The sequence below is a fragment of the Streptomyces sp. NPDC101118 genome (assembly GCF_044759445.1).
Classification (GTDB): Bacteria; Actinomycetota; Actinomycetes; order Streptomycetales; family Streptomycetaceae; genus Streptomyces.
Window position 1 is genome coordinate 1 of sequence record NZ_JBIVZG010000003.1, and the last position, 109,148, is coordinate 109,148.

Consider the following 109,148-nt stretch of genomic DNA (forward strand, 5'->3'; position numbering starts at 1 on the left):
CCAACGTCCCCCAGCTACCGCTGGGGGTGCCCCCACCGCGTTGACTCCCTCCTCCGCCTTGCGATCGCACGCACCAGGCCCCGCTCCCTGATCCGGCCTGATCCGAAAGACACGACCTAGCCGCAGCCCCCGCCGCCGCAGCAGCCGCCGCCCGACGGGGCCGGGGGAGCGGACTTCGTACCGCCGACGGCGACGGCCGACAGCAGCTTGACGGTGTCGTCGTGCCCGGCGGGGCAGGCGGCGGGGGCGGTGGACTCGGCCATCGGCCGGCTCACCTCAAAGGAGTCCCCACAGGTGCGGCAGCGGAATTCGTAACGAGGCATGCGCACAGGCTACGGGCCGCGGGCGGGCCGCTCCATCCCCCGGCGGCCGCCCGCGCGACCCGGACGTGCGCGGGGGCTCCGCCGAGGAGGGCGGCGAGGTAGGCGGCGGTGCCGGTCGCGGGGGTGGCCGTGGTGGCGGGGGTGGCCGGGTGTCCGGTCCCGGGGGCCCGGGTGCCGGCGGCCGGCATCGGGCCGCCGGTCTCCTGGGCCGTCTCCGCGGGCGGGCCGGTCCGGTGCGCGGAGCCGTCGTCCGTGTACGCCGTCACCGCGCCGTCCTCGTGCCTGACCAGCACCTCGCCGACGCCGAGCGCCAGCAGTTCCCCGGCCCGCGCCGCGGTGTCCCCGGCCGCGTGGTCCGGCAGGCACAGCGCCAGCCCGTCCTCCGTGGCGATCAGGGCGTCCGCGCGCGGGGCCCAGGCGCGCAGGGTCCGGGCGGCCGCACCGGTGGCCGTCCCGGCCGGCGTACCGGCCTTCGTACCGGCGGCCGTTGCGGCCCGGTGGTCCACCTCCAGGCACACCAGCGCCGAGCGCTCGCCGGCCAGGCGGAGCGCGAGGCCTGCCGTGTCGCGGGCGTCGGGGGACGCGGCGGCGGTGGTGCCGGTCAGGTGGAGGACACGGGGGCGAGTCTCCTCGTACGCACGGTGCAGCAGCGCGGCGCGTGACGGCGCCACGGTGGCGTCCGTCCCGGCGGCCCGCAGCGCGCCCGCGAGGGCGGCGTCGAAGGTCAGCACGCTCATGCGCACACCGCCTTGAACCGAGCCGCCCGCTTCCGCAGGTCCCCGAGGTCGCCGCCGTCCGCCGCGTCGCCGATCAGCGGGGCGCCCACGCCGACCGCCATCGCACCCGACCGCAGGTACTCGCCCGCCCGCTCCGTGTCCACCCGCCCGACCGGCACGAACGGCAGGTCGGGGAACGGCGCGCGCAGCGCCCGCAGGTACGCCGGGCCGCCGACCGAGCCCGGCAGCAGCGTGAGTGCCGCCGCCCCCGCCCGGTCCGCCGCGGCCACCTCCCGTGCCGTGGACACCCCGGCCAGCACGGGCACGCCCTGCCGTACGGACTCCGCGACGCCCGGCCCCAGGGCCGGCGCGGCCAGCAGGTTCGCCCCCGCGTCCCGGGCGCGCTGCGCGTCCCCGGCGGTCAGCACGGCGCCGGCGCCCAGCCAGGCCTCGGTGCCCAGCTCGCGGCGGGCGCGCGCGATGACGTCCAGCGCGTCGGCCCCGCTGAGCGCGACCTCCACCAGCGGAACGCCCTCCTCCACCAGCGTCATGACGGTGCGGAACGAGGCCTCCGGGTCCCTGCCCCGCACGATCGCGACCAGCCGCTCCTCCCTCAGGGCAGCGGTGAACTCCATGGTCTTCCTTCCTGGGCCGGGGCCTGGACTCAGTCCCCGAGCGGGGGCGCCGCGGGCTCGTACCGCTGGGCGACGTCGAGCAGTTCGAGTACGGACATGTACGCGCCGTCCGGGTCGCCGGTCCTGATCTCCTGGACCACGGCCGCGTGGATGCCGACCGGGTCCTCGAAGGTCTGGGCGTGTACTTTGCGATCGCGTTCGATGAGCGGTGGCACGATGACCCGCTGCATCTGGACGAAGAAGTGGTTGTGCGAGGCCGCCAGCAGGGCGGTGTGGAAGGCCGCGTCGGCCTCTGCGTGCCGGTCGGGGTCGCGCCCGGCGCCGGCCATCAGGGCCAGCCCGGCGTCCAGGTCGGCGAAGTCCGCCGCGGTGGCGCGGTCGGCGGCCAGCGCGGCGGCGGCCGGCTCGACCGAGCGGCGCAGCTCCAGCAGGTCCGCGAAGAAGCAGTCCGGCGGGCCCGCGTCGAGCTTCCAGCGCAGCACGTCCGCGTCCAGCAGGTTCCAGTCGTGGGCCGGGCGGACGAAGGTGCCGCGCTTCGGGCGGGCGTCCAGCAGCCCCTTGGCCGTCAGTACCTTGACGGCCTCGCGGAGCACCGTCTGGCTCACGCCGAGTTCGGTCATGAGGGCGGGCAGTTCGAGGACCGCTCCCTCGGGGTGACTGCCGTCGAAGATCCTGCGGGCCAGGCCGTCGACCGCGGTGCGGTGGATGCCGCGGCCCGCGTAGGCGGCGTCGCTCACGTCGTCTGTTCCTGTCTCCCCTGACACCCCCAGACAGGCAGAGATTTGCACAAGTAATAGTAAATAAGCAAAACAGGGCGGCCGCCGCGCGAGGGTCGGGCGGCTCGCCCCGGCTCCCTAACGGCGGGAAGCGGCCCGCATCTCGGGGGTCGTCCGCCGCTCCTCGCGGGCGGCCTGCTCCGGGTGCCGGGCACGCCAGTACGGGTTGTCGTGCGGCAGTGCGCTGCCGACCCGCCCGTACATCCCGAACCACATCAGCATCACGCCCACGACGAAGCTGAACAGCACGTTCTGGATCTCGAAGGCCAGGAAGTTCAGCCCGGTGTCCAGCAGGGCGAGGTTCACGAAGCCGCTCGCGATGAAGGCCACGCCGAGGACGATGTTCAGCGTCGAGGCGAAGTTGCCGCCGATGACCATGCCGATGAAGAGCAGCAGGCCCACGCAGATCGACAGCACGCTGAGCGCGCCGTTGGTGTTGAGGCCGAGGACCTGGTCGCCGCCGGTGTCGAAGAAGCCGATGTTGTCGGTCAGTCCGAGCACGCCGAACACCACCAGCAGCAGGCCGGTCAGCCCCGCGCCCACCCGGTAGACCTTGCTGAGCTTGTGGTCGGCCGGCAGGTGCTCGTCGAGCTGCGCGGTGACGGGGTGCGTGAGGCGCTGCACCAGGCCGGGCCCCTCCGGCTCCGGTGGCGGCCCGTACGGCTCGTGGGCGATGTAGGGCGCGTAGTGCTCGTGCGGCTCGGTGCACCCGAACGCGGCGTGGGGCTCGTAGGGCTCCGGCCGGACGGGGACTGCACGGGACGTACGAGGCCGTGGCCGGTGGAAAACGTGGGCAGCCATGACGCCCTCCTCTGCTCCGTTCCCTGCACCTTCCAGCATCCGCCGCGAGCGCCCGGCGGACAACCGGCACGGAACGGACGGCGGGGTGGAGGGGCGGAGGGCGGGGCGGCGGACCCGGCACCCGATCGTGGCCGGTCAGCTCCAAGACGGCCACCGACACAGGCCGGTCCGGTCCGAGGTCACCCGGTTCCTCAGTCGATCCGGTCCGAGGTCACCCGGTGCCGCGCTGGGAACGGATCTCGGTGACGACCCGCCCGACCGCGGCCCGCACGTCCTCCATCTCCCGCAGGAACCCCCACCAGTCGGGGTGTACGCCCTCCAGCCCGGCCACCGCCCGGTCGACCCGCACCACCGCCTGGTCCAGCGGACGCGCGTGCCGCGGATCGGGCACGCTGCGCCCCTCCATCGCCAGCCGCTGGGCGTCCCGGATCGCGAAGCGGGTGCGCTGGACCTCCGGCTGCGGGTCCTTCGCCACGGCGTCCAGGGCCCGCAACCGGTCCCCGGCCGCCGAGACGGCCTCGTCCACCGAGTCCAGCAGGGCCCTGACCGTCCCGAAGAGCGCCGTCGCGTCGGCCCAGCGCTGCTCGCGGCGCGCGGCCGCCGCCTCGCCCAGCTTCTCCTCGGCCCGCCGTACGCTCTCCACGGCCTGGTCCGGCACCTTCTGCAGGTCCTGCCAGCAGGCCGCACTGAACCGGCGCCGCAACTCGCTCAGCACCGGATCCACCTGCCCGGCCCGGGTGCGCAGCGCCTGGGCGCGGGTCCGCAGGCTCACCAGCCGCCGGTCCATCTCGGCCGCCCGCTCCGGCAGCCGCTCGGCCTCCGCCCGTACGGCCTCGGCGTCCCGCAGGATCCGGTCGGCCCGCTGCACCGTCTCCTGTACGCCGTGCTGCGCGGCCCCCTGATTGAGCTTGGTCAGCTCCGGCGCGAGCGCAGCGAGCCGCGCCGCCAGGTCGTCCGCCCGCATCCCGCCGGCCCGCACCGCGTCCAGCGCGTTGCTCGCGGCCAGCAGGGCCGCCCGGGCCCGCTCCCGCGCGGGCGCGACCCGCGCCAGCTGCGTCTCCGCGTTCCGCAGCAGGGGCTCCAGCCCCTGCGCGAACCGGTCCAGCTCACCCTTGACCCGTACCAGCTCGTCGCGGGCCTGCTCCAGCTCCCCGCGCGCCCGCCCGGCGACCGAGGCCTCCAGCTCGGGGCGGTCCAGGTCGTACCGGTCGACGGTCTCGATGTACACGTGACTGACCTGGTCGATGCGGTGCCCGAGCGCGGTGAACCCGTCCGACGCCTGCCGCGCGGCCGGCGACCCGTCGGCCGCGACGATGGTCTCGATGGAGATCCGCAGGTCCCGCTGCGCGGTGTCCAGCTCGTAGAACGCGGCCGCGGCGGCATCCTTGGCAGCCTGCGCCTCGGCCCGTCGGCTCTCGTCCCGCCCACCGAACCACCGCCGGGAAGTCGCCGTCACAATCCCTCTCCCGTACCCCGTACCACGTCCACCGTGCCCCGGTACATTCTCCCCCACACGAACGCGTTTGCGTCAGGGGCATGGCCTCCATGTAGGCTGTCTCCTCGTTCCACGGGTGCGTAGCTCAGGGGTAGAGCGCTGCTCTTACAAAGCAGATGTCGGCGGTTCGAAACCGTCCGCGCCCACCAGCGCAAAGGCCTCCAGTCAAGATCGACTGGGGGCCTTTGACATCTACATTTGACATCAACGGGAGCGGATCGGGAGCGGAGCTCCGCTCCTGAGCAGCCGGTCCATATGCCCGACGGCTTCTCTCTGGGTCTCCTGCACCACGTGGGTGTAGACGTTCATGGTCACCGCGATCTGCGAGTGACCAAGGATCTCCATCACGACCCGAGGCGGCACCCCGGCGGCCGTCAGCAGCGTCGCGGTCCCGTGCCGAGCGTCATGCAGCCGGATCACCCGAAGCCCGGCGTCCTTCGCCACCCGCGTGAAGGACCGATACAGGTTCCGCGGCTCGATCGGCCGCCCGCTCCGAGTCGTGAAGACGTACCCGGTCTCCTCCCACCTCTCCCCGGCCTTCTCACACATGTCGGCCTGCTTCATGCGCTGCCACCGCAGTGGAGCTACGCAGAAGGCCGGCAGCGGCAGGGTCTGCTTCCGCCGACGCCCCTTGGGGTCGTCCTCGTACACCTCGCCACCGACCCGCTGCCGCTGAGTCCGCACGCGGATCTCCCGCTTGTCGAGATCCACGTTCTCCCACCGGAGTCCGACGATCTCACCGCGTCGGAACCCGAGCGCGATCGCAAGCACGAAGGCGGCGTACAGCGGGTCCTTGCGCGCAGCGCTCAGAAAGTCGAGCGTCTCGTCCAAGGACCAGGGCTCAAGGTCCCGCGCGGCAACCGACGGAGGCTCGACGAGGGTCGCCACGTTCCGCGTGATCAGCTCCTCGCGGCACGCGGCAGTGAGTGCGGACCGGAGCACGCGGTGCGACTCCTTGGCGGTAGCCGCGGAGGTCTTCTTCTCCAACTGCGTCAGGAACCGCCGTACTTCGCCCACGTTCAGCGACTCCAGCCGCTTGGTCCCGAGCATGGGCACGAGGTAGAGCCGTACGTGCACCTCGTACTTGGCGACGGTGGTCCGCTTCCGCCGAGGCGTCACGATCTGCTCCAGCCAGTAGGGGAGCCATTCGGCGAGCTTCATGGACTTGGTGGGCACGGGGACGCCGTTGTCGACCTTGTCGAGCAGCGCGCGGCGCTTGGTGTCGCACTCGGTCCAGGTCTTGCCGTAGGCGAACTTCCGGGCGCGGGTGCCGTCAGGCTGGAGGACGTACACGGCGGCCTGGTAGCGACCGTCCTTCCGAAGGGTGATCGTCCCGGCGCCGTTGGGGTTCTTCTTGCGCGCGTCCGCCATCACTCGCCCTCCTCGATCGTGCGAGCGATGAACTCGGACACCGCGTCCGCAGGGATGCGCCGAGCGCGGCCGACCGTCAGGGACACGAGTCGCCGGGACCGGATCAGGTCGTAGACGGTCGAGCGGCCCAGCTTGAGCTTCGCCATGACCTCGGGCACGGTCAGCAGCTCTGCGGTGGCGGTGGTCATGACGGGGCTCCTTCCAGGGCGGCGAGGTCTTGCAAGGCTTCACGGGCGGTCTGGCGGTTGAGTTGAAGGTCGCGGGCGATGGTGGCGGCGAGGACAGATTCGCCGGGGGTGTGCCCGTGGCCGGCGTACTGCCAGGAGGCGAGGACGAGCACGGTCTCGGGCTCGTGGTCGAGGCCGCGCTCCTGGCGCTCCTGGGCGGCGCGGTAGTCGGCCCTGGCCTGGCGGAGTTCGCCGAGGGTGGTCGAGTAGCGACGGGACTTGGTGGAGAAGTGGCCGCGGAAGCCGAGCATGTGGGCCCAGGCGGCGAGGCGGCGTTCGGGGTAGAGCGGATCGAGGTCGAGGCAGGCCTCGATCAGGCGGCTGGTGTGCTCGGGGACGCCGAGGATCGCCAGGGCTTCCCGGTTGCCGATCCGGCGGTCGAGCGTCCCGGTGTTCTCGGCTGCCTTGGTGGCGTACTTGGCGACGTAGGAGGCGACCGCCTGCTCGGTGATGTCCGAGCCGTCACCGAAGGCCTTGATGGGCCTGACGTCCAGTTGGGTTCCCCAACGGAAGGTCCGGGCGGGCTGTCCGCCGGCGGCCGGGGTGCTGACGGAGGTGTACGTGTGGGCGGCCGCGGCTTGGATCGCGTCATCGAGTAAGGCGGTCGTGGCCCAGCCGGGCGGCAGGGCATCGGGCCCGGCAGGTCCGTCGAGGCGGACCACGGCGTGGAAGTGGACGGCCCCGCGCTTCTGGAACTCGGCGACCTTGCCGTAGGACATCCGGCATGAGGCGGCCAGCTCGCGTTGGGTGAGCCCCGCCCGGGCGGCGATCTCGCGGCGGAGCCGGTTGGCGAAGCGCTGCCAGAGCTGCCCGGCGTGGTTGTTGAAGAGCACGGCGCCTGCGTAGTCGTACGTGACGGGGTCGAGGGCGGTCCCGAGGGCCTGGTCGTCAGCGCCATGGGCGGTCCCGCAGCGGCAGGCGCCGTGGCCGGGACGGTTGTGGACCGGGCCGAACGACGGGGCGGTCAGGGTGAGGAAAACGCGGGGGTGTTCGCGGACGGCTACGGGGATGTCCCGCCGGTCGTCTCCGGCGAGGCCGGCACGGATCAGGTGGTACGTGTCCCCTGCGTAGGTGTGCGCGCAGGAGGGGCACCGGGAGGCGCGGCGGTTGCCGCAGGCGATCCGAAGCCGACCACCGGGCTCGTTCTCGGTCGTGTAGCGGTGGAGGGTCTCACCGCTGGTTCTGTCCTTGGCGGCGGTCCAGCCGGTGAGGTGGATCGGGTCGGAGCACCCGCCCGTACGACGGACCTGATCCTCCCAGCGGCGGAAGTCCGGTGTACCGGCCACCCTGAGCGCGTCGGCGAGGGTGGCCGGGTCCAGGCGCGCCGCGGTGGCGGGGTGGGTCACGCGGTCACCGTCCGGCGGTCCGTGAGGGCGTGCCCGGTGCCGTGGCAGACCGGGCAATGGGCCGTGAGAGTGCGCAGGTGCCCGCGGCGGTTGCGGCCGCCGAGCGTGATCGCGACGGCGGGGAAGCCCCCGCAGTGCAGGCAGATCCCGGCCTTCGGAGGGGTGGGCTGGGCCATGATGGTGCTTCCTTCCGGATCGGTTGGTTCGGGGAGGAGCACGGCGCCGGGACGGCGGAGACTTGGCGGTTTCAGGGCCGTCCCGGGCCGGTTCAGCGGCTCTTGAACTCCTGGCGCAGAGCGCGGACGAGGAGGAGTACGACGACGCCGCTCACGGAGAGGGCGACCGCGGTGACCGCGACGGCCAGGAGCAGCGAGACCGCGACGGAGGCCACGGCGAGGACCCCCGCGACGCCGCCGGCGGCGAGGGCGAGCGCGGTACCGGGCGACTGCTGGAGCAGAGCGGCGAAGGTACCGGTGGGGGCCGGGCGCACAGCCGCGGTTTCGTCGGGCTGGCCGGGCCGGGCGGTCTCGGTGGGGACGGGAGTCGGGCGGATCGTGGCCGAGGTGTAGATCGCAGGACTCGGGTACTTGGGCTTGAACATGAGCTGTCTCCCTTCCAGGGCGGGTTACTTGGTGATGACGGTGTCGACGGCCGGGGACAGGAAGCTGTCGGCGAGCAGGTAGCCGCCGACGAGGAGTACGACGACGAGCCAGCCGGGCGGGCGGAGGTACTTCACGCCGACGAGGCCGAGGGCGAGGAGTGCGACCCAGAGCGGGACGTCCATGGCGGTGTTCTCCTTCGGGTGGTCAGCGGACGCGGCAGCGGTGGCTGCGGGCGGCGAGCTGGGCGGCGGTGCTGGAGGTGTACTGGGTGGCGGACCAGCCGCAGTCGTCGGCGATGCAGACGGCGGCGTAGCGGGTGCGGCCGTGGCGGTCGCGGTAGCTGCCGGTCTGGACGGGGCCGATCTTCGCGAGGTCCCGGAATTGGTCGAGGGCGGACACGGGGTCCTCCTTTCAGGGGAGTTGGGCGGCGATTGCTTCGGCCATGGGGGCCGGGACGCCGAGCCGGGCGCGCAGGGCCTCCATATCGATGGCCTGGCCCGTACGGGCGCGGTGGTCGGTGGCGAGGTTCCGGGCGTAGGCCAGCAGAGCTTCGGGCACGGTCGGCGTGGCCGGGGCAGGAGGCGCAGGCAGAGCCGGGGGATCTTCGGGCGCTTGCACGGCCTCGGGCTCGGGCTCGTAGGGCAGCGGCTCGGGTTCCACGACCGGTTCCGGGGCCGGGGTGTCCACAGCTGTGGGTGCCGGGGTGTGAGCCAGGAGCGTGCCCCCGAGGAAGGCGAGGGCGGGCCACCCGGCGACGAGGATCCGCAGCCAGGCCGGTACGGCCGCCTCCAGGTCGAGGAGCCCGGCGGTGGCGACGTTCGCTCCGAGGGAGGCAGCGAGCGCGACCACGAACCAGGTCCATGCCGATCGAGTGCGCTGCCCCGCGCTCTTGAGCGTTCGGAGGCGGTGCCAGGCGGCGACGAGGAGCAGGTCCACGCTGACGGGGTAGGCCCACGCCTTCCAGCCGGTCTGGCCGGCCGCTTCGGCGAGGTCGTGCAGATGGGCGAACGACAGGGCCCCGGCGATCACGGCTTGTACCAGCACGGCGTCCGGGCGGAGGGCTGAGCGGACCACGGTTACCTCCGTTTCGGGCATGGGAGGGGTAGGGACCTGGCGCGGTGAGGGTCGCGCCGACCCGGTAGGGGAGTGGCTCAGACGGTGGCCGTGGTGGTCTTCGGGCGGAGGATCCCGGTGAGCACCGGCTGAGGCAGGACGGGCCGGAAGGGCTCAAGCCTGTCGATCACTGGAGTGCGGAAGGCCTGAGCGTTGCAGAGGTTCACGGCTTGGCGGAGAGTGAGGTGCGGCGTACGGATTCGCGTCCAGCCGCCGGAGGAGTCTCCGACCACAGCGGTGCCGGGCCGGTCGGTCGGGATCTGGATCGCGGCCAGGACGGCGTCCGCGGAGATGTCCCCGAAGGCCATGTTGGCCGAGGCCTCGTCGTTGACGCGGTGGGCGGTGCGGCCGGTGAGCTGGGCCCGGAGCATGGTGATGCTCTTGCCGAGTTCGGAGCCGAAGCGCTGGCCGCAGATTTCGAGGTAGAGGCCGGCGGCGCGGCCGAGTTGGGCGATCCGGGCGAGGTCGGTGACGATCTGGTCCCGCCGCCTCTCCTCCTCCCTGGTGGCGAAGAGAGCCAGCTCTGCGACCTCATCCACGATCAACACCACCGGCGTCGGACGCAGATGAACAGGAAGGTCCCAGATGTCAGCGGTGATCTCTGCATCAGGGGTGTCGGCGCTGATCCGCTGCTCCCGACGAATCAGCTCGTATACGCCAGCCAAGTAGGAGACGAGTGCGGCCAGCAACTCAGCCGCGGCGGCAGGGCTGTCGGCGAGGGCGGTGAACCGACGCGCCAGCGGAGCGAGCTCGACACCGTTCTTGCAGTCGATCCCGACCAGGGCAACGTTCTGACGTGCCAGCCCGGCGATCAGATTCCGCTGGTAGACGGACTTCCCGGACTGGGTGGCACCCACGTTCAGGGCATGCGGCACCTGTCGGTAGTCCCGCACATGAGCCTGTCCGTCCTCCCGGAGAGCGACCGGGATCCGCATGGGCCCGAGATCACGGGTGACGGGCATCCGCACCCGCTTCAGCAGGTCGTAGCCAGTCATCCGCAGCTCGACCACCCCAGAGCGGATCTCCCGCGAGGTGACGTTGTGCAGGACGAACGAGTGCCGCAGCCGGTCCGTCGAGGCCGAGAAGTCGAAGGCATCCTGCCCCGGCCGAAGCCTGAGGCGCAGAGCCAGGCCAGTACGAGTCGGACGGATCCGCAGGATCCTCGGAGACCGAGCCTCAGGTGCCGGCCGGTGCAGCATCCTGGCCAGCGCCAGGCGCCACCCGGGTGGCGGAACGGTAAGCCCGCAGGCATCCATCACCATCCGGTACCGAACCAGCACCCGGACCACGGCGAACACCACACCGAAGGTCACCCAGTACCAGTCCGGACGCCGCCACCGCAGCACCAGCACGCCAGCGGCAACCAAGATTGGGACGAGCCATAAGCCACGCACCTCAGGCGCCGGCGGTCTGGGCGGCAGGCTGGTTCAGCGGCGTCACGGCCACGGCGCGGAAGCTGATCCCGTGCCGCTTCTGGCCGTTGAACTCGTTCTCCCACGGCCGTGCGACGACGCCGGTCAGCGCGACCGGGGTGCCCATCGTCAGCGTGCCGCTGATGCCGGTCTCCGGAACCGTCAGGGTCAGGATCTCGGCGTTGCCGTCCATCACGAACATGACGTCCACGCTCATCAGCGTCGCGCCCGAGTCGCGGTCGGTGGCGACCTCTCCGGTCTGCCGGTTCGCGATCTTCGGAGCCGGGGGCTGGGCCACCATCACCATGGCGGCGGACGTGTCGACGGGAATCTGACGCATGCAGATCACTCCTCTATAGAGGTCCATCTCCTCCACTCATGTACATGAGTGACATGAAGAAGAGTGCCCCACTCCTATATATGAGTCAACCCGCTGCGGACGAAAACTCGCAGCGGGTTGAAGGGAGTTGAGGTGCCGTCAGTCCCGGGCGGGGATCCGGTACTCGAAGATGAACTGGTCAGCGGCCATGAGGGTGTCGCAGACCTCCACCACGCGCCCGTCCTCCGTCACGGCGTTGCGCAGCAGGTGCACCACAGGAGCACCAGGACTCAGGGCCAGCTCGCTGGCCTCCGCCTTGGAGGCAGGCCGGGCCGTCAGCGTCTCCACGAACTCCTCGAAGACGTGCCCGTGTTCCTCCAGGCGCGCATAGATGCCGCCGCCTCCAGGATTCTCGGCGAACAGCTCAGGGATGTCCTTCACGACGTCCCAAGGCAGGTAGGAGGACGCCGTCTCGACCGGAGTCCCGTTCCGGAAGTACAGCCGCCGCCGAGCGAGCACCTGCTCACCAGCCTGCACGCCCAACCGCTCCGCGATCTCCTCAGAAGCGCCCATGGGCCCGATGAACAGAACGCTCACCTTGGCCTCGGCCCCGGACTGTGCTGACTCGGCAAGGTAAGCAGCCCGTCCCTCCTTCCGGTGCGACCGCCGGAAACGATCAGAAGACCGATGCCGCACGGGCGGCCGGGCCTTTACCAGGGACCCCTTCCCATGCCGCGTCTCGACAAGCCCGCTGGCCCGCACCTCGACCATGGCCTTGCGGATCGTCCCGCCGGCCACGCCATAGCGCTCGACCAGCTCGGACTCACTCGGCACAAGATCCCCAGGCTTCAGCACCCCTGCCCTGATCTGCTGAACAATGTCCTCGGCGATCTGGACGTACCGGGGTACGGCCTTGCCACCTCCCGCAGCGGTTCCCATGGTCCTTCTCTTCCTCCTATGCTCCTGTACATGAGTACGGGTTCCTCGCAGCACAAGTCAACGCCACTGCACTCCGTGTCCGTGGCCGGCGCGGTGGTACGCGAGGACGGCCGACTCCTGGCGATCCGCCGAGCGGACAACGGCACTTGGGAGCTCCCGGGCGGCGTACTCGAACTCAGCGAGCCCCCTGAGGAAGGCGTCCGCCGCGAGGTCTTGGAAGAAACCGGCATCCACGTCGAGGTATCCGGCCTGACCGGCGTCTACAAGAACACCACCCGCGGCATCGTCGCCCTGGTCTTCCGCTGCAAGCCCGCCGGCGGCACAGAGCGCACCTCAGCCGAGTCCACCGCGGTCGCCTGGCTCACCCCGGAAGAGATCACCGCCCGCATGTCCGAGGTCTACGCAATCCGCCTCCTGGACGCCCTGGACGAAGCCGGCCCCCACGTCCGCAGCCACGACGGCCGCCAGCTCACGAGCACGTCAGCGTGACCGAGCCGGAGAAGCAGCCGCGGGTGCCGCGACACGTGCGAGACCTGCGCGACGTCTACGACTTCCTGGACGAGATACGACTCCGACCAGGCATGTGGGTACGAGGCAGTTCCCTCCAGCACCTGGACTCCATGCTCTTGGGCTACCGAGTAGCCGCCGAGATCCACGGCACGCAGGACGGAGCAGAGTTCGCCCACACAGGCGCGTTCAGCACATGGCTCTGGCAGCGCTTCAACTTCACCTCAAGCCCCCTCGGCTGGGCAGTCGAGATCGAACGAGCAGCCGAGCGCGAGGGCAGACCTCCCATGGAGCTGTTCTTCGACCTCTTGGACGCGTTCCGCGCCGAGCGCGACCAGACGGAACCCGTGCGGTAAGAGTTTCCCTACTTCATCAAGGGCGCTTCCGCCGCCAAGGCGGCGTCGCGCGCCCGTCGCCCCGGCCCTGCGCTCCTGTCTCCGCCCCGCTCCAGCCCGGACCGCCGGCCGCGCGCCGGCAGGCTGAGGCTTGATGGGGTGAACCCCGCTGTGGCTGGGGCGGTCGGCTCCACGGCTTTACCCACCTCCCCAGGTCGGGGCCCGCGTCGAGCAAGACCAGGGGGCCACTCGATCACATTGCGGTCAGGCTCAAGAGCTGACCGAGTTGCCAACTAGCGTACGGCCCCCTGGTCATGCTCGACCCCAACCCGGGCAGGCCACCGGCCAAAGCCGCTCCGCCGACCTAAGCGTTCAGAACAGGCGTAGATACTCCCAGCGGTCAGGTAGTACAAACACCGAGGCGCCCTCTACGTTACCTGGTTTGCCTGCAGAAAATCCGAGCCCCATCTTCAGTACATCGGAAAGATGTCGAACCGTACCGGGAATGCTTTGCCCGCCCGATTGTAGCGAATCAATATCTAGTGCAGAAATACCTGATTCTCGCACCAGGAGGACGCTGCACGGGGCCTCAATTGACCCGGCATCCATATCTACACCCAATGCGGAGGTCCATGCTTTTGCCACCTTCCCAATCGGCTGGAGGCGCTTTTCGGATAGAACCCGCAGGACCTTCTCGCTGGCCGCAATCTGTAGCTCTTGAATATAGGCCTGCATCACGTCTAGATACGCTTTCAGTGTATCCACATCAAGCATGTCCACTGTGTGATATGAATGCGCCACCTCATTCCGCCTGGTCACCAGATCGAGTATAAGGGAATCCACACTTGCGAAATTTAGCCCCGAGTCGGCTAGTTTTTCTGCAACCCGCCCGCCCTCGACGCGTTTCCTCGCGTCAACGTCTACTCGATGAAGGAGATCGAGAATGTATGAATGTCGATAGTTGGCCGTGGCGTAGGTTAGGATCGACGGGAGCAGGTTGGGTGATACCCCGGACGACGCGGACATCAGCGCATGAAGAGCCGCATTCTCTTGGATCGGCTCGCGGAGTCGAATTTTGTCCTTCTCCAGGAGGAAGCGGAGTAGATATTCGCGATGGGCGTCCCGCATGCGCTCTGGAAGATCGGAGTGCAGTTCAAAAATCCCACCATAGGCGGATGCTACCTCGATCACCAGCTTGTCGATGTTTTCTTCAAGCAGGCCGTAGATGGACACAACTCCATTTACATAGCTCTGGCGCCGAGATCGTGCTGTTAGTGCATTGAGCTTCTGCCGATCTCCCGAGTATGTGCCGTTCAGGGCTCGGTGGAGTTCCGAACCGAGGTCCAGTTGAGAATGGAGGTCTTCGCAGTCAGCTTTGAGCACTGCCCGGATCTGCTTCAAAGCTATCTCCCCGCGTGAGAAGCGACCACATCCGCGAGCATTGCGCTGATTAGTTCGTCCCTCCGCTGTACATCCCGCGGATCTGTTCGGCGGCCGTCAAAATCTGAAGCATGCTCGTCGTAGAGCTCCTCCAGGCGAAGAATTACAGTATCCTTCAGCTCCCTCAGGCGCGCTGCTTCATCTAGATGCTGACTGAAGGCCGACATTACGCAGTCGTACGCCAAGAGGGTGGGACGAGGAACCCAGATGCGACTTCCCTTTCGGTCTCGACGAATATAGAAAGCGCGCTCGCCAAGCACGTCATAGGCAAGGTTTATCGTCTTGACGAACACTTCGCCGAGTTGATCTACAAGATCTTCCGAGAAGTTGGTGTTGGCCTCCCTCCAAAATCGATCTAGAAATACGCGCGTGCTCCTCAAGGCGCCAACGGCGGTCCTCTGTCGGTGCGCCATGAAACGCAACACCATTTCGATGTCCTCCATGCTCTGATAGCGAGCATCGTCGAGAACATCGTCTCTTACATCTCCGGTCGAGAGTTCTGCTTCATCTGGCTCAGGGATCCCCCAGGCCTGGCAGAAACTTGGGGTTCGCGCCAAGTCTGCCAGTCTTGAATTTAGAGGCCCGCGGGACAGGGCGTTGCGTGACTCCTGGTGAGAGAGGGAAACCCCGCCACTGTTGATCCGTTCAAACACTAGCTCCTTTAGGCGTTGCGCTTGCTCATCGTTGCTCGCGGTTTCATAGAGCAGCACGATGCTTGAAAGGTATCGGCGGTCGATCCCCTGCCTCAATTGCGTGGGCAGTGAGGAGTATGTCATCCCCTCCAGCTCTTTCCAGTACTCGAGCTCCGTGAGCTCAAGTTCATCGTTATAAAAGCCGGCCAGGGTGCTAAGCCTCTGAAGCCCGTCCATCACTTCGTACTTTGCATACTCGTACTCGTACAGAAAAACGGGTGGCACGGGGACGTTCATGATGAACGACTCGATCAGGCGAGATTGCTTACCTGCCGACCAGCGGCGGCGACGCTGATACTCTGGCTGAAGTCGATACCTTCCAGATTCAATTATTGAAGGCAATTCTGGAAGCTGGGTGCGAGCCTGTTCGGTGACGATACGGATCTCACCGCTCGCGTACTTGGCTGCTATTTCTTCATGGCTCACTGAAATCGCCTCTGATTCCGTTGGAGCCGCAAGGTTCAAAACTTCGCCCTGCAAGAGCTCACGACTTTTCATGTAGCAGCCTCCGAAGGCGATGATCATGAACCGCATTGAGAAGTGCCTCTTTGGCACGCAGGAGCGAGGCGCGTGCGCATTGATGGCACGTCAGATGCTACGGGACTGCATGTCCTTCAGCCCCGATCCAGACAATCTGCCCCGTTTTATCAGGTGGTGCAGCCAGTTGCCCACCATCAGTCGTTGGTGCGGGCATGAGTAGAGGTCATGGAGCGACTCCATGACCTCTACGCCGCTGACTGGTTGCCCGACTACCCGGAGGCTTCCGCCGGAGGTCGTGGGGCCTGCCCACCTTGCTCGGCGAAGGGGTGGCCCCCTTCTCGTACGCGGCGGCCGCGGCTGTGGGCTACGCGGAGGGTCTTGGATAGGGAGTGGGCCAGGCCGGTTGCCAGGAGCCGGAGTTCGGTTGGGTCGGCCTCTTGGTCGGCTAGGACCTCCGCGGCGTAGTGGGTGAGCTCGGTGGCAACCTCCAGCTCTACCGACTCGATGGCGTCTGCCAAGCGGGACAGGTGGCTGTCGTTGTTGTCGGTGCTCAGGTAGCAGGGCTTCTCATCCGAGCCTGACCACGGGAGGAGGCGTAGCTCGTCGTGGTGTGTCATCCTTCCGCCCTCCTTTCGCTCGTCGTGGGGTTGGAGGTGAACGTCGCGTCGGCGCGGTCGCCAGGGAGGACCAGGAGGGCTGCCTCGATGACGCGGCCGTTGCTGTCTGCGGCTACGCGCTTGATGGCGAGGACGGCCAGGGCAGAGCTGATTCGGAGGGTTGCCGCCTCTTCGGGGGTTGGGTGGCGGGCAGTGAGCGTCTCTTGGATCTCGGTCGAGGGCGGACGGTGGGCTGAGAGATGGGCCTCTACGCCCTCACTCCAAGGTGACTCGCTCGGCACGTTGGCCGGCGCAAGGTCGCTGGGGACGTAGATGCACGCCAGGCTGTGCGGGGACCTTCCCTCATGGCTGAGGCAGCGGAACTCGGTGACGGGGCTGTCTGCCGACACCTTCAGCAGGTCGGTCAGGGGGCCTTGGGCTCGGAGGTGGTTGGTGCGCACGGTCACGTGTAGGGGCTCGGTCGTCGGCGAGGCCTGGGTGAGGATCCCGCCGCCGACGTAGGTGAGTCTGCGGAGACGGTGGCGGACGAAGTTGCCCTTGCCGTGGATCTTCTCCACGAGACCTTCGGTTTGGAGATCTGCGAGGGCGTTGCGGAGCGTTGGCGTGCTTACTCCGTAGCGGCTCGCGAGCTGGGCCTCCGAGGGGAGGCGTTCGCCGGCCTCGATGTGCCCCGACGAGATCTGGTTCCGGAGGTCGTCGGCGATGACCTGGCGACGGGAGATTGGGGGCATCGTCACCACCTTCTCTGAACGCGTTGGGCGACGAACCGGGTGCGGCGGTGCATGGTCAGCAGCTCGCCCGTTTCGAGGAGGAGCCGCTTAGCTCCGTGGGGCAGCTGGATCAGGTCGGTCACGCGGCAGGGCCGACCACCGATTTGGATGAAGTCGCCGCGCTGCACGCTTGGCGAGGTGATCTCGACGCTCGCCGCAGTCGGGGAGAGAGGCGCCCATCTGCTCATCGGGGCACGTCCGTGTGCGTGGGCTGGGTGGTGGGTGTGTGGCAGGGGCAAGTGCACGCCTCGTACACGACGGGGAGGCTGGCGGGCGGCGTCGGGGGCGAGGACTGCGTGCAGGCTGGGTGCGTGCCGATCTGGCACCAGCTAGATCGGTAGGGGGCGAGTCCGGCGTGCGATTGCTCGTGGGCAGGCATCAGTCAACCTCCGCCTGGGTGGACCGGGGGCGGACGTGGGCCGGGTGCGGCGCGACCGCGGAGGCCAGGTTCGCGCGGTCCAGGTCGGTCCGGCCGTGGGGGCTGGCGATCTTGGTCGTGTACGCGGCGTGGCGAACGGCTGCCGATCGGATTGGGGTTGCGAGGTGGTGGCGCCGGTTCCTCCGTCGGTACCGCTCACTGGTGCGCCAAGTGCCGCGGTGGATACGGTCGAGCACGCTGATCAGCTCCTATCGCTGATGGCCAGGTCCCCGGACGTCGCCCGTCGCGGGGACCGCTCTGTCTACGGCGGCCCACACGATGCGGCCGGCCTCTTCGTTGGCGAGAAGACCGAACCGATCGGCTTCCGCCACCACTACCAGGACCTCCCGCCATGTCTCGGCGGGGAGCGCCTCCGGGACCTCCGCTTCGATCGACGTGTACCGGAAGTGCAATTCCACGCGCGGAGTGAGCCCGACCGCCCGTAGTTGGGCGGCGATGTCCTCGGCGCTTACGTCCGAAGCGGGCACAGGGGCCTCCGTCGCCATGTGATTACTTTAGGTGAAGCTAGTTAACTAGATTAGAGCTAGTGGACTAGATTTTCCATATGCCTGAGCAGCCGCCGTATCTCCGCATCGCCGACGTACTCCGGCAGCGGATCTCGGAGCGGGAGTGGACGCCCGGCGACCGCCTGCCCTCACGTGCGCAAATCGCCCAGGAGTGCGGCGTGGGCGAGAACGTGGTCCGGCGCGCGCAGGAGCTGTTGATCTCTCAAGGAGTCCTAGAGGGGCGCGCCGGGTCCGGTACCTACGTCGCCGAGCCGCGGCGTCGGGTAAGAGTGGTCCGTTCTTCGGCGCGCGAGCATCGCGAGGGGTCGCCATTCCAGGCCGACATGCAGGCCACCGGCAAGCGGGGCGGGTGGGAGAGCAGGACTGAGGCGAAGGTCCCGGCGCCGGCCGAGGTCGCTTCGCGGCTCGGGATCGGCGAGGGCGAGTTGTGCGTACGCACCGCCTACGAGTTCCTTGCTGACGGCAGGCCGGTGCAGCTGTCCACGAGTTGGGAGCCGTACGACCTGACGGCCGGGACGCTCGTCGTGCTGCCGGAAGGCGGGCCCCACGCGGGGATCGGCGTCGTGAACCGGATGGCCGAGATCGGGATCGTCGTCAGCCATGCCGTGGAGCAGCCGGAGCCCCGGCAGGCTACCGCCGAGGAAGCATCGCTCCTCGGGATCCAGAAGGCCTCACTCGTCACACACATCCGCCGCACGTACTACAGCGACGAGGGCCGCCCGGTAGAGACGGCGGACATCATCGTGCCCGCCGCCCTATGTGAGATCGTTTACGAGGTTCCCATCAGCCGCTAGCAGCGGTATCTAGGCGGCCCCATCCACGCGAGCGCCCGCCAAGGCCTTGAACGCTCGGTACAAGCTCCAACCACCAGCGGGGAATTGCAGGCTGGGTACCTTCTGGAGCTGCTCGCGCACTACGGACAGCGCCTTCCACATCTCGTCATCCCTGCTGATCGTCTTGAAATTGAGGGCGAGGAGTTCAGGGCGGTAGACGAGGAAGGCGTACCCCTCGTCCGACCAGTGAGGACGATGCGGGTAGCAGGCAAGGCCGCGAAGGTTGAGACGCCTACACACCTCATGCAGTCGCACGAGACGTAGGCGCTCCCTCCCCTCCAGGGCCCGCACGTGCGTGTGCGAAACCATCGCAGCACCACCTTGACCGTCTACCAATCGCACAATGGCATCAATCGTGCTGGAACAGACATGAACGGACAACTAAACCTCCGTATGAATAAGTCCGCCCATGCTCTGCTGTGCACGCATTACATGAAGGAATTCAGCGAAACCGTGCACGGAATCTGATTGTTTACGATATAAGTCGCCGCCAACGGTCCGGCGGACGGTGCCCCTGCTGCTACCGCAACGCGCCCTCGCCGGACGCCCGCCTCGTCGGCAACGTGCGGTGAGGGGCGCGCGACCGGGCGCCGGGGGAGGGGCACGATGGTTCAGCCGGCTGTGGGGCGTCGACGCGGAGCGGGGGACGGTGCCAGAACAAGGCGGTCACGGGGAGCTCTCGGTGCGCCAAGCATCAGGGGCCGTGGTCCGCGACGGGGTGGCGCAGCGGAAGAAGAAGGAAGCCGCAGCGAAGATGCGGAAACCTCGGAGGAAGCGCTGAGTGTGGTCGTCGGGCCGCGATTCTGACATCCAGAACTGACATCAACGGGGGTGGACGCAGGCGGTTGCGGGTGGTGACCTGCGGTCGTCGCGTCCGAGGTCAGGCCGGGTGTACGGCCGTTCCGGGCGAGCTTACAAAGCAGATGTCGGCGGTTCGAAACCGTCCGCGCCCACCAGCGCAAAGGCCTCCAGTCAAGATCGACTGGGGGCCTTTGTCGGTGGTTCTCGACGGCGAGCGGCACACCGCGAGGGCGTCCACGGCGGACGTGGGCGGGGCGGCGGGCGTGGCGTCGGGATTTGTCCGGGGCGTCGGGTGATGATGGCGCCGTGCGACTTGATCACGTGTCCTATGCGGTGGCCCGCGACAGCTTCGTCTCGACCGTCCAGTGGATCGGATCGGCCCTCGGCGCCGGGTTCGTCGACGGGGGCGTGCACCCGCGGTTCGGCACCCGCAACTTCATCCTCCCGCTGAGCGGCGGCACCTACGTCGAGGTCGTCACCACACTCGACCACCCCGCCGCCGACCGCGCACCCTTCGGCCAGGCGGTCGCGCGCCGCGCCGCCGAGGGCGGCGGCTGGCTCGGCTGGGTGGTCGGCGTCGACGACATGGCCCCGGTCGAGGCCCGCCTCGGCCGCGCCGCGGCCGAGGGTCACCGTGTCCGCCCCGACGGGTTCGACCTGAGGTGGAAGCAGATCGGTCTGCTGGAACTGATGGAGGACCCGCAGCTCCCCTACTTCCTCCAGTGGCTGGTCCCCCTCGAGGAGCGCCCGAGCGCGGACCCGCGCACCTCCACCACCATCCACGGGGTCTCCATCGCCGGCGACGCCGCCTCCATCGCCGAATTCCTCGGCGAGCCGGCCGACCACCCCCTCGACCAGATCGACGTCACCTGGGTCGAGGACGAGGAGCCGGGGCTGGTCGCGGTCGAGTTCGCCACCGCCAACGGACCGGTCACGATCTGACCGGAAGAAGGAAGCCGAAGCGGAGATGCGGAAACTTCGGAGGAAGCGCTGAACGTCGTCGTCCGGTCGCGATTCCGACGTCCGGGAGTGGCGCCGACCGGGTGGATGCAGACGGTTGCGGGCGGTGACCTCCGTGCGTCGCGTCCGAGGTCAGAGCCGGGGTGCCGGGGCTGCGGGCGGGGTTGCGCGGCGGATGCCGGCGGTTCGGGAGCGGCTGCGCCAGCCACACGGAAGGCCTCCGGCCAAGACCGGCTGGGGCGCCGTTCGGGGCACTGGGGCCCGGTCGTGGCGCGAGGTGACGAACGAGACTCTCCTGCGGACGCGCACGGGGGCACATACTGGGCTGGATGACAAAGCCGGTTGTACCCAAGCGCCATTTGCCCACGAGTCCCTTCAAGGCTCCCGTCACGTCGCCGCCGGAGCAGTTCGCCGTGGGCGACCAGGTCACGCACGACGTCTACGGTCTCGGACGGGTGATCGGGATCGAGGCCGGCATCGCCGCCCTCGTCGATTTCGGCTCGGTCCGGGAGCGGATCCTGAGCCCCTACGCCAAGATGAGCAAGCTGTAGGACCGAGGTGCCGGGGCGCGGCACGTCAGCCCCTCGACGGGGCCACACAGGAGGCGGCCGGGTTCCTCGCCGTCCGCACCTCCGCGTGCAGAGTCCCCTTGCCGGTGCGGCGAGGGGACTTTCTGCTGGTCCGGGCGTATGTCGGTGGGGGTGGGGATACTCGGGGTATGTGTCGGAGTATTAAGACCCTGAGGCCGCCGGCCATCCCGCACGAGGCGACCGAGGACGAGATGCGGGCCGCTGCGCTGCAGTACGTGCGGAAGGTGTCCGGGTTCCGGGCGCCGGCGGCGCACAACCGGGAGGTTTTCGAGCGGGCGGTCGAGGCCGTCGCCGAGGCCACCCGCGAGCTGCTCGACGGGATAGAGGTGCGGGGGAGCAGGGGCCATGCTCATGCTCCCGCCCCTGCGGCTGCCGAGGGGTAGGCCGGAACAGGTCGCCCGTTCGGGCGGGTGAGGTGCCGGGCGGGCGCGGGCCGGTGATGCGGGTGCGGCCCGCGCCCCGGGGCGTCAGGTGCCGGCTTCGGTGCGGCGGCGGAGGTACCAGACGCCCGCTCCCAGGGCGCCGGCCACGAGGGCGCCGCCGATGGCGATCTCGCCCGGGCTGACCTGGCCCATGCTGCCGCCCAGGCCGCCGCGCGCCGCGCCCGGCGTGACGTGCAGGGAGACCGTGGTGGTGCGGCCGCCCAGGCCGTCGCACTGGAAGGTGACCGTGTGCGTGCCGGGGCTGGCGTTGCGGTGCACGGTGGCGCTGCCGAAGAGGTTCGTGGCCTCCAGGTTGCCGGGGGCGAGGTTGACCGTGCCGAAGGCGCTGGAGCGTGCCGTGCCGGTGCGGGTGCCGCAGCCCTCGACGTTGAGGCCGACGCGGCCGCCCGGTGCGACCGTGGTCGGCGACACGGAGGCCACGAGCCGGCCGCCGCTGTTGTTCGCCACGGCGCTCGGGGCGAGGGCGAAGGTGAGGGCGGTCGGCAGGACGGTGGCGGCGGTCAGTACGGTCGCGGCCGCGACGCTTTTCAGACGCATGGTGGAACTCCTCTACTCCTCGGAAACGGCGCGGCCAGGCACGGATGTGACGCGGATTCGGTCGCGCATCGTGCCTTGGACGCTAGGAGCGTGGGAGCCGCACGGCGATCGGGGCCGAGTGAACGGGTGAGCAGACTCCCCCGGGCGGGCGAGCCCGTCGGCGTGTCGCGGAGGTGCCGGAGGAGGGAGCAGGAGTGCTCCCGCGGGCCGGGGGTGTCGGGGGTGGCGCCGGCGACCACGCCCGGCGGGTCCCGCTGGGCGTGGTCGTCCCGCGCGACGCCGTGGACGTGCGGGAGTTCGGTGCGTGGGTCCCCCCCCCGGGCGGGTGGGGTGACGCCGGGCCTGCGTGCGGAGCCCCCGTGCCGTTAAGGCGCCGCCGGTGTCGGGCGGCGGACCAGGTACGCGGCCAGGGCACCCGCCGCGAAGAGGGCTATCACCGAGACCGCCGTGCCCAGCCAGGTCGCGCCCAGCCAGTGGGCGCCGAAGTAGCCCAGTGCCGCGCTGTAGCCCGCCCACGCCAGGCCCGCCAGGGCCGACCACGGGAGGAACTTCCTGATCTCCCGCTGCGCCGCGCCCGCGCCCAGGGAGACCACCGAGCGCCCCGCCGGGGCGAAGCGGGCGATGACGACGAGGAGGCCGCCGCCCCGGCTCAGGGCCTGGCCGAGGCGTTCCTGGGCCAGCGTCAGGCGGCGGGACCGGGCGATGGCCCGGTCCAGACGGGCACCCCCGCGCCGGGCCAGCCGGTACGCCGCCAGGTCGCCCAGTACGGACGCGGCCGCCGCACACAGCACCAGCACCACGATGTCCGGGCCCGGCGGCGGCACCGGCGCACCCGCGCCCACGGCCGCCCCGGCGGCAGCAGCCGCGGCCGCCGCGGTGATCACCAGGACCCCGCTGGGCAGCACCGGCAGGAAGACGTCGAGCAGCACGGAGACGGCCACGAGGGCGTAGATCCAGGGGCTCGCGGTCAACGGCCCCACTGTCTCAAGCAAAACGGGACTCCCCGGCTCCGGCTCTCGGTCATCGCGCTGGGCCGCGGCGTCGCGGGGGAGCGGCAGGAGCGGCTTGACAGCCATACAGCGTACGCCGGGAGTTCGTCCCCCGTACCCCCGGGGCCGCCCGCGTGTCAGGTGTGCCCGGGGCCCCCGGCGGAACGGCCGGATTCCGGCCACGCCCAGGTCGCACCCCCGGCCGCGCCGCGGTCGCACCCCCGGCCGCGCCGCGGTCGCACCCCAGGCCGCGCCGCAGTCGTACCCCGGCTGCGCCTCAGCCGCTCTTCGGCCTCCCCGGCCGCACCCCCCCGCCTACGCCAGGTCCCGCTCCAGCACCGTCACCAGCCGGCCCTCCTCCGCGCCCCCGCGCACCGGCTTGCGGGCCTGGTCGAGGCGGAGCCGGGCCGAACGGCCGGACAGCGCCAGCGTCATCAGCTGGTTGCCGAACCACGGCCCGCTCGTCCGCCGCCAGGTCAGCGGCGGCCGTCCCGTCCGGCCGTGCCGGGCGAGCAGCCGGCCGAGCCGCCGCCCGGCCCGGCTCCAACCGAAGCGGAAGCCCATGTTCACCAGCCGGTGCACGGAGTTGTGCACCGGTGAGCAGGTCAGCTGGTACACCGCCGCCGTCGTCGATATGGCCGGCTCGGCCACGTACGCGTGGTGGACGTCCCCGGACAGCACGCACACGGTCGCCGGCGCGCGCGGGCCCGTCGCGGCCTCCTCGATCAGGTCGGTGAGCGCCGTGAACGAGGCGGGGAAGGCCGCCCAGTGCTCCAGGTCGCTGCGCCGCCGGAGGTCCTCGCCGATCCGGGCCCACCGCGGACCGCGCTCGCCCCGGCAGAGGGCCGCGTCCCAGGCCTCCGCGTCGTGGATCAGCGGCGGCAGCAGCCAGGGCAGCGAGGCGCCGATCAGCAGGTGGTCGTACTGGCCGTGCCCGTCGAGGGCGTTCTCGCGCACCCACCGCGCCTCGTCCGGGTCGAGCATCGCCCGCGCGTCCTCGTCCAGCACGCGGGCCGCCCTGGTGTCCACCATCAGCAGCCGGGTGCGGCCGAAGTCGCGGCGGTAGCTCCAGCGCACTGAGGCCGGGTCCGCGTCGGCCGCGGCGGCGAAGGCGCGCAGCTCCTCGGTGCCGTCGGGCGTCGCGCGCACCGCGGCGTAGAGGGGGTCGGCGGCGAGTTCGGCGGGGGAGAGGTTGCCCAGGTGCTGGTAGACCCAGTACGACATGAACCCGCTGGTCACCCGCTCGCGCCACCACGGCGTCGCCCGCATCTCGGCCACCCACGAGGCGCTGGTGTTCCAGTCGTCGACGAGGTCGTGGTCGTCGAAGATCAGGCAGCTGGGGACGGTCGACAGCAGCCAGCGGATCTCCGGGTCGAGCCAGGACTCGTAGTACAGCCGCGTGAACTCCTCGTAGTCCGCCACCTGCGCCCCGGGCGCGTCCCGCAGGTCGCGCCGGGCGGCGAGCCAGGCCCTGGTCTCCCGGGAGAGCTGGTCGGCGTACACCTGGTCGCCGAGCAGGAGGAGTACGTCGGGCCGCGCCTCCAGCGGCTGCGTGGCGAGCCGGGACGCCAGCGCGTCCAGCGCGTCGGGTCCGTGCGGCCCCCGCCGGTCGGCGGGCGGGGCGGCCTGGCGGCAGGAGCCGAAGGTGAACCGGACCGGCGGCGAGGGGCGGCCGGGGGTGGCGGGGACGGGCGTGGTGATGGTGCTGGGCGGGAAGGGGCTGTCGGGCAGCGGCCACACGCGGGTGCCCTCGAACAGCACCTCGTACGCGGTGGTCGTGCCCGGCGTCAGCCCGGTGACCGGCACGAGCGCGTAGTGGTGGCCGGCGATCTGGAAGGTGCGGACGGACCCGCCCGCGCCGTCCTCGCACCGCACCTCGGCGGTGCCCGGCCGGTCGGTCTCGATCCACACGGTGGCCGTGTCGCCGGTCTCCCAGCACACGTGGCGCAGCAGTGGCCCCAGGCGCAGCTCGCCCACGTAACTCCCCCTCGTCCGTCGCCCTTTGGGTAAAGGTACGACGGGGAGGGGGAGCGCGGTTCCGGATCCGGCCGCGAGACCGGCCGGGGGTCCCGGCGGTCCGGTCAGCAGCCGCTGAGGGCGTTGGTGAGCGCGGTCTTCTCGTCGGAGTCGATGGTCAGGCCCCAGTACTGCTTCACGTGCACCCACATGCGGGCGTAGGTGCAGCGGTAGGAGGACAGCGGCGGCATCCAGTCGGCCGGGTCGAGGTCGCCCTTGGCCTGGTTGACGTTGTCCGTGACCGCGATCAGCTGGGGGCGGGTGAGGTCGTTGGCGAACTGCTGGCGCTTGGAGGTGGTCCAGGAGTTCGCGCCCGAGCGCCAGGCCTCGGAGAGCGCGACGACGTGGTCGATGTCGAGGTCGGATCCGGCGTGCCAGGTGGCGCCGTCGTAGGCGGAGTACCAGGAGCCGCTGGTGGCGGCACAGTTCGCGTCGGTGACGACGTTCACGCCGTCGCGCTTGAGGACGGTCTCGCGGGTGTTGCAGGTGCCCGAGACGGTGCTCCAGTGCGGGAAGAGGTCGCGGCTGTAGCCGCTGGAGGAACCTTCCGCCTTGGGCGTCACGCCGGCCAGCCAGGTGCGGGCGGCCGAGGCGCTCATGGGGGTGGGGGGCGCCGCCTGGGCGGCGGGGGCGTTGAGGAGGGCGGTGGCCGCGAGGGTGGCGGTCGCCGCGAGCACACCGAATCGACGCGCGTAGACACCGGGCATGAGGGGCTCCTAGGGGCGGGGGGAACGGCCGGTCGGCCCCCTGTGGGGGACCGCGGCCATCGTGGCGGCGCCGGGTGGACGGGGGATGGGCGCCAGGCAACAGAGTGGCGACATGCGCACGTCACAACAAGGGGTGTAACGGCCCTCTGTTGGCGTGAACTTGACGTTCCGTCGGGCAGATCGCAGTGGTTTGCGCGGATTCGGTGCCGCGCGGGGTGTGCGGCGCGGGCCGCGGTGCGACCGGGGTGTGACCGGTGTCTCCCGGCCGCCGGGACCAAAGTCCCTGCTGGGCGGCGCCCGGCGTGTCGTACCCTGGTGCGAGCAGAAGGGGAGTAGCTCTTCGCCGGACCGTCGACATACTGCTGGCCAGTTCCAGCCGGCGCCCGGAGGCAGGCTCAGCCGTCACGACCGCGGACGCGGTCACGTACGGCACGGCCGGCCAGCGAGACCTTCGGCCGCAGTGTCCGTGTACCTACACGTGCATGCGCACGTGCGCGCGCCCAGAGCGCGGGCGCGTGGGGATGCCCGTGTGCGCGCGGGTCGCTGTCGAGCCGAAGCGACCCCCTGAAACGGCCTGGTCTCTCGGTCCGGCGGCGCCCGCCCCGACCGATCGAGGTTTCACTCCAGTGATCAGCTTCACCATCCTGGCGATCGTCTTCGGCGTCGTCTTCCTCGCCGAGCTGCCCGACAAGACGGCCCTGGCGGGCCTGATGCTGGGCACCCGCTACCGCGCGTCGTACGTGTTCGCGGGAGTCGCCGCAGCCTTCGCCGTGCACGTCGCGCTCGCCATCGCCGCCGGCGGCGTGCTGACGCTGCTGCCGCACCGGCTGGTGCAGGCCTTCGTGGGCGTGCTGTTCCTGATCGGCGCGGCGATGCTGCTGCTGAAGAAGGACGAGGGGGAGGAGTCGGTCAAGGCTCCCGAGGACCAGTCCTTCTGGAAGGTGTCCGGGGCCGGCTTCATGCTGATCCTGGTGGCCGAGTTCGGTGACCTGACGCAGATCATGACCGCCAACCTCGCCGCCCGCTACGACGACCCGGTCTCGGTGGGCCTGGGCGCGGTGCTGGCCCTCTGGGCGGTCGCGGGCCTCGGCATCCTGGGCGGGCGCACCCTGATGAAGCGCGTGCCGCTGCGGCTGATCACGAAGATCGCGGCGTGCGTGATGGCCGCCCTGGCCGTGTTCAGCCTCTGGGAGGCGGTGGCGGGGTAGTCCCCGGGTGCGGGTGCGGGTGCGGGTGCGGGTGCGGGTGCGGGTGCGGGTGCGGGTGCGGGCGGGGGGCGAGATTCGGCCACCGGCCGCGCCCCCGCCGTGCCATTGTGGTGGGGTGAGCAACCTGGAGGACCTCGTACCGCTGCGGCGGGCCCGTGACCTGATGGACCGCGAGTACGCCGAGCCGCTCGACGTACCCGCGCTGGCGCGCGTCGCCCTCATGTCGCCGGGCCACTTCTCCCGCAGCTTCCGGGCCGCCTTCGGCGAGACGCCGTACAGCTACCTTATGACCCGCCGCATCGAGCGCGCGAAGGCGCTGCTGCGGCGCGGCGACCTGTCGGTGACGGAGGTGTGCTTCGAGGTCGGCTGTACGTCGCTGGGCTCGTTCAGCTCACGCTTCACCGAGCTCGTCGGCGAGACCCCCAGCGCGTACCGGGCCCGGGAGCACGGCGACGGCGCCGCCATCCCGGCCTGCATCGCGAAGATCCACACGCGACCGGTCAGGAACGGAGAAGCGCGGGGAGCACCCCACCCGTAGCGTGAAACGCATGGACATCAAGCTTTCCCAGTGCTTCATCGCCGTCGACGACCACGAGAAGGCCCTCGCCTTCTACCGCGACGCCCTCGGGTTCGAGGTGCGCAACGACGTCGGCTTCGAGGGCATGCGGTGGGTGACCGTCGGGGCCCCCTCCCAGCCCGACGTGGAGATCGTCCTCGAACCGCCGGTCGCCGACCCCGGCGCCTCGCCCGCCGACCGCCAGGCCATGGCCGAACTGCTCGCCAAGGGCCTCCTGCGCGGGGTCATCCTCCGGACCGACGACGTCGACGCCGCCTTCGAGCGCGTCCGCGCCGCGGGCGGCGAGGTGCTCCAGGAGCCGACGGACCAGCCGTACGGCGTCCGCGACTGCGCCTTCCGCGACCCCGCCGGCAACATGATCCGGCTCAGCAAGCCCCGCTGAGCCGCCCGGCCGCCGCACCATTGACCCGAACGGACGACCGACGGATGGAGACACGATGAGCAGGGCCGGGAGCAGGGCCGCGGGGAGCGGGGCCGCCGGGAGCGGTGCCGGGACCGGGACCCGGGCCGGGGCGGGTACCAGGGCGGGGGCCGCGGGGAGCCGGGCCGGCAAGGCCGCCGGCAGCGCTGCACCGAAGGCGTCCGGCGCACCGGCGGCGTCCGGCGCGCACGCGGCCGACAGCCACGACCTGATCCGGGTGCACGGCGCCCGCGTGAACAACCTCAGGGACGTCAGCATCGAGATCCCGAAGCGCAGGCTCACCGTCTTCACCGGCGTCTCCGGCTCGGGCAAGAGCTCGCTGGTCTTCGACACGATCGCCGCGGAGTCGCAGCGCCTGATCAACGAGACGTACAGCGCCTTCGTCCAGGGCTTCATGCCCACGCTGGCGCGGCCCGAGGTCGACGTGCTCGACGGGCTCACCACCGCGATCATCGTCGACCAGCAGCGGATGGGCTCCGACCCCCGCTCCACCGTCGGCACGGCCACCGACGCCAACGCCATGCTGCGGATCCTCTTCAGCCGGCTCGGCGACCCGCACATCGGCCCGCCCGGCGCGTACTCCTTCAACGTCGCCTCCGTGAAGGCGAGCGGGGCGATCACCGTCGAGAAGGGCGACAAGACGACGGTCAAGGCGACGTACTCGCGCACCGGCGGCATGTGCACGCGCTGCGAGGGCCGCGGCACGGTCTCCGACGTCGACCTCACCCAGCTCTACGACGACAGCAAGTCGCTCAACGAAGGCGCGCTCACCATCCCCGGCTACACCATGGACGGCTGGTACGGGCGGATCTTCAGCGGCTCCGGTTTCTTCGACATGGACAAGCCGATCCGCAGGTTCACCAAGCGGGAGCTGCACGACCTGCTCCACAGGGAGCCGACCAAGATCAAGGTCGAGGGCATCAACCTCACCTACGAGGGCCTGATCCCGAAGATCCAGAAGTCGATGCTGTCGAAGGACATCGACGCGCTGCAGCCGCACGTCCGCGCCTTCGTCGAGCGGGCGATGACCTTCACCGTCTGTCCCGAGTGCGACGGTACCCGGCTGAGCGAGGGCCCCCGGTCCTCGAAGATCGAGGGCGTCTCGATCGCCGACGCGTGCGCGATGGAGATCCGGGACCTGGCGGAATGGGTCCGTGGGCTGGAGGACGTGTCGGTGGCCCCGCTGCTGGAGGCGCTCCAGGGGACCCTCGACTCGTTCGTGGAGATCGGCCTGGGCTACCTCGCGCTGGACCGCGCGTCGGGCACGCTCTCGGGCGGCGAGGCACAGCGGGTCAAGATGATCCGCCACCTCGGGTCCGCGCTGACCGACGTCACGTACGTCTTCGACGAGCCCACCACCGGTCTGCACCCCCACGACATCCAGCGGATGAACGACCTGCTGCTGCGGCTGCGGGACAAGGGCAACACGGTGCTGGTGGTCGAGCACAAGCCGCAGACGATCGCGATCGCCGACCACGTGGTGGACCTGGGCCCCGGCGCCGGCACGGCGGGCGGCACCGTCTGCTTCGAGGGCACGGTGGAGGGCCTGCGGGCCGGCGACACGATCACCGGCCGCCACCTCGACGACCAGACCGTGCTCAAGGAGACGGTGCGCAAGCCCACCGGCAAGCTGGGCATCCGCGGCGCGGCCGCGCACAACCTGCGGGACGTCGACGTGGACGTGCCGCTCGGCGTGCTCGTCGTCGTGACCGGCGTCGCGGGCTCCGGCAAGAGCTCGCTGGTGCACGGGTCGATCCCGGCCGAGGAGGGGGTGGTGTCGGTCGACCAGACGGCGATCCGCGGCTCGCGGCGCAGCAACCCGGCCACGTACACCGGGCTGCTCGAGCCGATCCGCAAGGCCTTCGCCAAGGCCAACGGCGTGAAGCCGGCCCTGTTCAGCGCCAACTCCGCGGGCGCCTGCCCCACCTGCAACGGCGCCGGGGTGATCTACACCGACCTGGCGATGATGGCGGGGGTCGCGACCACGTGCGACGAGTGCGAGGGCAAGCGGTTCGACGCCTCCGTGCTGGAGTACCACCTGGGCGGCCGCGACATCAGTGAGGTGCTCGCGATGTCGGTGACGGAGGCGGAGGAGTTCTTCGGCGCGGGCGAGGCGCGCATCCCGGCCGCACACAAGATCCTGGAGCGGCTCGCCGACGTGGGCCTCGGGTACGTGAGCCTGGGCCAGCCGCTGACCACGCTGTCCGGCGGGGAGCGGCAGCGGCTGAAGCTGGCCACGCACATGGCGGACAAGGGAGGCGTCTACGTGCTGGACGAGCCCACGACCGGCCTGCACCTCGCGGACGTGGAACAGCTGCTCGGGCTGCTGGACCGGCTCGTCGACGCCGGCAAGTCGGTGATCGTCATCGAGCACCACCCCGCGGTGATGGCGCACGCCGACTGGATCATCGACCTCGGGCCGGGCGCCGGCCACGACGGCGGCCGGGTCGTCTTCGAGGGCACCCCGGCGGACCTGGTGGCCGACCGCTCCACGCTCACGGGCGAGCACCTGGCGGCGTACGTGGGGGCGTGACGGGTTCCGGCGTCTCTGGTGTCCCTTACACCGGGGGCCTCGACGTGACCGGGGCGCCGGGGGTGGGGACCCCCGGCGCCCCGGTCACGTCGTGTGGTGGTCGGCCGGTCGCCGGTCAGGCGGCGTACGGGCTGACCGTGAGGCGGATGGTGCCGTCCGCCGCGGCGTCGACGCGTACGGCCGTCAGGTCGGGTACGTGCACGGTCGGCCCGTGCTCCCCGGCGCGGGGGCCGACGCCCACCACCCGCATGCCGGCCGCGCGGCCCGCGGCGATGCCGGCGCCGGAATCCTCGAAGACCACGCAGTCCGCCGGGTCGACGCCGAGTTCGGAGGCGCCCTTGAGGAAGCCCTCGGGGTGCGGCTTGCTGGCCTCGACGTGCTCGGCGGTCACCCGCACCTCGGGCATGGGCAGCGCGGAGGCCGTCATGCGGGCGGTCGCGAGGGCCTCGTCCGCCGAGGTGACCAGGGCGTGGGGGAGCCGGCCGATGGCGGCCATGAAGGCGGGCGCGCCGTCGACCGGGACGACACCCTCGGTGTCCGCGGTCTCGCGGGCCAGCATCACGGCGTTGTCGGCGTGGTTCTGCTCCATCGGGCGGTCCGGGAGCAGGATCGCCATGGTGGCGTAGCCCTGGCGGCCGTGGACGATCTTCATCGCCTCGTGCGGGTCGAGACCGTGCGACACCGCCCAGTCCCGCCAGCAGCGCTCCACCACCGCGTCCGAGTTCACGATCGTGCCGTCCATGTCCAGGAGCAGGGCCTTGGCGGTCAGGACGACCGGCTCTGCGGCGGCTTCGGTTTCGGGGGCGGTGGTGCTGGCCGTCATGGGGGCGGGCTCCTGGGGGAGACGAGGTCCGGCGATGCGGCGGGAAGAGTACAAGCGGCTCCGTCCGCCGGTCAGGGAATACGGACGGAACCACTTTGTTCCTACACGATACAAAACCCTCCGCCTCAAAGCCAATCGCCTCCCGGCGGGGGGCTGACCTGGGGGTTCGGCCGCGGGTCGCCTCCGGCGAGGGGGCTGCGGTGTGGTTCGGCGCGGGTCGCCTCCGGCGAGGGGGCTGCCGTGTGGTTCGGCGCAGGTGCCATGAGTGGGGGAGTGGGGTTTGGTGCCGGGGGCGGCTTGGAGGTTGCGCGCGGGGGGATGCGCGGGCCCGACGGGGCGGCGCGCCGGGTGGCTGGGGTGCGGCCGAGGCGGCGGCGCGTGTGCGGCCGCGCCGGGGGCCCGTGCTCGGTAGGCCGGGTCGCGGAGACGGCCGGGCGGCGGGCGTCTGTGGGGGTGGGGCCGGGCAGCTGTGGCTGGGGCGTGCGCGCGGCCGGGTGTTGTGGGGGTCCAGCCGAGGCCTGAGGCGCGCACGTGTGCCTGCGCCGCGGCGGCCCTGCCCGGGGCAGGGGGTGCATGTGCGGCCCACGCGCCGGGCGTCGTGCCTCGTGGGCCGGGGCGGCGCGGGGATGGCGTGGCGGTGGGGTGCGGGGGGCCCGGCCTTGTGCGTGCGGTGCCGCGCCGGGGATCGCGCCGCCCACCCGCTCGCTTCACGTGGTACCTCCGGCCAGGGCAGCGCCCCGGCTGCCTCGGGCGCCCGTCAGGCGTGCGACCTCTGGGCCCGGCGACTGCCCGCGCGTGGATGTGCGGTCCGTCAGCCCGTGGCTGGGCCGGATGCCGGCCGTTCGCCTCGGGGCGCGGCTGCCCGGTAAGACCTGGGGCCGTGTGGGATGGATGGCCCCCGGCCTACGGCTCGTGTGTGAAGCGCTCCAGCGTCGCGCGGGTCTCGGGGCCGTAGACGCCGCGGGGGTCCTCCTGGACGTGCGCGTACTGCTGGAAGCGGGCCACCGCATCCTCCAGCTTGCGGCTGTAGCGGCCGTTCGCCGGCCCCCAGTAGTAGCCCGCCTCCTTGAGGCGCTGTTGGAGTTCGACGACCTCGGGGCCCTGGTCCCCCTCGCTCAGGGTGGGGGCTGTGGTGGCGCTGGGGGTGCCGGTGGAGGCCTTGGTGCGGGTGGGGTTGGGCGTGGGGTCCCCGGAGGCGTCCGACGGGTCCCTGGTCGGGGCGGCTTCCGTGGTGGCGGTGGGGGAGGCCGACTCCTCGGCCCCGTCCTCGTCCGAGTCCTCGTCGGACGAAGCCGAGGGGTCGGCTGAGCGGGCTTCGGGGGCGCCCGAGGGGCCGTCCGGGGCGACGGTGATCGCGGGGGCCGACAGCTTCGGGTCGGGGAGGGCGCGATCGGCCTCCCCGTCGTCCGAGAACAGCCCGGCGGTCAGGGCGGCGACACCGACCACCGCCACCGCGGCGGCCACCATCAGGGGCAGCCCCTTGCGCCCGCCGCGGTTGCGGCCGACCGAGGGTGCGGTGCCGAGCGTGACCGCGCGCAGCTCCGTCGTGGAGTCGTCGTAGGCCGGTGCGCCGTGCCGGGATCCGGGCCCGGCGAAGTCGTTCGGTCCCGGTATCGGGGGGTACCCGTCATGCCCGGGGCCGGGCATGACGGAGGGCACCGGCGGCAGGACCTGTGTGGCGTACCCGTCCGCCTCGTCCTGGGACTCGGGCGCGTACGCGGCGAACCCCGCGGCTGTTCCCTCGCCGGTCCAGGCGGGCTCGTCCGTGGCACGGGAGGCGTCCGGTCCCTGTGGGAGGGAGTCGCCGGGCCGCGTGCCGGCCGGGGACCCGTGGGCGGACCGTGGTGCGTTCGAGTCGGCCGGGTCGGTCTCCGTGCTGGCAGGCGTGGCCTCAGGGGGCCATGCGGCGGGATGGCCGTTCGGTGTGGGTTCCGGGCGTGCCCAGGTGGCGTGGGCCGAGGGAGGCGGCGTGGTGCCGGCCGACGAGGTGGCGGAGGAGGGCGCGGGGGTGGGCCAGGGTGCGCTCGGGTCGGTCGGGGCGCTCGGAGGGGTGCCCTGCGGGGACCAGGGGGTGGGCGGTGCGTCCGTACCGGCTGCCGGCCGGGCCCATGCGGCGTCGCCCGCCGACGGCTGGGACGGGTCGGCGGGACGGGCCGCGCCGGGGCTCGTTCCCTGGCCTTGGCCAGGGCTGTGTGCCGAGGCGGACGCCTGCGGTGCGGTGGTGGGTCCGGCGCCCTGGGGAGGAGTGGACTGCGGGCGCCAAGCGCTGTCCCCGGACTCGGGTGTCCGAGACCAGTCCTCTGTGGTGCCGGGCTGGGCGGGCCAGGGGTGGTTCGTCCCAGGTGCCGGTGCCGGTGCCGGTGCGGAGGGAGAGGGGGAGGTGGGCGTGGTGGGGCCCTGGCCCCATGCGGGACCGGCTTCCGCGCCTCGGGGCGGGTCACCCCATGCGGGGTCCGCTTCCGTGGAGGCAGACGGACCCCAGGCGAGGCCGGCTTCCGGGCCGGCCGACGAGCTCCGGGCGGGACCGGCTTCCGCGCCTCGGGGACGGCCACCCCAGGCGAGGCCGGCTTCCGAGGTGCCGGATGGACCCCAGGTGGGTCCGGTTTCCGGGCCGGCCGAAGGGGTCCGGGCGGGATCGGCTTCCGAGCCTCGGGACCGGCCCCAGGCGGGGCTGGCTTCCGAGGTGCCGGACGGGCCCCAGGCGGGTCCGGCTCCCGGGCCGGCCGACGGGGTCCGGGCGGGATCGGCTTCCCGGCCGCCGGACGGCCTCCATGCGGGGTCCGCTGCCGGGGTGCGAGAGGGGCCCCAGGCGGGGTCGGACGAGGTACGGGCGGGACCGGCGTCCGCGCCTCGGGACGGTCCCCAGGCGGGGCCGGCTTCCGGGGTGCCGGACGGCCCCCATGCGGGGTCCGCTGCCGAGGTGCCGGAGGGGCCCCAGGCGGGGTCGGCTTCCGGGCTCGTGGACGGGTTGCGGCCGGGTTCCGTTTCCGGGGTGCCGGGCGTGGGCCAGGAGGGGGCGGCTGCCGGGGTCCACGCGGGGGGCGTCAGGGGGTGCGGGTCGGTGGGCCAGGACGGCGGGGGCTGGACCACGCCCAGGAGGCGGGGTGGGGGTGTGGCGTCGGGGTCGTGGGGCGGGCGGACGGGCCTCGTCACGTACGGGCGGATGCGGAGGGGGTCCATGCCCGTGGCCGGTGCGCACGCGCAGCCACCTCTGGCAGCATCGCAAACCGGACAGCGCTCTGCGCTCACTGACGGATCCCCTCCCTGGCAACTGCCAGCGATTATGCAGACCCGGCGGGGTCCGCCCAACCGTCCGACAGGCCATAACCGGACACACCCCCCAGGATGGAGATGTGGATCTGCGCTGAGGAGGAGTCCATGGCTCAGGAAGTGGCCCCCACACCCCTGGACCCCGGCGGCGGACCCGGCGCGGAGCACACCCAGCGCAGCGTGCTCGTCGCGATCGGAGCCCTGCTGCTGGGCCTGCTGATCGCCGCACTCGACCAGACCATCGTCTCCACCGCGCTGCCGACGATCGTCAGCGACCTCGGCGGCATGGAACACCTCTCCTGGGTCGTCACCGCCTACATGCTGGCCTCCACGGCGGCGACCCCGCTCTGGGGCAAGCTGGGCGACCAGTACGGGCGCAAGAAGCTCTTCCAGGGGGCCATCGTCCTGTTCCTGATCGGGTCGGCGCTCTGCGGGCTCGCGCAGAACATGCCGCAGCTGATCGGCTTCCGCGCCCTGCAGGGTCTGGGCGGCGGCGGACTGATCGTGCTGTCGATGGCGATCGTCGGCGACATCGTCCCGCCCCGGGAGCGCGGCAAGTACCAGGGCCTCTTCGGCGCGGTCTTCGGTGCCACGAGTGTCCTCGGCCCGCTGCTGGGCGGCCTGTTCGTGGACCACCTCAGCTGGCGCTGGGTCTTCTACATCAACCTCCCCATCGGCATCGTCGCCCTCGTCGTGATCGCGGCGGTCCTGCACATCCCGGTGCGCGCGGAGCGCCACACCATCGACTACCTCGGCACCGTCCTCATCGCGTCCGTCGCCACCTGTCTGGTGCTGGTGGCCTCCCTCGGCGGCACCTGGGGCTGGGGCTCGGCCATGATCATCGGCCTGGCCGTGCTGGGCGCCGTGCTGCTGGTGGCCTTCGTCTTCGTGGAGCGCCGGGCGGCGGAGCCGGTGCTGCCCCTGAAGCTTTTCGCCATCCGCACCTTCACCCTGTGCTCGGTGATCAGCTTCATCGTCGGCTTCGCGATGTTCGGGGCGATGGTCTACCTCCCCACGTTCCTCCAGGTCGTCCAGGGCGTCTCGCCCACCATGTCCGGCGTCCACATGCTGCCGATGGTCCTCGGCATGCTGATCGCCTCCACCGCGTCCGGGCAGATCGTCAGCCGCACCGGCCGCTGGAAGGTCTTCCCCATCGCCGGCACCGGCGTGACCGCCGTCGGCCTGCTCCTCCTCCACCAGTTGGAGCGCACCACGTCCACCTGGGAGATGAGCGTCTACTTCTTCGTCTTCGGCACCGGACTCGGCCTCGTGATGCAGGTGCTGGTGCTGGTGGTGCAGAACGCCGTCAGCTACTCCGACCTCGGGGTCGCGACCTCGGGTGCCACCTTCTTCCGCTCCATCGGCGCCTCCTTCGGCGTGGCCATCTTCGGCACGGTCTTCACCAACGGCCTCGACGACGAGCTCAACGAGAGCCTGGCGGGCCGGCCGCTGCCCCCCGGCACCGTCGGCAGCCTCGAAGCCGACCCCCGGGCCGTCTCCGGACTCCCCGCCGACCTCCAGCCCCGGGTGCTGGACGCCTACGCCACCGCCATCACCGACGTCTTCCTCTACGCCGTGCCCGTGGTCCTGGTCGCCTTCGCGGTGGCCTGGTTCCTCAGGGAGGACAAGCTCCGGACCTCGGTCACCGCACCCGACGTCAGCGAGACGCTCGCCTCCAACCCCGTGCAGCGCAGCTCCCACGACGAGGTGGCCCGGGCCCTGTCGGTGCTGGGCACGCGCGAGGGCCGCAAGCACGTCTACGAGAAGATCACCGCCAAGGCCGGCTACGACCTGCTGCCCGCCTCCAGCTGGCTGCTGCTGCGCATCAACAAGTACGGCTCGGCCGAGCCGGCGGTGCTCGCGGAGCGCACCTCGGTCCCGCTGCACGTCATCACGGACGCGGCGCGCGAGGTCGAGGAGCGGGGGCTCGCGGTCCGCGTGGGACTGCCGCTGGTGCTCACCGACCCGGGTCGCGAGACCGCCGCACGGCTCTCCGACGCACGGCAGGAGTCCCTCGCCGAACTGCTCGGCGACTGGTGGGGCCCGGACCGGCCCACGGACCTGGTCAAGCTGGTCGAGCAGCTCAACGTCGAGCTGTGCGGCTCCGACGCGGAGGAGCCCTACGACAGGCTCGCGCGCCGGGACCACGCGGCCCACTGACCCCCGGCCCGACCCCGACACCGGAAGGGACTGCCCGCCCGTCGGAGGCCGTCAGACCAGACGCTTCTCGAACCAGTGCTCCGCGTAGGGACCGGAGTTGTACGCCGGTATCTCCACGTACCCGTGCTTGGCGTAGAGGCCGCGCGCCTCCACCAGGTCGTTCCGCGTGTCCAGGCGTATGCGCTCCGCGCCCAGGGACCGCGCCGCCTCCTCCAGGGCCGTCAGCAGGGCCCCGCCGCCGCCCGTGCCGCGCAGCTCGGGGCGTACGTACACCCGCGTCAGCTCGGCCGTGCCGGCGTCCAGCATCCGCAGCCCGGCACACGCGCCCGGCCTCCCGTCGTACCGGCCGACCACGAACTCGCCCGTGGGCCGGACGAGCCCGTCGGCGGGATCGTCGGCGAGGCCCTGGTCGAGTTCGGCGTCGGTGACGGGTCTGCCCCAGTACCGGCCGGCCACTTCCGCGAGATAGGCCCGCCGCAGCTCGGCGGCGTCGGGGGTGGCGAAGGATTCGGGGGCAACGGTCCAGTTCATCGCGTTCATGCCGCCATCATGGGCGCCCGCGCCCAGCCGCCGCGTGGAATATCCACAGGGCCGGACGGATGATAGGAAAAACCGCCAAATCAACGGATGGAAGGGTGTGAACCGCCATGTCGGAGCATCCGGATGCGGCCCTGGTGCGTCGCGGCTACCTGGCGTTCGCCAACGGGGACATGGACATGCTGTCCTCGCTGCTGACGGCGGACGTCGTCCACCACGTTCCCGGCAACAACCTGATCTCGGGCCACCACAAGGGCCGCGAAGCGGTTCTGGAGCTGTACCGCACGCTCGGCAGGGAGACCAACGGCACGATGCAGGTACAGGTCGAATCGGTGCTCGCCGACGGGCGCGGGCACGTGATGGCCTTCCACACCTCCCGGGCCGACCGCGGGGACCACGGCCTGGAGATCCGGCAGGGACTGTTCTTCACCATCGTGGGAGGAAAGGTCACGGACATCGACGGGTGCACCGAGGACATCGACGAGGAGAACGCCTTCTGGGGACCCCCGAAGGCCAAGTCCTGACCCCGCCCCCGGCCCTGACACGCCCCTGCGCCCCCGCCCGTCCACCGGGCGGGGGCGCAGGGGCGCAGGGGGCCGGACCGGGCGTCAGCCCTGCTTCGGCGCCGCCTGCTGGACGACCTCGAACGACCACAGCGTCGACGCGGACGCGGCCGGCTTGGGGCGCTCGCCCGTACCCGCACCCGCACCCGCGCCCTCCGGGGACCCGCCCGCCCCACCCTGGTGGGCGGCCTTCATGGGACCCTCCATCCAGGCCTGGAAGGCCGCTTCGTCACGCCAGCGCGTGTACACGAGGTAGGTGTCCGTGCCCTCGACCGGGCGCAGCAGCTCGAACCACTCGAAGCCGTCGGAGTTCTCGACGGACCCGGCGCGCGAGGCGAAGCGCTTCTCCAGGACCTCCCGCTGCTCGTCCGGCACGGTCAGCACATTGATCTTGACGATGCTCATGCCGCCCATCTTGCCGGAGGCGGCATCGGGACGCCGTACGGAGGGGGTCCGGCGGGACGCACGGCCGATGCTCCGTCAGGGGGACGCTGTGCACGGTCGGGTGGTGTGTGCGGACCCGTTGACCGCCCTTCCGGGACCGGCCGGGCGGCGACCCGACACGCCGCGCGCGGGGCCCGGCACCCCCTCTGGCCGGTGCGTTCCCGGCCGCAGCGGCACCCGGGCCACGGTCGGAAGTCGGCGTTCCGCGGGGCGGGCGAGGTGGGCGGAACGGGAAGTTTGGTCCGGTGTGGGCGGGCCCCCGCACTATCGTCGTCCGAGCATTCCCGACAGGGCACTACGGCAGGAGGCCGATGGCGCGTGGCTGACGCGGCGGACCACAACGCTGTGAACGGGCCTGCCGCGGCCGCGGCCCTCGGCGCAGACCCCCGGCTGACGGCGGCACGCGCCGTACTCTGGCTGCTCGCCGCCCTCCTGGCGGTTCGTCAGGCCGCCTCGGCGCTCCGGCTGCCACCCGGCCGCCGCCTCACCGACCCGGACACCTGGATCGGCGAGAACGGCGTCCTGCACGTCTCCGGAGGCCTGCACGTCTCCGGGGGCCTGTACGAGGCCGTCGACGGCCCCCGCTTCACCGGCACGCCCTTCTCCGGACTCGTCCTCAGCCCCCTGACCAGCTCCGCCCAGCAGGCCCTCGGCGTCGCCTGGACCTTCGGCACCCTGCTGCTCGTCGCCGCCGTCGGCCTGGTCGCGGCGCGCTCGCTCCCCGGCCCGGTGCCCCGCCGCACGGCCCTGCTCGCCGCGCCCGTCGCCATCGCCCTGACGATGGTCTCGCTGCCCGTCCGCGGCACCTTCACCCTCGGCCAGACCAGCATCATCCCCGTCCTGCTCGTGCTGTCCGGCTGTCTGCGGGTGCCCGGCGAGCGGACCTCCGGCCTCCTCGTCGGCCTCGGGGCGGCCCTCCAGCCCGCCCTCCTCCTCTTCGTCCCGCTGCTCTGGTCCACCGGCCGCCGCACCGCGGCCCGGTCCACCGCCGTCACCTTCGCGGCCGGCTCCGCCCTCGCCTGGGCCGCGCTGCCGCGCGACTCGTGGACGTACTGGGTGCACCACCTCGCCGGAACCGGCCTCGGCGACCGGGCGGACAGTCCCGCGAACCAGTCCCTGCACGGCGCGCTCCTGCGCCTGGGCCTCTCCGGCCCCCTGGAGACGGGCCTCCTCGGCCTGCTCGCCGCCGCCGTCTGCCTCCTCGGCCTGCGCCGCGCCGTCCGGTACGCCCACGACGGGCAGCCGCTGCTCGCCGTCGCGCTCACCGGCTGCGTCGCGGTCGCCGTCTCACCCGGGGGCTGGCAGCACCAGCTGCTCTGGGTGCTGCTCGCGGCCGCGGGCAAGGTCGGCACCCGCGCCGCCGACCGGGCCGTGTGGCCGGTGACCGTGGTCCTGGTCATGACACTGCCCAGCGACGTCCTGCTGCCGAACCTCGCGGTGCTGGCGCCCGTACGGGACAACGTGCTGCTCCTCGCGGCCCTCGCCGCCGCCTGCGCGGTCCCGTTCCTGCCGCGTACGTCGCCCCACTGGCACCACCCGGTCCCCACCGCGTACGCGCCGCCCGCCCCGGCCCGGTGGTCGCGAATACCGCTGCTGCCGTTCTGGCGCCGCGTGCTCAGCCGCCCCAACCTGCTGCTCGAACTGCTGCTGATCCGGGTCGGCTACTCGCTCTACTCGCACATCCGCGCCGCGGCCCCCGACAGCCGAGCCCTCGCCGAGGGCCACGGACGCCGGATCCACTCCCTGGAGGGCCGGCTCGGCATCGACATCGAACACGCCGTCAACCACGCGGTCGTGGACCAACCCTTGCTGAGGGGCTTCTTCGACTTCTACTACACGTCCTTCCACTTCGTCGTGCCGCTGGCGGTCCTGGCGCTGCTCTACCGGCGCAGCCCGGGCGACTACCGCTGGGCCCGGGCCTCCCTCGGGCTGGCCACCGTCCTGGCCCTCGCCGGGTTCTGGCTCTACCCGCTGGCGCCGCCGCGCCTGATGCCCGGGCTCGGCTTCATCGACACCGTGCACGGACCGCAGGACCTGGCCGATCCGCAGTACGGCGCCATGACCGCGATCTCCAACCAGTACGCGGCGATGCCCTCGCTGCACTTCGGCTGGGCGCTGTGGTGCGGGCTGGTGGTCTTCGCACTGGCCCGCCGGCCCTGGCAGAAGGCCCTGGGCCTGGTGCACCCGGCGGTCACGCTCTGCGCGATCGTGGCCACGGCCAACCACTGGGTCCTGGACGCCGTCGGGGGCGCGGCCGTCGTGGCCGCCGGCTTCGGCCTGGTGTACGTGCTGTCGGGTCCCCGCGGCAGCGGACCCGCGCCCGCGCCGCCGGGCGGGGACCTCCTGGCCTCCGTACCGCCCGCGCTGCGCGGGCGGCGGTCCGGTGCCAGCATCGGATCATGAGCGCACGGCGGCAGGGCACGGTGGCGCGGGGCACGGCCTCCGCAGGGCCCGACTGGCGCAGGCGGGCCCTGCTCGGCGGCGGGGCCCTGGCCGTGGTGGTCGTCGGCTACTTCGTCCTGGCGGCGACGGTCCCGCGATGGTGGGCCCACCGCATCGGCGACGCGGTCGACGGCAGCCTCGCCACCGGCCTCTTCCTGGGCCTGGCCTTCGGGATCTTCTGCACCCTGCTGCCCCTGCTGGTGGCCTGGACCGGGCTGCGCCGCCGCAGGTCCCCGAAGGCCACCGCGGGCTGGCTGGCCCTGGCGCTGCTGCTGGCGCTGCCGAACCTGTGGACGCTCAGCGTGGTCGTCGGCAACGGCAGCGCCGCCCACGCCGGCCAGCGGACCATGGACGTGGAGGCCCCCTGGTTCCGCGGCGGCACCCTGATCGGGGCCATCACGTCTGTCCTGGTCTTCGCCGGCCTGGTGATCCACACCCGCCGCCGGGGCCCGGCCGGCAGGCGCACGCACTGACCGGTCCCGAGCGAAAGTTGCCGCGGTTGAACGATTGATTCCCATACGGGTCGACCCGTATCGTAAATTGCATGAGCTCTTCTCCGTCCTCCAGGGGACGCCCCAGGGATCCCCGCTCGCACCAGGCCATCGTCGGCGCGGTCACGGAGCTGGTGATCGAGGTCGGCTACGCCGCGACCTCGATCGGAGCGGTGGCCGCCCGGGCCGGTGTCGGCAAGGACACCGTCTACCGGCGGTGGCGGGGGAAGCCGGAACTGGTCTTCGAGGCCCTGTTCACGACCACCGACCATGCTCCGGTTCCGGACACCGGAACGCTGACGGCGGACCTGACCGCACTGGTGCAGAGCCTGGTCGACGAGTTCCACGCACCGGCCGCGGCGGCGGCGCTCCCCGGGCTGCTCGCCGACTTCGCCGCCGATCCGGTGTTGCAGGCGCGCATCCGAAGCGACTTCCTGGCCCCGTCGAAGGAGCGGCTGCAGATCGTCTTCGAGCGCGCCGTGACGCGCGGGGAGATCGCGGCCGGCACTCCCGTGGATCTGGTCCTGGACACGCTGGCCGGAGCCGTGTTCTTCCACGTAGGCCTGGTCGGGGAACGCCCCGACCCCCGGCTGGCCGGGCGGCTGGCTGCCGTCATCGTCGAAGGGGTCGGGATCCGGTGAACGGCTGGCTTCTCGCCGCGGGCATCACCGCGTTCGCCGTGGCCGCAGTGCACATCGTCGCCGGACACCGGGACGTGGTCCGCCCGCTGCTGTCCTGCGGACTCGCGGACGAACCCAAGCGCGTCCTCCACGCCGTGTGGCACATGGTGAGCGTCGACCTGGTGCTCTCCGCAGCAGCCCTGGTCTGCCTCGCGGCGGCGGACGACGCGTCGGCGACCGGCCCGATGGCGTGGTTCGTGGCTGCGCACTTCGTCGCGTACGCGGTCGCCTTCCTGGTCGTCTCGCTGTCGGTCGGCTGGCCGAAGCCACTGCTCCGGCTGCCGCAGTGGATCCTGCTCCTGCCGGTCGCGGTCCTGACCGCGGCGGGCGCCGCGTAGCGACGGCCCCGAGTGGTGCAGGGCGCCGCGGCCCGCTCCCGCTCGGAGCCGCTCACGCCCTCACGATCACCGGGAGTGCGGGGCTCAGGGGGCCAGGGTGGTCTGGGGCACGTACGCGTACGAGTGGCGGGTGTCGTGGGCGGTGTCGATCAGCGAGACCATCAGCGGGTTCGGGCCGGGGGCGGCGCCGGTCTCGGCGCGGAGGCGGTAGCGGCGTACGGAGACCGCGTCCCGGGCGAGGGAGCTGCCGCCCGCGTACATCGAGGGCGGCATCACGTCGTTCGCGATCCGCAGGTCGGCGTGGCGCCAGCTGCCGGCGGCGCGGTCCCAGCGCTCCAGGACCCAGCCGCCCGTACCGCCCGGCATGATCTCCAGCTGGAAGGCGAGCAGCAGGCTCCGGTACGACCGGGTGTTGCCGTTCCGCAGGGTGACCGTGAACTCCTGCCCCGGCCCGCCCGGCTTCAGCGAGAGCTGCCCGCCGGGCGCGGACAGGGACATCGAGAGGTACGTCGGCACGGGCGGCCGGGACGGGCTCTTCGACGGTGCCGGGGTGCCGGCCGACGGACGCGCCGCGGGCGTGTGCGGGGCCGGGGTGCTCGCGGCCGGAGCTGCCGGGGCGGAGGAGGCGGAGGAAGCGGAGGACGCCGTCGGGGATGCGGTGGCCTGCGGCGACGCGGTGGCCGGGGCCGAGGGGGTACGGGCCTCCGCCCCGCCCTCCGGCGCGCACCCGGTGACGCCGGGCAGCAGGACGGCGACCGCCGCCGCGGCGGCGGTGAGGGCGCGGCTCGGGCGCATCAGGCGGTTTCCCCTCGGTGGTGGCGGCCGGAACCGGCCGGGCGGGCACGGGCGGTGCGGGCGCGGGCCTTTTGTTGCTCGGGGAAACCTAACCGGGCCAGGACACGGGGAAGAGGAGAGCGGGTAACGCTTTGGGTGTGCCGGAAGGGGCGCCGGGGCACAGCTGCCCCGGCGCCCCTTCCGGCTGGATCGCCGCTGACGTAAGGATCGCCCCGTTCGGGCCGGACCGCCACCCGAACGGGTGCGCCCGGGTCGCGGTCCCGGCACGCGTGCCCGTATGCGGGCCCGGGTGGGCGCGTGTGTCCGGGCGCCCGCGCGGCGCCGCGCCCGGGGGCGACTCGGCGGCGGACGCGCGGGCGGCAGGGGCCGGGGCGTGGGAGGTGGTGGCCCCTGCCGCCGGGACCCGGGTCAGCCGTGGCTGACCTGGAGTTCCTTGATGCCGTTCAGCCACGCGGCGCGCAGCCGCCGCGGCTCGCCCGTCAGCCTGAGGTCCGGCAGGGCGTCGGCCAGGGCGTTGAAGATCAGGTCGATCTCCAGGACGGCCAGCGACTTGCCGAGGCAGAAGTGCGGTCCGCCGCCCCCGAAGCCCAGGTGGGGGTTGGGGTCGCGGGTGATGTCGAAGACCTCGGGGTTCTCGAACACGTCCGGGTCGTGGTTGGCGGAGGAGTAGAACATCCCGACGCGGTCGCCCGCCCGGATCTTCTGGCCGCCGAGCTCGGTGTCCTGGGTGGCGGTGCGCTGGAAGGAGACCACCGGCGTTGCCCAGCGGACGATCTCCTCGGCAGCGGTGGACGGCCGCTCCCGCTTGTACAGCTCCCACTGGTCGGGGTGGGTGAGGAAGGCGTGCATGCCGTGGCTGATGGCGTTGCGGGTGGTTTCGTTGCCCGCGACGGCCAGCACGAGGACGAAGAAGCCGAACTCGTCCGAGCTGAGGTTGCCCTGCCCCTCGGCGGCGACGAGCTGGGTCACGATGTCCTTGGCGGGGCACTGCTTGCGGTCGGCCGACATGTTCATCGCGTAGGCGATGAGGTCCATGGCCGACTGGGCGCCGACCTCCTCGGTGATCGCGTACTCCGGGTCGTCGTACGCGATCATCTTGTTCGACCAGTCGAAGAGCTTGGAGCGGTCCTCCTGGGGGACGCCGATGAGCTCGGCGATGGCCTGGAGCGGCAGCTCGCACGCGATCTTGGTGACGAAGTCGAAGCTGCCGTCGCCCGCGCCGGCCTTGGCCTCCGCGACGATCCGCCGCGCCCGCTCGCGCAGGGTGTCCTCCAGGGCGCGGATCGAGCGCGGGGTGAAGCCGCGCTGGACGATCTGGCGGACCCGGGTGTGCTCGGGCGGGTCCATGTTCAGCATGATCAGGCGCTGGGCATCTATCTGCTCGCGCTGGATGTGCTCGTTGAAGCGGATGATCGCGGTGTTCGTGGTGGAGGAGAACAACTCCGGGTGCGTGGAGACGTACTTGACGTCCGCGTGCCGGGTGACGGCCCAGTAGCCCTCGTCGTCGAAGCCGGTGATGCCGCGCGGCTGCGGGCACCACCAGACGGGCGCGGTCTGCCGCAGCCGGGCGAACTCCGGAAAGGGGACGCGGGCTTGGAGGAGGTCGGGGTCCGTGGCGTCGAAGCCTTCGGGCAGCGCGGGGCAGGGCATCGGCAACTCCAAAGTCTGACGGCCCATCAGAAGTTGGCTTGAAGGTAGTAACGAGTTCTAGAAGTGACAAGGCCTGCGGCGTGGACTGTTACCCGCGGCCGCCCTCCCCGCGCGTGCGGAAATCGTGCAGTCCCGCGCAAGACCCTTGCGTAGCCGGGGTTCCGGTCATAAGACTGCGGGGAGAACTAGAACGCGTACTAGTTCGGGGGGTTCGGGCCGTCCGCCGATTCGGGCCCGGACAGGGACGACACGACACACAGCTGCCGCGAGCCGCCGGGACGGCCCGCCCGCTGTGGAGGAGAGGACGAGCTCATGGCCGCGGAACCCGTCATCGTCGAAGCCGTACGCACGCCCATCGGCAAACGCGGAGGCGCACTCGCGAACCTCCATCCGGCCTACCTGCTGGGCGAGACCTACCGCGAGGTGCTCGCCCGCACCGGCATCCAGCCCGACTGCGTCGAGCAGATCGTCGGCGGCACGGTCACCCACGCCGGCGAGCAGTCGATGAACCCCGCGCGCAACGCCTGGCTCGCCATGGGCCTGCCGTACGAGACCGCCGCCACCACCGTGGACTGCCAGTGCGGCAGCTCGCAGCAGGCCAACCACATGGTCGCCAACATGATCTCCAGCGGCGTCATGGACATCGGCATCGCCTGCGGCGTCGAGGCCATGAGCCGCGTCCCCCTCGGCTCCGGGTCCAAGCACGGACCCGGCAAGCCCTGGCCGGACGAGTGGAACGTCGACCTCCCCAACCAGTTCGAGGCCGCCGAGCGCATCGGCCGCCACCGCGGCCTGACCCGCGAGGACGTCGACCGGCTCGGCGTGCTCTCGCAGGAGCGGGCGGCCGTGGCCTGGGCCGAGGAGCGCTTCAAGCGGGAGACGTTCGCGGTCCAGGTGCCCACCACCGAGGACGAACAGCGCGCCGGACAGGGCATGTGGCGGCTGGTCGACCGGGACGAGGGGCTGCGCGACACCTCCATGGAGGCGCTGGCCCGTCTCAAGCCCGTGATGCCGACCGCCATCCACACCGCCGGCAACTCCTCGCAGATCTCCGACGGCGCCGCGGCCGTGATGTGGGCCTCGCGCAAGATGGCCCGCGCCCTCAAGCTGAAGCCGCGCGCCCGGATCGTCGCCCAGGCGCTGGTCGGCTCCGACCCGCACTTCCACCTCGACGGGCCGATCGACGCCACCCGGGCCGTGCTGGGCAAGGCCGGGATGTCGCTGAAGGCCATCGACCTGGTCGAGATCAACGAGGCCTTCGCCTCCGTGGTCCTCAGCTGGGCCAAGGTCTTCGACCAGGACCTGGAGAAGGTCAACGTCAACGGCGGTGCCATCGCCCTCGGCCACCCGGTCGGCGCCACCGGGGCCCGCCTGATCACCACCGCCCTGCACGAGCTGGAGCGGCGCGACAAGGAGTTCGCGCTGGTCACCATGTGTGCGGGCGGGGCGCTGGCCACCGGGACGATCATCCAGCGGCTCTGACCGGCGGCGGCGCCGGTGCCGGGTGTGCCGGCTTCGGTGCCGGGCCGCCGAGCCGCCCGTAGCCCCTGGGGATGGGGGAAGGCCCCGGTGGCCGGCCTGGGGAGGCCGGCCACCGGGGCCTTCGTGCGTCGGTGGTCCGCTGAGGCTGCGGTCCGCCGGCGCCGTGGTCTGCTGACGCCACGCTCTGCTGGTCGCCTGCCGGCTGTGCGGCGGCTTAGTACCAGTGGTTGGCCTGCCAGAAGTTCCAGGCGCCGACCGGGGAGCCGTAGCGCTCGTTCATGTAGTCCAGACCCCACTTGATCTGGGTGGCCGGGTTGGTCTTCCAGTCCGAGCCGGCGGAGGACATCTTCGACCCCGGCAGGGCCTGGACCAGGCCGTAGGCGCCGGAGGAGGAGTTGGTGGCGGTGTAGTCCCAGCCGCTCTCGTGCTCCACGATCTTGCTGAACGCGGCGAACTGGGCCGGGTCCTTGATCATCTGCTGGGCGATCGCCTTGGGGCTCGCGGGGGCGGCCTGGGCCGGAACCGCGGCCAGGAGGGTACCGGCGGCGGTGAGGCCGATGACGGTGCCCGCGAGGGTCTTCTTGCTGGCGGCGATGCGGCGGATGACGGCGTTGGACACGGAGAACCTTCCGTAGGGAACAGGACGGTCGCAGGCATGCCGAGGACACGCGTGAGCCACTCACGTCAGATGAGGGGGTGCGCGCAGTCCGTGGTCCGCTGGGGACCCGGCTGCCTTCCGGCGGTTGGCCCCGGGGGTGAACCACCCGGGCCGCTCGGCGACTCATCCAGTTTTAGCCGGGCTGTTGCAGGGCTGCAACGACCCCCTCCTACTACGGACGGTCGGAGGCGGGGCAGTAGGTCCTGCCTCGGGGGCGATCAACGTCCGCGCAGGTGGGAGGGGGTGCGGGGCGGGGGTGGCGGCCGCCGCTGGGACTACGATCCCGGTTCGTATGTGACCTGGGTCCTGTGGGCCGCCTCACCGGATTCGGGCCCGGATGTCGCGATCCGTCACAGTTCATGCACATTTTTTGGGGTGTCTGAGGGGCCCCCGGGTGCGGATTCGAAGGTGACCGGGGTCTCAAAGGCAGCTTTTCGAGTGGCCCGGCGCAGCGCGCGGAGCAGCGTCCCGCCCAGCGTCACGGTCAGTACGACCGTCAGCGCCGCCCGGCCGAGGTCCCAGCCCATCGACGTGGTCAGGCAGTAGGCGAGGAAACGGACCAGGTTCTCGTGCACCGGGTCGCCCGCCCGGAAGGAGACCCCGGTGCCCATCCCCGAGATGAGCACCCAGCCCTGGAGGTTCATGACGGTGCCGTACGCGAAGGCGCCGAGGAAGCCGTACGCGGAGAGCAGCAGCAGCTCGCCCCGGCCGCGCAGCCGGTCCGGGGCCGGGAGGAAGCCGGCACCCATGGCGAACCAGCCGAGCGCCAGCATCTGGAACGGCATCCAGGGCCCGACCCCGCCCGTGAGCAGGGCGGAGGCGAACATCGTGACCGCGCCCAGCACGAAGCCGAAGCCGGGGCCGAGGACGCGGCCGCTGAGCACCATGAGGAAGAACATCGGCTCCAGGCCGGCGGTGCCGGCACCGAGCGGCCGCAGGGCCGCACCCACGGCGGCCAGGACGCCGAGCATGGCCACGGCCTTCGCGTCGATGCCGTCGTCGGCGATGGTGGCGACCACGACTCCGACCAGGAGGGGCAGCAGGGCCGCGAAGAGCCAGGGGGCGTCCTGGGCGTGCGCGATGCCGGAGCCGGGGGCGGCGAGCAGGGGCCAGCCGAATGCGGCGATGCCGACGAGGGAGACCAGGACCAGGGCGGTGGCGGCGCGGGGGCCGATGCGGATGGGGCGGGTGGTGTGGGTGGTGTGGGTGCGGTTGGTGGTGTTGGCAATGGCGGTGGGGTTGGTGGGGGTGGCGTGGTTGGTGGGGGTGGCGCGGGGGGCGGGGGTGCCGGTCATGCGGTGGGCTCCTGTGCGAGGGCCCTGGCGACCTGGCCGACCGTGAGCCAGTGGCCGGGGGCCAGGATCTTCGCCACCTGCGGTGCGAAGGCGGGCGAGGAGACCACCACCTCGGCCGTGGGTCCGTCCGCGACGATCTCGCCGCCGGCCAGGATCACCACCCGGTGGGCCAGCTCGGCGGCCAGTTCCACGTCGTGCGTCGCCAGCAGGATCGCGTGGCCGTCCGCGGCCAGGCCCCGCAGGACCTCGACGAGCCGGGCCTTGGCGGCGTAGTCCAGGCCGCGGGTCGGCTCGTCGAGCAGCAGCAGGGCGGGCCGTCCGGTGAGCACGATCGCCAGCGCGAGCGCCAGCCGCTGGCCCTCGGAGAGGTCGCGGGGGTGCGTGTCGTCCGGGACGCCGGGGAGGAGTGCGGCGACCAGGTCCCGGCAGGTGCCGGGGGCCGCCTGCGCGTCCTCGTCCGCCGCCGCGCACTCGGCGGCGACCGTGTCGGCGTACAGCAGGTCGCGCGGCTCCTGCGGTACGAGGCCGACGTGGCGCAGCATCTGGGCCGGCGGGGTGGCGGCGGGCGTGCGGCCGCCGACGGTCACCTCGCCGGTGTGGGGTTCCAGGAGGCCGACGAGGGTGGCGAGGAGGGTGGACTTGCCGGCGCCGTTGCGGCCCATGAGGGCGGTGATCTCGCCGGGGGCGAGGGTGAGGGTGATTCCGCGGAGGATTTCGGTGCGGGTTCGGCGTACCGCCAGGTTCCGGGTACGGGCGGGTGCCGGGTTGTTGCCCGGGGTGCCGGGTCCCGTGCGGGGCGTGTCGGTGCCGGGTCCCGTGCGGGGCGTGGTCGCGGTGCCGGTGGCTGTGGGGCGGCGGAACCGCTGGAGGAGTTCCCCTACCCGCCCCTTCCCGAAACCGGGGCTCCGCCCCGGACCCCGCTCCTCAAACGCCGGAGGGGCTGGAGTTGCTGTGGTGGGGGCGTCGGGCCTGGTGCTCTGTGGTGCCTCAAGGGCCGCGGTTGCTGCGGTCGGCGGAGCCGGGAGTTCGGACAGGCGGGACCGGAGCGGAGCGGACCGGCGGCGGGCGTCGCGGACGGAGAGGGGGAGGGGGGACCAGGCGGCCAGGCGGCCCAGGGAGACCACCGGGGGGTGGACCGGCGAGAGGGCCATGATGTCGGCCGGCGGGCCCATGACCGGGGCGCGGCCCGGGCCCGGCAGGAGGACGACCTGGTCGGCGTACTGGACCACGCGTTCCAGCCGGTGCTCGGCCATCAGGACCGTGGTGCCCAGGTCGTGCACCAGCCGCTGGAGCACGGCCAGGACCTCCTCCGCCGCGGCCGGGTCGAGCGCCGAGGTCGGTTCGTCGAGGACGAGGACCTTCGGGTGCGGGGTCAGCACCGAGCCGATCGCCACGCGCTGCTGCTGGCCGCCGGAGAGGGAGGCGAGCGGGCGGTCGCGGAGTTCGTTCAGGCCCAGCAGGTCGAGGGTCTCCTCCACGCGCCGCCGCATCACCGCCGGGGCCAGGCCGAGGGACTCCATGCCGTACGCCAGCTCGTCCTCGACCGTGTCGGTGACGAAGTGGGCCAGGGGGTCCTGGCCGACGGTGCCGACGACGTCCGCCAGCTCGCGCGGCGGATGGGTGCGCGTGTCCCGTCCCGCGACCGTCACCCGGCCGCGCAGGGTGCCTCCGGTGAAGTGCGGGACGAGCCCGGAGACGGTGCCGAGGAGCGTCGACTTGCCGACGCCGGACGGCCCCACCAGCAGCACCAGCTCGCCCTCGGGCACGGTCAGGTCCACCCCCCGGAGGGTGGGGACGGCCGCGTCCTCATAGGTGACGGACACCTGCTCGAAGCGGATCACCGGGACTCCTCGGGAGCTGGGGGCGGTACGGGGGCCACGAAGGCCGGGAGCAGGCCGATCAGCACCGCCGCCGCGGGCCACAGCGGCAGGGCCGGCGCGGCCAGCGGCACCACGCCCGGCCGCAGGGCCTCCGGGTCCCAGGACCCGGCGAGGATCATGAGGGCGGCCACCGCGGCGCCGGAACCGGCGATCAGCCAGGACCGGGCGCCCCACCGGTCGGGCCGGTAGCTGGTGCGCAGGCTGCGCCGGCCGCCGAGCCGGAGCCCGGCCAGCGCGAGGACGAGGCCGGCGAGCAGGACCGGCAGCCCGTACGAGGCGCCTTCCGCGGCCAGCAGTCCGTACGTGCCGGCGCACACGCCGAGCAGGCCGCCGAGCGTGAGGACGGCGGTCAGGCGGCGCACCGCGGCCGGCACCCGGGCGGTACGGCCGTACCCCCGCGCGTCCATCGCGGCGGCCGTCGCCACGGACCGCTCCAGGGCGCCTTCGAGCACCGGCATCCCGATCTGGAGGACCGCCTTCACCCCGCCGGTGGGGCGGCCGCGCAGCCGGCGCGCGTGGCGGAGCCGGGCCACGTCCGCGACCAGGTTCGGCGCGAAGGTCATGGCCACGACGACGGCCACGCCCGCCTCGTACAGGGCGGCCGGCAGCGACTTCAGCAGCCGAGCGGGGTTGGCCAGGGCGTTGGCGGCGCCCACGCAGATGAGGAGGGCGGCCAGCTTGGCCCCGTCGTAGAAGGCGAAGACCAGCTGCTCGGCGGTGACGCGGCCGCCGATGCGGATGCCCTGGGCCCAGTCCGGGAGCGGCAGCTCTGGGAGGGTGAGGAGGGTGTGGGTGCCGGGGATGGGGGAGCCCAGGACCACGGAGAAGACCAGACGGATGGCGATCACGACCAGGCCGAACTTCAGGAAGGTCGCGTACGAGCGGGACCAGGGGGCGTCGGTCTTGCGGGCGGCGACGACGTAGCCGGCGGTGCCGACGACCAGGCCGAGGAGGAGGGGGTTCGTGGTGCGGCTGGCGGCCGTGGCGAGGCCGAGCGCCCACAGCCACCAGGCACCGGCGTGCACGGCGTTGCTCCGGGCGGCCACCGGAGCCGTCAGCCGTCCGGCGGTTCTGGAGGCGGGGCGGCGGTGGTGCGGGTGCCCGTGCGGGTGCGGGGTGGTGGGGTGCCCACCGGCCCTTCGGCCGTCCCGGCCGGGCCAGGATCCCAGGGCGCGGAGCGCCCTGCCCCCGGCGTCCGGCTCGGCACGGGGAGCAGGGGACGTGGAATTCGGCCCGGGGCGCGCGCCGGAGTCCGAGGCGCCGGCCCCCGGGGCCGGGCCGGCTCCCACCGGGCGCGCGGCCGCGTCCCGGTCCGGGATGGCTTCCGGTCGGGGGGCCGGTGCGGCTCCGGCTGGGCGTGCGGCTGCGTTCCGGGCTGGGGTGGCTTCCGGTCGGTGGGCCGGGGTGGCTCCCGCCGGGTGCGCGGCCGTTTCCCGGGCCTGGGCCGGTGCCGGCCGGTGGGGGGCGGAGTCCCCGTCCCGGTCCGGGGCCGGGTGGGGTGCGTCGTACGCGGTCATCGGTTGCGGGTGCGGGACTTCCAGACGGCGGCCGCGCCCAGGGCGAGGACCGCGGCCAGGCCGATGAGGAGGTTCACGGACGTGCCGGAACCGGTGGTGCCGTCGGTGCCGGAGGACCGGGCCGGTGCCGTCGGGGTGGCGGTGGGCGCGGCGGTGCCGTTCTCCTCCGGCACCGCGATCTGCTCGCCGCAGCCCTCCCGGGGGTAGCCCGAGATGGCGCAGAGCAGCGCCGCGCTGTTGTAGCGGAGCGGCTTCGCGACCGCGGCCAGCGCCTCGGCCGTCGTGGCCTCCGGCGCCACGGACGCGCAGGCGGTACGGGGTTCCGCGCGCGGCGGGGTCTCGCCCGCGGGCGCGTCGGCGGGCATGCCGAAGTCGATGACCAGGGCCACCCGCTTCTTCCCGGCCGCCGCCGGGGTGGACCCGCAGACCGCCCGGAAGTCGGCGGCGGCGCGGGGCCGCGCGGCGTCGGGGGCGTCCTTGCTCACCGCGAAGCGGAAGCCCTGGACGGAGCCGTCGGCGGGGCGGGCCGTCGACGGGCCCTGGCTCGCGTAGGTCCAGCTCCCGTCCGTGCCCTCCCAGAACGACCAGTAGCGGTAGCCGGCGGCCACCGCGGGCCCCGCGCCCAGCAGCGTGAACACGCCGCCGAGCGCGAGGAGGAGGGCCAGGACCGTGCCGGCCGCCGGCACGCGCCGCCGCCCGCCGCGGCCCGCGGCGCGGAATGCCGGGGCCCACGAGGGTCCCGGCTTCGGCGCGGGTGCCGTCCCGGGCGCGGGACGCGTCGCCCGTCGGGAGCCGACGGGGCCGGCAGCGGGGGAGGGCGCGTCCCCGGGCGTCGGCACCCCGGGCCCGGGTGCCGTGGAGTGCGCGGCACGCTGTCCGGAGACGGCGTGTTGCGGTTCCGTGCTCGCGGGGTCGGCGGGGCGCGGTGCGCGGAGGCCCGGGTGGGCGGGGGCCGCCGCCGTCGTCACGCGCGCGGGCGCGGCCGCAGCACCGGGGTGGCACGCCCGCCGGGCGTGGCCCTCGGGCCGCGGTGCCTGCCCGGGGCCGGCCGGGCCGGCGGCCGGGACCGTGAGCGGAATCGTGCCCCCGGCGGGGGACGGCGGCGGGACCGTCACTTCTTCTTGCGGCCGCTGAGGAGGAAGCCGATGCCGATGCCGGCCACGGCGAAGGAGCCGATGACCCACCACTTGCCGTTGTCGCCGGAGGCGGAGTCCTTCTCCTCCTCCTTCTTCTTCTCCGGGGCGGCGGACGGGGCGGCGGCCTGCGGGGCCGGGCCCGTCGCGTTCAGCGCGGCGACCAGGTCGGTGCCGCCGAAGGACTTGGGGTCCTCGCCCATGGCGTGGGCGGCCAGCACCAGCGTGCCCAGGCCTGCCGGGCTGCCCTTGGCCCACTCGCCCGCGTTCTTCTCCAGCCACGCCCAGGCGCCCTGCGCGGCGCCCGCGTGCCCGCCGGCCGCCAGCGCGATCACGGCGTCGGCGGTGTTGCCGACGTCCGCCACCGGCTTGTCGGAGCCGGGGGTGACGGCGGTCAGGTGGCCGTCCTTCTTGAGGGCCTCGGCCAGGTAGAAGGCCGCGGACTCGGCGGCCGTCGGCGCGTCCGCCGCGCCGCCCTTGGCGCCGGCCGGGCACTCCGGCACGATCACCGGCTCGTCGGATCCGGCCGGGTGGACGACGGCGTTCTTGCCGAGGCCCGCCAGCGCGGCGGCGGCCGTCGCGTCGGCGTTGGCGGCCAGCTTCCCGTCCTTGTCGGGCTGGTAGGCGAACGCGCCGCGGTCGGCGCCCTTCGCGGCGCAGCCGAGCTGGAAGGGGAGGAGGCCGTCGAGGGCGGAGGTGCCGGCCTTGGACTTGACGTCGCCCGGCTTCACGCCCGCCGCGGCCAGGGCGCCGATCACCACGGAGGTGGAGTTGGCGTCGCTGGGGGTGCCCGGGCTGTAGGACCAGCCGCCGTCGGCGTTCTGTACGGACTTCAGCCAGTCCACGCCCTTCTTCACCACCGCGTCCTGGCCGCCGAGGGCCGCCAGCGCCTGCACGGCGGCGGCCGTGGCGTTGCTGTCCAGCATGGTCTTGGCGTCGCAGGCCTTGGCGGCGTCGGCGCGGAAGGAGGCGAAGGCGCCGTTGGCGCACTGCTGGCCGGTCAGCCAGGACACGGCGCCCGGAGCGGGCTTCAGGCCCACGGCGTCCTGGGCGAGCAGCGCGAAGGACTGGCGCCAGACGCCGTCGTACGTCGGGTCGGTCTTGCCGTACAGGCCCTCGGGTATGGCCGGGGCGGGGCTCGGCGCGGCCAGGGCGGCGGGGGCGGCGGCCACGCAGAGCACGGCGGTGGCGGCGAGCGCGGCGGCGCTGCGGCGGACGGTCATGGCGGCGGGTGCCTCTCCTGCTGGGGAGCGGGAGGCAGGCACACGAGGGGCCGGGCTCCGGCTCCGTATACCTCGACGGTGCCGGTCACCGGGGTTCCGGTGACGCGAGCCGCGCACGTCCAGCAGGGCATTCCGGCTCGCCGCCCGGGGCGGCTCACGGTTGCGGGTCAGCGCCGGATTCGCACCGGCTTCCCCCCGCGTGGAGTGTTGACGACCCCGACACTGTACCGGCCCGGGTACGGGTGGCCGGGGGCCGATCCCGGCCGGCGCCCCTTACCGGCACCGGCCGCGGAACGCCCCGTACCGGCCCGGAACGCCCGGTACCGCCCGTGGAAAAGCCCGTATACCGCCCGCCCGTCGCCCTGCCTCCGGGTACGCACCCCAGCGCGTCCCCGCCCCCGGCCGTGCCGCGTCTCACACCGCCCGGTACGTCACCGGGTCGCTGCCCGGCACCGCCTCGGCGCGGCCCAGTTTCACCAGGCGCCGCAGGTGGGCCTCCGCCTCCGAGACGGCGATGTTCCGCGAGCCGTACGGGATCTCGGCCCAGGGGCGGTTCCACTCCATCCGCTCCGCCAGCCCCCACGGCGTCACCGGCTGTCCCAGCAGCTCCCACAGCCCCTGCAGCCGCTCCTCGTGGTGGGCCAGCAGCTCGCGCACCCGGGCCGGGGCGTCGGTGAAGGCGTGCTGGTGGGCCGGGAGCACCTCGGCGGGCGCGAGGCGGCCGATGCGTTCGAGGGAGTCGAGGTAGTCGCCCAGCGGGTCGGTGCCCCGGGTGTCCTCGGGGTCCTCGTAGAGGCCGATGTGCGGCGAGATGCCCGGCAGCAGGTGGTCGCCGGAGAACAGCCGGCCGTTGCCCGGCAGGTTCGCCGGGTGGCGTTCCTCCAGGTGCAGGCAGACGTGGCCGGGGGTGTGCCCGGGGGTCCAGACGGCGCGCAGCCGGCGCCCGGGCAGGGGCAGCAGTTCGCCGGGCGCGATCTCGCGGTCGGGCAGGGCCGCCTGGAGTCCGGGCAGGGTGCGCATCCGGCCGGACTCCCGGGCCGCGCGCAGCGGGGCGACGTGCTCCTCGGGGGCGCCGGCCGCGGTGAGCTTCACGGCCAGGTAGTCCAGCCAGACGGCCGGTTCGGCGCTGCGGGTGCGCTGGACCACCTCCGTGTCGGCGGCGTGCATGGCGATCCAGGCCCCGGAGGCCTCCCGCACCTGGCCGGACAGGCCGTGGTGGTCGGGGTGGTGGTGGGTGATGACCACGCCGTGGACGTCGGCGACCGCGATGCCGAGGGCGTCGAGGCCCGCGACCAGGGTGTCCCAGGAGGCGGGGTCGTCCCAGCCGGTGTCGATGAGGACGGGCCCGGCGTCGGTGTCGAGGACGTGGACGAGGGTGTGGCCGAGCGGGTTGTCCGGGATGGGCACCTTGATGCCGTGGACGCCCCCGCCGTGGTCGGTCACCTGAGTCACCTGGGTCATGCCGGGCCCCCTGTCGACGTACGTTTCGAGAACTGGTTCCAGTAGTAGCCCAAGTCGACCATCAAGAGCCACTCCTGACCAGCCGTCGGATGGCGCGGGTGTTCCCTTCTCCGCCGCTTCTGTCCTCGCCGTGGACTAGTGGAACTAGAACTGGTATCAGTTCTGGGTCGAAGCCTGAAAGAGCGTCAGGGGACGGCACGCAGGCAGTCAGCAGCAGCGCCGGGCCGCAGGAGGCATCAGCCATGACCGAGCTCGTGGAACACGGAAAGCTGTTCATCGGCGGGGAGTGGGCCGACCCGCTGGGCAGCGGGACCATCGAGGTCGTCTCGCCCCATACCGAGCAGGTCATCGGCCGCGTCCCGCACGCCTCCACCGCCGATGTGGACCGCGCGGTGGCGGTCGCCCGCAAGGCCTTCGACGAGGGCCCCTGGCCCCGCATGACCCTCGGCGAGCGGATCGCGGTCGTCACCCGCATCAAGGACGCCATCGCCGTCCGGCACGAGGAGATCGCCCGCTCCATCAGCTCCCAGAACGGCTCCCCGTACTCCTGGAGCGTCCTCGCCCAGGCACTCGGCCCGATGATGGTCTACGACGCCGCCATCACCGTCGCCCGCGACTACCCGTACGAGGAGCGCCGCGCCGGCGTGCTCGGCCCGATCCTGGTCCGTCGCGAGCCGGTGGGCGTCGTCGCGGCCGTCATCCCCTGGAACGTCCCGCAGTTCGTGGCCGCCGCCAAGCTGGCGCCCGCGCTGCTCACCGGCTCCTGCGTGATCCTCAAGCCCTCGCCCGAGGCGCCCCTGGACTCCTACATCCTGGCCGACATCGCCCGCGAGGCCGGGCTGCCGGAGGGCGTGCTGTCGATCCTGCCCGCCGACCGCGAGGTCAGCGAGTACCTCGTCGGGCACCCCGGCGTCGACAAGGTCGCCTTCACCGGCTCCGTCGCGGCGGGCAAGCGGGTGATGGAGGTCGCCGCCCGCAACCTCACCCGGGTCACCCTCGAACTCGGCGGCAAGTCCGCCGCCGTGATCCTCCCGGACGCCGACCTGGAGTCCACCGTGGCCGGGATCATCCCCGCGGCCTGGATGAACAACGGCCAGGCCTGCGTGGCCCAGACCCGGATCCTCGCCCCGCGCAGCCGCTACGACGAGATCGCCGAGGCCCTCGCCGCCGCGGCCGGCGCCCTGGTGGTCGGCGACCCCCTCGACCCCGCCACACAGCTCGGCCCGCTGGTCGCCCGGCGCCAGCAGAAGCGGTCCCTCGACTACATCAAGATCGGCCAGGACGAGGGCGCCAAGGTCCTCACCGGCGGCGGCGTCCCGGCCGGGCAGGAGCGGGGCTGGTACGTCGAGCCGACCCTGCTGGGCAGCGTCGACAACGGCATGCGGGTGGCCCGCGAGGAGATCTTCGGCCCGGTGGTCTGCCTGCTGCCCTACGGGGACGAGGCCGAGGCGGCGAAGATCGCCAACGACTCCGACTTCGGCCTCAGCGGCAGCGTGTGGACCGGGGACGTCGAGCACGGCATCGACTTCGCGCGCCGGGTGCGGACGGGCACGTACAACGTCAACACCTTCAGCCTCGACATGATGGGCCCCTTCGGCGGCTACAAGAACAGCGGCGTGGGCCGCGAGTTCGGTCCCGAGGGCCTGGGCGAGTACCTGGAGCACAAGATGATCCACCTGCCCGCCGGGTACGCGCCAGCCGCTGACGCGGCGGGCGGTGCCTGATGGGCGACCGCTGGCACGTCGAGGTGGACCGGGGCGTCTGCATCGGCTCCGGCATGTGCGTCAACCACGCCCCGGACGGCTTCCGCCTGGACACCGCCCGCCAGTCCCACCCGGTCGCACCGGACACGGACGCCAGCGAGCCGGTCCTCACGGCGGCGGAGGGCTGCCCCGTCGAAGCGATCATGATCACCCTCCTGGAGTCGGGCGAGCCGGTCTTCCCGCCGGAGGAGTAGCCCCGGCCCCCGGACCAGACCCCCGCCCGCCGTCACCCCTTTGGCGGCGGGCGGGCCCGGGCGTCCGGGTGGTCCCGGTCAGTACGGCGACGGGGTGGCCAGTGCGTCGGCCGCGTCCAGAGCGAGCTGCCACGGGAAGTCCGGTACGTGGTCCTCGCCGGGCGGGTTGGGGTGGAAGCCGTTCTCGCCGTACAGGACGCGCACGCCCGCGTTGTGCAGGGTGGCCAGGCTCTGCTCGAACTGCGGGTGCCGGTCCAGCGCCGTGTTCACGCACGGCATCACGGCCATGGGCGTGCCCTTGCCCATCGCCTCGGCCGCCACGCCGACCACGAAGCTGTCGGTGATCCCGAGGGCCAGGGCGTTGACCGAGTTGAAGGTGGCGGGCGCGAAGAGGACCGCGTCGGGCACGGGCCACAGGTCGGGCTCGCCGGGGCGCCGGTACCGGCTGCGTACGGGGTGGCCGGTCAGCGCGGCGAGCCCCTCGATGCCCCCGGCCACCCATTCGGCGGCCGACGGGGTCAGCCCCAGGCACACGTCCCAGCCCCTGGCCTGGGCCTCCTCCACGACCCGGGCCACGTCGAACAGCGGCGGGGCGGCGGAACAGAACAGATACAGGGTGCGCGTCATGAGCATCAGTTGATCACACAGATGATGCGGGCCCGTCAAGAGCCGGGGGGTTCCGGCCACGCCCCGGGCGGGGTCCCCGCCGGGGTCGGACCCCGCCCACAGGGGCGCGGCCGAGGGCTCCGGCGCCGCAGGGCCGGAGCGCAGCCGGCGGCCCCCGACGCCGCAGGACCGGAGCGCAGCCGTCAGGCCCCCGGCGCCGCGGGACCGGAGCGCAGCCGGCGGCCCGTGACGCCGCAGGACCGGAGCGCAGCCGTCAGGCCCCCGGCCGCTCCGGTGCCGTGAGGTCGATCAGCCGGCAGACCGTCTCGATGTCGATCTTCACCTGGGCGATGGACGCGCGGCCCGAGAGCCAGGTGATCAGCGCCGAGTGCCAGGTGTGCTCGATGACGCGGACCGCCGACAACTGCTCTGCCGTCGGCGGCGCGTCCAGCCCCATCGCGTCCAGGATGATCGCGGTCGTCAGCCGGGAGACGGTGTCCACCTCGGGCGAGACGCTCCGGTCGGCGAAGGTCAGCGCCCGGACCATCGCGTCCGCCAGGTGCGGCTCGCGCTGGAGGGCCCGGAAGGCCCGCATCAGGGTCTCGGCGACCCGCTCCGACGCGCTCTCGCCCGCCGGGGGCCGCTTCCGCAGCGTGGTGTGCATGTGCTGGAGCTGGTCCTGCATCGTCGCCACCAGCAGGTGCACCTTGGACGGGAAGTAGCGGTACAACGTGCCCAGCGCGACGTTCGAGGACTCCGCGACCTCGCGCATCTGCACGGCGTCGAACCCGCCCCGGCTCGCCAGCTGCGCGCTCGCGTGCAGGATCCGTCGGCGACGGGCCTCCTGGCGCTCAGTCAGGGGCGGGGACGCCGCAGTGGCGGCTCTGGCTTCCGCTGTCATATGTCCCATTCCATGGCCTTCGCCGGACACGGCCCCGTGCGGCTCCGCGCCTCAGCATGTCAGGAGCGCCGGTGGTGGCGCGAATCACCTGCTCCGCCTCTTACGGTGTGGTTTCCGGCCGGTAGATTCAATGCTCCTCGACGGATCAAGTCTGAAACTTGTTCTACATTATCCGAGCGGTTACGCTCCGGCGAAAGTGCAGTGAGAAGGGGGCCGAGAGTGTCCGCTGAGGCCATGGTGACGAGCCCTTTCGCGGGTTCCGCCACTGACGGCGACCGCCCGTTGCGCATCGCACTCCTCACGTACAAGGGGAACCCGTTCTGCGGGGGACAGGGCGTCTACGTCCGCCACCTCTCACGCGAGCTGGCCCGCCTCGGACACACCGTCGAGGTCATCGGCGCGCAGCCCTATCCCGTGCTCGACCCCGAGGACGGACAGACCCTCACCGAGCTGCCCAGCCTCGACCTCTACCGCCAGCCGGACCCGTTCCGCACGCCCAAGCGCGACGAGTACCGGGACTGGATCGACGCGCTGGAGGTCGCCACCATGTGGACCGGCGGCTTCCCCGAGCCGCTGACCTTCTCGCTCCGCGCCCGCCGCCACCTGGCCGCCCGCCGCGGCGAGTTCGACGTCATCCACGACAACCAGACCCTCGGGTACGGGCTGCTCGGCGCCCTCGGCGCCCCCCTGGTGACCACCATCCACCACCCGATCACCGTCGACCGGCAGCTGGAGCTCGACGCCGCGAAGGACCGCAAGAAGCGCGCCTCCGTGCGGCGTTGGTACGCCTTCACGCGCATGCAGAAGCGGGTCGCCCGCCGGCTGCCGTCCGTGCTCACCGTCTCCGGCTCCTCCAAGCAGGAGATCGCCGACCACCTCGGCGTCCGCGGCGACCGCATCCACGTCGTGCACATCGGCGCCGACACCGAGCTGTGGTCGCCCGACGCGTCCGTCGCCGAGGTCCCGGGCCGGATCGTCACCACCTCCAGCGCCGACGTACCGCTCAAGGGCCTCGTCTACCTGATCGAGGCCCTCGCCAAGCTGCGCACCGAACGCCCCGACGCCCACCTCGTGGTCGTCGGCAAGCGCGCCGAGCGCGGGCCCGTCGCCCGCGCCATCGAGAAGTACGGGCTCCAGGACGCCGTACGGTTCGTCAAGGGCGTCACCGACGCCGAACTCGTGGACCTCGTCCGCAGCGCCGAGGTCGCCTGCGTGCCCTCCCTCTACGAGGGCTTCTCGCTGCCCGCGGCCGAGGCCATGGCCACCGGCACCCCCCTGGTCGCCACCACCGGCGGGGCCATCCCCGAGGTGGCCGGCCCCGACGGCGAGACCTGCCTGGCCGTGCCGCCCGGCGACGCGGGCGCCCTGGCGGCCGCGCTCGGCCGGCTGCTCGGCGACCCGGAGCTGCGCGCCGCGCTCGGCACCGCGGGGCGCGAGCGGGTTCTCGCCAACTTCACGTGGGCCAAGGCCGCCGAAGGCACCGTCGCCCACTACCGTGCCGCCATCGCCGCGGCCGGCGCCCGCCGCGCCACCACGACTCGCTGACGCCCAGCCCCACCCTCACACCACGCGAAAGCAGGCCGCCCCCGTGCTGACCGTCGACTTCTCCCGGTTCCCGCTCGCCGCAGGAGACCGTGTGCTCGACCTGGGCTGCGGCGCAGGCCGGCACGCCTTCGAGTGCTACCGGCGCGGCGCCCAGGTCGTCGCCCTCGACCGCAACGGCGAGGAGATCCGCGAGGTCGCCAAGTGGTTCGCCGCGATGAAGGAGGCCGGCGAGGCCCCGGCCGGCGCGACGGCCACCGCGATGGAGGGCGACGCGCTGGCGCTGCCGTTCCCCGACGACTCCTTCGACGTCGTGATCATCTCCGAGGTCATGGAGCACATCCCCGACGACAAGGGCGTGCTCGCCGAGATGGTCCGCGTGCTCAAGCCCGGCGGCCGGATCGCCATCACCGTGCCCCGCTACGGCCCCGAGAAGATCTGCTGGGCGCTCAGCGACGCGTACCACGAGGTCGAGGGCGGCCACATCCGCATCTACAAGGCCGACGAGCTGCTCGGCAAGATGGAGGCGGCGGGCCTCAAGCCGTACGGCACCCACCACGCCCACGGCCTGCACTCGCCGTACTGGTGGCTCAAGTGCGCCTTCGGCGTCGACAACGACAAGGCGCTGCCGGTCCGCGCGTACCACAAGCTGCTGGTCTGGGACATCATGAAGAAGCCCCTCGCCACCCGCCTCGCCGAGCAGGCCCTCAACCCGGTCATCGGCAAGAGCTTCGTGGCGTACGCGACCAAGCCCCACCTCCCCGTCGACGCCGCCGGCGCGGCCAAGTGAGCACTCCCGGACGTACCGAACACCTGGTCCTGCCGGGTGTCCTGACGGCCGAACAGGCCGTCGAGACCGTCGCGGGCATCCTCGCCGTCCAGCGCGAGGACGGCGCCATACCCTGGTTCCGCGGCCACCACCTGGACCCGTGGGACCACACCGAGGCCGCCATGGCCCTGGACGCGGCCGGCGAACACGACGCCGCCGCCCGCGCCTACGAGTGGCTCGCCCGGCACCAGAACGCCGACGGCTCCTGGTACGCCGCCTACGCCGACCGCCCCGAGGGCGTGGACACCGCCGAACCCCAGGACGCGGGCAAGGAGTCCAACTTCACCGCGTACGTCGCCGTCGGCGTGTGGCACCACTACCTCGCCACCGGCGACGACGCCTTCGTCGACCGCATGTGGCCCTGCGTCTACGCGGCCGTCGAGTTCGTCCTCGGGCTCCAGCAGCCCGGCGGCGAGATCGGCTGGAAGCGCGAGGCCGACGGCACGGCCGTCAACGACGCGCTGCTCACCGGCTCCTCCTCCATCCACCAGGCCCTGCGCTGCGCCCTGGCCATCGCCGAGCACCGCGAGGAGCCCCAGCCGGACTGGGAGCTCGCCGCGGGCGCGCTCGCCCACGCGATCCGCCGCCACCCCGAGCGCTTCCTCGACAAGAGCCGCTACTCGATGGACTGGTACTACCCGGTCCTCGGCGGCGCCCTGACGGGAGCCGAGGCCAGGGAGCGGATCGACGGGCGCTGGGACGAGTTCGTGGTCCCCGGCCTCGGTGTGCGCTGCGTGCTGCCGAACCCGTGGGTCACCGGCGGCGAGAGCTGCGAACTGGCCCTCGCCCTCTGGGCGACGGGCGAGTCCGACCGGGCGCTGGAGATCCTGCGCGCCATCCGCCACCTGCGGGCGGAGAACGGCATGTACTGGACGGGCTACGTCTTCGAGGACCAGGCCGTCTGGCCGGTCGAGCAGACCACCTGGACGGCCGGTTCCCTGCTGCTGGCGGTCGCCGCCCTCGGCGGCGACGAGGCCACCACCGCCGTCTTCGGCGGCACCCGCCTGCCGTCGGGACTGGCCCCGGAGTGCTGCCGGTAGCCGGCCGACTGCGATGATCTTGGAGGGCCCGGCCGGTGCCGGGCCCTCCGTCATGCGGGCCCCCGGCCGGAGGCCCGCGCCGTCGACCGCTCTGGGGGGAGCACTGTGCGCATACCCGGAGGACGTCTACCGGGGCCGCACGGCGTACGTCATCGAGCCGGCGGAACTGAAGCCGCTGCCCCGCTGCTGAGGCCCCGCCCCGGCGGGCTCACTGCCCGCCCGGGGTCACCAGGCCCGACTCGTACGCGGCGATGACGAGTTGGGCGCGGTCGCGGGCGTGGAGCTTCGTCATCGCGCGGTTCACGTGCGTCTTCGCCGTCATCGGGGTGATCACCATGCGGGCGGCGATCTCGTCGTTCGACAGGCCCCGCGCCACCAGCTCCACCGCCTCCCGCTCGCGGTTCGTCAGCTCCGCCAGGCCCGCCGGACCCGCCCCGGCGGGCGGTGCCGGCGGCCGGGCCACGTATCGGTCGATCAGCTTGCGCGTGATCGACGGCGCCAGCAGCGCGTCGCCGCGCGCCGCCACCCGCACCGCGTGCAGCAGGTCGTCCGGCACGATGTCCTTCACCAGGAACCCGGCCGCGCCGGCGCGCAGCGCCTCGAAGACGTACTCGTCGAAGCCGTAGTTGGTCAGGATCACCACCCGCACCCCCGCCAGGGCCGGGTCCGCGGCGATCCGCCGGGTCGTCTCGATGCCGTCCATCACCGGCATCTGCACGTCCACCAGCGCGATGTCCGGACGGTGCTCCGCGGCCAGGGCCAGCCCCTCGCGCCCGTCGCCCGCCTCCGCCACCACCTCGATGTCGTCCTCCAGCCCGAGGAGCGCGCGGAACCCGCTGCGGATCAGCGGCTGGTCGTCCACCAGCAGCACCCGGATCACGAGGCACGCTCCACCGGCAGCTCCGCCTCCACGGTGAAGCCGCCCCCGCCGCGCGGCTCCGCCCGGAGGCTGCCGCCGAGGGCGGTGACCCGCTCCCGCATGCCGAGCAGCCCCGTGCCGGGCACCGGGGCGGCCTCCGGGGTGGCCCGGCCGTCGTCGTCCACGCGCACCGCCAGCGCGTCCGGGCGGTGGACGATGCGCACCGAGGCCGTGCCGGCCGCCGCGTGCCGGGCCACGTTGGTGAGGGACTCCTGGACGATCCGGTAGACCGTACGCTCCACCGCCGCCGGCACGTCCCGCGGCTGCCCCTCGACCGTCAGGCGCGCCTCCAGGCCGAACGTACGGGCGCCCTCCACCAGCTCCGGCACGTGCGCCAGGCCGCGCGGCGGGGCGGTGTCGTCGTCGCGCAGCGCCTCCAGCGTGGCCCGCAGCTCCCGGTTCGCCTCGCGCCCGGCCTCCTGGATGGCCAGCAGCGCCTCCGGCACCGGCTCGCCGCGCTTGCGCGCCACGTGCACCGCCACCTCGGCCTGCAGCTTCACGATCGAGATCTGGTGGGTCAGCGAGTCGTGCAGCTCCCGCGCGATGCGCAGCCGCTCCTCGTCCGCCCGCCGGCGCGCGGTCTCCTCCCGGGTCCGCTCCGCCTCCTCGGCCCGCGCCTCCGCCTGCCGCAGCGCCTCGCCGGCGGCCGCGGCCGCGATCAGCCAGGCCAGCTCCAGTGCCCCGCGGGCCCGCGCGAAGGCCTCACCCGTGCCGTGCAGGCCGGAGGCCAGGGCAGCGAGCGGGAGGGCGGCCAGCATGGCCAGGCTCGCGACGGCCGTGGCCCGCCGGTGCCCGGCCCGGACGGCCGCGTACACCGCGACCAGGAAGCCGACCACCGCCACGTCGAAGCCGGCGGCCTGGTACCCGACCGCACACAGCCCGGTGGTCGCGAGAACGGCCACCGGTGCCCGGCGGCGGGCGGCCAGGGCCAGTCCGCCACCCGCGAGCAGCAGGTAGCCGAGCAGGCCGCTGCCGTCGGCGGCGTGCCCGCCCGACAGCCCGGTCACCAGCAGCGCCGCCGCCACCCCGGCGGCCACGCCCCAGTCCGCGACGACGGCCGGCACCCGCACCCCACCTGTCCTCATGGCCGCACCCTAGCCCCGGGCCGCCGGGCGGCGAGTCGTGCCCGAGGACGAGGAACGGCTACCGCGGGCGCGGTACTCGGCCGGCCGCTGCCGCCGGCGCGGCAGCGCGAAGTGACCGCGCCCGTGGGACGCGCCGGGGGAGGGGCCGTCGGCACGATCGGTCTGGACGCGGCCCCGCTCCGGGGCCGCGACGACGTGGAGGAGGAACCGGGATGAACGCGTCGGGAGAACTGGTGATCGCCGTGGCCGGCGGGGCGATCGGGGACGGGCGGACCGGGTCCGTGGTCGCCGGGATCGTGGCGCTCGCCGCAGTGGGCCTGGGCGCCCTGGCCCGGGCCAGGGCGAAGGGCCGGCTCGGCCGCGGCCCCTGGCCGGCCGGCGGTACGGCGGCCCTGGCGGCCGCCCTGCTCGCCGTGGCCCTGGGCGTCCTCCACCTGGCCACGTCGACCGGCGGCTTCGGCACGGGCAACGGCCGCGCCGGCGCCATCGTGGCCATCCTCCTGGGCCTGCTGGGGGCGGGCCTGGGGTGGCGGGCCCGCACGGCCGGGCCGGCAGGGTCCGGGAGCCGCTGAGCCCGCCGCGAGCGGGCCGGCGCACCGCCCTGGCCCCGCGCCGGGCAGCGCACCGGCGTGCCGGCCGCGGACGCCCGTGCTGCCCACGGTGCGGGTGCGGTGCGGGTGCGGGTGCGGGTGCCGGGCAGGGCTAGGCGCGGCATGCTGGTGGGGTGCGCGAGCGCTTGGGGGGCCGGCGGGTTCCCCCGGCGTACGTGGCCGCGGGGCGGCGGGCGGTGCGGGTTGCGCTGGTCGCCATCTCCGGCTTCTACCTCTTCCTGTACGGCTTCGGCTGGGCCACCGCCGCCACCTACGCGCTGTTCTCCTCGGTCGCTCTGGCCGGCCTCTCCCGCATCCCCGGCACGGGCCGGCAGCGGGCCGCCGTGGTGCTGCGGGCGGTGCCGGTGTGCTGGGCGCTGGTCGTCGTGGGCACCTACCTGTCCGTACGGACCTGGAGCGCCGTGACCGGGATGCTCGTCATCGGCTTCGTGCTGGCCTTCGCCGCGATCGGCGGGCCGCGCCTGGCGGGAGCCGGGCCCGGGCTCCAGCTGCTGTACATCCTGCCGTCGTTCCCGCCGTACGATCCCGGCTCCCTCGGGGAGCGGCTCATCGGCACCACCGCCGGGCTGGCCCTGCTGGTGCTGGCCGAGGCGTTCCTCGTCCCCGAGCCGCCGCCGCCCTCCTACCGCGAACTGGCCGCGCGGGCCGCGGAGACCGCCGCCCGCCTCGCCCGCGAGGCGGCCGGTCCGACGGGCGCGGTCCCGGCCGGCGAGGTGCCGGCCGCGCACCGGGCGACCAGGGCGCTGCGGCCCCTGGAGGTGCCGGAGGCGGACCGTCCGGCCGGGCCGGGCGTACGGGAGCGGGGCCTCGCGCACACCGGGCTCGCGGCGCGCACGCTGCTCACCCGGCTGCTCGCCCTGCCGGCCGGGGCACGGGCGCCCGGCGACGCGGAGGTGCTGGAGGCCGTCGCCCGGCTGGCCGAGCGGACCGCCGGGCTCCTGCGGGAGCCGGGGACCGACACGGCCGAGGCGTACGGGGCGCTGGCCGCCGCCCGCGCCCGGCTGGCCGGGGCCGCGCCGGGCCACGCGCCGCCCGCCGTGCTGCGCCGGCAGGCCGCCGTACTGGAGGTGGCGGACGCCGCGCTGGCGATGGGCACGGCCGCCGGGCTCGCCGTACGGGGGCGGGCCGAGGTGCCGCAGGGGGCGGCGGGCCGGTTCTGGTACGCCGGGCTGCGGGCGCCCGTGCTGTGGTGGCACCGGGTCCAGGGGCACGCCGGGCGGCGCTCGGTGTTCTTCCAGAACGCGGTGCGGCTCTCCCTCGCGCTCGCCGCGGCCCGGCTGGTCGCCGGCCTGGACACCCTGCCGCACGGCTTCTGGGCGATGCTGGCCACCCTGAGCCTGACCCGCACCACGGTGGGCGACACCTGGAGCACGATCCGGGTCGCGCTGGCCGGCACCTTCGCCGGAGCGCTGTTCACCGCCGGGCTGCTGGTGCTGGGCGGCTCGCACACCGTCGTGTACGCGGTGGTGCTGCCGCTGTGGATGCTGTTCGCGTTCACCGTGGGGCCGGTGAAGGGCGTGGGGTGGGCGCAGGGGCTGTTCACCGTGCTGGTGGCGATGGTCTTCGCCCAACTGGACCCGGCGACCTGGCAGCTGGCCGAGTTCCGGGTGCTGGACGTGCTCATCGGCAGTGCGATCGGTGCCGTGTTCGGCCTGCTGGCCTGGCCCCGCGGCGCGCAGACCGAGCTGCGGCTCGCGGGGGCCGGGCTGCTGCGGAGGGCGGCCGAGACCGTGGTCGCGACCAGCGCGTCGGTCGCGACGGGCGGCGCCCCGCCGCCGGCGGACGGCCCCGCCACGTACCCCTCGCTGCGGCACGCCCTGGTCCTGGCCGAGTCGGCGTACGCGCAGTTCCAGAGCGAGCCGGTCCGCTTCGGGGGCGAGGCGGCCGGGGCGGGGCCGGCGGGTGGCGCGGCCGGCGCCCGGGGAACGGGAACCGCCACCGCCCACGCGCGATCCGCCACCGCCACCGGGCCCGGTGACGGCGGGTCCGGTGACGGCGAGTCGGGGGGCGGCGGGTCCGGTGGCAGCGGCGCGGGTGACGGCAGGTCGGGTGACGGCAGGTCGGGTGACGGCGGGTCGGAGTCCGGCGGCACAACGGCCGGCGTGACGACGCCCGACGGCTCCGCAGCCGACGGCGCAGCGGCGGGCCGGCGCGACGACGGCCACGGTTCACGTCGGCCGGCGACGGACTGGCAGGCCGTCCTGATGGCGGGTCACCACACCCTCTGGGGCGCGGACCGCCTCGCGCTGCCGCCCGCACCGGCGGCACCCCTCGGCCCCGAGGCCGCCGCCGCGCTGTCCCGCCTGGGGGACCGGGTCGCCGGGCGCATGCTGCTGGTCTCGGCCCGGCTGGACCCGGACGGCGACCCGGCGGGGGTGCCGCCCGTACCGCTCCGGGACCCGGGCTTCGCCGGGTTCTCCGCGGAGCCGCCGGACGCGGCCCGCCCGTACTACGCGACCGCCTCGTGGCTGGACGCGCTGATGGAGGACCTGGAGCGGATCACGGCTCCGGCGGGGAAGTCCGCGCCGCCGGAGCCGGAGACCTCGTGAGCGCCGGTCCGCTGATCAGAAACGACGGCCCAGCCAGCGGGCCAGGGTGTGGCCGACGAGGAGGTACACGACGGCGGCGAGGCCGTACCCCGCGACCACCCGGGCCCACTCGCGGTCGAAGGTGAACAGGTCGTACGACCAGCCGGCGAGCCAGGTGGCGGTGTCGTGCGTCCACTGCACCAGGTCGTTGGCCCGGTTCGCGCCGAGCAGGTAGAAGACGATCCACAGGACGATGACGAAGGCGAAGACGTCGGCGACGACGGCGACGATCCGTGCGGCCGTCGTGCCGGCTCCGCGTTGCGCGGTGTGTGCTGGCATGAGCCGCGTATTGCCGCAACCGCGGGGCCGAAACCCCCTCTTACGGCCGTACGCCGGGGCCCGCCGGGTGGCGGGGGTGGGCCGGGCGGGTGACGCTGCCGGTGGTGCGGCACCCCCGTGCGGCGCCGGTGAGCACCGTGTGATCCCGGAGGTTTCGACGTGCCCGAATCCAGAACCGCCTCGATCCGCCGCGGCTTCGTGGCGCTGCTCCTGTCCTGCGCCCTCCTGACGGGCGCGACCGCGTGCGGCGGCGACGACGAAGCGGCTGCGGTGGTCTCGCCGTCGAGCTCGGTGGAGCAGCAGAAGTTCGCCAAGACCCGGTTCGTCGCGAACGCGGGCCTGGCGGCCGGGGCCACCTACCAGTGGATCATCAAGCCGTACCGCGAGGGCAAGTTCAAGGAGGGCGCGGACGGGCGCAGGTTCGCGCTGGTCAAGGCGGGCCTGGCGGGCGCGTTCACGTACAACCGCCTGAAGGCGGCCGTGAACAACGCCAAGGCCGACCCGCTGCTGTCGAAGGCCGTCGCACCGCTGACGGCCGGCATCGAATCGCTGAAGGACCTCGGCACGAAGCTCCGCAAGGGCGAGGCCACCGAGGCCGACATCGGCAGCTTCCAGCAGGTCATCGACAACGTGAAGTCGGCGGGCGCGAGCGTCGGCGCCGAGGTCAGGGAGAAGGTACCGAGCGCCTCGGAACTCGGCGGCTGACGCCCGTACGCGGGTCAGGTGTTGAGGTCCGCCAGGACGCGCAGGGTGTGGGGGTCCGGGGCCGTGACCAGGAGGTCGGTGACCGGGCCCTTGCGCCAGAGGTCGAGGCGTTCGGCGATGCGCTCGCGCGGACCGACCAGGGAGATCTCGTCGGCGAAGGCGTCCGGTACGGCGAGCACCGCCTCCTCCTTGCGGCCGGCCAGGAACAGCTCCTGGATGCGCCGGGCCTCCGCCTCGTACCCCATGCGGGCCATCAGGTCCGCGTGGAAGTTGCGCGCCGCGTGGCCCATGCCGCCGATGTAGAAGCCCAGCATCGCCTTCACCGGCAGCAGACCCTCCGCCACGTCGTCGCAGACCCTGGCCCGGGCCATCGGGGCGATCATGAAGCCCTCCGGCAGGCCGGTGAGGGAGGCCTGGTAGACGTCCGTGCGGGTGGGCGACCAGTAGAGCGGGAGCCAGCCGTCCGCGATGCGGGTGGTCTGGGCGATGTTCTTCGGCCCCTCGGCGCCCAGCAGGACCGGCAGGTCCGCCCGCAGCGGGTGGGTGATGGGCTTCAGGGGCTTGCCGAGGCCGGTGCCGTCCCGGCCCGTGTACGGGTGGGTGTGGAAGCTGCCGTCCAGGGCGACCGGCGCCTCCCTGCGCAGCACCTGCCGGATCACGTCCACGTACTCGCGGGTGGCGGTCAGCGGGCTGCGCGGGAAGGGCCGCCCGTACCACCCCTCCACCACCTGGGGCCCGGACAGGCCGAGCCCGAGCATCATCCGGCCGCCGGAGAGGTGGTCCAGGGTGAGGGCGTGCATCGCGGTGGCCGTGGGGGTGCGGGCCGCCATCTGTGCGATGGCCGTGCCCAGCCTGATCCGGGAGGTGTGGGCGGCGATCCAGGTCAGCGGGGTGAAGGCGTCCGACCCCCAGGCCTCGGCGGTCCAGACCGAGTCGTAGCCGAGCCGCTCGGCCTCGACGGCCAGGTCGAGGTGGGCGGGGCTGGGGCCGCGCCCCCAGTAGCCGAGTGCGAGTCCGAGGCGCATGAGCTGTCCGTCCCCTCCGCGTAGCCGGTCGTCCCGTTCCCGCCCCCATTTCTGACGGGTCGTCAGCGGACTGTAGGGCAACGGCCCCCCACCCGGAAGGGCGGGGGGCCGTCGGCCGTACGGAGCTGCGCGCGGATCGGCAGCGGTCCTCTCGCGGATCAGCCGCGCTGGATCCCCGAGGTGTCCTGGAGGACGCCGCGGCGGCCGTCCTGCGTCTGCGCCACGAGCGAGGCGCCGCGCTGGTCCACGGCCAGGTACCAGGTGCCGGGGGCGAGTTCGGCGATCGGGGCCTGGGAGCCGTCCTCCGCGAACAGCGGCCGCGCGACCGGCACCGCGAACCAGAAGGCCGCGAACTCGGCCGCCGGGGCCTGCTGCTGGCCGAGGCCCTGCCCCTGGTCCTGCGGGGCGCCGTGCTGGGCGCCGATGTGCGGGTCGCCGGCCGGGCCCGCCTGGTGCTGCTCCGGACCGGGCTGGCCGCCGTACGGAGCGCCCTGCTGGCCGCCGTACGAGGGCTGGCCCGGGTACCCGTACCCGCCCTGCTGACCCGGCTGGCCGCCGAACGGCTGGGCCGGCTGCGCCGACGGGGCCGGCAGCAGCGCACCCTTGAGGGCGGGGACCTGCGCGCCGAAGACGGCGACACCGGCGAGCGCCAGGTTGCCGACGAACGCGATCACCGCACCCGCACCGAGGTCCGCGTTGCCGACCAGCAGCGCCCACAGCGAGGACCACAGCGCGGCCACGGCCAGCACCGTGCCCCAGTTCTCCAGGGAGAGTCCGGCGAGCTTCGGTGCGCTCGGCACGGCACGGCTCGCGACGATCAGGCCCGCTCCGATCAGCCCGGTCAGGAAGACGGCCGGGAGGACGATCCCGAGCCGGTCGGTGTCCCATGCGCTCGGCAGGTCGACCGCGGCACAGAAGCGGTCGGAAACCGCCCCGCAGTCGACGGAGTAGAAGTCGAGGAACGAGGCGATGAACAGCAGCACCGCTGCTCCGATCACCACGCCGTCGCCTCGAGTGAGGGAGCGGATGTTCACTTGGATGTCCTTCTCGGTCTCGGTCGTCTCGTGGTGCCACGGCCGCGTGTGAGGGTGCGGTCAGGTCCGGGGCGGGCGGGCACCATCGTACGGAGCCACCCGGGCCCGGTGGCTCCCGGGTCGAGAAGGCCGGGGCTCGGACGGCTCCGTTCCAGCCCTACCCGCCGAGGAAGCCGACGATGCCGTCCGCGATGCCCTGCGCCGCCTTCTGCCGCCAGTCCTGGCTCATCAGCAGCGCCGCGTCCTTGGCGTCACGCATGTTGCCGCATTCGATGAACACCTTGGGCCGCTTTGACAGGTTGAGGCCGCCGAGGTCGTCGCGGACCACCAGACCGGTGCCGCCGCCGACGTAGTTGGAGGGGCCGAGTCCCGTGGTGCGGGCGAAGTTGCCCGCGATGCGGGTGCCGAGGTCGCGGGAGGGCCCGACGATCGCCGAGGTGTCCGCCGCGCCGCCGCTGACCCGGGCCGGCAGGATCACGTGGAAGCCGCGGCTGCCGGCCGAGACGCCGTCCGCGTGGATGGAGACCACGGCGTCGGCCGCCGCCTCGTTGCCGATCCGCGCCCGCTCGTCGATGCAGGGGCCGAAGGGCCGGTCCGCGGTGTGGGTGAGGACGACCGTGGCGCCCTGCTGCTCCAGCACCTCCCGCAGCCGCTTGGCCACGTCGAGCGTGAACTCGGCCTCCTTGTAGCCGGAGTTCGTGGTGGTGCCGGTGGTGTCGCACTCCTTGCGGCCGGTGCCGATGTCGACCTTCTGGTTGATCTCACGGGAGTGCTGGAAGTTGCCGGTGTTGTGCCCGGGGTCCACGACCACCGTCTTGCCGGCGAGCGGTCCGCGCGGGCGGGGGCTGGGGGCCCCGGTCGGCTCGCCGGGAGGCGGGGTGGGATCGCCGGCGTGGGCGTCCTGGGCCGGGGTCTCGACGGAACCGCCGGCCGCCGTGGACGCGGGCGGGGCGCTGTGCGCGTTCGGCTTGGCGTCGTTCGCGTGCGGCTGCTGCCCGGCGAGCGGGGCGGGCGTCCGCGGGGCGCCGCCGTTCCCGGTGAGTACGTTCACCAGCACCCAGCCCGCGAGGCAGGCCGGCGCCAGTGCGGCGGCGGCCACGACCAGGGTGGCGCGGCGTGCGAAGAAGGGGCGGCGGTCCGGGTCGACGGAGGACGCGGACTCCGGGGGCGGGGGGCTGTCGTCGTACGGCACGGGGCGCAGCCTAGTGCGGGGCGGGGCGGGCGCCCCCGGTCGTGCCGGGGGACGCGCCGCCAATAAGTCCGATTGTGTGACTTCTGGTGTGGTTCAGGGTGATTCGGGGTCGCCCGGGGCGGTTCGGGTCAGATCCCCTGGCCGGTGCGGCGCAGGACGCGGAGGGAGTCCGTCACGGACACCTCGGTGAAGGCGCCGGACTCCAGGGCCCGCAGGTAGATCCGGTAGGGCGCCTGGCCGCCGTCCGCCGGGTCCGGGAACACGTCGTGGATGACGAGGGTGCCGCCCTCGGCGACGTGCGGGGCCCAGCCCTCGTAGTCGCCGGTCGCGTGCTCGTCGGTGTGCCCGCCGTCGATGAAGACGAAGCCGAGCGGAGTGCCCCAGACCTTGGCGATCTGCGGGGACCGGCCCACGAGCGCGACCACGTGGTCCTCCAGGCCCGCCTTGTGCAGGGTGCGGCGGAAGGTCGGCAGCGTGTCCATGACCCCCAGCTCCGGGTCCACGACGGTCGGGTCGTGGTACTCCCAGCCCGGCTGCTGCTCCTCGCTGCCGCGGTGGTGGTCGACGGTGAGCGCGGTCAGGCCGTGCTCCCGGGCCACGTCGGCCAGCAGGATGGTCGAGCGCCCGCAGTACGTGCCGACCTCAAGGAGCGGGAGGCCCAGCCCTGCGGCGTGCGCGGCGGCCTCGTACAGGGCGAGGCCCTCCCCGGCCGGCATGAAGCCCTTGGCCGCCTCGAAGGCGGCGAGGATCTCGGGCTTGGGGGCCGTGGCCATGGTGCCTCCTGGCGGCGGGGTCGGGGTCCGGCGGTGCGGGTCCGGCTCTCGATGGGACCGCCGGTCGGCGGTCGTGGCGCCCCATGCTGCCCTACCGCCCGGTAGGGGAGGTAGGGAGGGGTCCGGGTCGGGCTGGGGCGGGGCCGGCCCGGGGCTGCGGGGCCGGTTGCCGCGGGGCCGCGGGGCGGGCTGCGGGCCGGGCCCCGCCGGTGTGTACTGGCGGCATGGCTTCCACGGGTTCCAGGGCCCCCACGGGCACCACGCGCTTCACCGGCTTCCCCCCGGAGGCGTTCGCCTTCTACGAAGGGCTGGCCGCCGACAACTCCAAGGAGTTCTGGTCGGCGCACAAGGAGACATACGAGACGGCCGTCCGCGAGCCGATGCTCGCGCTCGCCGCCGAGCTCGAAGCGGAGTTCGGCCCGGCGAAGGTCTTCCGCCCGTACCGCGACGTCCGCTTCTCCCACGACAAGTCCCCGTACAAGACCCAGCAGGGCGCCCACACCTCCCAGGGCTTCTACGTCGCCGTCGACGCCGACGGCCTGCTCGTCGCCGCCGGACTGCACAGCCCGACCGGCGAGCAGCTCACGCGCTACCGCGCCGCCGTGGACGCCGACGCGCCGGGCAAGGAGCTGGAGGCCGTCCTCGCGAAGCTGTCGAAGGCCGGGTTCGAGCTGGCGGGCGACCGGCTCAAGACCCGGCCGCGCGGCGTCGCCGCCGACCACCCCCGCCTCGACCTCCTCCGCTACCGCAGCCTCTACGCCCACCGCGGCTGGCCCCCGGACCCCTGGGTCGGGAGCAGGGAAGCCCTCAAGCAGGTGCGCACGTCGTGGCGGGCCCTGCGGCCCTTGACGGAGTGGTGCCGGACGCACGCGGGGGCGGGGGAGTAGGCCCGCCCTCACTCGACGCAGCATCGGCAACGCAGCTCCGGCGGCGCTCGGTTACGGTGCGCGGATGGAGATCGGGGAGTTGATCGGGACGGGGCGGACGGCGGATGTCTTCGCCCTCGGCAAGGACCGGGTGGTACGACGCTACCGCGACGGGGAGGACGCCACCGCCGAAGCGGCCGTGATGACCTACCTGGCCGAGCACGGGTATCCGGTACCGGCGGTGTGGCCGGGCACGACGGCCGGTGAGCTGGTGATGGAGCGGCTGTCGGGGCCGACGATGCGTGAGGCGCTGGTCGCGGGCACGCTCAGCGGCGAGCAGGCGGGCGGGTTGCTGGCCGATCTGCTGCTGCGGCTGCACGCCGTCCCGCCCCGGGTCGGTGCCGACCCCGCCCACCGCATCGTGCACCTGGACCTGCACCCGGAGAACGTCTTCCTCACCCCCGACGGCCCCGTGGTGATCGACTGGGCCACCGCCCAGGAGGGCCCTCCCGGCCTCGATACCGCGATGGCCGCGCTGATCCTCGCGCAGGCGGCGCTCACCATGCCGGCCGCCGCCGAGGTCGCCCGGACCGTCCTCCCGGCCCTGGTGCGCCAACTCGGCGGCACCGACGGCATGCTGCTGCCCGAGGCCCGGGCCCGGCGGGCCGCCAATCCGACCCTCACCCAGGAGGAGACCGCCGCCCTCGACGAGGCGGTCGCGCTGATCCTGGCGGCCGGAGCCGACGCCCGGGAGAGCGTCCTCCGGTAGGAGGCGAGCCGGCCGTCTCTACCGGCGGACGCTCTTGCCGTCGCACTCGAACCACACCGTCTTGCCGGTGGGTCCGGGCTCCGACCCCCACCGGTCGGTGACGGCGTCCACGATCCGCAGCCCCCGGCCGTGCTCGGCCGCCTCGTCGTACGGGACGAGGGGGCGGGCGGGGCGCGGGTCCCCGTCGGAGACCTCGATGCGCAGCCCCTCCGGCCGCCGCAGGATGAGTACGGCGCAGTTCCGGTCCGGCACGTGCCGGACGACGTTGGCGACCAGCTCGGTCAGCGCCAGCTCGGCGGAGTCGGCCAGCTCGGGGAGCTCCCAACGCGTGAGGAACAGGCGCAGGATGCGGCGCATGTGACCGGCCGAGTGCTCACCGACGGTGAAGTCCATGCGGTAGTTGCCGCCGGATTCCGTCGGTGGGGCATCAGTTGCGTGATTCATGCCACCAGCGTGTGGAGGGGTGGTTACGCTCGGCTACGACCTGAACCGAACGCCACGCGGCGTGAGCTTGGGGGTGACCGCCTCATGGGCAACATCCGCGACCTCGATCCCAGTGCCTCGCCGCTGGACTACTACGGGTCGGAACTGCGGCGGCTGAGAGAGGACGCGGGGCTGAAGCAGGGTCAGTTGGGGTCCATCGTGTTCTGCACGGCGTCGCTGATCGGCCAGATCGAGACCGCGAAGAAGGTGCCTACCCGGGACTTCTCGGAGCGGGTGGATGCCGCCTTGGGGACGGGTGGGTTCTTCTCGCGGCTGGTGGCGCTCGTCTTGCGGAGCGAGCTGCCGACCTGGTTCCAACCGTTTGCGGCGATGGAAGCGAAGGCGTCGTACATCTCCACGTTCCAGTCGCAGGTGGTCTACGGGCTTTTGCAGACCGAGGACTACGCCCGAGCCCTTCTGCGTGTCGATTACGCCGACCGAGCGGACGAGCAGTTGGCGGCACGGCTGGAACGGCAGCGGATCCTGTTGCGCGAACACCCCCCGGTGCTCTGGGTGGTCCTGGATGAGGCTCTGCTGCACAGGCGAGTCGGAAGCCGCGAAATCATGCGAAACCAACTGAAGCACCTGTTGGGTTACGCGGAGCAACCATGGGTGGAGGTCCAGATCCTGCCGCTGACGGTCGGCGAGCACACGGGGATGATGGGATCGTTCACACTCCTGCGCTTCGAGGACGACCCGGATCTCTTCTATGCGGAGCGGTATGACTCGGGTCAGATGACCGCCAATCCGCAAGTGATCAGGGAGCGTTCGGTCGGATACGCTCGTTTGCAAGCCACGGCCCTGTCTCCCGAGGACTCGGCGGCGCTGATCGCTCGCGTGATGGAGGAACGTTATGGGGACCAGCCTTCAGCTGACGGACGTGCAGTGGCGTAAGTCGTCCTACAGCGGTACCAGCGGCGGTGAATGCGTCGAGTGCGCCCCCCTCGGCGCCGCCGCTTGGCGTAAGTCGTCCTACAGCGGCACGACCGGCGGCGAATGCGTAGAGGTCGCCGCGCACAGCGAACTGGTCGCCATCCGCGACTCCAAGAACCCCGAAGGCCCCGCCTTCACCGTGGGAACCACCGCGTTCGCCGCCTTCGTCTCCAGCCTCTGACGGAGGCTGGGGGTAAAACGGGGGCATGCGACCGATAACAGGGCCCGGCCCGGCGGTAGTTGGTGCCTACCGACTGCTCGCCGAGCTGGGGCAAGGGGGGATGGGGCGGGTCCTGCTCGGCGCCGCCCCCGACGGCCGGCTGGTGGCCGTGAAGCAGATCCACGCCGAGTACGCCGACGAGGACGGCTTCCGGGCCCGGTTCCGGCGGGAGGTGGACGCCTCCCGGAAGGTGTCCGGCGCCTGCACCGCGCCCGTCGTGGACGCCGATCCGGACGCCGAGACCCCCTGGCTGGCCTCGGTGTTCGTGCCCGGGCCCCCGCTGAGCGACGCCCTGGACGCCTGCGGCGGGACCCTGCCCGAGGACGCCGTACGGCGACTCGCCGCCGGGCTGGCCACCGCGCTCGCCGACATCCACCGCGCCGGCCTGGTGCACCGGGACCTCAAGCCCTCCAACGTGCTGCTCGCGGAGGACGGCGTACGCGTCATCGACTTCGGCATCGCGCGCGCCGTGGAGGGCGCCACCCGGATCACGCACACCGGGTCGCTGATCGGCTCGCCGTCGTTCATGGCTCCCGAGCAGGCCCTGGGGCAACAGGTCACGCCGGCCGCCGACGTGTTCGCCTTCGGCTCCACGCTGGTCGCGGCCGCGACCGGGCGGCCGCCGTTCGCCGCCGAGTCCGTACCCCGCCTGCTGCACGAGATCGTGCACGCGGAGCCCGACCTGACCGGCGTACCGGCCGGGCTGCGCGCCGTCGTCGAGCCCTGCCTCGCGAAGGACCCGGCCGCGCGGCCCACCCCTGAGCAGCTGCTCGCCCTGATCGGGCCGGTCGCGCCGACGGCCCGGCCCTGGCCGGGGGCCGTGATGAGGCTGATCTTCGCCCAGCGGAACGACGTGGAGGAGGCGGCCACCTCCGTGCCGTTCGCCGTGGCCCCTCCCGTGCCCCGGCCCAAGCGGATGTGGCCGCGGGTGGTGGTGACGACCGCCGCGCTGGCCGCCGTGTACTTCGCGACCACCGGCCGGCCGGCCGTGGTGTGGCTGTACTACCTGGCCTTCCCCGACGGCAAGCCGCTGTCGCGGGTCGAGGACCTGTACAAGGCGCGGGCGAGGACCTGTTACGACATCCGCGACGAGGTCCGGATGCCGTCCGGCTTCGAGGTGGACAACTTCGACGGGGTCATCCTGGACGCGGCGGAGATCGTGCACCCGGGGGAGTGCACGTGGAAGAGGGACAACGGTGACATGATCACCGTCACCTGGCAGGTGCACGCGACCTCCAGGTCCTTCGGAACGGGCGCGGAGAAGGCCGCCCAGGACCATGAGGCGGACCTTCCGGAGGCGGACGACCGGCGCGAGGCCGACCTCGACTTCGCCGACGAGGCCCAGTGGCTCTCCCCGACGACCACCAACAACTACACCTGCCGCCTGTCGCTGCGGGACGTGAACCTGCGGATGACCGTCGGGGTGAGCGGTCCCGCGTACGCCACGACGGACGCCTGCGAGGCGGAGGCCGTGAAGGCGGCCGGGGCCGCCATCAAGATCGTGGAGAAGAAGTGAGAGAGCTCAGGGCGGCCGATCCGGTCGCGGTGGGTCCGTACCGGCTGCTCGCCGAGCTCGGGCGCGGCGGCATGGGGCGGGTGCTGCTGGGGGCCGGGCCGGACGGGCGGCTGGCCGCGGTCAAGCAGGTGCACGCGCGGATCGCGTCGGACGAGGAGTTCCGGGCCCGGTTCCGCCGCGAGGTCGCCGCCTCGCGGCGGGTGTCCGGGGCCTTCACGGCCGCCGTGACCGACGCCGACACCGAGGCGGAGACGCCGTGGCTGGCCTCGGTGTTCGTGACCGGGCCCTCGCTCGGCACCGTGGTCGACCGGACCGGCCCGCTGCCGGAGGAGACCGTACGGCGGATCGCCGCCGGTCTGGCCACCGCCCTGGTGGAGATCCACCGGGCGGGGCTGGTGCACCGGGACCTCAAGCCGGACAACGTGCTGATCGCCGAGGACGGCGTACGTGTCATCGACTTCGGCATCGCCCGGGCCGCCGAGGGCGCCGGGGCCACCGAGCTGACGGAGAGCGGGGTGGTCGTCGGCTCGCCCGCCTTCATGTCTCCGGAGCAGGCCGAGGCCAAGGAACTGACGGCGGCGAGCGACGTCTTCTCGTTCGGCTCGGTGCTCGCCATGGCCGCCACCGGGCGGAGTCCGTTCGCGCGCGAGTCCACGCTCATGACGCTGTACGACCTGGTGCACGCCGAGCCGGACCTGTCGGCCGTGCCGGACGGACTGCGGGAGGTGGTCGCGGCCTGCCTGGCCAAGGACCCGGCCGAACGGCCGTACCCTGAGCGGCTGCTGGAGCTCCTCGGACCGGTGGCGCCCGGGGGCGGCGGGCAGTGGCCGGACGCGGTGCGCGGGCTGATCGCCGAGCAGCAGGCGGAGGTCGAGCGGGTGCTGGGGGCGCCGGAGCGGACCGTGCTCGACCTGGCGAGCCGGCCCGTGGCCGGCGGGACCGGGGCGTGGGCGGAGCCCACGGTGGCGACCACCGCGGTCGACGCCGTGGCCGCGGGCGGCGACGATCCCGTGCGGCGCCGGATCCTGCGACTGCTGGTGGCGGCGTCCGTGGTCGTCGTGGCGGGCATGATCGCCGGGCTCGTGTACACCCTGTGGCCCGAGGAGGAGGGACCGAAGGGCGACGTCTACGCCATCGCGCCGACCTGCGAGGAGATGGTGGACGACCTGCCGCTGCCGACGGCGGACCGTCAGGAGAAGCACGACATCGGCAGCAGCGTCGTGAGGTCGGATTACGGCGGCTGTGTGTACGGCGCCACCGAGGACGAGGAACACGCGTACGTGAGCTGGTGGCTGTACGGACCCGGCAAGTCGGCCACCGGACCACAGCCGAGCGCGACGGCCGGGCTCGCCCCGGGAGCGGCGGCCGCGAAGGCGGCGCTGGCGGAGACCGTGAAGAAGGTCGAGGGCACGGCCGGACCCGGACCGGGTGAGGAGTCGTACTGGGGCGCCGCATGGCGGGACACCGGCACGGGCTGCCGGCTGGACCTGCGCGACGGAAACCTGACGGTGACGATCAGACTCAGCGAACCGGAACACCCGGCGGACAGGTGCAAGCGAGAGGCGGAGAAGATCGCGGACGCGGTGCTGTTCGCGATGCCGCACTGACCGCCGACAGGGGCAGGGCCGGCATCCCCCGGGCCGGCGGGCGGGATCGTCGCCAACGGGGAGACCATGGCCCGGCACCGCCTGGAACTGCCGTTCGGCTGCGTGTCGAGCCCCGCCGCCTGACCTTGGTCCGACCGGCTGGACGTACCGGTGGTTCGTGCCTGGGTGCTCCGTGCGGCCGCGGCGTCGAGGTTATGAAGGGAATCGAACGGAATCGGATGAAAGTTCTCCATCCGGTCATTCCCACACATCAACCTCAGGAGTCGCATAATGCGCCCCATCAGAGCGGCCTGCCTCGGCACGGCCACGCTGGCCACCCTCCTCGCCTGCACCTCCGTCGCGACCGCCGTGACGGACCCCGGTTCCGCCCAGGGCGGCGGCGGGGAGAGAGGCCGGACCATCACACTCACGGCCGAGGTGGCGCAGGTGACCCGCTTCCCCGTCAGCTCCACCCCCGGCGTCATCTCGCAGGGCGATACGGTCGTCGTCCGCTCGGACCTCTTCGACGAGGCGCACAACAAGGTCGGCGAGACCCACGGCAGCTGCGCCACCACCCGGGGCGGCGCCGATGAAGCGGAGCAGTGCCTCGTGACCTACGTCCTCCCGGACGGCCAGATCACCACGCAGGGGGTGTACTTCAACTACATCGACCAGGGTCCCTTCGACAGCGCGATCACCGGCGGCGCCGGGGACTACGAGAAGGCGCGCGGCTCGGTCCACTCCGACACGATCGCCACGACCCCCAAGGTCGTGAGGCGCTTCACGATCACCCTCTACTGACGGACCCCGACGCCTGCCTGACCCCGGAATCGGCATGAGCGGCATCTCGGGGAGGTGGCCGGATGGCGGCATCCCCTGGGCCGGTCTGAGGGATCTGGACGTATCTGGGGTTGTCCGCCGACCGAGGGTTTCCGGGCCGGGGCACCCTGTCAAGGGCGCTCCTTCGTCGCGTCGCCTGCGGCGATTCCACTTCGTTCCACCCTTGACAGGGCACCCCGGCCCGGAAGGCAAAGCCCTCGGCGGACACCCCCAGGAAAGACGCCCAGGGGGACTTCCCAGGTCAGTCGGTACCGGGTGCGTGACGCGGCAGCGAGGCCCGGCCCCCGCCCCGAGGGGCGGACGCGTCAGCGTCCGTAGGCCCCCCGCCCGTCTCAGCGACTTCCGGGCCGCCGGTGCCCCTTCATAAGCCGCCCCAAATCGCTACGCGCTCCTGCCTCACGGCGGCGAACGGCCGTCTGGGGCCGGACATAGGCCGCCAGCGATCGCATGTGCTTCTCCCGCCACGCGACGACCGGCCGGGTCCTGTCGGTGGGACGAGACCCGTCCACGGCGGCCGCGTGCTGCTCTCGCTCGGCGGCCGGCCGTCTCCTCCCGCCAGTTGCGGGAAATGGACACTGGATCCGGGTCATCCCCGACGCCCGTCCCTTCTCACGTCCCTTCCCGGCCCAAAACGGCCGTTCGCCGCCGTGAGGCAGGAGCGCGTAGCGATCGTGGGCGGCTTATGAAGGGGCACGGGCGGCCCGGAGGCCGCTATGCCGAGTGGTGGGCCTACGGACGGTGGTGCGTCCGCCCCGTGGGGCGGGGCTGCACCCCGACACCGGGATGCGCACCCGGTACCGGAATGCATGAGGTGTCCCCTGGGCGTCTTTTCTGGGGTTGTCCGCCGAGGTCTTTGCCTTCCGGGCCGGGGTGCCCTGTCAAGGGTGGAACGAAGTGGAATCGCCGCAGGCGACGCGGAGCGCAGCGGAGCGCCCTTGACAGGGTGCCCCGGCCCGGAAACCCTCGGTCGGCGGACGGCCCCAGACCGGCGCCCTCCCTGAGGCGGGCCCAGGTGATGCTGCCTTCCGGCGACCTCCCTGCCCTTGCCCGCGTGGTGCCGCCTTCCGGTCACCTCCCTGCCCTTGCCCGCGTGGTGCCGCCTTCCGGTCACCTCCCTGCCCTTGCCCGCGTGGTGCCGCCTTCCGGCGACCTCCCTGCCCTTGCCCGCGTGGTGCCGCCTTCCGGCGACCTCCCCGCCCCCGCCCGCGTGCTGCCGCCTTCCGGCCACCTCCCCGCCCCCGCCCCCCTGCTGCCGCCTTCCGCCCGCCTTCCCGGCACCCCCGGCCGGAATCACCCCCAACCCCAACCAACCTCGACCACCCCAACCAACCTCGACCCCACCTGACCTTCCGTCAGATTGGAACGTGTTCTACTCTGCCGCGCATGGGCATCGGAATCACGCAAGAGCAGCGGGAGTTGGCCGAGGCCGTGCGCGGCTGGGTGGGGCGGAACGTGCCTCCGGAGGAGGTGCGGAAGCTGCTCGACGCGCCGCCCGGCCCGCGGGACAGACCCGCGTACTGGGACGGGCTCGCCGCCCAGGGCCTGCTCGCCCCGCACCTTGAGGGCGGCACCCTGCTCGACCTGGCCGTCGTGGTGGAGGAGGCTGCGCGCGGGGCGTTGCCCGGGCCCTTCCTGCCGAGCGCGCTGGCCTCCGTACTCCTGGACCGGGCCGGCCACGCCGTACTGGCCGGGGAGCTGGCCGGCGGGACCCGGATCGGGGCCGTGGCGCTGGGCGCCGGGGCCATGACGGCCGTGGCCGTCGAGGGCGGCGGGCACCTGCTCGACGGCACCGCGCCCCCCGTCCTCGGTGCCGGCGAGGCCGACCTCGTGCTGCTGGCCGCCGAGGCGGCCCACGGCACCCTCTGGTTCGCCGTGGACGCGGCCTCCCTCGACGTACGGGTCCACGAGTCGGCCGATCCGACGCGGCCCACCGCCGAGGTGTCCGCCCACGGGGTGGAGGTGCCCGCGGGGCGGCTGCTCGCCGTGGATTCGGCCCTGGTGCGGGACCTGGCCTGCGTGCTGTTCGCGGCCGACGCCTGCGGCACGGCGGCCTGGGCGCTGCACACCGCCACCGAGTACGCCAAGGTGCGCGAGCAGTTCGGGCGCCCCATCGGGCAGTTCCAGGGGATCAAGCACCTGTGCGCGGACCTGCTCGTCCGTGTGGAGCAGGCCCGCGCACTGGCCTGGGACGCGGCGTCCGCGGCCGGCGAGGCGGAGCCGGTGCGCGGCCTGGTGGCCGCCCTGGCCGCCGGGACCGCGCTCGACGCCGCGTACTCGTGTGCCAAGGACTGCATCCAGGTGCTCGGCGGCATCGGTTTCACCTGGGAGCACGACGCCCACGTCTTCCTGCGCCGGGCGCTGGTCGCCCGCCAGCTGCTGGGGCCCGGGGACGGGCACCGGACGCGGGCCGTGCGGCTGGCCGCCGCGGGCGCGCGCCGGGAGCTGCGGCTGGAGCTGCCGGCCGAGGCGGAGGCGTACCGGGCGGCGGCGCGCGAGGTGGTGGCGGACGTGCGCGGGCTCGACCCGGCCGCCGTACGCCGGGTCCTCGCGCCCACCGGGTACGCGGCCCCGTACCTGCCCGCCCCCCACGGGCTGGGTGCCGGGCCGGTCCAGCAGCTCGCCGTGCAGCAGGAGATGCGGGAGGCGGGGGTGCGCGTGAGCGACCTCGGGATCGCCACCTGGGTCGTGCCCTCCCTGATCGCGTACGGGACGCCCGAGCAGCAGAAGCGGTTCCTGCTGCCGACGCTCCGCGGCGAGCTGTCCTGGTGCCAGCTCTTCTCGGAGCCGGGCGCCGGCTCCGACCTCGCCTCGCTGCGCACCCGGGCCGAGCGGGTCGAGGAGGGCTGGAAGGTCAACGGGCAGAAGGTGTGGACCAGCTCCGCGCACACCGCCGACTACGGCATCCTGCTCGCCCGCACCAACCCGGACGCGCCCAAGCACAAGGGGCTGAGCTACTTCGTCGTCGACATGAAGGACACCGTCGGCATCGACATCAGGCCCCTGAAGGAGATCACCGGCGAGGCCCTCTTCAACGAGGTGTACTTCGACGACGTGCTGCTCCCGGCCGACGCGGTGGTCGGCCGGGTGGACGACGGGTGGCGGGTCGCCCGCAACACCCTCGGCAACGAACGCGTCCACATGGCCGACCAGATGACCTTCGACGTCGGCCTGGAAGCGCTGATCTCGCGCGCCGGCGAGCTGGACGGCGCGTACCGGGCCCGGATCGGCGCGCTGGCCGCCGAGGCGCACGCCCTGGCCTGCATCGGGCTGCGCACCACCCTCCAGCAGGTGTCCGGCCTGGAGCCGGGCGCGGGTGCCTCCGTCCGCAAGCTCGTCCAGACGCCCCACCAGCAGCGGACCGCCGAGCTGGCGCTGGAGCTGCTGGGGCCGGCCGGCGCGGTGTGCGAGGGGGCGGGGGAGCGGGCGGTGCACGGGATGCTCATGTCCCGCTGCCTGACCATCGCCGGGGGCACCACCCAGGTCCAGCTGAACGTCGTCGCCGAGCGGATCCTCGGCCTCCCCAGGGACTAAGGGACTAAGGGACTAAGGGACTAGGAGTCACGTAAATGAAGGCGTACATCGTCGGTGTCGGGATGACGAAGTTCGAGAAGCCCGAGTCGCGGGACTGGCAGTACTGGGACATGGCGAAGGAGGCCGGATCCGCGGCGCTCGCGGACGCGGGGATCGGGTACGACCGGGTGCAGCAGGTGCCGGTCGGGTACTGCTTCCAGGCCTCGACCGCCGGCCAGCGGGCCGCGTACGAGCTGGGGCTGAGCGGGGTCCCGGTCTACAACGTGAACAACAACTGCGCGACCGGCTCGACGGCGCTGATGATGGCCCGGCAGTTCGTCGAGGGCGGGATCAGTGACTGCGTGCTGGCGCTCGGCTTCGAGAAGATGAAGAAGGGCGCGCTCGGGGGCGGGGCCGACGGCGGCGACTTCAAGACCTCGCCCGTGGCCCGGCACTACGGGATCATGGCGGCCGGGCACGGCTTCGAGATGTCCCCGCCCACCGCGCAGATCTTCGGCAACGCGGCGCGCGAGCACATGGACCGGTACGGGACGACCGAGGCGCAGCTCGCGGCCGTCGGCGCGAAGAACCACCGGCACTCGGCGAACAACCCCAACGCCCAGTTCCAGGACGTCTACACGGTCGAGGAGATCCTGGCTGCGAAGGAGATCCACCGGCCGCTGACCAAGCTCCAGTGCTCCCCGACCTCGGACGGGGCCGCGGCGGCGCTGGTCGTCTCGGAGCGGTTCGTGGTCGAACACGGGCTGCACGGCAAGGCGGTGGAGATCGCCGGGCACGCGATGGCCACGGACACGGCCGCCTCGTTCGACTCCGGCTCGTGCATCGACGTGGTCGGCCGGCCGATGTCCGAGGCCGCGGCCCGGCAGGCGTACGAGCGGTCCGGGCTCGGCATCGAGGACGTGGACGTGGTCGAGCTGCACGACTGCTTCTCGGTGAACGAACTGCTCACGTACGAGGCGCTGGGGATGTGCGGGGAGGGCAAGTCCGGGGAGCTGGTCGAGTCGGGCGCGACGACGTACGGCGGCCGGTGGGTGGTGAACCCCTCGGGCGGCCTGATCTCCAAGGGCCACCCGCTGGGCGCGACGGGGCTGGCGCAGGCCGCGGAGCTGGTGTGGCAGCTGCGCGGCGAGGCGGGGCCGCGCCAGGTGGCCGGTGCGCGGGTGGGCCTGGCCCACAACATCGGCCTCGGCGGCGCGGCGGTGGTGACGGTGCTGCGGCGGTCGTAGGGGGCCGATCCCCGCCGGCCCCCTACGGCCCCCTCCTGCCCCTATGCCCCGTCGGCTCCCTGCACCCCGTCGGCTCCGTACGCCCCCTACGCCCCCGCCGGGTCCCCCAGGGCCGGGTCGACGACCGTTTCGCCCGTCGAGGCGCGGCGGATGGCCTCCGCGAGGTCCGGTACCGGGCCGTCGCGGAGGACCAGGCCCGCCGCGCCCGCGGCGAGGGCGCGGCCGGCCAGTCCCGGGTGGGCGGAGGTGGCCAGGACCAGGACCCGGCACTCCGGGACCTCGGCGAGCACCGCCGAGACCGCCGACACCTCGTCCACCAGGGCCACTTCGGGGCGGCACATGATCGCGGCAGCCGCGAGGTCGTCCCCGGCGCGGACCTGGGCCACCACGTCGATGTCCGGTTCCATTCCCAGCAGGACCGCCAGGGCCCGGTCGGCCGGGGCCAGCAGCACGCGCAGCGAGCGTGCGGTACGGAAATTCCGGGGCATTTCGTCCATCCGACCAGCGTAGGGCCGTACCCCCGTCTCCGCTCCCCGAAGCGGGATCTGACGTGCGGTCAGGAGTCTTCACAACTCCTGGGGGGTGCGTTATACATAGGGGCCACCGGCCTAGAACGCGTTCTAGATCTGTCCCGGATCCACGACGGGGGCAGCACGCCAGGCCGGTCCGCAAGCGACCTCGGTGCGGCCGACGGTGCGGACGGCCGCACCGAGGTCTTCCAACAAAGGAGCAAGCAGCCGATGCCGATCGACGCCGCAAAGGCCCTCGCCGCAGACCCCCGCGAGAGTGAGCTCAGCTGGGACCACAAGGACATCCAGCTGTACCACCTCGGGCTCGGCGCGGGCATCCCGGCCAACGACCCCGACGAGCTGCGCTACACCCTGGAGTCCAAGCTCCACGTCCTGCCCAGCTTCGCCACCGTCGCCGGTGCCGGGATGGCCATGCTCGGCGGGCTCGGCGCCCCCGGCATCCAGGTCAACCTGGCCGCCGTCCTGCACGGCGGGCACACCATCACGCTCCACCGGCCGATCCCGGTCAAGGGCGAGGCCCGCTCCAGCTCCAAGGTCGCCGCGGTCTACGACAAGGGCAAGGCCGCCGTCATCGTGCTCCGCTCCGAGGTCGCCGACGCCGACGGCCCGCTGTGGACCAGCGACGCGTCGATCTTCGTGCGCGGGGAGGGCGGCTTCGGCGGCGACCGCGGCCCCTCCGAGCGCCTCGAACTGCCCGCTCGCGAGCCCGAGCGGACCGTGGAGCGCACGATCCGCGAGGAGCAGGCGCTGCTCTACCGCCTCTCCGGCGACTGGAACCCCCTGCACGCGGACCCCGAGTTCGCCAAGATGGCGGGCTTCGACAAGCCGATCCTCCACGGCCTGTGCTCGTACGGCATGACCCTCAAGGCCGTGGTGGACACCCTGCTCGACGGCGACGTCTCCCGCGTCCGCTCGTACCGCACCCGCTTCGCCGGGATCGTCTTCCCCGGCGAGACCCTGCGCATCCGGATGTGGCGGGAGCCCGGCCGGATCCAGGTGGCGGTGACGGCCGTCGACCGGGACGACGCGCCGGTGCTCGCCGACACGGTCGTCGAGCACGCGTAGGCCGCGCGAGCAGAGCACTCGTAGCCGGGCACGCGCAGCCGAGCACGCACCAACAGGCAACAGCCGTACCGCCGTACAGCCCCGCAAGCGCCAGCCAGAAGGAGCCGCACCGTGCGCGCAGCACTGCAGAGCGAGATCGGCCAGGACAAGCTCGAGGTCGTCGAGGACATGGAGGCCGTGGGCTTCGGCCCCGGCAAGGTCCGCATCAAGATCAGGGCCACCGGCCTGTGCCACTCCGACCTCTCCGCGATGAGCGGGGTCCTGCCCCAGCCCGCGCCGTTCATCCCCGGCCACGAGGGCTCCGGGGTGATCACCGACGTCGGCGACGGGGTCACCGGACACCAGGTCGGCGACCGGGTGCTCGTCTGCTGGCTGCCGCCGTGCGGCGTCTGCCCGGCCTGCAAGCGGGGCCAGGGCCACCTGTGCCTGGCCAGCTTCGGCAACGTCGCCACGCCCAACTTCCGCCGCGGCACCGGGGACGTCTTCGGCTTCGCCGGCACCGGCACCTTCGCCGAGGAGATGGTCGTACCGGCCTCCTGCGCCATCCCGATCCCGGACGACCTGCCCTTCGACATCGCCGCCCTGATCGGCTGCGGGGTCACCACGGGCCTCGGCGCCGCGATCAACACCGCCCGGGTGACCGCCGGGTCCTCGGTGGCCGTCGTCGGCTGCGGCGGCGTCGGCATCTCGGTGATCCAGGGCGCCAAGGTCCAGGGCGCCGCGCAGATCGTCGCCGTCGACCCGGTCGAGTCGCGGCGGGAGGCGGCCCTGCGCTTCGGCGCCACCGAGGCCGTCGACCCGGCGGCCTTCGACGACGCCAAGAACCGGATCACCGCCGGCGAGGGCTTCGACTACGTCTTCGAGGTGGTCGGCAAGTCCGCCACCGCCCAGACCGCGTACCAGATGACCCGGCGCGGCGGCACCGTCTGCATCGTCGGCGCGGGCGCCCTGGACGACAACTTCCAGATCAACATGTTCTCGCTGTTCTTCGACGAGAAGCGGATCCTGCCCTCCATGTACGGCGGCGGGGACGTGCTGCGCTCCTACGAGCGGACCATCGCGCTCTGGCGGGCCGGGCGCGTGGACCTGGAGAGCCTGATCACCCACCGGGTGCAGCTGCCCGAGATCAACGACGCCCTCGACCAGATGCGCACGGGCGTGGCGCTGCGCACCTGCATCGAACTCTGAAGGGGACCTTGATGTCACTGCCACTTGAGGGCCTGTCCGCGATCGTCACGGGCGCCGGCCGCGGGCTCGGGCGGGCCGAGGCGATCGAACTCGCCCGGCTCGGCGCGAGCGTGGTCGTCAACGACTTCGGCCAGCCCGGCCGCGACGGCTCGGGCGAGGCCTCGGCCGCCCCCGCCGAGGAGGTCGTCGCCGAGATCCGGGCCGCGGGCGGGCAGGCCGTGGCGCACCTCGGGGACGTGGCCGACTTCGAGCAGGCGCGCGAGCTGGTCGCGCTGGCGGTCGACACCTTCGGGAAGCTCGACGTCCTGGTCAACAACGCGGGCATCCTGCGCGACCGGATGATCTTCTCGATGTCGGAGGAGGAGTGGGACTCGGTGATCCGGGTCCACCTCAAGGGGCACTTCAACACCACGCACTTCGCGGCGGCCCACTGGCGGGAGCGCTCCAAGGCGGCCGGCGGGCCGGTCTACGGGCGCATCGTCAACACCTCCTCGGAGGCCTTCCTGGGCGGCTCCGCGGGCCAGCCCAACTACGCGGCGGCCAAGGGCGGCATCGTCGGCCTGACCACGTCCACCGCCCTGGCGCTGGCGAAGTACGGGGTCACGGCGAACGCCATCTGCCCCCGCGCCCGCACCCGCATGACGGAGGACGTCTTCGCCGGCTTCGAGGTGCCGGAGGAGGGCAGGCTGGACCCGCTGGCGCCCGAACACGTGGCGCCGCTGGTGGGCTACCTGGCCTCACCCGCCTCCGCCCGCGCCAACGGCCAGCTGTTCGTGGTCCACGGCGGCATCGTGGTGGTCATGGAGCGCCCGAAGGTGGCGGCGAAGTTCGACACCTCCAAGGAGTCCTTCTCCTTCGAGGAGCTGGACGAGCTGCTCACCCCGCACTACGCGGCCCGCCCGGCCAACGAGACCTTCGCGGCACCGGAGGTCCTGGGCCTGAAGAAGGCGTAACCGCGGCGCGGGGGCCGGTGCGCCCACCGCACGGCAGAGGGCCCGGGAGCGCTGCTCCCGGGCCCTCTCGTGCGTGCCTGCGGCCCTGCGGCCTCGTTACGCGGCCTGCTCCTCCACGGGAGACAGGCGGCGGTGGCGGCCGCGGGTCGGTGCCGCCGAGTCCTCGCACGCGGCGGCGCCGCCGCGGTGACGTCCGTGCCCCTCGGCCCCCGCCGGACGCGCCTCGATGGTGTTGGTCATCGCTTCAGACATCTGGGAAGTCACTCCGTATCGCTCTCAACCGTCCGGCCGTGCCCCCCTGACGCGGCCATCCACCACGAATCTAATCAGATGGCAGTGACAGCCGGAGGCCTCGGATCGCCGTCCGAACGGAAGTCGAGCGGTTCTCAACGCCCGGTGAGCGGCGCCTGTTGCAGCGGTACCGGCCGGGGCGCGGCCGGCGGTGCCGGGAGCGGGGACGGCTGGGCCGGCACCGAGGTCGGCATCACCCTTATCTGCGGCGCGGGCTGGGGCATCGTCGCCGTCAGCACCCCGCACGGTTCGTCCCCCGTCGCGTACGGCAGCCTCAGCAGCCCGTCCCGCGTCCACAGCCCCGCGCCGCCGAGCCACCCCACCGGCCCCCGCAGCTCGAACAGCCGCTTCTCCGACGGCCGCCACAGCCCCAGCCCGGCGTCCCCGCCGCGCCCCGCGTCCCCGGCCGCCCCCGCGTCCCCGCCCAGCCGCAACGCGACCGCGCAGCTCTCCGGCATCAGCGCCTGCCCCGGCTGCACCGCGAACGGCACCGCCGAACTCCCCGCCGCCCGCAGGCACTCCGGGAACCGCACCGGCCGCGCGCTCCCCAGCACGCCCCACCCCAGCCGCGGTTCCCCCGGCGCGTCGGAACGGATCAGCAGCAGTCCGCTGTCCGGATCCGCCAGCAGCAGCCGGTCGTCGCTCCGCTCCGCGATCTGGAGCAGCGGCGACACCTCGCCCGCCCTGCCCAGGTCCACGGAGACCGCCTTGACCCGCCCCCCGGTCTCCCGGTCCAGGGCCAGCATCCGCCCCGCGCGGTCCAGCCACACGCCCCCCGAGCACGATCCGGCGAGCTCCGCCACCCGCTCGGGTGCCGACGTACCCCCCGCCACCCGCCAGACCGTGCTCGTACCCCCGCCCGCCACCAGCGCGTACGCGCTCCGCCCGTCCGGGGCCGGCGGCAGCAGCGTCACCCGCTGCTCCTCCCGCGCCTCGATCCCGCCGAGCGCCAGTTCCCCCGTACGCGGCCCCGCGCTCCCCCCGGAACCCGTCGGGTAGAGCAGCGCGAACGCGTGCCGCTCGGCGACCCTGCGGTGGATCAGCACCCTCCCGTCGGTCAGCGGCAGCACCTCGCTGTCCGCCTCCTCGGGCTGCTCCAGCGGCAGCGGAACCGCGTACGGCTCCGGCCCGTCCAGCGTCCAGCGCTCGGGGAACCGGGCCTCTCCCTCACCCGCCAGCCGCGCGGCGTACGAGCCGTCGGCGGCGATCGTGAACGCGGGCCCGGCAGTCTCGGTGGCACAGACTGTCATCGGAACGTCACCTCCAGCGAGGAAGCTAGTTTTCGCACTTCCAGCCGAACAACACGACCACACCCGCTTCACACATAAGGGTGGCCGGCGCACGATTCGCCTGAGGAGGACGGGGCGAATGTGCTGCGAGGGCATGCCGCGTGGCCCGAAGGGACCCCCCGTCCCGGCCGTGGGCACCCGGCGGCGGCGGCCCGCGGGGTGCCCCGCCCTCTCCCGCACGGCCCGGGCCAGGGCCGGAGCCGTACGGGCCAGGCCAGGCCCGGGCCGTACGGACGGTAGCCTTGGCTCGTGCCCCGTCTGTCTGAAGTCATCGCCGCGCTCGACGCCCTCTGGCCCCCCGCGCGGGCCGAACAGTGGGACGCGGTCGGAACCGTCTGCGGCGACCCCGACGCGGAGGTCACGCGCGTGCTCTTCGCCGTGGACCCCGTCCAGGAGATCGCCGACGAGGCCGTGGAACTCGGCGCCGACCTGGTCGTCACCCACCACCCGCTGTACCTGCGCGGGACCACGACGGTCTCCGCGGGCACCTTCAAGGGCAAGGTCGTGCACACGCTGATCAAGCACGACATCGCCCTGCACGTGGCCCACACCAACGCCGACACCGCCGACCCGGGCGTCTCCGACGCCCTCGCCGGCGCCCTCGACCTGCGGGTCACCAGTCCCCTCGTACCCGACCCCACCGACCCCGCCGGGCGTCGCGGCCTGGGCCGGATCTGCGAGCTCGACCACCCCCAGACGCTCGCCGAATTCGCCGGGCGGGTCGCCGCCCGGCTGCCCGCCACCGCGCAGGGCGTGCGGGTCGCCGGAGACGCGGACGCGGTGATCCGTACCGTCGCGGTCAGCGGCGGCTCGGGCGACAGCCTCTTCGAGCAGGTACGGGCGGCGGGTGTCGACGCGTTCGTCACCGCCGACCTGCGCCACCACCCGGTGTCGGAGGCCCGCGAGACCAGTCCCCTCGCCCTCCTCGACGCCGCCCACTGGGCCACCGAGTGGCCCTGGTGCGAGCAGGCCGCCGCCCAGCTCGACGCGATTTCCGACCGGCACGGCTGGGGCCTGCGCACCCACGTCTCGCACACGGTCACCGACCCCTGGACCGCCCACGCGGCGTCCACCGTTCCCACCACCACCACTGGAGCCCCCAACTGAACGCCGAGCCCGCCGACCAGATCCGACTCCTCGACGTCCAGGCCCTGGACGTACGGCTGTCGCAGCTCGCGCACAAGCGCAAGTCGCTGCCCGAGCACGCCGAGCTCGACTCCCTGAACAAGGACCTCACGCAGCTGCGCGACCTGCTCGTCGCCGCGCAGACCGAGGAGAGCGACACCGCCCGCGAGCAGACCAAGGCGGAGCAGGACGTGGACCAGGTGCGCCAGCGCGCCGTCCGCGACCAGCAGCGCCTGGACTCCGGCGCGGTCACCTCCCCGAAGGACCTGGAGAACCTCCAGCGCGAGATCGCCTCGCTGGCCAAGCGCCAGGGCGACCTGGAGGACGTGGTCCTGGAGGTCATGGAGCGCCGCGAGTCCGCGCAGGAGCGCGTCGCCGAGCTGACCGAGCGCGTGTCCTCCGTGCAGGCGAAGACCGACGACGCCACCGCGCGCCGCGACGCCGCGACCGCCGAGCTCGACGCCGAGGCGGCGGCCGCCGCCAAGGACCGCGAGGTCGTGGTCGGTTCCGTGCCGGCCGACCTGATCGCGCTGTACGAGAAGATCCGCGCCAAGCAGGCGGGCGTCGGTGCGGCCAAGCTGTACCAGCGCCGCTGCATGGGCTGCCAGATCGAGCTGGACATCGCCGAGGTCAACGAGGTCAAGGCCGCGCCCCGGAACCAGGTCGTGCGCCACGAGAACTGTGGCCGGATCCTGGTCCGTACGGCCGACTCGGGCATCTGATGCGCCGCCTCGTCGTCGAGGCCGACGGGGGCTCCCGGGGCAACCCGGGGCCCGCGGGCTACGGCGCCGTCGTCATCGACCCGGTCAGCGGCGAGACGCTCGCGGAGCGGGCCGAGTACATCGGCGTCGCCACCAACAACGTGGCCGAGTACAAGGGCCTGATCGCCGGCCTCACGGCCGTGCGGGACCTGGCGCCGGACGCGTCCGTGACCGTGCGGATGGACTCCAAGCTCGTCGTCGAGCAGATGTCCGGCCGCTGGAAGATCAAGCACCCGGACATGAAGCCGCTGGCCGCCGAGGCCGCGCGGATCCTGCCGGGGGCCCAGGTCGCGTACGAGTGGATCCCGCGCGAGCGGAACAAGCACGCCGACCGGCTGGCGAACGAGGCGATGGACGCCGGCAAGCGCGGTGAGCAGTGGTCGCCGTCCGCTTCCTCGGCGGCCCTGGACCGGGGCGCGGCCCGTGCGCTGGCCGTTCCCCCGCCGTCCGGCCCGCCCGGCGACGCGGCGGCGGGTGCCGCGGCGGCGCGCGCGGCGCTGGCCGGGGCCGCGTCCGCGGGTACGGGCTCGGGCTCGGGCTCGGGTGTACGGGACCGGGACGCGGTACGGGACCGGGACGCGGCCCGTGTGGCCGCCGGGACCCCCGCGGCGCTGGACACCACCGCCGTGGTGGAGGCCTCCCACGAGGCGAAGCCGGCCCCGACCGCCGGCTGGGGCGCCCCGGACCTGGGGACGCCGGCGACCTTCGTGCTGCTGCGGCACGGCGAGACGGCCCTGACCCCGCAGAAGCGGTTCTCCGGCAGTGGCGGCACCGATCCGGAGCTGTCACCGGCCGGGCTGCGGCAGGCCGAGGCGGTGGCCGCGGCCCTCGCCGCGCGGGGCACGATTCAAGCCATCATCAGTTCGCCGCTGAAGCGCTGCCGGCAGACCGCGCAGGCGGTCGCCGACCGCCTCGGACTCGACGTCCTGGTCGACGAGGGGCTGCGCGAGACGGACTTCGGCGCCTGGGAGGGGCTGACCTTCGCCGAGGTGAAGGAGCGTCACCCGGAGGACCTGGAGGCGTGGCTCGCCTCGCCGAAGGCCGCCCCGACGGGCGGCGGCGAGAGCTTCGCGGCGGTGACCCGGCGCGTCACGGCGGCCCGTGACCGGCTGCTGAGCCGTCACCAGGGCCGTACGGTGCTGCTGGTGACCCATGTCACGCCGGTCAAGACGCTGGTCCGGCTGGCCCTCGGGGCCCCGCCGGAGGCGCTGTTCCGGATGGAGCTGTCGGCCGCCTCGCTGTCGGCTGTGGCGTACTACGCGGACGGGAACGCGTCCCTCCGCCTGCTGAACGACACCTCACACCTGCGTTGACGGAGTCCGGCCACGGGCTGAACGGGAGTCCGTGGCCGGAATTCGCCCTTACTGGGTGATCCAAAACCTGTGCACCATGCCGGGGCTCTTCACATACTCTTCACGCGAAGGATCCGTATGTCCAAGCTCCGGCTGATTGCCGTCCCCGTCCTCGCCGCCGCGATGGGCCTGGCCTCCGCGGCCACCGCGAACGCCGCCACCGCGACGATCACCAAGGCGGAGTACGACAAGATCAAGCTCGGCGTCTCCACCGCCACGATGCACTCGGTCGCGGGCCGCGGCGCGTGCAAGCTGCTGAGCAGCTCCACCGTGGGCGGCATGACCCTGAAGTCGTACGAGTGCAAGGGCAACAAGGCCTACAGCTCCGCGAACTTCAGCTTCACCAACAACAAGCTGGACCTCCGCATGCAGGTCCTGCTGGACGGCGGCACGTCCAACGGCCGCATGACCAAGGCGAAGTACACGAAGATCACCATCGGCAAGACGATCACTCAGATGAAGGAGATCGCCGGCACCGGCACCTGCGTCCGCACCGGCCAGAGCGAGATGAAGGGCTACCGCACCTCGACCTACGAGTGCGAGCAGGCCAGCACCGGCGGCTCCGCGATCTTCCTCTTCGAGAACGGCAAGCTGGACATGCGCAGCCAGTACGGCCTGCGCTGACCGTCCCCGGTCACGGCACGCCGCCTCCGGCAACCCCCGGGGGCGGCGTCGGGTGCGAGTGGGGGTGAGCGCGGTGAGCGGGCCGAACGGCAGGAAGCCGGCACCCTCCCTGGGAAGGTGCCGGCAGACGAGTCGGCCTGTACGCCGGGTTCTGTCGCCCGGAGACCTCGCGGTCGCCGGGGAGACGGCCATCCATCTAGGGCCGGTGTTGCCACCGGCCTCGTGCGGTCTACCCGCGGACTCGGGCGGGCAGCCCTCGATCGTCCGCGCAGGGCCGGATTCCTCCGGCCCCTCTTGACCTTGCTCCGGGTGGGGTTTACCTAGCCGCCTGGGTCACCCCAGGCGCTGGTGGTCTCTTACACCACCGTTTCACCCTTACCGGAGGCCGAAGCCCCCGGCGGTCTGTTTTCTGTGGCACTGTCCCGCGGGTCACCCCGGGTGGGCGTTACCCACCACCCTGCCCTGTGGAGCCCGGACGTTCCTCGGCGGTCCCCTCGCGGGTCCCGACGCGGCCGCCCGGCCGGCTCGTCTGCCGTGCCGACCATGCTACCCGGCACCGCGGCGTGGCTTGACCTTGCCGCAGCGGCAACGTTTCTACTGGGCGCATGCGGATCGGAGAGATCGCCGCACTCGTCGGGGTCACCACCCGGGCGGTCCGGCACTACCACCACGTCGGGCTGCTGCCCGAGCCCCGGCGGCTGGCCAACGGCTACCGCGCCTACACCGTGCGGGACGCGGTCCTGCTGGCGCGCATCCGGCGGCTGACCGAGCTGGGCCTGAGCCTGGACGAGGTGCGGGACGTGCTCGCCGACGACGCCGGGCGCGAGCTGGCCGACGTACTGGAGGAGCTGGACGCCGACCTGGCCCGCCAGGAGGCCGCGCTGCGGGAACGCCGGGAGCGGCTGGCCGCGCTGCGGGAGGCGGGCGGCGACGCCGAGGCGGTCCCGCCCGCGCTGGCCGCCCTGCTGGCCAGGGCGCCGGCCACCGCTTCCCCGACGGCCGCCAAGGACCGGGAGCACCTGCTGCTGCTGGACACGGTGGGCGGCGGGGGAGCGGAGCTGTACGCCGCGCTCGGCGCACTGGCAGCCGACCCCGCCGTACTCGGGCTGTACGAGCGGCTCGACGAGCTGGCCGACGCGCCCGCGGACGACCCGCGGATCGGACCGCTGGCGGCGGAGCTGATCGCCGCGGTACCGGCGGAGGTGTTCGCCGCGATCCCGGCGGAAGGGCCGGCCGTGCCCGGGTTCAAGGAGGCCCTGCTGGCCGACTTCGAGCCCGCGCAGGCGGAGGTGGTCCGGCTGGTGATGGACGGCATGATCGAGAGGGGACGGGCATGAGGACGCTCAACGCCCTGTGGCTGCGGATACCCGTGTGGCTGCAGAGGCTTCTGGTGCACGAACTGCGGTCCACCCGCTCGCTGTTCCTGTGGGCGGCGCGCCGCCGGCACGGGGTGCGCGAGGGCGACCTCGCCGTCCCGTACACCTCGCCCCAGACGGCGATGACGTACGGCTTCCTCTTCGTCTCCGTCGTCGAGACCGTGGCGCTGGCCCTCCTGATCCCGTGGCCCGCGGTGCACCGGGCACTGCTGGTCCTGGACGTGTACGGGGTGGTGCTCGTCCTCGCGATGCACGCCGCCTGCGTCACCCGCCCCCACCTGGTCCGCCCGGACGGCTCGCTGCGCGTGCGGTACGGCGCGCTCTTCGACCTGGAGGTGCCCGCCGACGCCATCGCCTCGGTACGGGTGGACCGGCGCTACCCGGAGGGGCGGCTGGTGCGGGAGGACGGGGAGGGGGTGCTGGACCTGATCGTGGGCAGCCAGACCACCGTCACCCTCGAACTCACCCGCGCCCTGCCCGTCGTACGCCCCCTCGGCGCCCGCACCGAGGCCCGCACCCTGCGCTTCCACGCCGACGACCCGGCCGCCCTGGTGGCGAGGGTCCGGGCGGGGCTGCCTGCCTGACGGTCCGGGGGTGGGGGGCCTGGGCTGACGGCCGCGGGCTGGGCTGCCGGCCTGACGGCAGCGGGCGGGGGTCCCGGCCTGACGGCCGCGGGCGGGGGTCCCGGCCTGACGGCCGCGGCGGGGTGCCGGTGCAGGAACCCCCGCCGCCCGTGAGCCTTCCTACAGCGGGTGGTCGGGCGCGAGCGCGGCCGCGATCCGCTTGGCGACCACCTCGGCCTGGTTCCCCTCCGGGGTGGTCGCGGTCTGCGTGGCCGAGACCGCGATGGCCAGCCGCTCCGCCGGCAGGTAGGCCTGGATCGCCGCGTAGCCGGAGAAGGACGGGTTCTGCACGGTCCAGTCCTTGACGACGATCACGCCCATGCCGAAGTGGAAGTCCTCGGTCTGCTTCAGGCACACGTCCGCGGGGCAGGTCGCCGTGCCGCCGCCGAGGCCGACCGTGCCCGGGTTCAGCAGGGTGCGGTACGAGCGGGGCGAGATCAGCTCACCGCTGCCGATGCCCTGCGCCGAGCGCGCCAGGTCGCAGATGTGGCTGGTGATGACGGCACCGGGCGCCGTGGTCCACGACGGGTTCCAGAAGGTGGACTCCTCGTAGAAGCCGCGGTCCGAGGTGTAGGCGTGCAGGACGGGGGAGGGGATGTCGGGCGTGAAGTTGTTGCGGGTGTCCCGGAGCCCCAGCGGACCCCAGATCCGCTCCTTCAGCAGGACGTCGATCCGGGTCCCGGTGATCTTCTGGAGGGCGTCCGTCAGGAGCACGTAGTTGGCGTGCGAGTAGCTCCAGCTGGTGCCCGGCTCGTACCAGAAGGAGTGGCTGAAGGGGAACGCGAGCAGCTCCTGCGGAGTCCACTGCCGGAACGGGTCCTTCGGCAGCTCCGCGAGGAAGGCCGGGTCGGTGACGTAGTCGTGCAGGCCGCTGGTGTTGGTGGCCAGCATCCGCAGGGTGATCCGGTCGGCCTTGGGCAGGTACGGCAGCCAGCGCTCCACGGTGTCGTCGAGCCGGAGCTTCTTCTCCTCCGCCAGCTGGAGGACGAGCGTGCCGATGTGGGCGAAGACCACCGATCCGGCGCGGAAGTGCATGTCGGGCCGGGCCGGAACGCCCGTCATGGACTCGCCGAGGGCGTCGGTGTAGACGTCGCGCCCGTCCGTCGCGACCTTCACCTCGACGGAGTTCAGGTGCAGTTCCTCCTTGGCCAGGCGGACGACCTCCCGCACCTTCCGGCCGTCGGGTCCGAGCGGCCCCTGGGTCCGCACGCAGTCGGGACCGGCCTTGCCGCCGCCGCGGCCGTCGCCCCGCCCGTCCGCCGCGGGAGCGGCGAGGGCCGTGCTCTGGAGGGTGAGGGCGAGCAGCGCCGCGCCGATCAGGGCCCGGCGGGCACGCGGACGGGCGCGCCGCGCCCCGGACGGGGCGGGGGACGGGGGCGTGGGCGTGGACGTGGACGGGGCGGCGGTGGGCCGGGGGGTACGCGTCATGCCCGCACTATCCACGGACGATCGGCGCCAATCCCATGAACCCACCGCAAACCGTGCCAGATGCGCCCGCACGGACCTCAGGCCGGGCAGGCGGGGGCCGCGGGTGGGGGCCCAGGCGGCCGGCCTCGGGGGGCCCGGGGCGAAGGCGTCCAGGCCTCGGGCGGCTGGCCGCGGGCGGCTTGGGCGAAGGTGTCCAGGCTCGGGCGGCCGGCCTCGGGGGGCCCGGGGCGAGGGCGGCCCGGCCTCACGCCGGAGCGAAGAGGATCTTCGCGTGGCCCGGGTCGGCCTGGGTGAGCCGGACACGGATGCGCTCGCCCAGCGGCAGCGCGGCCCCGTCGGCGGACTCGACGCGCCCCACCACCGCCGGGTCCTCCAGGTGCACCGTGCCCACCAGCGGCTCCCGCTCCTTCACGTCGATCACCGTCGCGTCGAAGACCTCGCCCACCCGGTCCTTCAGCAGGGCCGCCTCCACCAGGTCCACGCACTCCCGCTCCACTGTGTTGGCCAGCCGGGTGCCGTCCGCCATCTGCCGCGGCAGCGCGTCCAGTGCTGCCAGCGCCCACTCCGGCGGCTCCTGGCCCGCACTGAACGCCAGGCACAGCTCCCCCGCGTACCGGTCGGCCAGGCGGCGCAGCGGCGCGGTGCAGTGGGTGTACGGGGCGGCCACGGCCGCGTGCACCGCCGGGTCCGGCGCCGCACCGTTCCGGAACACCGTGTACCCCGCGCCCCGCAGCAGTGCCGTGCACTCCTGGAGGAACGCGGCGTGCCGGGGGCGCCGCGGGTCGAGGGAACGGACCAGCTCGGCGTACGGGACGTGGTGCGGCCACTCGATGCCCAGCGCCTTCGCCGCCCGGCGCAGGCGGCCGACCGCGCCGTCCGGGGCCATGGGGAGGGTGCGCAGGATCCCCGTACCGGCCGCCAGCATCAGCCCGGCCGCCGCCATGCCGGTCAGCAGCGAGACCTGCGCGTTCCAGCCGTCCACGGGCAGCGGTGCCCGGTACGCCAGCTCGAAGCCGCCGTCCCGCCTGGTGATCTCCTGCTCCGGTACGTTCAGCGAGACGCCGCCCCGCTCGACCTCCAGCGCCTCCCGCAGCTGCCCGACCTCCCGCAGCAGCGCGAGCGGCTCCTCGGCGGTGCCGGCGTCCAGCGCGTGCTGCACCCCGGTGTAGTCCAGCTTGGCCCGGCTGCGCACCAGCGCCCGCCGCACCTCGGTGGCCTCCACCCGGCCCTCCCCGTCCAGGTCGTGCCGCCACACCAGCGCGGGTGCCGTGTGGTCCGGCAGCAGGCTGGCCGCCCCCTCGGACAGCACGGCCGGGTGCAGCGGCACCTTCTCGTCGGGGAAGTAGAGGGTGGTCACCCGGCGGTGGGCCTCCGTGTCGACCGCGCCGCCGGGCACGACGAAGGCGGCCACGTCGGCGATGGCGTAGTGGACGCGGTAGCCGCCGCCCGGCCGCCGCTCCAGGTGCATGGCCTGGTCCAGGTCCACCGAGTCGGGCGGGTCGATCGTGAGGAAGGGGAGGTGGGTGGCGTCCTCCGCGGGCAGCCGGGGCTCCCGGGCGGCCCGCTCCGCCTCCTCCAGGACCGCCGCCGGGAAGCCCTCCGGCACGTCCAGCTCCCCGCGCAGGTCCCGCAGGGCGTCCCGCAGCGGGGCCGCCGCTGCGCCGGTCATGTGCATCTGACGGCGTGGCATGTACCCGAGCGTAGGTGCGGGGGCCGGGACCGGCACGGCGAGAGGGGGGCGGCGGGGTGGTGAGAGGGGGGTGGGGGTGGTGCGGTGAGAGGGGGTGGCGGGGCGGTGAGAGGGGGGTGGGGGTGGTGAGAGGGGGGTGGGGGTGGTGCGGTGAGAGGGGGTGGCGGCGGTGGTGAGAGCGGGGTGGCGGTGGGCGGCGAGAGCGGGGCGGTGGCGCGGCTACGCTCTTCTGGGGGCCGCACCCCTCGCCCGTCCGTACCAGAAGGAGAACCGCCGTGCTCGTGCTGCTGCCGCCGTCCGAAGGAAAGGCCGCCAGTGGCTCCGGCTCGCCCCTCAAGCCCGAAGGGCTCTCCCTGCCGGGCCTGGCCGCGGCCCGCGCCGCCGTCCTCGACGAGCTGGTCGACCTGTGCGCGGCCGACGAGCCGAAGGCCCGCGAGGTGCTCGGCCTCAGCGAGGGCCTGCGCGGCGAGGTCGCCAAGAACGCTGAGCTGCGCACCGCTGGCGCCCGCCCGGCGGGGGAGATCTACACCGGTGTGCTGTACGACGCCCTGGACCTGGCCGGTCTGGAGCCGGCCGCCCGGGCCCGCGCCGAGGCCTCGCTGGTGGTGTTCTCGGGGCTGTGGGGCGCGGTGCGGATCGGCGACCGGATCCCCTCGTACCGCTGCTCGATGGGCGTGAAGCTGCCCGGCCTCGGCGCGCTCGGCGCGTACTGGCGGACGCCGATGGCCGAGGTGATGCCGGAGGCGGCGGGCGACGGCCTGGTGCTGGACCTGCGGTCCTCCGCGTACGGGACCGCCTGGAAGCCGAAGGGCGAGGTGGCCGGGCGGACGGCCACCGTGCGGGTGCTGCAGTCGCAGATCGTGGACGGGGTGGAGAAGCGCTCCGTGGTGAGCCACTTCAACAAGGCCACCAAGGGCCGGCTGGTCCGCGACCTGCTGCGGGCCGGTGCCGCCCCCGCGGACCCGGCCGAGCTGCTCGTCGCGCTGCGGGACCTGGGGTACGTGGTCGAGGGCGAGGCCCCCGCGAAGGCCGGCAAGGCGTGGTCGCTGGACGTGGTGGTGACCGAGATCCACTGATGGGGTCGGCTGGCCGGGCCCACTGGCCGGGTCTGCGGACGGGGGGTCCGCGGACGGGGGTCTGCGGACGGGGGGCCGCTTACGCGGATCCGCTGTCGGGACCGGCCATACCTTCCCGTCGACGCCCGTTGCGCTCTGTGCAACGGGCGTTGCGCTGTGCGTGCGTACTCGTGAGGATGGCGGCATGTCGTCGCCGGCCGAGGTGTCCGTACTGGACCACGCCCCCGTCCTGCCCGTCGTGGTGCTGGAGGACCGCACCGCCGCGGTGCCGCTGGCCCGGGCGCTCGTCGCCGGCGGGCTGCCGGCGATCGAGGTGACCCTGCGCACCCCGGCCGCGCTGGACGCGATCAGGGCGGTCGCCGCGGAGGTTCCGGAGGCGGTGGTCGGTGCGGGCACGGTGGTCGGCGCGCGGCACGCGGAGCGGGCGGTGGCGGCGGGGGCGCGGTTCCTGGTGAGCCCGGGCTGCTCGGCGGGGCTGCTGGCGGCGATGCGGGGGACGGGGGTCCCGTACCTGCCCGGGGCGGCGACGGCATCGGAGGTGCTGGGGCTGCTGGAACAGGGCGTGACGGACCTGAAGTTCTTCCCGGCCGAGGCGGCCGGCGGCACGCGCTACCTGCGCTCGCTGGCCGGGCCGCTGCCCGCCGCGCGGTTCTGCCCGACCGGCGGCATCACGGCCGCGACGGCGCCGGAGTACCTGGCGCTGCCCAACGTCGCCTGCGTGGGCGGCACCTGGCTGGTCCCGGACGGGGTGCTGGCGGCCCGGGACTGGGACCGCGTGACGGAACTGGCCCGCGCGGCGGCGGCCCTGGGCGGACCGGCGGCGCCCGGCGGGCGGGTGGTGTGACGGGGCGGGCTCGCGGGGGTGGTGCGGCCTAGCGGCTGAGCGGCCAGGCCACCGCGTGCGCGTCGTGGTCCGCCTCCGCCAGGTGCTGGGCGCAGGCGTCGGTGAGGGTCTCCAGCAGGGTCAGCGGATCGGGGAGGGGGTGCTCGGGTCCGCGTACCCAGTCGACGGTCAGGTCACCGGGCAGGGCCGCCGGCGGTACGAGCACGTAGCTGCCGCGGCAGTGCCAGCGCAGGCCCGGATGCTCGTCCATGGTCTCGGGATGGCAGTCCAGTTCGCAGGGCCACCACTCGTCCTCGTCCTCGGGGGTGCCGCGGGTGGCGGTGAAGAACAGCATGCGGCCGTGGCCGCCGTCGTCCCCGGCGCCCGACTCGGCCACCGGGCCGACCTCGATGCCGGCGGCGAGCAGCCGCTCCAGCGCGGCGCGCCCGGCTTCCAGCGGTACGTCCAGGACGTCGTGGACCATGCCGGTCGCGGTGATGAAGTTGGCCGAGGGCTGGTTGCGGGCCCAGCGCTCGACCTGGGCGCGGTCGGTGGTGGACTGGGTCTGCCACGCGAAGGAGAGCGGGTGCCGGGCGGGCGTGGGACAGCCGATGCGTTCGCACGAACACCGGTAACCGGCGGGGTGCGCGGCCGGAGCGATCGGGAGGCCTGCGGAGGCGGTGGCCAGGAGCAGGGACTCGCGCTGCCGGCCGGGGTCTTCGGCCGCGGGCTTGCGCAGACCGCGCAGCCACTGGGAAATCCTGCTCTGCTCGCCGCGTTTGACGCGGCCGGACTCAGACCCCATGTATCCCCTCACCTCACCGTTGGCCCCGGCAGACCGCTCCATCGTCCCACCATCCTGCGCCCCGGGTGACCGCACTTCCCAACCGGGGGGCGGGTGGCGACGGCCCGGGCCGGACCGTATTTCGGGGCAAAGCGGTGATTTATGGGCAACGGTGGTGGGGGTGAGGGGGCGGTGAGGCGGCGTGGAGGGGGTGGTGAGGGAGCGGTCCGACGGGTCGGCGGGGGGTGCCGGCGAGGTGCGGGGCCGTCGGTGCGGGGGTGCGGGGCCGGGGTGGTGTGGGTGTGCGGGGCCCTGGTGGTGAGGAGCGTGCGGGCCCTGCTGGTGCGGGTTGTACGGGCCCGCTGGTGCGGGGCACGGGCTCCTGGAGCCGGGCGTACGGGGTATCCGGAGCCGGCCTGCCGGGCCGCCGGTGGCGCGGGTCTGGCGGTGACTTTCGCCACGTGGCTGCGCTGTCGGGCCCTCGCGCGGCCGCGCTGTCGCGTGCGGCGCGGCCGAGTGGCCACGCTGTTGCGCGCCGTGCCCTCGCGCAGCCGCGCCGCCGGGCGCTGCGCGGCCCAACCACGCAGCCTCGGCGTCGCGCCCCTCGCTGTCGCGCCCTCGCGCAGCCATGGGCTCGCGCCTGCCGGAGCTTTGGTGGTGGGTCGTGTGGTGTGTGGGTCCCCTCGGTGCTTGACCCGTCGTGGCCTGCAGGCCCTGCGGCAGGCCCACCCCTGGGGCAAGGGGCTTCGCCCTGGCCTTCGGCCACCCCAGGCCCGGGCCTGCCTCCGGACCAGCCTGCCACGACGCGTCAAGCACCTTCCCCACACACCACACGACCCACCAGGGCAGCCAAGGGGGAGTTGCCTGGAGTGGGGTGCGGGCCAGGCTCGGGCCTGCTTCCCGTCCAGCCTGCCAGGACGCGTCGAGCGCCTTCCCCGCACACCACACGACCCACCAGGGCAGCCGTGGCGGGTCGGGAGCGTCTGTTGGCGCTCCGTGGGGCGGGCCGTACCCCCCGTTAGCGGAGTCGCGGCGCGGGGTGGGGGCAATTTGCGGTGGCGTCGCGTAAACCACCCGATCAGTTCAATGCGCCGCGCGCGTTCAGGAGAGACGATTCTCTTCGCGCGTCGCCCAACCCGGCGGCGCGGCCGTCGTGTCCCGTGAGGAGCCCTCTTTGCGCAGAGACGCCACACCCCGCCGGTACCTGATGTGCCCACCCACGCACTTCAGGGTCACCTACTCCATCAACCCGTGGATGGACCCGGACAAGCCGGTGGACCTGCAACTGTGCCTGACCCAATGGGAAGACCTGCGCGACCGCTACCGCGCGCTCGGCCACACCGTGGAGCTCCTGGAACCGCGCCCCGGTCTGCCCGACATGGTCTTCGCCGCCAACGGCGCCACCGTCATCGACGGCCGTGTCCTCGGCGCCCGCTTCGCCTACCCCGAGCGGACCGCCGAGGCCCAGGAACACCTGGACTGGTTCCGGGCGAACGGCTTCACCGAGATCCACGAGCCGTCCCACATCAACGAGGGGGAGGGCGACTTCGCCGTCACCGCCTCCTACGTGCTCGCCGGGCGCGGCTTCCGGTCCTCGCCGCTCTCCCACGACGAGGCGCAGGAGTTCTTCGGCCGGCCCGTCATCGGGCTCGACCTGGTGGACCCGCGTTACTACCACCTGGACACCGCGCTCTCGGTGCTCGACGGCGACGAGGTCATGTACTTCCCCGAGGCCTTCTCGCCCGGCAGCCGGTCCGTGCTCCGCCGCCTCTTCCCCGACGCGCTGATCGCGACGGAGGAGGACGCCGCGGCCCTGGGCCTGAACGCGGTGTCCGACGGCCGCCACGTCCTGCTCCCGCAGGCGGCGGTGGGCCTCTACGAGCCGCTGCGCGCCCGCGGTTTCGAGCCGATCGGCATGGACCTGGGCGAACTCCTCAAGGGCGGCGGCAGCGTGAAGTGCTGCACCCAGGAGCTCCGGATGTAGCCCCGGCCCGGCCCCCGGCCTATTCCGCCGGGGGCCAGGCGTCGCCCCACTCGGCGTCGCGCGCCGACTTGTAGAGCGCGCCGTGGCGCTTCGAGACGGTCTCCCGGGCCAGACCTTCGGGGCCGCACAGGTCCAGCAGGACCAGGCCCTTGCGGATCTGCGGCCGCCGGGTCACCCGGGCCGTGGCCGGGGCCACCGGGAAGCGGGTGGCGGCGACGTAGCTGAACTTCTCGTCCTCGTACGCCAGCGAGCCGCCCTTCACCTGCCGGTGCAGCGAGGACCGGCTGACCCGCGCCGAGAAGTGGCACCAGTCCTCGCCGACCACGATCGGGCAGGCCCCGTCGTGCGGGCAGGGGGCGGCCACGTGCAGGCCCGCCGCGATCAGCCGGTCCCGGGCCTCCCGGACGCGCAGGTAGCCCTCGGGGGTGCCGGGTTCGATGACCACCACCGCCTGGGCGCGGCGCGCGGCCTCGTCCACCACCGCCGCCCGGGCCTCCGCGGTCAGCTCGCCCAGCACGTACGAGACGGTCGCCAGGTCCGCCTCGGGCAGGCTCAGCGACGTACCGATGACGGCCTTCTGCCAGCGCGCGCCCCGCAGCACCGGCGAGGGCGCGGCCCCCGCCAGCTCCCGGCCCAGCGCCAGGGCCGGCTCGGCCCAGTCCAGCACCGTCGTCTCGCGCGGCCCCTCCCAGACGGAGTCCACCGCCCAGGTCGCCGCGCCGGTGCCGCCGCCCACGTCCACGTGCGTGGCGGGGGACCAGTCCGGGGCCGCGTCCGCGAGGCCGGCCAGGGACGCCCGTACCGCCTCGAAGGTCGCGGGCATCCGGTACGCCGCGTACGCGACCACGTCGGAGCGGTCGCGCAGCACGGGCGCATCGGTCGGGGTGCGTCCCCGGTAGTTGGCGATGAGCCGGTCGACGGCGGCGGTGGCCTGCTTCGGCGGAAGTCCGTCGAGGAGGCCGGCGAGCGCGCCGCGCAGCGCGTCGGCGGTGGGGACAGAGGCGTTCACCCGGAGAGTTTAAGCCGCTGCCACCGGCGCCCGGCCCCGCCCGGGACGGCACAGGAAGACGAAGCAGGCCACCGCCGAGAGGGCGCTGCCCAGCTGGACCACGGCCATCGGCACCGCGGTGTGCTCGCCCGCGATGCCCACCAGCGGCGAGGCCACCGCGCCCACCAGGAACGAGCTGCTGCCGAGCAGCGCGGAGGCGGAGCCGGCGGCGTGGGGGGCCCGCAGCAGGGCCTGGCTGTTGGTGTTGGGCAGCACCACGCCCTGCGCCGACATCAGCACGAACAGGCAGCCGGCCACCGGCGCGAGGCCCACGTCGCCGAACACCCCGGTGGTGATCAGCAGCAGTGCCGTCGCGGCCAGCGTGATCACGGCGAGGCCGCCGGCCAGCACCTTGTCGAGGCTGACCCGGCCCGCCAGCAGCTTGCCGTTGACCTGTCCCGCGGTGATCAGGCCGATCGCGTTGAGGCCGAACAGCAGGCTGAAGGTCTGCGCGGAGGCCCCGTAGATCTCCTGCACCACGAAGCTGGAGGCCGAGACGTACGAGAAGAGCACGGCGAACGCGAAGCTGCCCGCCAGCGTGTAGCCGGTGAACACCCGGTCGGCCAGCAGCCCCCGGACCGCCCGCAGCGACGCGCCCACCCCGCCGGCCTGCCGCCGCTCGGGCGGCAGCGTCTCGTCGAGGAGCCGCCAGACCAGCAGGGTCAGCACCAGGCCCACGGCCGTCAGCACCACGAAGACGCCCCGCCAGTCGGAGAAGCGCAGCACCTGGCCGCCGATCAGCGGCGCGACGATCGGCGCCGCCCCGGAGACCAGCATCAGGGTGGAGAAGAACCGCACCATCGCGACCCCGTCGAACATGTCGCGCACCACGGCCCGCGCGATCACGACGCCCGCGGAGCCGGCCAGGCCCTGGACCAGGCGGAAGCCGATGAGCAGCTCCGCGCTGGGCGCCAGCGCGCAGACCGCGGTGGCCACCACGTACAGGGCCATGCCGGTCAGCAGCGGGCGGCGGCGGCCCCACTTGTCACTCATCGGGCCGATGACCATCTGGCCCAGTGCCATGCCGGCCAGGCAGGCCGTGAGGGTGAGCTGGACGGTGGCCGCGGGGGTGGACAGGGCGCCGGCGATCTCCGGCAGGGCGGGCAGGTACATGTCCATCGACAGGGGCGTCAGGGCGACGAGCCCGCCGAGGATCAGGACCACCAGGAGCGGGGTGCGGCGCGCCACGGGGGGCCCGGCGGCCGGTGCGGGGGCCGCGGCCCCGACGGGTTCCGCGGGGGTGTCAGGGGGTACGGGTTTCCGGGGTGCGGGGCCACCGGATATCTCCTCGGCGGGGACGGCGGGGCGGCCTCTGTCCGTCATGCGAACTCCAAGTCTCGTGTACACGCGACACCCCTGACGGCCCCATGCTCTCAGCCTGTGGAACGTCCGAGGGTCCGGACTTCAGGTCACGTACATTGCGGCCTCATGAACGCACCTCGGAAGAAAATCGCTGTAGTGACGGGCGCGGGCTCCGGCATCGGCCGGTCCGTGGCGCTCGCCCTGGCGGCCGCCGGCTGGTCGCTGGCGCTGGCCGGCCGCAGGCGGGAGGCGCTGGAGGAGACGGCGCGGGCAGCCGGGGAGACGGCCGAGGTGCTGTGCGTACCGGCCGACGTGAGCGACCCGGCGTCCGTGGCCGCGCTCTTCGCCGCGGTGCGCGAGCGGTACGGGCGGCTCGACCTGCTCTTCAACAACGCGGGCACCTTCGGCCCGGGCGGGGTGCCGCTGGACGAGCTGTCGTACGAGGACTGGCGCACGGTGGTGGACGTCAACCTGACCGGGGCGTTCCTGTGTGCGCAGGCGGCGTTCCGCCAGATGAGGGAGCAGGACCCGCAGGGCGGCCGGATCATCAACAACGGGTCGATCTCGGCCCAGGTGCCGCGCCCGCACTCGGTGGCGTACACGGCGACCAAGCACGCGGTGACGGGGCTGACGAAGTCGCTGTCCCTGGACGGGCGGCCGTACCGGATCGCCTGCGGGCAGATCGACATCGGCAACGCGGCCACCGAGATGACCGAGCGGATGCAGACCGGCATCCTGCAGGCCAACGGGCAGCTCGCGGTCGAGCCGGTGATGGACGCCGCGGACGTGGCGCGCACGGTGCTGCACATGGCGGAGCTGCCGCTGGAGGCGAACGTGCAGTTCGCCACGGTGATGGCGACGAACATGCCGTTCATCGGGCGCGGCTGAGACGGCCGCAGGCCCCGGCCCGCGGCCCCGGGCGGTAGGGGCCGGGCGTACGGGCCGGGCCGGCCGGCGCCGGGGCCCGGCCGGGGAATGCCGCGGCCGGTAACGGAGTTGGCCCGATCATGACGACTTCCGACGCCTCCGCCGAGGTGCTGCGCTACACGGCCTTCTCCGCCGACCCCGAGGGCGGCAACCCCGCCGGGGTGGTGCTCGACGCGTTCGGTCTGGACGACGCCGCCATGCTGGAGACCGCCGCCGCGCTGGGCTACAGCGAGACCGCCTTCCTGACGCCCCCGCCGGCGGAGCTGGCCGGCGAGCCGGGCCGCGCCTTCACGATCCGGTACTTCAGCCCGAAGGCGGAGGTGCCGTTCTGCGGGCACGCCACCGTGGCCACCGCCGTCGCGCTGGGCGAGCGGACCGGTCCCGGCGAGCTGCTCTTCGCCACGCGCGCCGGGACGGTGCCGGTGTCCGTGACCGCCGACGGGGAGGACCGCTACCGGGCCACGCTCACCAGCGTCGAGCCCCGGGTGGAGGCGATCGGCGCCGACGACCTCGCGGAGGCCCTCGCCGCGCTGGACTGGCCGGCGGCCGACCTGGACCCGGCGTTCGCCCCGGGCATCGCCTACGCGGGGGCCCGGCACCTGGTGATCGGCGCCGGCACCCGGGAGCGGCTCGCGGACCTGTCGTACGACTTCGGGCGGCTGGAGGCGCTGATGCTGCGGCTGGACCTGACCACCGTGCAGCTGGTGTACCGCGAGTCGGACCACGTCTTCCACGTACGGGACCCGTTCCCGGTGGGCGGTGTCGTGGAGGATCCGGCCACCGGGGCCGCGGCGGCCGCCTTCGGCGCGTACGCCCGGGAGCACGGCCTGGTCGGCGAGGAGGCGGTGCTCACGCTGCACCAGGGCGCGGACATGGGCCGGCCGGGGGAGCTGACGGTCTCGCTCCTGGCCGGCGACCCGCGCGTACGCGTCTCCGGCACCGGCGCGCGCATCCCGGCCGCCTGACGGAACGGGCCGCCCGTCGGACGGCTCCGCCGGCCGGACGGGGCCTACGAGCCCTTCGCCACGACCAGCCCCTGGGTGCGGCTGAGGAACAGCGCCCGGGGGTTGGTCTCGGTGGCCGGCGGCAGGGAGACGGTCTGGGCCGAGACGAACTCGCGCACCAGCGTGTCGTCCGCCGTGCCCGTCATGATCGCCTTCACGCCGGAGGTCAGCGGCAGCTTCGCGCCCTTGACCGACTTGTCGATCTTCTGCTGCTCGAAGTGGCGGGAGGCGAAGAAGACGAAGGCCCCGCCGTTCTGGGTGCGCAGGCCGAGCGGCGCGTAGGACCCGGTGTCCGCGGCCCGGTCGACCCAGCGCGTGGTCAGGCCCTGCCGCTCGGCGTTGCGGGCCCGGACCGCGCGGCGGCCGGTGGTCTGGCTGCCCGGCGCGAAGCCGTTCGGCCGGCCGTCGGTGAGGTAGGCGGCGTACCGCTTGCTCAGCTCGCCGGGGGGTATCGCCACGTCCTTGGCGGCGGGGTCCACCGGCTCGGCCCAGCCGTCCGCGTCCGTCTTGAAGACCGGCACCTCCTCCGGCATCAGCACGGAGACGTACGCGACCTGCCAGGGCTGCCGGGGGGCGCCCTTGACGAAGGTCAGCACGACGCGGCTGTCGGCCTTGTCGGTGCCCGCGTCCTTGTTGCTGTCGGTGTCCGCGACGAAGAAGCGCGGCCAGCCGGCCTTCTTCGGGATGGTGTAGGCGACGTCGGTCAGCTGGAGCGGCTTGAACTTCGTGTTGCCGCCGGGCTTGAGAGCCTTGTTGGCGCGCAGGTTGGCCTTCTTGGCGTCGCCGTACGGGCCGGTCACCGAGGAGGCGATGAGCGTCTCGTCGTAGACCTTCTCGGCCCGGTTGTAGGCGGCGAGGAAGTCCGTCAGCGCCTGCGCGGCCTCAGCCTTCGTCGCCGACGGAACGACTGCTTCCGCCCCGTGCACCGTCACGCACGCGCTCGCCGTCAGGGCCAGCACCGCCGTCGCGGCCGTCACCGCCCCCGGCCGCCTCAGCCTGCTCAGCCTGCTCATGGCTACTCTTCTGCTCCTTCGCCCCCGCCGACCGTCCGAACCCTACCGGGAGCAGGAACAGAGCGAGCGCCGGGATCAGATAGAGCGCCCACACCGTGACCTGAAGCACCGTCGGGTCGGGCTGGAAATTGAAGGTTCCCTTCAGAAGGGTGCCGTACCAGCTGTCCGGCGGGATCGTCGTGCTGATGTCGAAGGCCTTGTCCTGGAGGCCGCCGAGGAACCTGGCCTCCTGGAGGTCGTGGACCCCGTACGCGAGCACGCCCGCAGCCACCACGACCAGCATGCCGCCGGTCCAGGTGAAGAACTTCGCGAGGTTGATCTTCAGTGCGCCGCGGTAGAACAGCCAGCCCAGCACCACCGAGGACGCGATGCCCAGCAGGGCGCCGACCAGCGGGCTGGTGCCGTCGCCGGCCGCCTTCACGGAGCGCCACACGAAGAGGGAGGTCTCCAGGCCCTCGCGGCCCACGGCCAGGAAGGCCGTGGTGACGAGCGCGCCGGTGCCCATGGCGAGCGCGGCG

General features: G+C 73.2%; 107 protein-coding genes, 1 tRNA gene, 1 other RNA gene, 1 pseudogene and 1 riboswitch (1 of these 111 running past the window's edge). Of the genes and pseudogenes, 50 read left to right on the plus strand and 60 right to left on the minus strand.

The genetic code is table 11. The features are described from left to right. Positions 1 to 116: 116 nt before the first annotated feature. From ACIQUQ_RS05980 to ACIQUQ_RS06005, 6 genes are all read right to left on the minus strand, one after another. Complete coding sequence (locus ACIQUQ_RS05980; protein WP_403971830.1) at positions 117 to 323, minus strand: zinc ribbon domain-containing protein; 207 nt, start codon at positions 321 to 323, stop codon at positions 117 to 119. Continuing rightward, positions 272 to 1,060, minus strand: coding sequence for a hypothetical protein (locus tag ACIQUQ_RS05985; protein WP_403971832.1), 789 nt, complete (start codon positions 1,058 to 1,060; stop codon positions 272 to 274). The genes ACIQUQ_RS05980 and ACIQUQ_RS05985 overlap by 52 nt, the downstream gene beginning before the upstream one ends. Continuing rightward, entirely contained in the window at positions 1,057 to 1,674 is a 618-nt protein-coding gene (locus ACIQUQ_RS05990; RefSeq protein ID WP_403971834.1) for a bifunctional 4-hydroxy-2-oxoglutarate aldolase/2-dehydro-3-deoxy-phosphogluconate aldolase, read from the minus strand. The genes ACIQUQ_RS05985 and ACIQUQ_RS05990 overlap by 4 nt, the downstream gene beginning before the upstream one ends. 29 nt (positions 1,675 to 1,703) lie before the next feature. Continuing rightward, positions 1,704 to 2,411 (minus strand): FadR/GntR family transcriptional regulator, encoded by a 708-nt coding sequence (locus ACIQUQ_RS05995; protein WP_403971836.1) that lies wholly within the window; start codon positions 2,409 to 2,411, stop codon positions 1,704 to 1,706. Positions 2,412 to 2,528: 117 nt separating this feature from the next. Continuing rightward, positions 2,529 to 3,251 (minus strand): DUF4383 domain-containing protein, encoded by a 723-nt coding sequence (locus ACIQUQ_RS06000; protein WP_403971838.1) that lies wholly within the window; start codon positions 3,249 to 3,251, stop codon positions 2,529 to 2,531. 211 nt (positions 3,252 to 3,462) lie between these two features. Continuing rightward, entirely contained in the window at positions 3,463 to 4,707 is a 1,245-nt protein-coding gene (locus ACIQUQ_RS06005; RefSeq protein ID WP_403971840.1) for a hypothetical protein, read from the minus strand. A 113-nt stretch (positions 4,708 to 4,820) separates the two neighbouring features. Here ACIQUQ_RS06005 and ACIQUQ_RS06010 point away from each other — a divergent pair. Further along, a tRNA-Val gene (locus ACIQUQ_RS06010) sits at positions 4,821 to 4,895 on the plus strand. 55 nt (positions 4,896 to 4,950) lie between these two features. Here ACIQUQ_RS06010 and ACIQUQ_RS06015 read toward each other — a convergent pair. The 11 genes from ACIQUQ_RS06015 to ACIQUQ_RS06065 all read right to left on the minus strand — a co-directional run bounded on the left by ACIQUQ_RS06015 (position 4,951) and on the right by ACIQUQ_RS06065 (position 12,075). Beyond that, positions 4,951 to 6,117 carry a tyrosine-type recombinase/integrase gene (locus ACIQUQ_RS06015; RefSeq protein ID WP_403971842.1) on the minus strand — a complete coding sequence of 389 codons (1,167 nt, stop codon included), beginning with the start codon at positions 6,115 to 6,117 and terminating at the stop codon, positions 4,951 to 4,953. Next, positions 6,117 to 6,305, minus strand: a complete 189-nt coding sequence (locus ACIQUQ_RS06020; RefSeq protein ID WP_403971844.1) for a helix-turn-helix domain-containing protein — start codon at positions 6,303 to 6,305, stop codon at positions 6,117 to 6,119. Before ACIQUQ_RS06020 ends, ACIQUQ_RS06015 begins: the two co-directional genes overlap by 1 nt. Beyond that, the gene (gene repSA, locus ACIQUQ_RS06025) at positions 6,302 to 7,690 is read right to left on the minus strand and encodes a replication initiator protein RepSA (protein ID WP_403971846.1); all 1,389 of its coding nucleotides are present in this window, start codon (positions 7,688 to 7,690) and stop codon (positions 6,302 to 6,304) included. Before repSA ends, ACIQUQ_RS06020 begins: the two co-directional genes overlap by 4 nt. Next, entirely contained in the window at positions 7,687 to 7,866 is a 180-nt protein-coding gene (locus ACIQUQ_RS06030; RefSeq protein WP_403971848.1) for a hypothetical protein, read from the minus strand. Before ACIQUQ_RS06030 ends, repSA begins: the two co-directional genes overlap by 4 nt. Before the next feature lie 92 nt (positions 7,867 to 7,958). Next, positions 7,959 to 8,291 (minus strand): SpdD-like protein, encoded by a 333-nt coding sequence (locus tag ACIQUQ_RS06035; RefSeq protein ID WP_403971850.1) that lies wholly within the window; start codon positions 8,289 to 8,291, stop codon positions 7,959 to 7,961. 24 nt (positions 8,292 to 8,315) lie between these two features. Then, entirely contained in the window at positions 8,316 to 8,474 is a 159-nt protein-coding gene (locus ACIQUQ_RS06040) for a hypothetical protein (RefSeq protein ID WP_403971852.1), read from the minus strand. A 22-nt stretch (positions 8,475 to 8,496) separates the two neighbouring features. Then, entirely contained in the window at positions 8,497 to 8,691 is a 195-nt protein-coding gene (locus tag ACIQUQ_RS06045; protein ID WP_403971854.1) for a mobile element transfer protein, read from the minus strand. A gap of 12 nt (positions 8,692 to 8,703) precedes the next feature. Further along, positions 8,704 to 9,387 carry a DUF2637 domain-containing protein gene (locus ACIQUQ_RS06050; RefSeq protein ID WP_403971856.1) on the minus strand — a complete coding sequence of 228 codons (684 nt, stop codon included), beginning with the start codon at positions 9,385 to 9,387 and terminating at the stop codon, positions 8,704 to 8,706. A 56-nt stretch (positions 9,388 to 9,443) separates the two neighbouring features. Beyond that, a complete protein-coding gene (locus ACIQUQ_RS06055; protein WP_403971858.1) occupies positions 9,444 to 10,799 on the minus strand; it encodes an FtsK/SpoIIIE domain-containing protein in 1,356 nt (451 codons plus the stop codon). A gap of 1 nt (position 10,800) precedes the next feature. Beyond that, the gene (locus ACIQUQ_RS06060; RefSeq protein WP_403971860.1) at positions 10,801 to 11,157 is read right to left on the minus strand and encodes a hypothetical protein; all 357 of its coding nucleotides are present in this window, start codon (positions 11,155 to 11,157) and stop codon (positions 10,801 to 10,803) included. A 138-nt stretch (positions 11,158 to 11,295) separates the two neighbouring features. Next, entirely contained in the window at positions 11,296 to 12,075 is a 780-nt protein-coding gene (locus ACIQUQ_RS06065; protein WP_403971862.1) for a GntR family transcriptional regulator, read from the minus strand. Between the two features lie 18 nt (positions 12,076 to 12,093). On the opposite strand from ACIQUQ_RS06065, the gene ACIQUQ_RS06070 reads away from it, so the two are divergent. After that, positions 12,094 to 12,564, plus strand: a complete 471-nt coding sequence (locus ACIQUQ_RS06070; protein WP_403971864.1) for an NUDIX hydrolase — start codon at positions 12,094 to 12,096, stop codon at positions 12,562 to 12,564. 23 nt (positions 12,565 to 12,587) lie between these two features. Next, entirely contained in the window at positions 12,588 to 12,938 is a 351-nt protein-coding gene (locus tag ACIQUQ_RS06075; protein ID WP_403971866.1) for a hypothetical protein, read from the plus strand. Between the two features lie 351 nt (positions 12,939 to 13,289). Here ACIQUQ_RS06075 and ACIQUQ_RS06080 read toward each other — a convergent pair whose 3' ends face one another. From ACIQUQ_RS06080 to ACIQUQ_RS06100, 5 genes are all read right to left on the minus strand, one after another. Next, positions 13,290 to 14,318 carry a hypothetical protein gene (locus ACIQUQ_RS06080; RefSeq protein WP_403971868.1) on the minus strand — a complete coding sequence of 343 codons (1,029 nt, stop codon included), beginning with the start codon at positions 14,316 to 14,318 and terminating at the stop codon, positions 13,290 to 13,292. 2 nt (positions 14,319 to 14,320) lie between these two features. Further along, positions 14,321 to 15,574, minus strand: coding sequence for a DUF262 domain-containing protein (locus ACIQUQ_RS06085; RefSeq protein ID WP_403971870.1), 1,254 nt, complete (start codon positions 15,572 to 15,574; stop codon positions 14,321 to 14,323). Between the two features lie 224 nt (positions 15,575 to 15,798). Further along, positions 15,799 to 16,146, minus strand: coding sequence for a hypothetical protein (locus ACIQUQ_RS06090; protein WP_403971872.1), 348 nt, complete (start codon positions 16,144 to 16,146; stop codon positions 15,799 to 15,801). Continuing rightward, on the minus strand, positions 16,143 to 16,877 hold the full coding sequence (locus tag ACIQUQ_RS06095) for a GntR family transcriptional regulator (protein WP_403971874.1): 735 nt from the start codon (positions 16,875 to 16,877) through the stop codon (positions 16,143 to 16,145). The genes ACIQUQ_RS06090 and ACIQUQ_RS06095 overlap by 4 nt, the downstream gene beginning before the upstream one ends. Before the next feature lie 666 nt (positions 16,878 to 17,543). Next, complete coding sequence (locus ACIQUQ_RS06100) at positions 17,544 to 17,822, minus strand: hypothetical protein (protein WP_403972856.1); 279 nt, start codon at positions 17,820 to 17,822, stop codon at positions 17,544 to 17,546. A gap of 77 nt (positions 17,823 to 17,899) precedes the next feature. On the opposite strand from ACIQUQ_RS06100, the gene ACIQUQ_RS06105 reads away from it, so the two are divergent. The 5 genes and pseudogenes from ACIQUQ_RS06105 (at position 17,900) to ACIQUQ_RS06125 (ending at position 21,428) form a co-directional block, all read left to right on the plus strand. Then, a complete protein-coding gene (locus ACIQUQ_RS06105; RefSeq protein WP_403971876.1) occupies positions 17,900 to 18,655 on the plus strand; it encodes a GntR family transcriptional regulator in 756 nt (251 codons plus the stop codon). Positions 18,656 to 19,350: 695 nt separating this feature from the next. Beyond that, positions 19,351 to 19,791: pseudogene (locus ACIQUQ_RS06110) on the plus strand (hypothetical protein); the annotation flags it as partial. 10 nt (positions 19,792 to 19,801) lie between these two features. Continuing rightward, positions 19,802 to 20,437, plus strand: a complete 636-nt coding sequence (locus ACIQUQ_RS06115) for a VOC family protein (RefSeq protein ID WP_403971878.1) — start codon at positions 19,802 to 19,804, stop codon at positions 20,435 to 20,437. A 347-nt stretch (positions 20,438 to 20,784) separates the two neighbouring features. Next, positions 20,785 to 21,006 (plus strand): hypothetical protein, encoded by a 222-nt coding sequence (locus ACIQUQ_RS06120; protein WP_399951808.1) that lies wholly within the window; start codon positions 20,785 to 20,787, stop codon positions 21,004 to 21,006. Positions 21,007 to 21,173: 167 nt separating this feature from the next. Then, positions 21,174 to 21,428 (plus strand): DUF2277 domain-containing protein, encoded by a 255-nt coding sequence (locus ACIQUQ_RS06125; RefSeq protein WP_403971880.1) that lies wholly within the window; start codon positions 21,174 to 21,176, stop codon positions 21,426 to 21,428. Between the two features lie 84 nt (positions 21,429 to 21,512). Here the strand turns inward: ACIQUQ_RS06125 and ACIQUQ_RS06130 are convergent, their stop codons facing one another. The 4 genes from ACIQUQ_RS06130 to ACIQUQ_RS06145 all read right to left on the minus strand — a co-directional run bounded on the left by ACIQUQ_RS06130 (position 21,513) and on the right by ACIQUQ_RS06145 (position 25,737). Beyond that, a complete protein-coding gene (locus ACIQUQ_RS06130) occupies positions 21,513 to 22,025 on the minus strand; it encodes a hypothetical protein (RefSeq protein WP_403971882.1) in 513 nt (170 codons plus the stop codon). A gap of 365 nt (positions 22,026 to 22,390) precedes the next feature. Continuing rightward, positions 22,391 to 23,017 (minus strand): DedA family protein, encoded by a 627-nt coding sequence (locus tag ACIQUQ_RS06135; protein WP_403971884.1) that lies wholly within the window; start codon positions 23,015 to 23,017, stop codon positions 22,391 to 22,393. 312 nt (positions 23,018 to 23,329) lie between these two features. Continuing rightward, a complete protein-coding gene (locus ACIQUQ_RS06140; protein WP_403971886.1) occupies positions 23,330 to 24,991 on the minus strand; it encodes an alkaline phosphatase D family protein in 1,662 nt (553 codons plus the stop codon). Positions 24,992 to 25,095: 104 nt separating this feature from the next. Continuing rightward, positions 25,096 to 25,737 (minus strand): HNH endonuclease family protein, encoded by a 642-nt coding sequence (locus ACIQUQ_RS06145; RefSeq protein ID WP_403971888.1) that lies wholly within the window; start codon positions 25,735 to 25,737, stop codon positions 25,096 to 25,098. 626 nt (positions 25,738 to 26,363) lie between these two features. On the opposite strand from ACIQUQ_RS06145, the gene ACIQUQ_RS06150 reads away from it, so the two are divergent. The 4 genes from ACIQUQ_RS06150 (at position 26,364) to ACIQUQ_RS06165 (ending at position 30,476) form a co-directional block, all read left to right on the plus strand. Next, positions 26,364 to 26,945 (plus strand): TMEM165/GDT1 family protein, encoded by a 582-nt coding sequence (locus ACIQUQ_RS06150; RefSeq protein WP_403971890.1) that lies wholly within the window; start codon positions 26,364 to 26,366, stop codon positions 26,943 to 26,945. Positions 26,946 to 27,060: 115 nt separating this feature from the next. Continuing rightward, complete coding sequence (locus ACIQUQ_RS06155; RefSeq protein ID WP_403971892.1) at positions 27,061 to 27,483, plus strand: helix-turn-helix domain-containing protein; 423 nt, start codon at positions 27,061 to 27,063, stop codon at positions 27,481 to 27,483. Between the two features lie 10 nt (positions 27,484 to 27,493). Next, a complete protein-coding gene (locus ACIQUQ_RS06160; RefSeq protein WP_403971894.1) occupies positions 27,494 to 27,904 on the plus strand; it encodes a VOC family protein in 411 nt (136 codons plus the stop codon). A 256-nt stretch (positions 27,905 to 28,160) separates the two neighbouring features. Next, on the plus strand, positions 28,161 to 30,476 hold the full coding sequence (locus ACIQUQ_RS06165) for an ATP-binding cassette domain-containing protein (RefSeq protein WP_403972858.1): 2,316 nt from the start codon (positions 28,161 to 28,163) through the stop codon (positions 30,474 to 30,476). A gap of 115 nt (positions 30,477 to 30,591) precedes the next feature. Here the strand turns inward: ACIQUQ_RS06165 and ACIQUQ_RS06170 are convergent, their stop codons facing one another. Continuing rightward, a complete protein-coding gene (locus ACIQUQ_RS06170; RefSeq protein ID WP_403971896.1) occupies positions 30,592 to 31,299 on the minus strand; it encodes an HAD-IA family hydrolase in 708 nt (235 codons plus the stop codon). Between the two features lie 903 nt (positions 31,300 to 32,202). Continuing rightward, the gene (locus ACIQUQ_RS06175; protein WP_403971898.1) at positions 32,203 to 32,946 is read right to left on the minus strand and encodes a peptidoglycan-binding protein; all 744 of its coding nucleotides are present in this window, start codon (positions 32,944 to 32,946) and stop codon (positions 32,203 to 32,205) included. 1,731 nt (positions 32,947 to 34,677) lie between these two features. On the opposite strand from ACIQUQ_RS06175, the gene ACIQUQ_RS06180 reads away from it, so the two are divergent. Next, positions 34,678 to 36,729: a DHA2 family efflux MFS transporter permease subunit gene (locus tag ACIQUQ_RS06180; RefSeq protein ID WP_403971900.1), complete on the plus strand. Its 2,052-nt coding sequence runs from the start codon at positions 34,678 to 34,680 to the stop codon at positions 36,727 to 36,729. Positions 36,730 to 36,780: 51 nt separating this feature from the next. Here ACIQUQ_RS06180 and ACIQUQ_RS06185 read toward each other — a convergent pair whose 3' ends face one another. Beyond that, positions 36,781 to 37,260, minus strand: a complete 480-nt coding sequence (locus ACIQUQ_RS06185) for a GNAT family N-acetyltransferase (RefSeq protein ID WP_403972860.1) — start codon at positions 37,258 to 37,260, stop codon at positions 36,781 to 36,783. Between the two features lie 116 nt (positions 37,261 to 37,376). Here ACIQUQ_RS06185 and ACIQUQ_RS06190 point away from each other — a divergent pair, with 116 nt between their 5' ends. After that, positions 37,377 to 37,790, plus strand: coding sequence for a nuclear transport factor 2 family protein (locus ACIQUQ_RS06190; RefSeq protein ID WP_399951848.1), 414 nt, complete (start codon positions 37,377 to 37,379; stop codon positions 37,788 to 37,790). Between the two features lie 84 nt (positions 37,791 to 37,874). On the opposite strand, the gene ACIQUQ_RS06195 is transcribed toward ACIQUQ_RS06190, so the two are convergent. Beyond that, the gene (locus ACIQUQ_RS06195; protein ID WP_403971903.1) at positions 37,875 to 38,234 is read right to left on the minus strand and encodes an antibiotic biosynthesis monooxygenase family protein; all 360 of its coding nucleotides are present in this window, start codon (positions 38,232 to 38,234) and stop codon (positions 37,875 to 37,877) included. A gap of 357 nt (positions 38,235 to 38,591) precedes the next feature. On the opposite strand from ACIQUQ_RS06195, the gene ACIQUQ_RS06200 reads away from it, so the two are divergent. From ACIQUQ_RS06200 to ACIQUQ_RS06215, 4 genes are all read left to right on the plus strand, one after another. After that, entirely contained in the window at positions 38,592 to 40,676 is a 2,085-nt protein-coding gene (locus tag ACIQUQ_RS06200; RefSeq protein WP_403971905.1) for a bifunctional glycosyltransferase 87/phosphatase PAP2 family protein, read from the plus strand. Next, positions 40,673 to 41,188, plus strand: coding sequence for a hypothetical protein (locus ACIQUQ_RS06205; RefSeq protein WP_403971907.1), 516 nt, complete (start codon positions 40,673 to 40,675; stop codon positions 41,186 to 41,188). The genes ACIQUQ_RS06200 and ACIQUQ_RS06205 overlap by 4 nt, the downstream gene beginning before the upstream one ends. 71 nt (positions 41,189 to 41,259) lie before the next feature. Next, positions 41,260 to 41,847 (plus strand): TetR/AcrR family transcriptional regulator, encoded by a 588-nt coding sequence (locus ACIQUQ_RS06210; protein ID WP_403971909.1) that lies wholly within the window; start codon positions 41,260 to 41,262, stop codon positions 41,845 to 41,847. Next, positions 41,844 to 42,224 (plus strand): hypothetical protein, encoded by a 381-nt coding sequence (locus tag ACIQUQ_RS06215; RefSeq protein ID WP_403971911.1) that lies wholly within the window; start codon positions 41,844 to 41,846, stop codon positions 42,222 to 42,224. The genes ACIQUQ_RS06210 and ACIQUQ_RS06215 overlap by 4 nt, the downstream gene beginning before the upstream one ends. 84 nt (positions 42,225 to 42,308) lie before the next feature. Here ACIQUQ_RS06215 and ACIQUQ_RS06220 read toward each other — a convergent pair whose 3' ends face one another. Both ACIQUQ_RS06220 and ACIQUQ_RS06225 read right to left on the minus strand, forming a co-directional pair. Further along, positions 42,309 to 43,019 carry a hypothetical protein gene (locus ACIQUQ_RS06220; RefSeq protein ID WP_403971913.1) on the minus strand — a complete coding sequence of 237 codons (711 nt, stop codon included), beginning with the start codon at positions 43,017 to 43,019 and terminating at the stop codon, positions 42,309 to 42,311. 408 nt (positions 43,020 to 43,427) lie between these two features. Beyond that, the gene (locus ACIQUQ_RS06225; RefSeq protein WP_403972862.1) at positions 43,428 to 44,669 is read right to left on the minus strand and encodes a cytochrome P450; all 1,242 of its coding nucleotides are present in this window, start codon (positions 44,667 to 44,669) and stop codon (positions 43,428 to 43,430) included. Between the two features lie 312 nt (positions 44,670 to 44,981). Between ACIQUQ_RS06225 and ACIQUQ_RS06230 the strand changes: the two genes are divergently transcribed. Continuing rightward, entirely contained in the window at positions 44,982 to 46,151 is a 1,170-nt protein-coding gene (locus ACIQUQ_RS06230; RefSeq protein WP_403971915.1) for a steroid 3-ketoacyl-CoA thiolase, read from the plus strand. A gap of 214 nt (positions 46,152 to 46,365) precedes the next feature. Here the strand turns inward: ACIQUQ_RS06230 and ACIQUQ_RS06235 are convergent, their stop codons facing one another. The 7 genes from ACIQUQ_RS06235 to ACIQUQ_RS06265 all read right to left on the minus strand — a co-directional run bounded on the left by ACIQUQ_RS06235 (position 46,366) and on the right by ACIQUQ_RS06265 (position 55,318). Next, a complete protein-coding gene (locus ACIQUQ_RS06235; RefSeq protein ID WP_403971917.1) occupies positions 46,366 to 46,770 on the minus strand; it encodes a transglycosylase SLT domain-containing protein in 405 nt (134 codons plus the stop codon). 389 nt (positions 46,771 to 47,159) lie between these two features. Beyond that, a complete protein-coding gene (locus tag ACIQUQ_RS06240; RefSeq protein ID WP_403971919.1) occupies positions 47,160 to 48,104 on the minus strand; it encodes an ECF transporter S component in 945 nt (314 codons plus the stop codon). Beyond that, positions 48,101 to 49,945 (minus strand): ABC transporter ATP-binding protein, encoded by a 1,845-nt coding sequence (locus tag ACIQUQ_RS06245; RefSeq protein ID WP_403971921.1) that lies wholly within the window; start codon positions 49,943 to 49,945, stop codon positions 48,101 to 48,103. The genes ACIQUQ_RS06240 and ACIQUQ_RS06245 overlap by 4 nt, the downstream gene beginning before the upstream one ends. Continuing rightward, positions 49,942 to 51,042 carry an energy-coupling factor transporter transmembrane protein EcfT gene (locus ACIQUQ_RS06250; protein ID WP_403972865.1) on the minus strand — a complete coding sequence of 367 codons (1,101 nt, stop codon included), beginning with the start codon at positions 51,040 to 51,042 and terminating at the stop codon, positions 49,942 to 49,944. Before ACIQUQ_RS06250 ends, ACIQUQ_RS06245 begins: the two co-directional genes overlap by 4 nt. A 455-nt stretch (positions 51,043 to 51,497) precedes the next feature. Beyond that, on the minus strand, positions 51,498 to 52,187 hold the full coding sequence (locus tag ACIQUQ_RS06255; RefSeq protein ID WP_403971923.1) for an SCO2322 family protein: 690 nt from the start codon (positions 52,185 to 52,187) through the stop codon (positions 51,498 to 51,500). A 425-nt stretch (positions 52,188 to 52,612) separates the two neighbouring features. Beyond that, positions 52,613 to 53,857, minus strand: coding sequence for a prenyltransferase/squalene oxidase repeat-containing protein (locus ACIQUQ_RS06260; RefSeq protein WP_403971925.1), 1,245 nt, complete (start codon positions 53,855 to 53,857; stop codon positions 52,613 to 52,615). Between the two features lie 125 nt (positions 53,858 to 53,982). After that, a riboswitch (cobalamin riboswitch) is annotated at positions 53,983 to 54,052 on the minus strand. Between the two features lie 219 nt (positions 54,053 to 54,271). Next, positions 54,272 to 55,318, minus strand: a complete 1,047-nt coding sequence (locus tag ACIQUQ_RS06265; protein ID WP_403971927.1) for an MBL fold metallo-hydrolase — start codon at positions 55,316 to 55,318, stop codon at positions 54,272 to 54,274. Between the two features lie 242 nt (positions 55,319 to 55,560). Between ACIQUQ_RS06265 and ACIQUQ_RS06270 the strand changes: the two genes are divergently transcribed. Continuing rightward, a complete protein-coding gene (locus tag ACIQUQ_RS06270) occupies positions 55,561 to 57,042 on the plus strand; it encodes an aldehyde dehydrogenase (RefSeq protein WP_403971929.1) in 1,482 nt (493 codons plus the stop codon). Beyond that, positions 57,042 to 57,275: a ferredoxin gene (locus ACIQUQ_RS06275; protein WP_399951904.1), complete on the plus strand. Its 234-nt coding sequence runs from the start codon at positions 57,042 to 57,044 to the stop codon at positions 57,273 to 57,275. The genes ACIQUQ_RS06270 and ACIQUQ_RS06275 overlap by 1 nt, the downstream gene beginning before the upstream one ends. A gap of 78 nt (positions 57,276 to 57,353) precedes the next feature. On the opposite strand, the gene ACIQUQ_RS06280 is transcribed toward ACIQUQ_RS06275, so the two are convergent. Then, complete coding sequence (locus ACIQUQ_RS06280) at positions 57,354 to 57,902, minus strand: flavoprotein (protein WP_403971931.1); 549 nt, start codon at positions 57,900 to 57,902, stop codon at positions 57,354 to 57,356. 253 nt (positions 57,903 to 58,155) lie between these two features. Further along, positions 58,156 to 58,782 carry a TetR family transcriptional regulator gene (locus ACIQUQ_RS06285; RefSeq protein ID WP_403971933.1) on the minus strand — a complete coding sequence of 209 codons (627 nt, stop codon included), beginning with the start codon at positions 58,780 to 58,782 and terminating at the stop codon, positions 58,156 to 58,158. 219 nt (positions 58,783 to 59,001) lie between these two features. Between ACIQUQ_RS06285 and ACIQUQ_RS06290 the strand changes: the two genes are divergently transcribed. Genes ACIQUQ_RS06290 through ACIQUQ_RS06300 form a run of 3 tightly spaced genes read left to right on the plus strand, consistent with a single transcriptional unit; the run spans position 59,002 to position 62,193 of the window. Continuing rightward, positions 59,002 to 60,327, plus strand: coding sequence for a glycosyltransferase family 4 protein (locus ACIQUQ_RS06290; RefSeq protein WP_403971935.1), 1,326 nt, complete (start codon positions 59,002 to 59,004; stop codon positions 60,325 to 60,327). A 43-nt stretch (positions 60,328 to 60,370) separates the two neighbouring features. Continuing rightward, a complete protein-coding gene (locus ACIQUQ_RS06295; RefSeq protein ID WP_403971937.1) occupies positions 60,371 to 61,114 on the plus strand; it encodes a class I SAM-dependent methyltransferase in 744 nt (247 codons plus the stop codon). Continuing rightward, positions 61,111 to 62,193, plus strand: coding sequence for a prenyltransferase/squalene oxidase repeat-containing protein (locus ACIQUQ_RS06300; RefSeq protein ID WP_403971939.1), 1,083 nt, complete (start codon positions 61,111 to 61,113; stop codon positions 62,191 to 62,193). Before ACIQUQ_RS06295 ends, ACIQUQ_RS06300 begins: the two co-directional genes overlap by 4 nt. 208 nt (positions 62,194 to 62,401) lie before the next feature. Here the strand turns inward: ACIQUQ_RS06300 and ACIQUQ_RS06305 are convergent, their stop codons facing one another. Beyond that, positions 62,402 to 63,073 carry a response regulator gene (locus ACIQUQ_RS06305; RefSeq protein WP_403971941.1) on the minus strand — a complete coding sequence of 224 codons (672 nt, stop codon included), beginning with the start codon at positions 63,071 to 63,073 and terminating at the stop codon, positions 62,402 to 62,404. Next, a complete protein-coding gene (locus tag ACIQUQ_RS06310) occupies positions 63,070 to 64,197 on the minus strand; it encodes a sensor histidine kinase (RefSeq protein ID WP_403971943.1) in 1,128 nt (375 codons plus the stop codon). Before ACIQUQ_RS06310 ends, ACIQUQ_RS06305 begins: the two co-directional genes overlap by 4 nt. Before the next feature lie 212 nt (positions 64,198 to 64,409). Between ACIQUQ_RS06310 and ACIQUQ_RS06315 the strand changes: the two genes are divergently transcribed. Further along, entirely contained in the window at positions 64,410 to 64,769 is a 360-nt protein-coding gene (locus ACIQUQ_RS06315; protein ID WP_403971945.1) for a DUF6223 family protein, read from the plus strand. 152 nt (positions 64,770 to 64,921) lie between these two features. Beyond that, entirely contained in the window at positions 64,922 to 67,357 is a 2,436-nt protein-coding gene (locus tag ACIQUQ_RS06320) for an FUSC family protein (RefSeq protein WP_403971947.1), read from the plus strand. Positions 67,358 to 67,372: 15 nt separating this feature from the next. Here ACIQUQ_RS06320 and ACIQUQ_RS06325 read toward each other — a convergent pair whose 3' ends face one another. Continuing rightward, entirely contained in the window at positions 67,373 to 67,675 is a 303-nt protein-coding gene (locus ACIQUQ_RS06325; RefSeq protein WP_403660013.1) for a hypothetical protein, read from the minus strand. A 159-nt stretch (positions 67,676 to 67,834) separates the two neighbouring features. Here ACIQUQ_RS06325 and ACIQUQ_RS06330 point away from each other — a divergent pair, with 159 nt between their 5' ends. Next, the gene (locus ACIQUQ_RS06330) at positions 67,835 to 68,380 is read left to right on the plus strand and encodes a hypothetical protein (RefSeq protein WP_403971949.1); all 546 of its coding nucleotides are present in this window, start codon (positions 67,835 to 67,837) and stop codon (positions 68,378 to 68,380) included. Between the two features lie 14 nt (positions 68,381 to 68,394). Here the strand turns inward: ACIQUQ_RS06330 and ACIQUQ_RS06335 are convergent, their stop codons facing one another. The 4 genes from ACIQUQ_RS06335 to ACIQUQ_RS06350 all read right to left on the minus strand — a co-directional run bounded on the left by ACIQUQ_RS06335 (position 68,395) and on the right by ACIQUQ_RS06350 (position 72,404). Beyond that, a complete protein-coding gene (locus ACIQUQ_RS06335; RefSeq protein ID WP_403971951.1) occupies positions 68,395 to 69,405 on the minus strand; it encodes an LLM class F420-dependent oxidoreductase in 1,011 nt (336 codons plus the stop codon). Between the two features lie 158 nt (positions 69,406 to 69,563). Beyond that, the gene (locus ACIQUQ_RS06340; RefSeq protein WP_403971953.1) at positions 69,564 to 70,439 is read right to left on the minus strand and encodes a hypothetical protein; all 876 of its coding nucleotides are present in this window, start codon (positions 70,437 to 70,439) and stop codon (positions 69,564 to 69,566) included. 157 nt (positions 70,440 to 70,596) lie between these two features. Continuing rightward, the gene (locus tag ACIQUQ_RS06345) at positions 70,597 to 71,631 is read right to left on the minus strand and encodes an N-acetylmuramoyl-L-alanine amidase (RefSeq protein WP_403971955.1); all 1,035 of its coding nucleotides are present in this window, start codon (positions 71,629 to 71,631) and stop codon (positions 70,597 to 70,599) included. 128 nt (positions 71,632 to 71,759) lie between these two features. Further along, a complete protein-coding gene (locus tag ACIQUQ_RS06350) occupies positions 71,760 to 72,404 on the minus strand; it encodes a class I SAM-dependent methyltransferase (RefSeq protein WP_403971957.1) in 645 nt (214 codons plus the stop codon). Between the two features lie 224 nt (positions 72,405 to 72,628). Between ACIQUQ_RS06350 and ACIQUQ_RS06355 the strand changes: the two genes are divergently transcribed. Continuing rightward, positions 72,629 to 73,291 carry a DUF2461 domain-containing protein gene (locus tag ACIQUQ_RS06355; protein ID WP_403971959.1) on the plus strand — a complete coding sequence of 221 codons (663 nt, stop codon included), beginning with the start codon at positions 72,629 to 72,631 and terminating at the stop codon, positions 73,289 to 73,291. Between the two features lie 64 nt (positions 73,292 to 73,355). Beyond that, entirely contained in the window at positions 73,356 to 74,039 is a 684-nt protein-coding gene (locus tag ACIQUQ_RS06360; RefSeq protein WP_403971961.1) for a phosphotransferase, read from the plus strand. 18 nt (positions 74,040 to 74,057) lie between these two features. On the opposite strand, the gene ACIQUQ_RS06365 is transcribed toward ACIQUQ_RS06360, so the two are convergent. Continuing rightward, positions 74,058 to 74,483 carry an ATP-binding protein gene (locus tag ACIQUQ_RS06365; protein ID WP_403971963.1) on the minus strand — a complete coding sequence of 142 codons (426 nt, stop codon included), beginning with the start codon at positions 74,481 to 74,483 and terminating at the stop codon, positions 74,058 to 74,060. A gap of 84 nt (positions 74,484 to 74,567) precedes the next feature. Between ACIQUQ_RS06365 and ACIQUQ_RS06370 the strand changes: the two genes are divergently transcribed. From ACIQUQ_RS06370 to ACIQUQ_RS06400, 7 genes are all read left to right on the plus strand, one after another. Further along, positions 74,568 to 75,416, plus strand: coding sequence for a Scr1 family TA system antitoxin-like transcriptional regulator (locus tag ACIQUQ_RS06370; RefSeq protein ID WP_403971965.1), 849 nt, complete (start codon positions 74,568 to 74,570; stop codon positions 75,414 to 75,416). Continuing rightward, positions 75,376 to 75,636, plus strand: a complete 261-nt coding sequence (locus tag ACIQUQ_RS06375; protein ID WP_403971967.1) for a DUF397 domain-containing protein — start codon at positions 75,376 to 75,378, stop codon at positions 75,634 to 75,636. Before ACIQUQ_RS06370 ends, ACIQUQ_RS06375 begins: the two co-directional genes overlap by 41 nt. A 25-nt stretch (positions 75,637 to 75,661) precedes the next feature. Further along, positions 75,662 to 77,191 (plus strand): serine/threonine-protein kinase, encoded by a 1,530-nt coding sequence (locus ACIQUQ_RS06380; RefSeq protein ID WP_403971969.1) that lies wholly within the window; start codon positions 75,662 to 75,664, stop codon positions 77,189 to 77,191. Further along, positions 77,188 to 78,798, plus strand: a complete 1,611-nt coding sequence (locus tag ACIQUQ_RS06385; protein ID WP_403971971.1) for a serine/threonine-protein kinase — start codon at positions 77,188 to 77,190, stop codon at positions 78,796 to 78,798. Before ACIQUQ_RS06380 ends, ACIQUQ_RS06385 begins: the two co-directional genes overlap by 4 nt. Positions 78,799 to 79,068: 270 nt before the next feature. Continuing rightward, positions 79,069 to 79,578 carry a hypothetical protein gene (locus tag ACIQUQ_RS06390; RefSeq protein ID WP_403971973.1) on the plus strand — a complete coding sequence of 170 codons (510 nt, stop codon included), beginning with the start codon at positions 79,069 to 79,071 and terminating at the stop codon, positions 79,576 to 79,578. Between the two features lie 1,422 nt (positions 79,579 to 81,000). Further along, a complete protein-coding gene (locus ACIQUQ_RS06395; RefSeq protein ID WP_403971975.1) occupies positions 81,001 to 83,148 on the plus strand; it encodes an acyl-CoA dehydrogenase in 2,148 nt (715 codons plus the stop codon). A gap of 35 nt (positions 83,149 to 83,183) precedes the next feature. After that, on the plus strand, positions 83,184 to 84,374 hold the full coding sequence (locus tag ACIQUQ_RS06400) for a lipid-transfer protein (RefSeq protein ID WP_403971977.1): 1,191 nt from the start codon (positions 83,184 to 83,186) through the stop codon (positions 84,372 to 84,374). Positions 84,375 to 84,460: 86 nt separating this feature from the next. Here the strand turns inward: ACIQUQ_RS06400 and ACIQUQ_RS06405 are convergent, their stop codons facing one another. Continuing rightward, positions 84,461 to 84,871 carry a DNA-binding response regulator gene (locus tag ACIQUQ_RS06405; RefSeq protein ID WP_403971979.1) on the minus strand — a complete coding sequence of 137 codons (411 nt, stop codon included), beginning with the start codon at positions 84,869 to 84,871 and terminating at the stop codon, positions 84,461 to 84,463. A gap of 243 nt (positions 84,872 to 85,114) precedes the next feature. On the opposite strand from ACIQUQ_RS06405, the gene ACIQUQ_RS06410 reads away from it, so the two are divergent. The 3 genes from ACIQUQ_RS06410 to ACIQUQ_RS06420 all read left to right on the plus strand — a co-directional run bounded on the left by ACIQUQ_RS06410 (position 85,115) and on the right by ACIQUQ_RS06420 (position 88,110). Next, positions 85,115 to 85,969 (plus strand): MaoC/PaaZ C-terminal domain-containing protein, encoded by an 855-nt coding sequence (locus ACIQUQ_RS06410; protein WP_403971981.1) that lies wholly within the window; start codon positions 85,115 to 85,117, stop codon positions 85,967 to 85,969. 111 nt (positions 85,970 to 86,080) lie between these two features. After that, complete coding sequence (locus ACIQUQ_RS06415) at positions 86,081 to 87,157, plus strand: Zn-dependent alcohol dehydrogenase (RefSeq protein WP_403971983.1); 1,077 nt, start codon at positions 86,081 to 86,083, stop codon at positions 87,155 to 87,157. Positions 87,158 to 87,168: 11 nt separating this feature from the next. Further along, on the plus strand, positions 87,169 to 88,110 hold the full coding sequence (locus tag ACIQUQ_RS06420) for a 3-oxoacyl-ACP reductase (protein WP_403660075.1): 942 nt from the start codon (positions 87,169 to 87,171) through the stop codon (positions 88,108 to 88,110). Between the two features lie 96 nt (positions 88,111 to 88,206). Here the strand turns inward: ACIQUQ_RS06420 and ACIQUQ_RS06425 are convergent, their stop codons facing one another. Then, on the minus strand, positions 88,207 to 88,362 hold the full coding sequence (locus ACIQUQ_RS06425) for a hypothetical protein (RefSeq protein ID WP_403971985.1): 156 nt from the start codon (positions 88,360 to 88,362) through the stop codon (positions 88,207 to 88,209). Positions 88,363 to 88,496: 134 nt separating this feature from the next. Continuing rightward, complete coding sequence (locus tag ACIQUQ_RS06430) at positions 88,497 to 89,651, minus strand: hypothetical protein (protein ID WP_403971987.1); 1,155 nt, start codon at positions 89,649 to 89,651, stop codon at positions 88,497 to 88,499. Between the two features lie 288 nt (positions 89,652 to 89,939). On the opposite strand from ACIQUQ_RS06430, the gene ACIQUQ_RS06435 reads away from it, so the two are divergent. The 4 genes from ACIQUQ_RS06435 to ACIQUQ_RS06450 all read left to right on the plus strand — a co-directional run bounded on the left by ACIQUQ_RS06435 (position 89,940) and on the right by ACIQUQ_RS06450 (position 93,552). Further along, entirely contained in the window at positions 89,940 to 90,797 is an 858-nt protein-coding gene (locus ACIQUQ_RS06435) for a Nif3-like dinuclear metal center hexameric protein (RefSeq protein ID WP_403971989.1), read from the plus strand. Continuing rightward, positions 90,794 to 91,537, plus strand: a complete 744-nt coding sequence (locus ACIQUQ_RS06440; protein WP_403972867.1) for a zinc ribbon domain-containing protein — start codon at positions 90,794 to 90,796, stop codon at positions 91,535 to 91,537. Before ACIQUQ_RS06435 ends, ACIQUQ_RS06440 begins: the two co-directional genes overlap by 4 nt. Next, positions 91,537 to 92,889, plus strand: coding sequence for a bifunctional RNase H/acid phosphatase (locus ACIQUQ_RS06445; RefSeq protein ID WP_403971991.1), 1,353 nt, complete (start codon positions 91,537 to 91,539; stop codon positions 92,887 to 92,889). Before ACIQUQ_RS06440 ends, ACIQUQ_RS06445 begins: the two co-directional genes overlap by 1 nt. Before the next feature lie 117 nt (positions 92,890 to 93,006). Beyond that, on the plus strand, positions 93,007 to 93,552 hold the full coding sequence (locus tag ACIQUQ_RS06450; protein ID WP_403971993.1) for a hypothetical protein: 546 nt from the start codon (positions 93,007 to 93,009) through the stop codon (positions 93,550 to 93,552). 124 nt (positions 93,553 to 93,676) lie between these two features. On the opposite strand, the gene rnpB is transcribed toward ACIQUQ_RS06450, so the two are convergent. Then, positions 93,677 to 94,080, minus strand: an RNA gene (gene rnpB, locus ACIQUQ_RS06455) — RNase P RNA component class A. 77 nt (positions 94,081 to 94,157) lie between these two features. On the opposite strand from rnpB, the gene ACIQUQ_RS06460 reads away from it, so the two are divergent. Next, on the plus strand, positions 94,158 to 94,889 hold the full coding sequence (locus tag ACIQUQ_RS06460) for a MerR family transcriptional regulator (protein WP_403971995.1): 732 nt from the start codon (positions 94,158 to 94,160) through the stop codon (positions 94,887 to 94,889). Then, complete coding sequence (locus ACIQUQ_RS06465; RefSeq protein ID WP_403971997.1) at positions 94,886 to 95,512, plus strand: hypothetical protein; 627 nt, start codon at positions 94,886 to 94,888, stop codon at positions 95,510 to 95,512. The genes ACIQUQ_RS06460 and ACIQUQ_RS06465 overlap by 4 nt, the downstream gene beginning before the upstream one ends. Positions 95,513 to 95,671: 159 nt before the next feature. On the opposite strand, the gene ACIQUQ_RS06470 is transcribed toward ACIQUQ_RS06465, so the two are convergent. Together ACIQUQ_RS06470 and ACIQUQ_RS06475 are read right to left on the minus strand one after the other, a co-directional pair. Then, entirely contained in the window at positions 95,672 to 96,979 is a 1,308-nt protein-coding gene (locus ACIQUQ_RS06470) for a serine hydrolase domain-containing protein (protein ID WP_403971999.1), read from the minus strand. Positions 96,980 to 97,223: 244 nt separating this feature from the next. After that, positions 97,224 to 98,669 carry an RNB domain-containing ribonuclease gene (locus ACIQUQ_RS06475; protein WP_403972001.1) on the minus strand — a complete coding sequence of 482 codons (1,446 nt, stop codon included), beginning with the start codon at positions 98,667 to 98,669 and terminating at the stop codon, positions 97,224 to 97,226. Positions 98,670 to 98,944: 275 nt separating this feature from the next. On the opposite strand from ACIQUQ_RS06475, the gene yaaA reads away from it, so the two are divergent. Both yaaA and eda read left to right on the plus strand, forming a co-directional pair. After that, positions 98,945 to 99,745 carry a peroxide stress protein YaaA gene (yaaA, locus tag ACIQUQ_RS06480; RefSeq protein ID WP_403972003.1) on the plus strand — a complete coding sequence of 267 codons (801 nt, stop codon included), beginning with the start codon at positions 98,945 to 98,947 and terminating at the stop codon, positions 99,743 to 99,745. A gap of 184 nt (positions 99,746 to 99,929) precedes the next feature. After that, on the plus strand, positions 99,930 to 100,589 hold the full coding sequence (gene eda, locus ACIQUQ_RS06485) for a bifunctional 4-hydroxy-2-oxoglutarate aldolase/2-dehydro-3-deoxy-phosphogluconate aldolase (protein ID WP_403972005.1): 660 nt from the start codon (positions 99,930 to 99,932) through the stop codon (positions 100,587 to 100,589). 28 nt (positions 100,590 to 100,617) lie between these two features. Here eda and ACIQUQ_RS06490 read toward each other — a convergent pair whose 3' ends face one another. Next, a complete protein-coding gene (locus tag ACIQUQ_RS06490) occupies positions 100,618 to 101,373 on the minus strand; it encodes a bifunctional DNA primase/polymerase (protein ID WP_403972007.1) in 756 nt (251 codons plus the stop codon). A 1,153-nt stretch (positions 101,374 to 102,526) separates the two neighbouring features. Between ACIQUQ_RS06490 and ddaH the strand changes: the two genes are divergently transcribed. Continuing rightward, positions 102,527 to 103,336 (plus strand): dimethylargininase, encoded by an 810-nt coding sequence (ddaH, locus tag ACIQUQ_RS06495; protein ID WP_403972009.1) that lies wholly within the window; start codon positions 102,527 to 102,529, stop codon positions 103,334 to 103,336. Positions 103,337 to 103,355: 19 nt separating this feature from the next. Here ddaH and ACIQUQ_RS06500 read toward each other — a convergent pair whose 3' ends face one another. Together ACIQUQ_RS06500 and ACIQUQ_RS06505 are read right to left on the minus strand one after the other, a co-directional pair. Beyond that, positions 103,356 to 104,345 carry a small ribosomal subunit Rsm22 family protein gene (locus tag ACIQUQ_RS06500; protein WP_403972011.1) on the minus strand — a complete coding sequence of 330 codons (990 nt, stop codon included), beginning with the start codon at positions 104,343 to 104,345 and terminating at the stop codon, positions 103,356 to 103,358. A gap of 9 nt (positions 104,346 to 104,354) precedes the next feature. Continuing rightward, entirely contained in the window at positions 104,355 to 105,707 is a 1,353-nt protein-coding gene (locus ACIQUQ_RS06505; RefSeq protein ID WP_403972013.1) for a multidrug effflux MFS transporter, read from the minus strand. 105 nt (positions 105,708 to 105,812) lie between these two features. Here ACIQUQ_RS06505 and ACIQUQ_RS06510 point away from each other — a divergent pair, with 105 nt between their 5' ends. Together ACIQUQ_RS06510 and ACIQUQ_RS06515 are read left to right on the plus strand one after the other, a co-directional pair. Continuing rightward, positions 105,813 to 106,574, plus strand: coding sequence for an SDR family oxidoreductase (locus ACIQUQ_RS06510; RefSeq protein ID WP_403972015.1), 762 nt, complete (start codon positions 105,813 to 105,815; stop codon positions 106,572 to 106,574). A gap of 119 nt (positions 106,575 to 106,693) precedes the next feature. Continuing rightward, positions 106,694 to 107,578, plus strand: a complete 885-nt coding sequence (locus tag ACIQUQ_RS06515) for a PhzF family phenazine biosynthesis protein (protein ID WP_403972017.1) — start codon at positions 106,694 to 106,696, stop codon at positions 107,576 to 107,578. 44 nt (positions 107,579 to 107,622) lie between these two features. Here the strand turns inward: ACIQUQ_RS06515 and ACIQUQ_RS06520 are convergent, their stop codons facing one another. Together ACIQUQ_RS06520 and efeU are read right to left on the minus strand one after the other, a co-directional pair. Further along, on the minus strand, positions 107,623 to 108,594 hold the full coding sequence (locus ACIQUQ_RS06520; protein WP_403972870.1) for a hypothetical protein: 972 nt from the start codon (positions 108,592 to 108,594) through the stop codon (positions 107,623 to 107,625). Beyond that, positions 108,500 to 109,148, minus strand: the 3' portion of a protein-coding gene (efeU, locus tag ACIQUQ_RS06525) for an iron uptake transporter permease EfeU (RefSeq protein WP_403972019.1). 317 nt of this gene lie beyond the right edge of the window; 649 of the gene's 966 nt are visible here — the last part of the coding sequence; its start codon lies off the right edge, out of view — the gene reads right to left on this strand; its stop codon occupies positions 108,500 to 108,502. Before efeU ends, ACIQUQ_RS06520 begins: the two co-directional genes overlap by 95 nt.

Bases quoted from the DNA above. Each gene is read 5' to 3' on its own strand.
- ACIQUQ_RS05980 (WP_403971830.1), bottom strand. From the start codon at position 323: ATGCCTCGTTACGAATTCCGCTGCCGCACCTGTGGGGACTCCTTTGAG.
- ACIQUQ_RS05985 (WP_403971832.1), bottom strand. From the start codon at position 1,060: ATGAGCGTGCTGACCTTCGACGCCGCCCTCGCGGGCGCGCTGCGGGCC.
- ACIQUQ_RS05990 (WP_403971834.1), bottom strand. From the start codon at position 1,674: ATGGAGTTCACCGCTGCCCTGAGGGAGGAGCGGCTGGTCGCGATCGTG.
- ACIQUQ_RS06000 (WP_403971838.1), bottom strand. From the start codon at position 3,251: ATGGCTGCCCACGTTTTCCACCGGCCACGGCCTCGTACGTCCCGTGCA.
- ACIQUQ_RS06015 (WP_403971842.1), bottom strand. From the start codon at position 6,117: ATGGCGGACGCGCGCAAGAAGAACCCCAACGGCGCCGGGACGATCACC.
- ACIQUQ_RS06020 (WP_403971844.1), bottom strand. From the start codon at position 6,305: ATGACCACCGCCACCGCAGAGCTGCTGACCGTGCCCGAGGTCATGGCG.
- ACIQUQ_RS06030 (WP_403971848.1), bottom strand. From the start codon at position 7,866: ATGGCCCAGCCCACCCCTCCGAAGGCCGGGATCTGCCTGCACTGCGGG.
- ACIQUQ_RS06035 (WP_403971850.1), bottom strand. From the start codon at position 8,291: ATGTTCAAGCCCAAGTACCCGAGTCCTGCGATCTACACCTCGGCCACG.
- ACIQUQ_RS06040 (WP_403971852.1), bottom strand. From the start codon at position 8,474: ATGGACGTCCCGCTCTGGGTCGCACTCCTCGCCCTCGGCCTCGTCGGC.
- ACIQUQ_RS06050 (WP_403971856.1), bottom strand. From the start codon at position 9,387: ATGCCCGAAACGGAGGTAACCGTGGTCCGCTCAGCCCTCCGCCCGGAC.
- ACIQUQ_RS06060 (WP_403971860.1), bottom strand. From the start codon at position 11,157: ATGCGTCAGATTCCCGTCGACACGTCCGCCGCCATGGTGATGGTGGCC.
- ACIQUQ_RS06065 (WP_403971862.1), bottom strand. From the start codon at position 12,075: ATGGGAACCGCTGCGGGAGGTGGCAAGGCCGTACCCCGGTACGTCCAG.
- ACIQUQ_RS06070 (WP_403971864.1), top strand. From the start codon at position 12,094: ATGCTCCTGTACATGAGTACGGGTTCCTCGCAGCACAAGTCAACGCCA.
- ACIQUQ_RS06085 (WP_403971870.1), bottom strand. From the start codon at position 15,574: ATGATCATCGCCTTCGGAGGCTGCTACATGAAAAGTCGTGAGCTCTTG.
- ACIQUQ_RS06090 (WP_403971872.1), bottom strand. From the start codon at position 16,146: ATGACACACCACGACGAGCTACGCCTCCTCCCGTGGTCAGGCTCGGAT.
- ACIQUQ_RS06095 (WP_403971874.1), bottom strand. From the start codon at position 16,877: ATGCCCCCAATCTCCCGTCGCCAGGTCATCGCCGACGACCTCCGGAAC.
- ACIQUQ_RS06105 (WP_403971876.1), top strand. From the start codon at position 17,900: ATGCCTGAGCAGCCGCCGTATCTCCGCATCGCCGACGTACTCCGGCAG.
- ACIQUQ_RS06120 (WP_399951808.1), top strand. From the start codon at position 20,785: ATGACAAAGCCGGTTGTACCCAAGCGCCATTTGCCCACGAGTCCCTTC.
- ACIQUQ_RS06125 (WP_403971880.1), top strand. From the start codon at position 21,174: ATGTGTCGGAGTATTAAGACCCTGAGGCCGCCGGCCATCCCGCACGAG.
- ACIQUQ_RS06130 (WP_403971882.1), bottom strand. From the start codon at position 22,025: ATGCGTCTGAAAAGCGTCGCGGCCGCGACCGTACTGACCGCCGCCACC.
- ACIQUQ_RS06145 (WP_403971888.1), bottom strand. From the start codon at position 25,737: ATGCCCGGTGTCTACGCGCGTCGATTCGGTGTGCTCGCGGCGACCGCC.
- ACIQUQ_RS06160 (WP_403971894.1), top strand. From the start codon at position 27,494: ATGGACATCAAGCTTTCCCAGTGCTTCATCGCCGTCGACGACCACGAG.
- ACIQUQ_RS06170 (WP_403971896.1), bottom strand. From the start codon at position 31,299: ATGACGGCCAGCACCACCGCCCCCGAAACCGAAGCCGCCGCAGAGCCG.
- ACIQUQ_RS06175 (WP_403971898.1), bottom strand. From the start codon at position 32,946: ATGCCCGGCCCCGGGCATGACGGGTACCCCCCGATACCGGGACCGAAC.
- ACIQUQ_RS06180 (WP_403971900.1), top strand. From the start codon at position 34,678: ATGGCTCAGGAAGTGGCCCCCACACCCCTGGACCCCGGCGGCGGACCC.
- ACIQUQ_RS06185 (WP_403972860.1), bottom strand. From the start codon at position 37,260: ATGAACTGGACCGTTGCCCCCGAATCCTTCGCCACCCCCGACGCCGCC.
- ACIQUQ_RS06190 (WP_399951848.1), top strand. From the start codon at position 37,377: ATGTCGGAGCATCCGGATGCGGCCCTGGTGCGTCGCGGCTACCTGGCG.
- ACIQUQ_RS06195 (WP_403971903.1), bottom strand. From the start codon at position 38,234: ATGAGCATCGTCAAGATCAATGTGCTGACCGTGCCGGACGAGCAGCGG.
- ACIQUQ_RS06205 (WP_403971907.1), top strand. From the start codon at position 40,673: ATGAGCGCACGGCGGCAGGGCACGGTGGCGCGGGGCACGGCCTCCGCA.
- ACIQUQ_RS06210 (WP_403971909.1), top strand. From the start codon at position 41,260: ATGAGCTCTTCTCCGTCCTCCAGGGGACGCCCCAGGGATCCCCGCTCG.
- ACIQUQ_RS06220 (WP_403971913.1), bottom strand. From the start codon at position 43,019: ATGCGCCCGAGCCGCGCCCTCACCGCCGCCGCGGCGGCGGTCGCCGTC.
- ACIQUQ_RS06225 (WP_403972862.1), bottom strand. From the start codon at position 44,669: ATGCCCTGCCCCGCGCTGCCCGAAGGCTTCGACGCCACGGACCCCGAC.
- ACIQUQ_RS06230 (WP_403971915.1), top strand. From the start codon at position 44,982: ATGGCCGCGGAACCCGTCATCGTCGAAGCCGTACGCACGCCCATCGGC.
- ACIQUQ_RS06240 (WP_403971919.1), bottom strand. From the start codon at position 48,104: ATGACCGGCACCCCCGCCCCCCGCGCCACCCCCACCAACCACGCCACC.
- ACIQUQ_RS06260 (WP_403971925.1), bottom strand. From the start codon at position 53,857: ATGACCGTCCGCCGCAGCGCCGCCGCGCTCGCCGCCACCGCCGTGCTC.
- ACIQUQ_RS06265 (WP_403971927.1), bottom strand. From the start codon at position 55,318: ATGACCCAGGTGACTCAGGTGACCGACCACGGCGGGGGCGTCCACGGC.
- ACIQUQ_RS06270 (WP_403971929.1), top strand. From the start codon at position 55,561: ATGACCGAGCTCGTGGAACACGGAAAGCTGTTCATCGGCGGGGAGTGG.
- ACIQUQ_RS06275 (WP_399951904.1), top strand. From the start codon at position 57,042: ATGGGCGACCGCTGGCACGTCGAGGTGGACCGGGGCGTCTGCATCGGC.
- ACIQUQ_RS06280 (WP_403971931.1), bottom strand. From the start codon at position 57,902: ATGACGCGCACCCTGTATCTGTTCTGTTCCGCCGCCCCGCCGCTGTTC.
- ACIQUQ_RS06285 (WP_403971933.1), bottom strand. From the start codon at position 58,782: ATGACAGCGGAAGCCAGAGCCGCCACTGCGGCGTCCCCGCCCCTGACT.
- ACIQUQ_RS06310 (WP_403971943.1), bottom strand. From the start codon at position 64,197: ATGAGGACAGGTGGGGTGCGGGTGCCGGCCGTCGTCGCGGACTGGGGC.
- ACIQUQ_RS06315 (WP_403971945.1), top strand. From the start codon at position 64,410: ATGAACGCGTCGGGAGAACTGGTGATCGCCGTGGCCGGCGGGGCGATC.
- ACIQUQ_RS06325 (WP_403660013.1), bottom strand. From the start codon at position 67,675: ATGCCAGCACACACCGCGCAACGCGGAGCCGGCACGACGGCCGCACGG.
- ACIQUQ_RS06335 (WP_403971951.1), bottom strand. From the start codon at position 69,405: ATGCGCCTCGGACTCGCACTCGGCTACTGGGGGCGCGGCCCCAGCCCC.
- ACIQUQ_RS06350 (WP_403971957.1), bottom strand. From the start codon at position 72,404: ATGGCCACGGCCCCCAAGCCCGAGATCCTCGCCGCCTTCGAGGCGGCC.
- ACIQUQ_RS06355 (WP_403971959.1), top strand. From the start codon at position 72,629: ATGGCTTCCACGGGTTCCAGGGCCCCCACGGGCACCACGCGCTTCACC.
- ACIQUQ_RS06360 (WP_403971961.1), top strand. From the start codon at position 73,356: ATGGAGATCGGGGAGTTGATCGGGACGGGGCGGACGGCGGATGTCTTC.
- ACIQUQ_RS06365 (WP_403971963.1), bottom strand. From the start codon at position 74,483: ATGAATCACGCAACTGATGCCCCACCGACGGAATCCGGCGGCAACTAC.
- ACIQUQ_RS06370 (WP_403971965.1), top strand. From the start codon at position 74,568: ATGGGCAACATCCGCGACCTCGATCCCAGTGCCTCGCCGCTGGACTAC.
- ACIQUQ_RS06375 (WP_403971967.1), top strand. From the start codon at position 75,376: ATGGGGACCAGCCTTCAGCTGACGGACGTGCAGTGGCGTAAGTCGTCC.
- ACIQUQ_RS06380 (WP_403971969.1), top strand. From the start codon at position 75,662: ATGCGACCGATAACAGGGCCCGGCCCGGCGGTAGTTGGTGCCTACCGA.
- ACIQUQ_RS06390 (WP_403971973.1), top strand. From the start codon at position 79,069: ATGCGCCCCATCAGAGCGGCCTGCCTCGGCACGGCCACGCTGGCCACC.
- ACIQUQ_RS06395 (WP_403971975.1), top strand. From the start codon at position 81,001: ATGGGCATCGGAATCACGCAAGAGCAGCGGGAGTTGGCCGAGGCCGTG.
- ACIQUQ_RS06400 (WP_403971977.1), top strand. From the start codon at position 83,184: ATGAAGGCGTACATCGTCGGTGTCGGGATGACGAAGTTCGAGAAGCCC.
- ACIQUQ_RS06405 (WP_403971979.1), bottom strand. From the start codon at position 84,871: ATGGACGAAATGCCCCGGAATTTCCGTACCGCACGCTCGCTGCGCGTG.
- ACIQUQ_RS06410 (WP_403971981.1), top strand. From the start codon at position 85,115: ATGCCGATCGACGCCGCAAAGGCCCTCGCCGCAGACCCCCGCGAGAGT.
- ACIQUQ_RS06420 (WP_403660075.1), top strand. From the start codon at position 87,169: ATGTCACTGCCACTTGAGGGCCTGTCCGCGATCGTCACGGGCGCCGGC.
- ACIQUQ_RS06425 (WP_403971985.1), bottom strand. From the start codon at position 88,362: ATGTCTGAAGCGATGACCAACACCATCGAGGCGCGTCCGGCGGGGGCC.
- ACIQUQ_RS06430 (WP_403971987.1), bottom strand. From the start codon at position 89,651: ATGACAGTCTGTGCCACCGAGACTGCCGGGCCCGCGTTCACGATCGCC.
- ACIQUQ_RS06445 (WP_403971991.1), top strand. From the start codon at position 91,537: ATGCGCCGCCTCGTCGTCGAGGCCGACGGGGGCTCCCGGGGCAACCCG.
- ACIQUQ_RS06450 (WP_403971993.1), top strand. From the start codon at position 93,007: ATGTCCAAGCTCCGGCTGATTGCCGTCCCCGTCCTCGCCGCCGCGATG.
- ACIQUQ_RS06460 (WP_403971995.1), top strand. From the start codon at position 94,158: ATGCGGATCGGAGAGATCGCCGCACTCGTCGGGGTCACCACCCGGGCG.
- ACIQUQ_RS06465 (WP_403971997.1), top strand. From the start codon at position 94,886: ATGAGGACGCTCAACGCCCTGTGGCTGCGGATACCCGTGTGGCTGCAG.
- ACIQUQ_RS06470 (WP_403971999.1), bottom strand. From the start codon at position 96,979: ATGACGCGTACCCCCCGGCCCACCGCCGCCCCGTCCACGTCCACGCCC.
- ACIQUQ_RS06475 (WP_403972001.1), bottom strand. From the start codon at position 98,669: ATGCCACGCCGTCAGATGCACATGACCGGCGCAGCGGCGGCCCCGCTG.
- eda (WP_403972005.1), top strand. From the start codon at position 99,930: ATGTCGTCGCCGGCCGAGGTGTCCGTACTGGACCACGCCCCCGTCCTG.
- ACIQUQ_RS06490 (WP_403972007.1), bottom strand. From the start codon at position 101,373: ATGGGGTCTGAGTCCGGCCGCGTCAAACGCGGCGAGCAGAGCAGGATT.
- ACIQUQ_RS06505 (WP_403972013.1), bottom strand. From the start codon at position 105,707: ATGACGGACAGAGGCCGCCCCGCCGTCCCCGCCGAGGAGATATCCGGT.
- ACIQUQ_RS06510 (WP_403972015.1), top strand. From the start codon at position 105,813: ATGAACGCACCTCGGAAGAAAATCGCTGTAGTGACGGGCGCGGGCTCC.
- ACIQUQ_RS06515 (WP_403972017.1), top strand. From the start codon at position 106,694: ATGACGACTTCCGACGCCTCCGCCGAGGTGCTGCGCTACACGGCCTTC.